Below are 115343 nucleotides of genomic sequence, written 5' to 3'. Positions count from 1 at the left end.
CTGCTTTCGCGTCCATCGAGGACCGGTACATCAGCACCCGGGCACCGAGCGCCCGCACCAAGTCGTCCCGCCTCGCAGGTGTCACAGGAGTTACCGTACTCACCGGGTCGGCATCGATCGAGGGGGCGGCGGGATGGCTGGCGACGAATCCATACGGCTCGCGCGACTGTGCGAGCAGCTCACCGCGATCCGCGGCGTCGCGGAACACCGGGGACGGACGGCCGAACTCGACGCCGCGATCACGGCGTTCCGGGAGAACGCCGACGCCGGTGCGCTCGTCTCGGCGGTCGACGAGTCGCTGCGCTCCTGGGGCGTCGCCCGTGGGCTCGGGGAGCACCGCTCCCCCGGCGGCGCCGTACTCCCCCACCTCGGCGGCGGACATCCCGTCGAGGAGGCGCTGGTGTGCCCGGCCGGCCGGTGCGACCGGGTGGTACTCGAAGGCGACGGGAGCTGCGAACTGTTCGCCGCGCCACTCCGCCTGGTGAGGCTGTGAGCCATGAGCGCGTTCCTCACCACGCTCGGCGGCAGACTCGCCGACGCCTGGCTCTCGTTGCTCGTCCTCCCCGGCCTGCTCTACCTCGCCGTGGCGACCGCGGGCTCCGTCCTCGGCCACCGGAACGCCACTGACCACGCCCTCCTCGTCGAGCGCATCGACCGCTTCGCCGCGGGCCCGACGGCCCACTCCCCCGGCTCGGTGGTCCTGATCGCGGTGCTCGTCCTGGTCTCCTCCGCCGGCGTCAGCCGCCTGGCCGCCGCGCTCGGCGGCGGCGTCGAGCGCCTCTGGCTCGGAGACTGGCCCGCCCCCCTACGCCCCGCCGACCGGGCCCTCACCCGGCGCCGCGCCCGCCGCTGGACCACCGCCGACGCCCGGTACCGCCGCGCCCTGACCGCGAGGGCGCTGCGCGTCGCGGCGGCCACGGCGGAGCCCCCGACGCCTGACGCACCGGACGCGCTCCTGTCGAACGCCCTCCGGGGCACCGACCACGATCACGAAGGCAGCGACGACGACACGGTCGTTCTGAACGCGCGACGCAATCTCATCGCGCTCACGCGCCCGGCCCGGCCCACGTGGATGGGCGACCGGCTGGTCTCCGTCGATGCCCGCGTCCACCACGCCTACCGGCTCGACCTCACCCCGGCCTGGCCCCGGCTGTGGCTGCTCCTCCCCGACACCACCCACAGTGAGATACGGACGGCACGGGCCGCCCTCACCGCCGCCGCCCGCCGCGCGGGCTGGGGCGCGCTGTACGTCCTGCCGGCCCTGTGGTGGTGGCCGGCCGCCCTCGTCGTCGCCGTCGTCTGGGCGTCGGCCTGGCGCCAAGGGCGCCTGGCCGTCCACGAGTTCGCCGAGCTCGTCGAATCCGCCGTCGACCTCCACGGCCGCGACCTCGCCACCGCCCTCGGCATCCCCTGCGAGGAGCGGCTCACCGCCGCCGAGGGCCTGGAGATCACCCGCGCCCTCCGCAAGGGGGTCTGACACCGCGGCGCCGCCCGATCCCGGGCCGAGAAGGCCGTTTCAAGCGCACGGCCAGGGGCAGCCGCCGTGGACAGGCATGTGATAGGGACGAGGGGGTCCGGCTCAATGTCCACAGGAACACTTCTGGCCATCATCATCCCCGCGGCGGTGGTGATCGCGCTCATCGCCCTGGCCGTCGCCCTGAACACGCGGCGCCGGCGCCGGCTGCGCGACCGCTTCGGCCCCGAGTACGACCGTACGGTCGACGAGGCCGGCAGCAAGCGGGCCGCCGAGCACGACCTCGACGCCCGCGAGAAGCGTCACGCGTCCCTCGACATCCAACCCCTGTCCAGCGGGACACGGGACCGCTACGCCCAGGAGTGGAGCGGTGTCCAGGAGGAGTTCGTCGACCGTCCTCAGGACGCGGTCCACGACGCGGACCAGCTGGTCACCGCGCTGATGCGGGAACGCGGCTATCCCACGGACGGCTACGAGCAGCAGATGCGGGACCTCTCCGTCGAGCACGGGCGCACACTCGAGCACTACCGCGCCGCCCACGAGATCAACGCGCTCAGCGGCTCGTCACAGCGGGCCACCACCGAGCAGTTGCGGGGAGCGATGGTGCACTACCGCGCCCTCTTCGACGAGCTCCTCTCCAACGGCGACCAGCCAGGCCCCTCACGCGCCTGACCCGCGGCGGATACGGAGGACAGGACATGCAGCACCGCACACCGCGCCCGACCGGCGACGACGGCCTCTCGACAGCCGACATCGCCGGACCCCGTGACCACGGCGCCGAAGCCACGGACACGGCCTCCGAGCCACCCCCCATATACCCGGGCGAGAGCACCGGCCTACCCGATGCCTCGGACAGGACCGACGAAGGCACACGGGACGAGGAGACCGGGGCCGACCGCACCCGGGAGGCCGTGACGGAACCGGACCGGAGGCCCCGGGACGACACGGCGGAGACCCGGGACGATTCGGCGGAGACCCGCCTGACACGCGACGACGACACGGGGACCGACCGCGCCCGGGACGACGTGGACAGGACCCGGGGCGACACCGCGGGGACCGATCGAGGCTTGGGCGACACGGCGAGGGCCGAGCAGCCCCGGAGCGACGACGCGGGGACCGACCGGATGGACGCGGCGGACTCGGCGGACGCGTCAGACGCCGACGGCTCGTCGCGGCTGCTCTCCTCCGAGGACGAGCAGGACTTCCGCAGCCGCTGGCACGAGATCCAGAGCCTCTTCGTCGACGACCCCCGCGAGGCCGTGCACTCGGCCGACGGACTCGTCGCCGACGTCATGCGCACTCTGGCCGCCACCTTCGCGGACCACCGGCAGGACCTGGAAGGCCAGTGGAACAAGGGCGAGGACGTCGACACGGAGAGCCTGCGCATGGCACTGCGCCAGTACCGCACCTTCTTCAACCGCCTGCTGACCCGGTGACCGTCCGTCACCCAGTCGCCGGGTCACTGGGCGACTGGGTGACGGGTGACTGGGGTGACTCACTCGGTCCGGGTGACCGTGGGTGACTCAGTCGGGAGGTTCCAAGGGCGTCCGGCCGCCGGAACCCCCTTGCTCCGCCTTCCCGGTCGGGCGCTCGCCCGCCTCGGCCGACGCCCCTTCCTCGGTCTCGACGGCCGGCGGGCGGCCCGGGGACGCGTACCCCTGGTCCAGCATGTCGTCGAGCTCCTCGACGCCGATCGAGTCCATCAGGGCCCGCTCGCGGTCCTCGGCCGAACGCTCCGGCCCGGCCGCGTCGTCGGGCCCCCGCTCCCTACGTGACATGGCGCGCCTCCTCTCGTCGCGTTGCCGCGACTACCCGCTCCGCGCTCCGTGACACGCGTGGTGCCTTCCGGATGCGGGGCGTTGGGGCGCGGCGGACAATGAGAGGGCAAGGGGGATCGACGTCAGGAGCACCCGACATGGGCCGGGAGCGCGACGACCAGCGTAAGCGCGAGGGGCGGGCGCGGCACGACATCCGTCTCCCCGGATTCGTCCGAGAGGACGAGATCGGCCTCGGCGACCTGGTGAGCCGGGCCACGAGCGCCGCGGGCGTACGCCCGTGCGGCGGATGTGCCCGCCGGGCCCGGCGGATGAACGAATGGGTCGCCTTCTCCAAGCGGCACCGCTGACGCACGCGGCCCGCCGACGACGGGACACCGGGAGCCACTCATGAGCGACGACACCGTCATGCCCGAGGCGGCGACGGCAGCGCCACCGGCCGCCGAAACGCCCCACGAACACCGCCACCCCTTCGTCTTCGCCATCGGGCGGATCCATGCCCGGTTCCGCGACCCCGGGGTCGAGCAGGAGTTCAACCAGGTCGTGTCGGGGACGGACACCAACGGACTCACGACGGACGAGGTCCTGCGTGACGTGCTCGCCCGGCCCGAAAACCTTTATCTGGCCCGGCAGATGCAGTACGTCCTCACGATCCAGGGCGTGGACACCTACGACGTCGTACCGAGCTACTCGGGCGACTACGACAAGCTGGTCGGGACCCTCCGGTCCGTCCCCACCGCACTCGATCTCGATGTGGTGGTCGGGGTGCGCGGCCATGCGGAGGGATCATCGTGCGCCGGGCTCGCCCTGCCGGTCGTGGAGTTCCAGCAGCTCTACTCCTTCGACCGCCGGTCGCTGTTCAAGGCGATACAGAAGCCGGACGGCATGTCGACCAAACGCTTCCGGGCGATCGCCGACGAGGTGCTGACCAAGATCCTCCAGATCACGGAGAACTCGGGCGGCACTCCCGCGGACCGCGCCGCGAACTTCGTGGCCTGCCGGTACGCGGCCGTGTACCTGAGGACCTTCGAGGCGTTCGCCACCGACTACGCGCTGACGGCGATCACCGTCCAGCCGGCGGCGGTCGGCGGTGACGAGGGCGTCATGTCCTTCACCGTGACCTACACCAGTCGCACCACCGACCTCAGGGAGAGCTACTCCGTGCAGGTCTCCACCCAGTACATGAACCCCTATCTGCTGACCCGGCTCACGCCGAGCCTGTGAGGTGAGGTGAGCGCGGTGACGATTCCCGGATTCACCGCCGAATCGAGTGTGCGCGGCGCCTACGGGGTCTTCCCCGCCCAGGTCGACTACGCCACCTGCTCGTTCGAGTGCGGGCACGAGTGCACCAGAGCGTGCAAGCACTCCTCGAACCCCCAGTGCTGGCAGAAGTGCAAGAACCGCTGCATGAGGATCTGCCAGTGCACTCCGTCGTGCACCACGAAGACATACTGCAACGACTACGGGATGACCGTGCAGGTCGAGACCTGCACGGACTGCGAGGGGAACAAGACGACATCGGATCCGGTGACGATCAAGCCCACATGCCCTTGACCGGCGCTCCGGTGGATCCGGCCCGTCTGTCCGCCCTCACGGCACGCACGACCGGACGTCCCGACGTCGTGGTCGGTGTGGTCGACGGTTTCGTCGACCCCGGCCACCCGGATCTGGCACTCCAGCCCTTGCGGTTCGTCGGCGCCCGGGTTCCCGGCGGGGACCCGGGCGCCTTCGCGGGTCACGGGACCCTCGTCGTGTCCGCGCTCGGCGCCCGGCCCACCGCGACCACGCCCGGCCTCTGCCCGGGCTGTTCCTTCGTCGTACGTCCCGTCCCGGGGCTGGACGTCCCTCCCGCCACGCCGGCCGCCCTGGCCGGCGCGCTGGTGGACGTCGTCGCCGCCGGTGCCCGGGTGGTCAATCTGAGTGTGGCGCTCGAACGCCTCCCGTCCGCGGGCACCGCGGACGACCCCGGTGTCCGCGTGCTGCTCGACGCCGTCGAACTGGCCTGTCGCCGTGGGGTTCTGGTGGTGGCCGCGGCGGGCAACGACGGCGAGATCGGCGGCTCCCCGCTGGCCCGCCACCCCTGGGTGATCCCGGTGGTCGCGTGCGACGACGGGGGGCAGTTTCTGCCGACATCGACGCTGGGCCGGGCGATCGGCCGCCGCGGTCTGACGGCACCGGTGCTCCCCCGCCCCCTCACCGCCGCCGGTGGCGCCGTCCGCGCGCTCACCGGCACCAGTGCCGCCGCGCCCGTCGTCACCGGAGCCGTGGCGCTTCTGTGGTCCCTCTTCCCAGGTGCCTCCGCGGAAGCGGTACGGGACGCGATCACCAGGCCCCGGCCGCCGGCCCGCCGTACGTCGGTGGTCCCTCCGCTGCTCGACGCGGCGTACGCGTACGACGTGCTGCGCGAAACAAGCGTCGAACGCGAAGCAAGCGTCGGATGAAGGGAAACGAGAGCGTCGGATGACGGCGAAAGCCGGCTGACGCCGATGTCGGATCCGACGACGAGCCGGCTGACGCCGATGTTCAGATGGGAATCGTGTCGAGGTACGAGATGCGGCGCGTCGTCTTGCCCGGTTCCGGGCTGTCGGGGAGCACGTCGTACTCCCGTACCACCACGCGCATCGGCCGGACCCCGACGGCCGTCGGAAGCTTGACCTTCTGTGTCCATACGGCGGCCGACCCGCTCCCCGGCTCGCGGTTCATCCGCACGGGCGGTGAGGTGTCGAGTTCCATCCAGCCGGCGTCGTCGGGCAGCAGCGGGGTGCGGAACTGCACGCTCACCGTGAACTCGGATGTCAGGCCCTCCAGTCCGGGCGGCGGAACCGTTGCCACGACCGACACGTTCACCGGCGAACCCTCCGCGGTCCCGCCGACCTCGATCCTGGCCCGCCGGTAGGCGGGGAGCTGGACCCAGCCCGCGTCGACGACGGGGGACGCCCGCAGGTCCTCGGGAGCCGTCAGCGAGTCGGGCTGGAGCCGGACCACCATCAGATGGACGAAGGGCTGGTAGAGGGTCTCCGCCTTGAACCGGACGTCCGCGTACCACAAGCGCCGCTGTCGGTCGTACTCGACGGGGAAGCCGAGGGCGTGGCCCTGTGCGAGGCGTACGTCGACCGCGCGTTCGTCGAGGTGTACCGGGGTGGGGTACGCCATGGCCGGCGCGCCCGCGCTGTCCCTGATCGGGTCGCGGCCCCAGGCGGTGGCCCAGTCCCGTGCGCCCGACGCGTCGATGTCGGTCGTGGGGTCGACGACCCGGATCCCGAGGAGTTCACCCTCCCCGGTGAGGTACCAGGGCCGCTTGAGGTGGATCCGGACCGTGCCCTCCTTGCGGACGCTGGTCGTGATGTTGCCCGTGGTGGTCCGCTGCCAGGTGAAGGCGGGCATCACCGAGTGCACCACGGGCGCCGGAGCCCGTACGGTCGACGGCACGTGGAGGGTGACCGGCGGACCGGCGCGGGTGACGGGGGGCACGACGTACGAGACCTCGACCTTCCCTCCGTTGGCGATCATGCCGCCTTGGGCGATCCTGGCGACCTCTCCCGTGCCGTCGTACACGGTCACGTCCCTGCCGACGCGGTACGTGGTCCCGGTCCCCTTCGGGGTCCCGTCCCCATTGAGCTCCTGGGCGACGGCGGCCCGGACGACGACGGTGCCCGGGACGAAGGCCTGGGCGATCTTCTCGCGGTTCTCGGCGCTGAGGGAGACCGTACGACGCTGCGTGAAGTACGGCACGAAGCGGGACGCGCCGACGGGCGTGTACGTGACGACCCGGTGGCGGGTGTCCCCGGGGTCGTGTCGGCTCCGGAACGGCATCTTCGTCAGCACGGGACCGCCTGGGGCTCCGAGGGGGTCGGTCTCCGGGCGGAGCACGGCCGACGCCTGCGACGTCACCGGCCCCTCACCGGTCAGGTCGGAGTACTCGGTCCACGACGCCACGGTGTGCACGGTGAGGGTGGAGGCGCCGTGGACCGCCATCGCCGCCTCGTCGAAGGCGTACACGGTCTGTGCGGGCTGCCGGAGGACCCGCGGCCCCGCGAAGGTCGGCGGGGTGACGGGGCATCTGACGGCGTGGACCATGGTCAGCCCGGTCGCCGGAGTGAGCTGCCCGATCCGTCCCGCGAGGACGGCGCTGAGGGCGGCCCGGTAGTCGGTGGGCGACAGGACGGAGATCGTGTCGTCCCGCTCGCTGCTCCCGGCGATCCCGAACCGGTCGGTCGCGGTGCTCGCCGCGTCCGCGAACAGTTCGTGGACATCGGATTCGAGGCCTTCGTCGAGGGCACGTCCGACCGCACCGGTCCCGGTGTCGTCGGCGGTCTCGTATCCCACGCCGTCTCCGCTGTCCGGGCGATCGTCCGCGTCGGCTTCCGGGTCGCCTTCCGGCGCTTCGGCCGCCCTCGCCCGCTCGGCGTACCACCGCCACTGGCCCAGCAGGTCCTCGTCGCCCGGTGCCAGCACCGAGCTCAGTGAGGCGGGGAAGGACGCGGCCGGGTGCAGCTTCACGCGGATCGTCCGGGCGACGGTGTCGACGACGGCCGTGGACTGGGTGCTCCCGATCGGTCCGGCCTCGACGATCAGCCGCATCGGCAGCCGCTGGTACCAGCCGGCGCCTCCGGAGGGCCAGGTGGCGACCAGCTCGGGGGTGCCGGGTACGCCTCGCAGGGCCGGGCCCCGGCACAACGGGTCCGGCAGCCAGGGCCGTTCGAACGTGTCGGTGTCCTTGTACGGGCTGCCGCCCGCGCCCGGGTCCGGGGTGCCGGTGACCTTCCCGCCGTCGTACTTCGTCAACAGCGCGTGGACGGCCGGGTCGGGACGGTGTCCGGTCGCGAGGTCGAGCACCCCGTGCCGTTCCGCCAGTTCCACGGAGGCCTTCGGCGGGAGCAGATGCCGCTCGCAGGTGGGTCCGGTGACGACGGCCGCCGGATTGCCGTTGTCGGTCCGGACGACGAGGTCGACCGGGGATTCGCCCGCGGTGACGGGACGGCGGAGCACCAGGACGGGCGCGGGCACGGGGTCGTAGCGGGAGAACCTCAGGGGAACGGTGGCCGGTTCGCCGGCCACGGGGGTGACGGTGAAGGGGGTGCTGCGGCCCGCGAGGTCGACCAGGCGGGCGCGGAAGCGGTAGGTACGGCCGAAGCGGAGGGGCGGCAGGCTGCCGGCGGGGCTGTCGACGTCGGCGACGAAGGGCAGGGTGGGGTGGGTCTGGGGGCCGGGGTCGGTCAGCTTGCCGTCGACGCCGATGGTCTTTCCGGGGGGTTCGGTGACCAGGCTCCAGTTGTTCCAGCGGAAGATGGCCTGGGTGAGGGATCCCGTGTCGTTGCCGCTCGGGTCGGCGCCCAGGGCGACGGCGTCGGTGACGGAGCCCTCGTCACCGATGGGAACGGATCCGTAGCCGACGACGCTGTACTTCCCCTCGCGGCTGCACAGGGGGAACCAGCGTTTCGAGCCCGCGTCGTAGACGTCCACCCGGATGCCCTGCTGGACGGTGGACGCGTTCAAGGTCTTCTTGTCGCCCTGGCCGCCCTCCATGAGGTCCTTGTCCATGTCCGCGACGGTGGCGCAGATGTTCTGGAAGGTGACCTGGCGGTTCGCCTCGGCGACGAAGATGCCCGCGGAGCGGAGCGCGGGGGGCTTGATCTCCGGCGCCGGTTCGTCTCGGGGCAAGGATTCCAGGGCCTGGGCGTAGTTCTGCAGGGCGAGTCCGCCCGCGTCGAGATCCACGTCGATCGGCGTGTAGACGCTGGTGTCGTTCAGCGGCAGGAAGGGGGAGGCCGCGGTCTTGTCGGGTCGGGCGAGGGTGAGCTTCCCGTTGCGGGCGACGCACTGGGTCAGTGGACGGTAGTGCTGGATGAAGTCGATGGTGTGCGGTGACGCCTGGATGGTGACGGGCGCGTTCAGGTTCGTGGGCAGCGTGATGGTGTAGCGGCGGACGAGCCCGAGGGGGATCATCAGCGTCGGATGGTCGGCGAGCGCGGCGAGCAGGGCGTGGAATTCGTACGGGCTCGGCGTGCCGGGTCCCATGCGGGCGAGGTCGCGGGTGGTCGGCGCCATGGGGCGGTGGAACTCGGCGAGCCGGGCCCAGCCTTCCGGGTCGTGGGGGTCGGCGTCCTCGACGGCGCCGGTACGCAGCAGTTCGCGGCGGAGTGCCTCCATGTCGGGGTCCGGGCCGTCGGGGGCGCCGACCCGCTGGACGAGCCGTTCGACGGTGTCCCACTCGGAGTGGCCGGGCCCGTCCGCGGGGCCGTACGGATTCTCGTCACGGTGCCGGGCGGCGTCGACGGAACCGGCGAGCCAGCGAGCGTACACGTCGGAGAGGGCCGCTCCCACTCTCGCGGCGGGGTAGGACCTGACGGGGTCCGTCATCGCACGCTCGGCGAACACGAAGGGTTCGACGAGGAGCGACCCGGGGAACAGCGCCTTCCAGAGCGTGGCGTTCGGGGCGCCGTCGAGGGGGGTGGCTTCGGGGCTGCTGGAGGTGTGGTCCTCCTTCTTGACGATCACCCTCAACGGGTGGAAGGAGAGGGTGGGGAAGGCGGCGATCTCGGCGTAGCGGGAGAGCGGGAGGACGGCGCTGCCGGGCGGATTGCCCTCGTCGTTCGAGAGCCGGATGCTGAGGACGAGGGACAGCTGGGTCGTCCCTGGTGTGGTCTGGGGAGCGGCTGGGTCGGGCAGCAGGGTCCACACCAGCGTCTGCTTGGTCATGATGCGTCCTCAAGGGCGGCGAAGGCGGCGCACCTCTCGCTCCACGCGCTCTGGGTGGGGAAGGCATCGCTGTAGAGGGGGTCTCCACCGCCGCCGAACCGGCGCTCCAGCGACATGCTGACGGACTGGGAGAAGAAGGCGACGCGTACGCGGACGGTGACTTTCGCGGTGCCGACGATGTCCGTGCGTGTCGCGCCGTTCTGGATCGCCGGGTTCTTGGGGACCTCGATCGTCTTCAGGGAGAGGTAGAACTCGACGGAGACGGTGATGATGCCGAGGACGTCGAGGGCGCCGACGGCCCGCAGGAAGCCCTCCAGCAGGCTCGCGCCGTCCTTGAGTTTGAGATACACCCCGGCGGTGATGGCGACCGAGCCGCTGGCGACGCCCAGGTCGAGGGCGGCGGCGGCGCCGAACTCCAGCTGGGCTTCCAGGACGGTGACCCGGCCTGATTCGACGGTGAGGGAGAAGTATCCGCCGCCGCCGAGGAGGGAGACGGTGATGAGGAAGGGGTGGTCGCGGGAGGAGACGGTGAACGTGGTGCGGACGGGTGCTCCGTCGAACGGGAGCCGTACGGTGATGGACAGGGCCAGGTTCTGGAGCAGGAACACGCCGGCGCTCACGGTCGGTACGGCGAGTCCGTAGCCGACCTCGACTCCTTTGGGGTCCACGGTGACGCGGGGCCCGTTGGCGGGTGACGGCAGGTATTCGCGGAGCTTGTTCAGGAAGTGGAGGTCTCCTTCGAAGCCCACGGTGCCGATCTTGACGTCCAGGTCGGGCGGGGTGCCCGGTTTACCGGTGAAGGCGATCCGCCGGAACTCGACGGAGAGGATCTTCGCGAAGCTCAGCTTGAAGTCCCGCAGCTCGCCGCGGACTTCGGCCGTCGCCGGGGAGCCGTCGTAGCGGGCGACGCTGATGGACCTGATGTCGAGGGTGTCGGACCCCGTCGTCGTCAGCTGCTTGAGGGTCGTCACCTTGATCCTGGGGCGCCAGATCATCTCGGTCCGGACGGCGGTCGGCGACCCGCCCTGCGCGTGATCGACGACAGTGATGATCTTCGGGGCGCTGGTGCCGTCACCGTTGCCGACGGCCCCGGACTCGACCAGCTGCGTCAGGTCGATCACCCCGAGCAGTCGGGTGGGCAGATCGCCGGGGCCCGTGGACGGTTTGAAGTACGCGCCGGGGGCGAACTGTCCGGCGGCGACGGTGTCCAGGTTCCCGCCGACGAGACCGGAGGCGGCGGAGAGCCCGCTCACCTGCAGCGCCAGGGCGGCGACGGCTCCGGAGGTGGCCGGAGGTGGTGCGAAGTCGGCGCGCTTCGGCAGGCTGGCGTACACCTGGTGGGAGGCGGCGAGGCCACCGGTCACGTACGCGTCGTACAGCTTGAGCTGGTGGACGGTGCCGGTGACGGCGCCCGGCGCGGCGGCGCTGACGCCGGCGGCCGGCGGGGGCGCGAGGGCGTCGAGGGCCGGGATCCGGGCGCCGACGGACACCAGCCGGGGGTGTGCGGCCGGTCGGCCGGCCGCCTTGAGCTGGGCGGGGGTTGCCTGCGACCGCTGGGCGCCGACCCGCAGTTCGGCGATGTCGAGCGTGGACTTCTCCTCGGTCGTGCCGCTGCCGGGGGCGAGTTCGAGGCGGCCCGTGGCGTTCAGGGTCAGGGTGTTGGCCTTGCTGTCGCACGCGGCGACTGCGGCGGTCAGATCGCCGTAGGCGGAATCGCCCCGGATGAAGAGAAGGGGGGCGGTGAAGTGGACGCGGTGGCCGAGCCGGTCGTCGGCGCTCAGGGCGAAGAGCAGCTCCGAGGCGGGGGCGTCGGCGCGGTTCACCCAGTAGCCGAGCGTTTGCACGTCGGCCCCTTTGGCGGTCTCCGTGTCGGTCGGCCGGTCGATCCGGACCCGGACGAAGGGGAACGCCCGGCCGCCGTTGGGGAGGGCGGCGACGCCTTCGTAGCTGATCTCGGGCTTCAGGACGGTCAGCCGGACGGCCTGGACGAGTCCGAGGTCGAGCCGTCGTTCGGTGCGGGTGGTGACCTGGACGGGGAACCCGAACGGCAGCAGGAACCCGCGTTCGACGACGTTGACGAAGATGTCACGGCCGCCCGCCGAGCGGTGGCGGTACATGGTGATGCCCGGCCCGTCCCAGTCCCCGGCGAGGTCGACATGGGCGCCGAGCGCGGAGAGGACGAGCCCGTTGGCGGTCACGGAGCGGAGCTTGCTGGCTTTGTGGATCTGGTCCCGGTGGGCGTCGGAGAGCGAGCCGGCGAAGGGTTGCCCGACCCTGGGAGACGCCACCCCCACCAGGTCCACGGGGCCGCCCTCGTACGGCCGCGTGGACGCGGGGGCGATCCGGGTGTGCCAGATGCCGGTGGCCCCGGAACTGCCCGTGACGGGGGCGGTCACGTGCCGCCACGCCAGGTCGGCGGTGGCCGGTCCGAGGAAGAGCCCCCACACGCATTCCAGGACGGTGCCCGCCTGAGCGGCCTGGAGCGCGGCCCAGGACAGCAGCCCCTCCGCGGTGAACGGCACGGTCGTGCCCGGGAGCACGCGCAGGGCGACGGTGCTCTCGCCGGAGTACCGCACCCGTTTGGTGCTTTCCGTCGCCGCCGCCAGGAGCGTGGCCTGCTCCAGAACGGACTGCGGCGGGAAGTGGGCGGTGATCGTTCCCGCGGTGCCGGGCGTGGTGGGTCCGAGGACGACGGCGCCCGCCGTGCCCGAGCGGGAGATGTTGGAGAAGGTGAAGTCCAGGACGACCATGTCCTCACGGCGGAGGAGGGTGACGGTGCTTCCGTCCATGGGCGTCCCCGAAGCCGCGGCGCACATCGGCACCAGCTCCCGTGATCTCTGATCTGCGATCTGTGGAACCCCGCCGGGCGATGCATCCCCTCTTTTCAGTATTTCATCGTCAGCAAGGGCCTGCCAGCGGGCAGATGACCGATCGGTAGGTGCCCCGTCAACCATCGGGCTCCGGTCTACGGAGGGTAGTCACGACCCTCGTACCGAGCCTTGCCCCCCTGACGAGCGACGTCTGATGGAACCGGGCCGGCTCGGCGGTGCCCCTCCCTGGGCCGGCCCGGGTCTCGGAGGTGAGACCCGGGCCGGTCACTCAGAGGATGGCTGTCGGGAGTGGGTCAGCGGGTGGGCTCCTGCATGGTCACGCAGTGGGCTCCGCCACCGCCGTTGCCGTAGAGGTTGTCGAGGTTGAGCTGGACGACGGGCCGGCCGTAGGCGGCGGCGATGGCCGACTTGGCCGCGGCGTCCTTGGCGGTGTCGCCGAACTGCGTGGTGATGATGGCCGAGTTGGTCACCGTCCAGTTCATGTAGGAGCTGAGGAAGTCCGCCTGCTTGCCCGCGGAGATGCGGGGCAGGGTGTCCGGGCCCTCGATGGTGAGGACCTGAAGGCGGCGGCCCTTGGCGTCGGTCGCGTCGATCAGGGTGTTGTACATGGCCTGGGCGTTGGCGGTCCACACGTCGGGGCGTACGGCGCCGGCCAGCTGCACCATCACCACACCCGGCTTGATGTATCGGGCGGTTCCGTCGATGTGGCCGTCGGTGACGTCCTGCCCCTTGACGCCGGGCAGCCAGATCATCTTCTGGGCGCCGAACCGGGCCAGCAGTTCGGCCTCGATCTGGCTGCGCGTCTTGCCGGGATTGCGGTTGCTGTTCAGCCAGCAGCTCTCGGTCGCCATGAGGGTGCCGTCGCCGTCGTACTCGACGCCGCCGCCCTCGCCGACCACGGACGCCTTGGCGAACGGGACTCCCGCGTAGGCGGCGACCCGTCCGGCCACGACGCGGTCCTTGTCGTAGGCGGAGTGGGGAAGGCCGTAGAACGTGGTGGCGTTCTCGCCCCAGGCGTTGAAGTTCAGGCCGATGGAGTCGAGGCCGCCGGCCCCGTCGACGCGGAACAGCGGGCCGGTGTCGCGCATCCAGCAGTCCGACACCGGGATGGAGCTGATGACGGTGACGGTGGACCCGCACGCCGTCCGGGCCTGTGAGGCGGCCGAGGAGCCGTCCGCACACATGATCACCGGCTCGTACCTGGCGATCTCCTTGGCGAGCTTGGCGATGTCGGCCTGGATCTTGGACAGCAGGTTGCCCCAGATCGTGTGGCTGGACGGCCAGGCCATCCAGGTCCGCTTGTGCGGGGCGTCCTCGCCCGGGACGCGCCAGGAGGCGGCCATGGCCGGCTGGATGCCGCCGATGACGGGGCCGACCGCCAGGGCGGCGGCTGCCGCCCCGGTACGGGCCAGGAGGGATCTGCGGCTGATGCCGGGACGTTCGCCGTTGTGCTCCGTGTTCACGTGGTGCTCCTTCTCGCAAAGGTTCTGTACGTGCAGGCGCGGGTGCTCAGTGCAGGCGGTCCAGCAGCCCCTCCTCCCGGACCATCCGTCGTTCGGTGGCCGTGTCGAGGCTTCGGGCGAAGACCCAGTAGAGGGCGCCCGCCACCGGCAGGCCGACGAAGATCGAGCAGTCGACGCCGCCGAGGATCTTGGCTACGGGTCCGACGAAGAGGCCGGTGATGACCATGAAGGGGGCCATGCAGGCCAGGCCGATCACATAGGCGAGGTTGCCTCGCCAGCCCCATCGGCCGTAGATGCCGTTCGGGTTGAAGATCTCCTTGACGACGTACTGGCCGCGTCGCACGAAGAAGAAGTCGACCAGGTTGATGGCCGTCCACGGGATGAACAGGTAGGTCAGGACCACGACCACGTTCGCGAAGAACCAGTTGAACTGGTCGATGCCGACGAGGGTGGAGACCGTCCCGACGGCCACCAGCATGATGCCGATGGTCGCGACGCGGATCGAACGCGTCGGCTTGACCGGGCGGAACGAGTCGACGATCGAGATCATGGTGAGGCTGCCGCCGTACTGGTTGATCGCCATGACGGAGAGCAGCCCCACCAGGAGGACGATCACCGCGATCGTGCCGAAGCCGTCGAACAGGCGGTCGGCGGCCAGCTTCAGGGCGGTCACCGGGTCGGTGCCCTCGGGGGCTCCCGCGGAGACCACGGCGCCGAGGACGAACACCCAGATGCCGGAGATCGCGCTCGGCAGGTAGGTCCACCAGAAGGTGCTGCGGACGGGGACGTCGGGTCTCAGGTAGCGCGAGTAGTCCGAGACGTACGGCGCCCAGCCGAGCTGGAAGCCGGCGACGAAGACGAACACCAGCATGAAGGGGGCGAGTTCGAACGGGCCGGCCGTCCAGACCCCGTCCGGCAGGCCGCCGCCGAACAGGGCGGCCGCGGTGATCGCCGCGGTGACGACGACGAACGGCCAGGTGAGCCACTTGTTGAGCCGGTGGATCCACTCGTACCCGAAGAGGGCGATCACCGTCGCCACCGCGGCGGCCAGCAGATAGCCGACGCTGTTGGGTATGCCGGTGAGCAGGTTCATGGCCTGGCCCGACAGCAGGGCGTCGGAGGTGTTGAAGGCCACGTAGTTGACGAGGGCGAAGACCCACACGGTGAGCGCGGCGCCCAGGTACCCGAACTGCGGCCGGGACTGGACCAGTTGGGGCAGGCCCAGCTGGGGGCCCTGGGCCGAGTGGAACGCCATGAAGAACGTTCCGAAGAGCGAGCCGAGGACGGTGGCGATCACCGTCCAGACGAGCGAGGCCCCCATGGAGAGCGTCACGACGCCGGTCGCCAGGCCCGTGAGGTTGAGGCTGCCGACGAACCAGATGGCCCCGACGCCGGACGGCTTGCCGTGCCGTTCAGAGAGGGGCACCCAGTCGATCGAGTGCTGTTCGATGCCCGCGTGCGAAGCGGAATCCTGCGTCTGCGAGACAACTGGCCCCATGTGGGCTCCTGTTCAGGGATGCGTCCATGAATCGGCACAGCGCCCGCGGTGACCGCAGGCGCTGTACGGTGCGCTCACATTAGGGACTGACTCAAATTTCAGTCAATGACCGGGACGTAACCCCCTGACGAAAATTTCAGTCATGTTCCCTCAGGCGACGGGCTGTTGCTGGGTGACGCAGTGGATGCCCCCGCCGCCCGTTCCCAGACGGTCGATGTCGATCTGCTCGATGTACCGGTCGGGGTACAGGCGGGACAGGGTCGCCCGCGCGGCCTCGTCGGCCCTCTTGTCGCCGAACCGGGCCGAGATGACCGCGTCGTTGCAGAGGTAGAAGTTCGCGTACGAGGCGAGGAAGTCCCGGTTGGTGGAGCGGATCTTGTTGTAGTCCGGGCCCTGGAGGCGCATCACGTCCATCGCGCGGCCGGACGAGGTCGTCGAGACCGAGAGCTTGTCGTACTGCTTCCGGGCGTCGCGGGCGTAGGCGTCGTTGTCGCCGGCCACGGGCATCTGGACGAGGGCCTCACCCGGAGAGAGGAAGCGGGAGGTCGCGTCGACGTGGTCGTCGGTGATGTCCTGGCCGTAGACGCCGTCGAACCAGATGACCTTGGACGCGCCGTACGCCTCGCACATCGCCCGCTCCAGCTCGCGCTCCGACATCCCGGGGTTCCGGTTGCGGTTCACGAGGCTGCTGCGGGTGGCCATCAGGGTGCCGGCGCCGTCCTGCTCGATGGCACCGCCCTCGCCGACCAGGTCGGCGTAGGTGAACGGCACGCCCACGTGCGCGGCGATCCGCTCGGCCACCAGGGCGTCCCTGGAGTGGGCCTGCTTGTTGCCCCAGCCGTTGAAGTTGAGGCCGACGGTGTCGAGGCCTCCGTAGCCGTCCCGGCGGAAGACCGGGCCCGTGTCGCGCATCCAGCAGTCGTCGACCGGGATCGAGTTGATGACGGTGACCGTGGGGCCGCACATCGTGCGCGCCTTGGCGGCGCTGCCCGGGTTGGCACACAGGACGACCGGCTCGTACTGCGCGATCGTGCGGGCGATCAGGGCGATGTCGGCCTGCACGCCGCTCAGCTTGTTGCCCCAGATCGAGGTGCTGTCCGGGAACGCCATCCACGTGCGGGTGTGCCGGACGTCCTCGACCGGGACCCGGAAGGACCGGGCGGACGGTGCGGCCCCGGCGCGGCTCTGGACGGCCGTCGTGATGGCGGCGCCGGCGGCGGCGGTCAGGCCCGCCGCCGCCAGGAACCGGCGCCTGTTCAGGCCGGGACCCGCATGGCGGGCGACAGCATGATGGTTCATGGTTGACCTCCTGTGTCAACGTACGTGCGCGGTGGGGGTGCCGGCGACGGGGGCGGGATGGGCGCACGGGATGCGGCCCGGTCCCCCGCCGCCGGGTTCGGTGCGGTGGCGGTGTGCCGCGGGCGCTCCGCGTGGGGGCGCGGAGCACCCGAGGCCCTTGCGTCGCGAGGGCGGCGTGGGGGCGCCGTGCCTCGCGGGAGGGGGCGCGTCGCGAGCCGGACGTGCGGCCGTGCGGTGCCTCGCGAAGGGGATGCGCCGTGGTCAGAGCGCCCGGCGGGCGGCGGCGATCGCCTCTGGGTCCCAACCCGGGCGGGGTACGGACTCCAGGAGGAGCCGGGTGTACGGGTGCCGGGGCGCGGCGAGCACCTCGGCGGTGGGGCCGGCCTCGACGACCCGGCCCTTGCGCATGACGATGACGTCGTCGGTGACGCAGCGGACCACGCCGAGGTCGTGGGTGATGAAGAGGTAGCCGATCCGGGTCTCCTCGCGGATGTCGGCGAGGAGGTTGAGGATCTGTGCCTGCACGGAGACGTCGAGGGCGGCGACGGCCTCGTCCAGGACGAGGACGGCCGGTTCCACGGCGAGGGCGCGGGCGATGGCGACGCGCTGTCGCTGGCCGCCGGAGAGCTGCCGGGGGCGGGCGTCGGCGGCACGGGTGCCGAGGCCGACCTGGTCGAGGAGTTCGCGGACGCGCCGGTCGTGGTCGGTGTCGGGGAAGTGGAGGCGCAGGGCCTCGCGCAGGACCTGTTCGACGCTGGTCCTGGGGTCGAGGGAGAGGTACGGGTCCTGGAAGACCATCTGGACCTCGCGCGCGCGTGCCAGCCGCCGGGTGCGGCCCCGGCCGCGGGCGTCGCGGGCCCGTCCTCGTACCAGCACGTCTCCGGAGTCGGCCTGTTCCAGGCCGACGACGATCCGGGCGGTGGTGGTCTTGCCGGACCCGGATTCGCCGACGATGCCCAGGGATCCGCCCTCGGGGAGGGTGAAGGACACGTCGTCGACGGCGCGGACGCTCCCGTAGGCGCGGTGGAGGCCGACGGCCTCCAGGACGTTGTCAGGCATCGACGGGGCTCCCTTCGAGGCGGTCGCTGTGGTGACAGGCGGCCTGGTGGTGCGGCCGGCCGGGTGCGGTCCGCGGTTCGGGGGCCTGCTGGTCGCAGATCTCGGTGGCCAGGTGGCAGCGGGCCGCGAACGCGCAGCCGACGAGCTCCTGCCGGAGGTCGGGCGGCTGGCCGTCGATGGCGGCGAGCCTGCCCTGAGGGCCTTCCAGGCGGGGGGTGGAGGCGAGCAGGGCCGAGGTGTACGGGTGCCGGGGACGCGCGAAGAGGGCTTCCGCGGGGCCGCTCTCCACGATCCTGCCGGCGTACATGACGTAGACGCGGTCGCTGATCGCCGCGGCGAGGTCGAGGTCGTGGGTGACGAACAGGAGACCGGTGCCGAAGCGTTCGCGGAGTTCGGCCAGGAGGGCGATGACCTCGGCCTGGGTGGTGACGTCGAGCGCGGTGGTGGGTTCGTCGGCGAGGACGAGGGCGGGGTCGCCCATCAGGGCGGCGGCGATCATGACGCGTTGCAGCATGCCGCCGGAGACCTGGCCGGGGTACTTGCGCAGGGCGGACTCGTCGAGACCGACCGCCCGGAGCAGTTCGACGGCGCGGGCGGTGGCGTCCGCCCGGCTCATGCTGCCGGTGAGGGTGACGCTCTCGGTGAGGAAGTCGCCGATGCGGCGCAGCGGGTTGAGGGCGGCCCGGGGGTCCTGGAAGATCATGGACACCGTGCCGGTGCGCAGTCCGCGCAGCTGCTCGGCGTTCATGGCGAGGACGTCCTCGCCGCGGACGCGGACGGCGCCTTCGACGACGGCGCCGGGCGGCAGCAGCTTCAGGGCGCTGCGCGAGGTGAGGGTCTTGCCGGACCCTGACTCGCCGACGAGGGCGACGGTCTCGCCGGCGCCGACGTGGAGGTCGACGCCGTCGAGGACGGGTCGGGCGGTGCCGGGCAGGGTGATGCGCAGCCCTCGGACGTCGAGCGTGTGCGGGGAACTCATGGAGGTCATCGGTCTCTCCTGGCGACGCGGTCGGCCCAGCGCTCTCCGACCACGTTGAAGGCGACGACGGTGAGCACGATGAAGACGCAGGGCAGGATCGCGGACAGCGGGTAGCCGTGCTGGATGGCTGTCTGGCCGTCGAAGACCATGCGGCCCCAGTCGGGGGTGAGCGCGGGTACGCCGAGGCCGAGGAAGGACAGGCCGGCGAGGTCCATCAGTGCGTAGCCGAAGTTGATGGTGGACTGGGCGAGGACGACGGGGGCGATGTTGGGCAGGACGTGGCGCAGGCAGATCTGGAGGGCCGAGTGTCCCTGGACCTGGTAGGCGCTGACGTAGGGGCGTTTGCGTTCGGCCAGCACGAGGGAGCGGGTGAGGCGGCTGACGTACGGCAGGTACGCGACGGAGAGGGCGATGACGGGGGCCGGCAGCCCTTCGCCGTAGATCGAGATGATCAGGATGGCGAGGAGCATGCCGGGGAACGCGAAGACCAGTTCGGTGCTGCGGGACAGGACCGAGTCGAGCCAGCCGCCCCGCCAGCCGGCGGCCATGCCGATCGCCACGCCGGCGACGGTGGAGAAGACGACGACCCCGAGGGGTCCCAGGAGCGAGGTGCGGGCTCCGAGGAGCAGCCGGGAGAGGGTGTCGCGCCCGGCGGCGTCGACGCCGAGGAGGTGCTCCGGGGAGGGAGCGGCCAGTGCGTTGCCGAGGTCGACCGCGTTGGGGTCGTACGGCACCAGCCACGGCGCGAGGAGCGCGGCGACGGTGACGAGGCCGACGAGGCCGAGGCAGACCAGGTACAGCGGGGACCGGGCGGTGCGGATCTTCGCGAGTCCGGGCCGGCGGGTCAGGACGGCGGTCATACGGAGGAACTCCTCGATCCGAGGGTGATCCGCGGGTCGACCACGGGGAGCAGCAGGTCGACGATCAGGTTCACGGCCATGAAGAGGGCGACGATGATCAAGGAGATCGCCTGGACGGTCGGGAAGTCCTTGGTCGTGGTGGACAGCTCCAGGAGCTGGCCGACGCCGCCGATGCTGAACGCGGTCTCCACGAGGATCGTGCAGACCAGGAGGGTGGAGACGATCAGTCCGCCGGTGGTGAGGACGGTGCCCAGCGAGTTGCGGAACACGTGGCGGCTGATGACCTGGCGCTCGGGGACGCCGCGGCTGCGGGCGACGGTGACGTGCTCGCTGTCGAGGGCTTCGAGCATGGTGGACCGGGTGACGCGGGCGAGCATGCCGATCAGGTAGAGGGCGAGGGCGATCGCCGGCAGGGTGAGGTGCCGGACCTTGTCGAGGAAGCCGTCGCCGGAGCCGCTGCTGGGGAACCAGCCGAGGTTGACGGCGAAGAGTCCCTGGAGCAGGACGGCCGCGACGAACGACGGGGTGCCGACGGCGAAGGTCGTGCCGACCAGGATGGCGGAGTCGGTGCCGCCGCCGCGGACCGCGGCGACCCAGCCGAGGACCAGGCCGATCGCCACGACCACGACCAGCGCCATCACGACGAGGAGCAGCGTGGTGGGGAGGCGGTCGGCCAGGAGCCGGGAGACGTCGGTGCGGTAGGTGATGGAGCGCCCGAAGTCTCCTTGCAGGATGTCGCCGAGCCAGTTGAGGTACCGGACGAAGAAGGGATCGCCCAGGTGGTACTGGGCGTTGATGGCGGCGAGTGCCTCCGGCGAGGCGGAGCGGCCGGAGAGCAGGAAGCCGGCCGGGTTGCCCGGCGCCAGGTACATGGCTCCGAAGACCACGAACGAGGCGGCGAGCAGGGTGGCGGCCATCTCCGCCACCCTGCGTGCGGCGAATCTCAGGAAGTTCACTGCGTGGCACCGGCCTCTGCCGCGCCGACGTCGGCGGCCCACGGGTAGTACATGTACGCGATGGTGGTGGGCGCGCCGGTGATCTTCTTGTTGAGGAAGACGGCGGTGGGCCACTCGGCGACCGGGATCCACAGCAGCTGTTCGGCTGCCCGCTTCTGCAGCTCGGCCTCGATCTTCAGCCGTTCGTCGTGCGCGTATACGGAGGTGGCGCGGTCGACGAGGGAGTCGTACTCCTTGTCGCTGTGGCCGGCGAAGTTCATGTAGGCGCCGGTCTTGAAGTTCTGCAGCAGGTCCAGCGGGTCGGTGATCGAGTCGTAGTAGGTGAGCGGGAACATGTCGATGTCCTCGCGCGCCTCGGGGTCGGTGAAGAGCGCCGTGAACGCGTTGGGCGCGATCGTCTTGAGGTTGATCTTCAGCCCGATCCGGCTTCCCGCGGACTGGACGGCGGTCGCGAGGAGGGAGACGTCCTGGCCGATGGAGCTGGTGGCGATCGTCAGCGTCTTGCCGGTGGCGCCCGCCTCCTTGATCAGGCTCTTGGCCTTCTCGACGTCCTGGGTGGTCGGCGGCAGCGTGTCGAACGCGGCCTTCAGGGTCGGCTCGGATGCTCCGGCCCAGGCGGCCCGGGTGGTGAGCGAGGAGGTGACGGTGCCGGCGCCGCCGAGTCCGGCCTTGACGAAGCCGGACCGGTCGAGGGCGAGGGAGAGCGCCTTGCGGACCCGGAGGTCGCCGAGCGGGCCCTCCATGTTCGTGACGTTGACGTTGACCGTGCTGAGGCCCTCGCCGAAGAACAGCGTGCCGACGCCGCTGTCGCGCAGGCGGCCGTAGCTCTCGGTGGGGATCAGATAGCCGCCGTCGACGTCTCCGCTGAGCATGGCGTTGGTGCGGGCCGAGGGGTCGGTCAGGACCCGGAAGACGGCCTTCTTCGCCTTGGCCTTGGTGCCCCAGTAGCCGTCGAACCGCTCCAGCTCGATCGCCTGGCCCTTGCTCCACGTGCCGAGCTTGAAGGGGCCGGTGCAGGCGAGGTCGCCGGTGGTGCCGTAGTTCTTGCCCGCCGCCTCGACGCCCGCCTTGGAGGCGACGACGCCGGCGGCGGTCGCCATGTACTGCGGGAACTGCGAGTCGGGCTTCTTGAGCTTGACGGTGACCTGGAGGGGGCCGGTCTTCCGTATGGAGGCGACGCTCTGGAAGTTCTGCGCCCAGGCGGCGGCGTTGTCCGGGTCCGTCTGCCGGCCGAAGCTGTAGACCACGTCGTCGGCGGACATCGTCCTGCCGTCGTGGAAGCGGACGCCGGCGCGGAGGTCGTAGATCCAGGTGGTGGGGTCCGGGTTCGACGCCTTCTGCGCCAGGCCGGGCTCCAGGGTGAGGCCCGGGGTCCAGCGCATCAGGCTCTCGCACACGTTGGACAGGATCGTGTTCTGCGGGTAGTCGAACGCGAGCGTGTAGTCCAGGGTGGGCGGCTCCGCGTAGACGGCCCAGGTGAAGGAGTCGATCTCGCCGCGGGCCGGGGGCGTCGAAGCGGAGAGCTCGACGTCGGCGGCGGTGACGCCGGAGCCCTTCGGGGGGCCGGAGCAGGCCGCCAGGGCGAGGAGGGAGGTGAGGGCGGCCGTCGTCACGGCGATCCGTCCGCGCCTGCCGCGGGGGCGTCTGCCGAGGGGCATGGATGGGGTCATCGTCGCGCTCTCTTTCCGTGTGTTCCGTGCGGGGTGCGGGGGGGGCGGAGGGCCGCCGGGGTGCGGCCCTCCGGGAGCGTTCCGTTATCGGTCAGGCAGCGGTGGGGACCGCGGGGATCTGCTGCGTGATGCAGTGGACCCCGCCGCCGCCGTAGGCGATCCCGGGCGCCCGCACCCCGACGACCTTCCGGCCGGGGTACGCCGCCTCTATGACCGCGAGGGCCTCGTCGTCCCGCGGCAGGCCGGCCACCGGCACGACGACGCCGCCGTTGGCCACGTAGTAGTTGAGGTACGACACCTCGACCTCGCCGCCGGCCATCTCGACGAACGCGGTCTGCGGGACGTCGATGATCTCGAACGGCCGGCCCTGCGCGTCGGTGGTGGCCTCGAGCACCGCGCGGTTGGCACGCATCCGGACGTAGTCGGGGTGCGCGGGGTCGTCGGGCAGCGAGACCACGACCTTGCCGGGAGCGGCGAAGGCGCAGACGCCGTCGACGTGCCCGTCGGTCTCGGTGTCCAGCAGACCTCCGTACGGAAGCCACACGACCTTGTAGACGCCGAGCCGGGATTTCAGTTCCGTCTCGATTTCGTCCCGGTTCATCCCGGGGTTCCGGTTGGGGTGGAGCAGACACTGCTCGGTGGTGATCAGCGTGCCTTCGCCGTCGACCGTGATCGCCCCGCCCTCCAGGACCATGTCGGAGGCGATGCGCTCGACGCCGAGGTGCTCCAGGATCAGGGCGCTGATCCGGTCGTCGGAGTCGTACGGGCTGTGCTTGCGGCCCCAGGCGTTGAAGCGGAAGTCCACTCCGGCGCGGTTGCCGTCGGCGTCGAACACGAAGAGCGGGGCGGAGTCGCGGAACCAGGAGTCGTCCTGCGCCATCTCCACCACGGTGATCCCGTCACCGCAGCGCGTGCGGGCCTCGTCGCCGTGGCCGGGCGGGGCGATCATGGTCACCGGCTCGAACGCGTTGATCGCGCGGGCGACGTTCGCGTACTCCTCCTTGACGTCGTCCAGCACGCCGCCCCACAGGTCCTCCCGTACGGGCCAGGCCATCAGACACCCCTCGTGTGCGGACCATTCGGCGGGCATACGGAATGCAGTCATCACGGGTCTCTCTTCGTTTCGCCAGAAGTACCCGTCGGCGGTGGCCGGCTCTGCCTGGCGGAGGCGCGGGACGAGTACGCGGTGTGAACAGCATCCTCCTCCCGACTGAAAATTCAGTCAAGACTATGGACGCAGGTTTGGGGTTTCGGCGATCGGCAGGTGTCAGAGGAAGTACAGACGGCTCAGCGACACCTGCTGCGCGGGCTCGGAGCGCATCGGGTCGCCGTCGAGGGTCACGAGACCGCTGCGCGGGTCGACGTCCACCTGGCCCAGCCTCGCGTTGTGCAGCATGTCGGCCGGCCCGATGCCCCGGGTGCCCCGCACGGCGACCCGCCCGCGCCGGGTGGCCAGGGTGTCGTGCGGTGAGCCGAACGTGACGTGCTCCTGCGGGTCGATGTGCCGGCTCTCGCCCGGCGCGCAGTGGTCGCCGTGCCTGGTGGGCTTGCTCATCGCTCCGAGCCCTTCGCTCCCAGGTAGTCGCAGGCGGCGGCGCGCCGCAGGGCCTCTTCCTTCGCGCCGGGCGCGTCCAGCGGCCCGTGGACCAGGCCCGCGAAGCCGATCGCGATCCGCTCTCCGCCCATCGGGACGAGGCCGACCTCGACGACGGCGCCGGGGTCGAACCGGGTGGACGATCCGGCCGGGACCGCGAGCCGCATGCCGTACGCGGCGGCCCGGTCGAAGTCCAGCCGGGGGTTCGCCTCGAAGAGGTGGAAGTGCGAGGTCACACTGACGGGCACCGCGGCCGCGTTGCGGACCCACAGGGTGACGTCGGGCGCGGGCTCCGGCAGGACGTCGGTGTGGGGCAGCACGGGCCCCGGGAGCGCCGTCGTCGTGTTCCACGTCGCCGAAGGGGGTGCTGATGACGGCCGGCCGGGTGCCGTCCTCGAACACCGCCTCGACCTGGATCTCCGTCACGATGTCCGTCACGCCGGGGAGAACGTCGTCGGGGCCGAGGACGGAGCGGCCCCGGTCGAGGGCCTCTGCCAGGTGGAGGCCGTCCCGCGCGGCCTCGCACACCGTGTCGGCGATCAGCGCGGTCGCCTCCGGAGCGTTGAGCCGCAGCCCGCGCTCCAGGCGGATCCGCGCGAGCTGGGCCGCCGTGAAGAGCAGCAGCCGGTCCCGCTCGGTGGGAGTCAGAGGCATGCCGCCCCCTGGCCCAGGGGTCTGTGCACACGCATGTCCCGTTCCTTTCCTGGAGGTCGGAGGTGGGATATGCGCCACTGTGGCACTGACTGAAATATCAGTCAAGGTCATGGACCGAAGAAAACCGCTGCTCACCGGGGAAGCGAGCAGCGGTGGGAGGAGCGCCGGAAGCCCGGCCGGCCGTACGAGGCGTCAGCCGCCCAGCCGGGCGATCTCGGCGTCGATGGCCTCGCTCATCAGGGCCCTGGCGTGGGTGATCTGGAGCGTGCCGCTGAGCCAGCGCATGCTGAGGCCCTCCAGGAGGGCGGTCAGCCGCTCGGCGGACGCCGTGAGCGCGACGGCCGGGGCCATGGGCTGGACCTGACCGAGGAGGGTCGCCACCTCCTGGACCCAGACGAGCGTGGCCCGCGCCAGGTCCTCGCGGAGGAGGTCGTCGAAGACGGCGCTCGCCCGCAACTCGCCCCAGGCCGTGCTGTTCTCCCTGACCTCGGTCGAGTCCTGGAGTTCGAGCAGCAGCGTCTGGTCCAGCTCCTCGCGCGGACCGAGCGGTTCGGCGTCCGGGTCGCGGTCGGTCGTATAGCGCTCGGCGCGGTCGTTGATGAACTCCAGCGTCTTGCTCAGGATCCCGGCGCGGTCCTTGAAGTGGTAGTAGATGAGCGCGGTGGAGACGCCCGCCTCTGCGGCGAGCTCCTCCACGCGCAGGCCGCGGACGCCGCGCCGGGCGATCACCCGGGCGGCTGCTTCGAGGATCTGAGTGCTGCGAGACGCCATGGCCCGAACCTTACCGGGCGCGTTCCGTCGGCGTGGTCAGGGCCCTGACGGACGACCAGACCGGAGCCGCCGCGAACGGTTCACTTTGGTTGCCCTGCCGCGGCCGATCGGCACCACCGCGGGCCGGATGCCCTGTCCAAGGCTGTCCCCATGCATGACCTGCAGAAGTACGAAGAGAGCGTGGAGAGCGGGCGGACCGCCGGCGCCCACCGCGGTGGGCGCATGAAGATCCCGGTGTTCGTGAAGGTGCTCGCGGCGGTGGCCTGCCTGGGCTTCCTGCTGATGGCCGTGCTCGGCTCCCCCGACCGGCCGCTGAGCCGGTCGGAGGAGGTCGTCGGCGAGCGGGAGATGGTGCGCATCACCGGGCCGTCGGGCGCCTCGTCCGAGGTCCTCGCCCTGATCGACACCGGAGCGTCGGCGTCCTCCGTGGACACGGCACTGGCGAAGGAGCCCGGCTTCGACCTCGACGCGGCGCCCCGGATCACCGTGGCGTCGGCGCTCGGTCGCGAGAAGCGCCCGGTGGTCGACGCCCCCGTGCGACTCGCCGGGCGCTCGTTCGTCGCGAAGCTGAGCGTCAACAACCGCTCGAAGCGCGAGACTCCCGTCCTGCTCGGCCGGCAGGAGGTCCAGGGACTTCAGGTGGCGGTGGGCAAGCGGCTGCTCACACAGCCCGACTCCGCCGACGCGCCGTCCGCCCCGCGGATCCTGTTCGCCAAGGCACCGGCCGTCGACCCCGTGTCGATGATGGCGCTGCTGCCGCTGGCGGCCCTGCTGATCGTGGTGCTCAGGGTCGTCGTCGGCCTGAACACCCTCGGCACGTTCAGCCCGGTACTGCTCGCCCTCGCCTACGCGCAGGCCGGACTGCCCCTGGGCGTACCCCTGACGCTCGTGATGTTCGCGCTCGGGTTCGCCATGCAGCCGCTGCTGCGGCGCCTGCACCTGCCACGGGGCGCCCGGCTCGGTGTGCTGATCGCCGTGGTCACCTCGGGCCTGATCGCCTCCCAGCTCACCCTGGGCGGTTTCGGGCTCTCCGACTCGTGGGGCATGTCGCTGCCGGTCGTCGTCACCGCGATCGTCACCGAGCGCCCGTGGGAGGCCTGGGACCTCGACGGCGTCAAGGCCGCCGCCGTGGGCGCCACCCTGGCCATGGGCACGGCGGTCCTCGTGGCACTGCTCCTCCTGACGCCGTACGTGCGCGAGATCGCCGAGGCCGTGCCGCTCCAGCTCGCGCTCGTCTGCGCAGTGTGGACGGCGATCGCCGGCACGTACCGGGGACTGCGGCTCAGCGAGCTGTTCCGGTTCGCCCCCCGCGGCGAAGGCGCAGGAGGCCTCGGCGTGATACGACTCCGCGGCTGGGACCCGGTCATGGGCATGAACCTGCGCAACGCCCGCATCGCCCGGCACAACTCGTCGGCCGCCATCCGGCTCGTCAACGACAAGCACGCCACCAAGGAGGCGCTCGCCGCGGCCGGCGCCCCCACCTCCCCCTCTCTGGCCCTGCTGCGCTCGCGCCGCGAGATCGCCGCCCTGGACCGGGACGGCCTGCCCGACACCTGGGCGCTCAAACCGAACCAGAGCCTGGGCGGCAACGGCATCCTGCTGGCCTTCGGCCGGCGCCGCCTGAACTGGACGTCCTCGTCCGGCAAGCGGATCACCCGCGAACTGGTCGCCGACCAGCTGCGCCGCATCCTGGACGGGGACTTCTCCCCGCGCCCCACCGACTGGGCCCTGTTCGAACCCCTGATCAGGGCCCACCCCGACCTCGCCCGGCTCTCCCACCAGGGGCTGCCGGACATCCGGGTCATCTGCGACCGCGACCGGCCCCGGCTGGCGGTGCTGCGCCTGCCGACCAGGTTCAGCGGAGGACGTGCCAACCTGCACCAGAAGGCCATCGGCGCCGCGGTCGACCTGTCCACCGGCCGGATCACCCACGCGCTCGTCGGGAAGGAGCCCACGGAGACCCACCCGGACACCAGTGCCCGGCTGATCGGTGCGACCGTCCCCCACTGGCCCGAGGTGCTCGACGCGGCGCGCCGCTGCGCCGCCGCGACCGGCCTCCACTCCCCGGGCGCGGACATCGTCGTCGACGCCGACCGGGGACCCCTGATCCTCGAGGTCAACGCACGCCCCGGCCTCCGGGTCCAGAACGTCACCGGCCACGGCCTGATGGCCCCCACCACCCCGCCCCGGAGGCCCCGATGAGCTGGACCGCCCTCGTGTCGAAGACCGTGGTCGCCGTGGCGGCCGGCGCCTTCCTCGGCGTCAGCGTCGCGCAGGCACCGCCCGCCCGTCAGGCGTCCGACGCGGATCCCGGCAGGGAGGTACCGGCGGAGGACCTTCCGACCGCGCCGGAGTCCGCGCCGCCGTCCTCCGGACCGTCCGGCACCTGACCGCTCCCGGCTGGCGGCGGGTCGCCCCGGGCGTCCCGCCGACCGGGCCGGCTCACGACGCCCGGCCGCCCGCCTACGCGTGCGCGCGGCAGAAGGCGCGTACCGCGGCCGTGAAGGCCTCGGGTGCCTCCAGGTTGCTCACGTGGCCGACGGCGGGGATCACCACGAGCTCGGCGTGCGGGATGGCGTCCTGGAAGGCGTGGGCGACCTCCAGGGGCGAGCGGGCGTCGCGCTCGCCCCACAGGAGCAGGGTCGGCACCGTGATGCGGGGCAGCAGGTCCGTCTCGTCGGCCTCGGCCATCAGGGAGAGCTGGGCGCCCATGGTCTCGGGCCGCACGTCACGGTTCATGGCATCCAGGAGCGCGGCGAAGCGCTCCGGCGGGCCGTCGGCGTAGAGCCCCGGCAGCGTCGGGTCGAACTCCTCCCGGGGCGCGGCGAGCATCCGTCGTGCCCCTTCGACCCGCGCCGCGACCTCCTCGGGCGGCAGAGAACCCTTCCAGCCGGCGTACGTGTCCACCATCAGCAGCGACCTCACCAGGTCCGGCCGCCACCGGTACAGCTCCAGGACCACCGTCCCGCCCCAGGACAGCCCCGCGACCTGGGCGGGCGCCGGCCCCACGTCCTCGATCACTGCGGCGAGGGCGTGCGCGAAGTCCGCGAGCCCGAAGCCGGCGGGGAGCGCCCCTGACCGGCCGGACCCCGGCTCGTCCCAGGCCACCACCGTGAACTCGTCGGCCAGCGCTTCGGCTTGCGGCTGCCACATCCGTCCGTCGGCCCCGGCACCGTGGGCGAGGACCAGGACCGGTCCCCGCCCCGTACGCGTATAGGCGACGTCGACGCCGCCGACCCTCACCACTGCCATGTATCCAGGCTAGGCCGTCTCTTCCGGATCTTGCCCGACCCGCGCCGCCCGGCACCGCACCTCGCCGCGTTGTCGGGACACCCGAGTACATCCAGTACACGGGCGCCCCTCCGCCTTGCGATGCGTCCCCTCGGCCCTGGCGGGCCTGGGGAGACTCCGGGCACCGGACGCCCATGCCGCCCGATCCCAGCCGGGCCTGGAGGCGGTAGCCGCCGATCTCGCGAGGGTCGTCGGCCGACAGCGCCGCGTGGGCGGGCTGTGCCCCAGGAAGCTGAGCGGACATGCGGTGGCTCTTTCGAGGGAGGGAACGGTTGACGCGGGTCGACGGGCAGGACTCGCGCATCGCGCCTCTAACTAAAGATTCAGTCAATATGCGACACTGTTGGTGCAGACCACTCACGAGGGGGATCAAGTGGCGACGGACCGCCGTAAGGCCATCCTGGAAGCTGCCGCCCGGGTCATAGCCCGGCGTGGGGTACGCGGACTCCGCATGGAGGAGCTGGCGACCGAGGCCGGGGTGTCCACCGCACTGCTCTACTACCACTTCAAGGACCGGGCCGGCATCCTGCGGAACACCTTGGAGTTCATCAGCGACCGGGCCGACCGGTACACCTCCGAGGAGGAGTGCGCCGACGGCCCGCTCGACGCACGGCAGGAACTGGAGCAGACCCTGCTCCTCGAGTTCCAGGACCTCCCCGAGGTCCGCGAGAACAGCACGGCCTGGGGCGAACTGCGCGCCAGCGCGATCTTCGAGCCCGAACTGCGCGGCGACCTGGCCGGCGCCACCCTGGCCTGGATCCACGACGTCGCCGACCTCCTGGGCCGCATCCGGCCGACGGCCCCCGCCCCCACCCTCACCGCGTCCGCGGAACGGCTCACCGCACTCCTGGAAGGACTGAGCACGCGCTGGCTGAGCGGCGCCCTGCCGCTGGCCCACGCCCGCGAGCTGACGAGGGAGGCGGTCACGGTGGAGCTGGAGCGGCTGAACCGTTGACGGCGCCGGGACACGGGGCGTCCCGACGGGACCGGCGGGCCGCCGCCCATGGACGGTCGGGACGCCGGGCCCCAGGGGCGACGGGACGGTGGGACCGGTGGGCCGCACGAGCGGCGGGACGGCGGGGGCCACGGGCGACGGGACGCGGGTCCCGCGGGCGACGGGAGGGCGGGGCCCGTGGCCGACGGGGGCACGCCGACCACGGCATTCCCGTCTCCGCCCCCACCTCCGCCCCACATCCACTCCCACCCCCACCTCCACCTTCCGGAATTTGACTGAAAATTCAGTCAGTGCCAGAGTGGGCGACACGAAGGCCGTATCCCCTCTCGCGGTACCGGCGATTCACGGGGCGGTGCGTGCACCCTGTTCACGGACAGTGCACGAGCGCGGGCCACGAGCCACGCCCAGCCGAGCCCCTCTCCTCCGCCGGACGCCCGGTACCGCAAGTCCACGATCGGAGACCCCACATGTCCGACCTCCCTTCCCGCCGCTCGGCCCTGCGCGTGCTCGCCGGACTCGGAGCGCTCGCGCTGGGCGCCACGGCGTGCGGCCCCGGCGAAGGCGACCCGGGCTCGTCGGCGGGTACCGCCACCACCGGGCAGGCCGCGCCGACGGACGACGGGCGCCGGATGCCGGCCGAGTGGGAGAGCCACGCCCGCACCTTCATGTCGTGGCCCGCGCTCACGTCCGTCTGGGAGGACGACCTCCCCTACGTACGCGAGGACATCGCCCGCATCGCCCGCGCCATCTCGGAGTACGAGTACGTCGTGATGATGGCCCGACCGGATCAGCTGGCCGGTGCGCAGAAGGCGTGCGGCTCCGGCGTCGAGGTCATCCCCCTGCCCGTCGACGACCTGTGGGCCCGCGACACGGTCCCCGTCTTCGTCGAGCAGGACGGCAAGGTCGAGGGCGTCGACTTCAACTTCAACGGCTGGGGCAACAAGCAGACGCACGACAACGACGCCCAGGTCGGCCGGCTCCTGCTGCGCAAGTACGGGATCCCGCGCATCCAGGCGCCCCTCGTCGCCGAGGGCGGCTCCTTCGAGACGGACGGCGAGGGGACCCTCCTGATCACGGAGAGCTCGATCGTCAACGACAACCGCAACCCCGGCAAGTCCCGTGCCCAGATCGAGGACGAGCTCAAGGACCTCCTCGGCATGGACAAGGTGATCTGGCTGAAGGGCGTGCGCGGCGAGGACATCACCGACGCCCACGTCGACAGCCTCGTACGGTTCACGGCGCCCGGTGTGATCCTCCTGGACCGGGCCTTCCCGGGGATGCCCGCCGACTCCTGGTCGCGCTCCTCGGACCAGGCCATGGCCGTGCTCAGCGAGGCGACCGACGCCCAGGGCCGGGAGTTCGAGATCATCGACCTGCCGCAGCCCGACCCCGACCTGGTCACCGGCTACACCGACGACTTCCTGTCGACCTACGCCAACTTCTACGTCGGCAACGACGCTGTCCACATGCCGAAGTTCGGCGACAAGAAGGCCGACGACCGGGCCCGGGGCATCCTGCAGGAGCAGTTCCCCAAGCGGGAGATCGTGCAGCTGAGCATCGACACCATCGCCACCGGAGGCGGCGGGATCCACTGCGCCACCCACGACGAGCCCGGCAAGCCGGTCGAGTAACCACGATTCACGGGAGCCTCCATGTCCTCCACCCGACGGCAGAAGCCGAACCGGGGGCGGATCTTCCCGGCCGTCCTGGCCGGTTGCCTCGTCGTGGCCGCCATCGCGCTCGGCACGTGGCTCCAGTTCGGCGAGCGCCAGGCACTGGACAAGGTGTACAGCGCGGGCGGTTCGGAACCCGACCGCGTGGACGTCGAGGCCTCCGTGCAGCGCGTCGACGCCGCCGGCCGGGAGCTGATCCTGCGCGTCCTCGTCACCCCGCGCGGGAGCTCGCCGAGGCCGGCGGCGTCTCCCCCACCGAGGACCTGACGCTCCAGACGTCGACCTCGACGCGGGGCGGCCTGTCCTCCAAGGCGCACAGCCGGATCGCGACCAAGGACCTGCCCGTCACGCTGACGGGCGGTTCGATCACCGACTACCCCTTCGACGCGTACGCCGCCGCCATCGAGTTCAGCGCCACCCAGGGGGCGAGAAGGTCCCCGTCCATATGACGCTCACCAACGCCGACGCCCTCTTCTCGGCCGGGGTGGACGCCGCGGAGGAGAGCGGGACCGCGGTCTTCGACGTCGACCTGGCGCGTTCCAACAGCGTGCTCGTCCTCGTCGTCTTCATGATGGCCGCCATGTGGGCCCTCGCCCTCGCGGTCTTCACCGGAAGCTGGTTCCTCGTCACCCGGCGCATGGGCCTGACCTGGCCCGCCCTGGGCTGGATGGCGGCCACGCTCTTCGCCCTGGCGGCCTTCCGCAACACCGCCCCGGGCTCCCCGCCCATCGGCTCCCTGCTGGACTACGTCGCCTTCCTCTGGGCCGAGACCGTCATCGCCTTCTGCCTCGTCACGGTGGTGGCCACGGGCTTCACGAACGAACGCCGGGCGTTCACGGCGCGCGCCCGGCGTTTCCACCGGCTCTGACACGATGACCCGATGGGCGACACAGAGACCGGCGGCGGCGACGCCGCGGAGGCTGGGGCGGGGGCGCGGCGGCGGCGGCGCGATCCGGAGTGGACGTACGCGGCGCTGGTGGACGCGCTCCTCGAGCTGATCTCCGAGAGCGGGCGGGAGCCCACGCGGAAGGCGATCGCCGAGCGTGCGGGGGTGTCCGAGCGCACCGTTTTCGTGCACTTCGCCGACCGCGAGGCGCTGTACGTGGCCGCCGCCAGGCGGCAGGCCGAGCGGTGGCGGGCTCACGCGGAGCCGGTGCCTCCCGCCTGGGAGACGGCACGGAAGGTGCGGGCGCTGCTGACCCAGCGCGGCCGCATGTACGAGGTGATGACGCCGATCCGCAGGATCGGGCTCGGCCTGGAGGCGGACTCGCCGGGGCTGCGCGGGGTGATGGCCGAGGGGGACGCCTGGCTGCGGGCCGGTCTCGCGGAGCTGTTCGCCCCGGAGCTTGCCGGGGAGCCGGGCGCCCGACGCGCCGGTGGGCTCCTCGACGCGCTGGAGGCCGCCTCGTCGTGGGCGGCCTGGGACCACCTCAGGGCCCGGCGCGGGCTCGACGAGGCGGCGGCCCGCGCGGCGATCGGCCGCACGCTGCGGGCGCTCCTTGGTGTCGCCGCGGGTCGTGCCGCGGACCTTCCGGAGGCGCCGACCCCTTGACTCCTATTGCAGTCTGACTGCAATAGTGGGCGCCCGACCGAGAAGGGTGCGCACCGTCATGACTCCGATGAACCGGCGTGGCTTCGCCGCGGCCGCGATGGGCGCCGCGGCGGCCGCCGTCTCGCTGAACCCGCAGACCGCCGAGGCGCTCGCCGGGCACCTCCCCCACGGCGTACCGGCGACGCCGACGGAGACCGAGGGGCTGCCGTACGACGACGACGCCGACTTCGCCGACGCCGACCGCGGGTTCGTCGCGGCGTTCACCGGCGGACCGATCACCGGCGCCGCCGGGAAGACCGTCTGGGATCCCGCCGCCTACCGGTTCCTCGCCGGGGCGGCGGACGACGCGGACGCGCCCGGCACCGTCGACCCGAGCCTGTGGCGGCAGGCCCGCCTCCTGTCCCGCCAGGGGCTCTACCGGGTCACCGACCGGATCTACCAGGTCAGGGGACTTGACCTGTCCAACATGACGATCGTCGAGGGCGACACCGGCGTCATCGTCATCGATCCGCTGATCTCCGCCGAGACGGCCGCGGCGGCCCTGCGGCTCTACCGCGACCACCGCGGGGACCGACCGGTCCGGGCCATGATCTACACCCACCCGCACGTCGACCACTTCGGCGGCTGCCGCGGCGTGCTGCCGAACGGCGCCGGGGACGTACCCGTGCTCGCCCCGAAGGGCTTCATGGAGCACGCGGTCAGCGAGAACGTGTACGTCGGCACCGCGATGGCCCGCCGCGCCGCCTACATGTACGGCTCCACGCTGCCCAAGAACGCGGGCGCGCAGGTCGGCTGCGGGCTCGGCCTCACGGTCTCGCTCGGCACGGTCGGACTCATCGCCCCACGCAGCTCATCGGCACCACGGGAGAGGAGGTCACCCTGGACGGGGTGCGCATCCGGTTCCAGATGACCCCGGGCACCGAGTGCCAGGAGGAGATGAACTTCCTCTTCCCGACCTGCGCGCGGTGTGCATGGCGGAGAACGCGACGCACACCATGCACAACATCCTCACCCTGCGCGGCGCCCAGGTACGGGACGCCCACGCCTGGGCCGGCTACCTCACGGAGTCGATCGGCCTCTACGAAGGCGCCGCCGACGTCGCCTTCGCCTCCCACCACTGGCCCACCTGGGGCAACGACGCCATCGTCGCCCTCCTCACGCGCCAGCGGGACCTGTACGGCTACCTGCACGACCAGACCGTCCGACTGATCAACCGGGGCATGACCGGCACCGAGATAGCGGAGACCTTCCGGCTTCCGCCCCGGCTCGAAGGCGTCTGGGCCAACCGCGGCTAGCCAACGGCCTGCTCACCTGAACCAGGGACACCCGGCCCGCCCCCGACGCCGGCCTGACCATGACGATGACCAAGCCCCAGCTCGTCTCCCTCCTCGCCGGGAAGGGCACCGCCGGCATCACCATGACCGGCGACCCCGGCCTGCTCACGCGGCTGCTCTCCGTCCTCGACTCCCCCGACACGGACTTCCCGATCGTCACGCCCTGACGCTTCGCCTCCGTCGACACCCTCACGGAGGGTGACGACCCCGACACCGCGGGGGCGGCCGGGGCGAGGTACGTGGTTCCACGGGGGCGTGTCCCTCACTGGGCGTACGGGAGCGGTCCTCCCGTGTGATCGTGCGGGTATATGCAGGTCCGTCTTCCGCATGGCTGGTGCATACCGGCGGCTTCCGGTGCATGCTGTGCAGCGAGAGCGTTCGAGTTCCTGTGTGGAGGCCGAAAGAGTGAACGGCGGCAACCGGAGGCGGCGCGTGATCAGCCGGACCTCGGGTGGGCGGGGCTCGGCGGTGCGCCGGTCGGGAGGTGCCCGCGGGCGGTCCACACGGAGCGGCGGGGGCGTACCGCTCGACCGGCTGTCCACGCGGGGGCGGCTCGCGTGGCTGAACTCCGCCGGGTCGCGGATCGGGACGACGCTGGACCTGGAGCGCACCGCCCGGGAGCTGGCCGAGTTCACCGTGCCGGGCTTCGCCGACGGGGCGGCCGTCGACATCCTGGAGAGCGTCCTGCGCGGCGAGGAGGGCTCGCGGTGGACGGGCACCGGGGTCCCCCTGATGCGCGCGGCCGCACTGTGCGCGGTCGAGGAACTGTCCTCGCTGGAGCCGACCCCGGTGGGCGAGACGTTCGTGCGCGCCGAGGAGCAGCACGAGACGCTGCTGCACCAGTACTGTCTGCGCCAGGGCAAGCCGGTGCTGCTGAGCCGCATGCGGAACGACGACTTCATCAAGGTGGCGCCGACGGAGAGCGCCGCGGCGAAGATGCGCGCCGCCGGCGTGCACACCTATCTCGCGGTGCCCCTGATCGCCCGCGGGCTGCTGCTCGGGAGCGCCGACTTCGTGCGGGGCTCGGGGTCGCCGCCGTTCTCGGCCACGGACCTCGCGCTCGCCGAGCAGCTGGCCTCCCAGGCCGCCGTCTTCATCGACAACGCCCGGCTGTACGGGCGTGAGCGCGAGCACGTCGTGTCGTTGCAGCGCAGTCTGCTGCCCCGCGCGACGCCGGTCACGCCCGGGCTGCGGGTGCAGGCCGAGTACGCGCCGTCCACGGGTCACCACGAGGTGGGCGGCGACTGGTACGACGTCATGGCGCTGCCCAGCGGCCGTACGGCTCTGATGGTGGGCGACGTCATGGGGCACGGCCTGCCCGCCGCCGCGACCATGGGACGGCTGCGTGCGGTCGCGCGCACCCTCATGACCCTGGACATGGCGCCGGAGCGCGTCCTGGCCCGGCTCGACCTCGCCACCCGTGACCTGGAGGACGAGCAGGTCGCCACCTGTCTCTGCGCGGTCTACGATCCGGCCGATTCCACGTACACGCTGGCCAGCGCCGGGCATCTGCCTCCGCTCCTGCTCGACGGGCAGGGCGCCGCCGACTTCGTGGACCTGCCGGTCGGCGCGCCGCTGGGCGCGGGGGTGATCCCGTACGACCCGGTCCGGCTGACGGTCCCCGAGGGCGGCGACCTGGTCATGTACACGGACGGCCTCATCAAGTCCCGGCACGCCGACCTGGACCGCCAGCTGGAGCTGCTGCGGTCGGCGGCGCGCGACCTGGGACCCGGGGGGCTCGCCGGTGGCGCCCTGGTGGAACGCGCGCCGGCCGGCGACTCCCGTTTCGACGAGGCGGTGCTCCTCACGGCGACGACCACCGCGGCGACGACCGCGACCGCCGCGCCCGCCACGCCAGGGACGCCGGGGGCGTCGGAAGTCCCCGGCGGCGCCGCGGTCGACCTCCGTGTGTGGCGGCTGCCGCAGGAGGGGCGCGCCGCGTCGGTGGCCAGGGGGCTGGTCACCGAGCAGCTCGCCGCGTGGGAGCTGACGGAGCTCGCCGACGTCTGCGAACTCGTCGTCTCCGAACTCGTCGGCAACGCCCTGCGCTACGGCAACGGTCCCGGCGAACTCCGTCTCCTCCGCGGCGAACGCCTCGTCGTCGAGGTCTCCGACACGGGCCCCGACCTGCCCCAGATCCAGCACGCCGACCTCAGCGACGAGGGCGGTCGGGGCCTCCAGCTCATCAACATGCTGTGCCGGCGGTGGGGTTCCTGCCGCACCGTCACCGGCAAGGTCGTCTGGGCGGAGCAGAACCTCCACTCCTGACCGGCTTCGCAGCCGGCCTGATCGACAGGACACCCCTGCGTGGGGTCAGGCCCCCCGCTCGTGGGGGATCTTCTCGCCCGCCTCGACGGCGACGGGGAGCCGGTTCTCGGCCGGGGGCAGGGGGCAGGTGGCGAAGTCGGTGTAGGCGCAGGGGAGGTTGGTGGCGCGGTTGAAGTCCAGGACGACCGTGCCGTCGGGGCCGGGGGCGTCGACGCGGAGGTCGCGGTTGGCCGCGTACGTGGTGACCCCCGAGGTCGCGTCGGTGAAGAGCACCGTGAGGCTGCCGGGGGTGTGGCCGTTGAAGGCGGTCAGGCTCAGCTCGCGGCCGTCGAGGCGGAAGGCGATGCGGCCCGGGGCGTCGTAGACGTGCTTCAGGCCCTCGACGGAGGCGCCGACGGTGGTGGGGCGCGGTTCGGGGAACGGGAGGTAGCGGCCGGTGACCACCCAGCGGGGATCGGGCGCGTAGGCGGGGGTGCCTTCGAACGCGACACGCAGCGGATGGCCGGGGTCCCTCGGCCGCACCACGTCGTGGCCGCCGCGCTTGGCGACCTCGATCACGATGTCGCCCCACACGGCGTCGACCCCGCCGCGCTCGGGGATCACGCCGAAGGTGTGCCGTCCCCGGACCGCGGTGCCGCCGACGACGAGTTCCGTCCCCTCGTCGAGGGTGACGGTGACGCCGTCGGGTCCGGTCGACCAGGCTCCGGGCACGCCGGGGAAACTCCGTGGCTCGGCGGCGAGCCAGTGCAGGCCGGTGATGGCGAGGAAGCCGTGTTCGGCGGCGAGCCGGGCGTCCTTGCCGCGGTGCCATTCCTCCCACTCCTCGGCGAAGCCGGCGGTGGCGGGCGTGGTCGGGGTGCTCATGGGTCCTCCTGCGAGGTGGTGACGGCATGGGGCGCGGCCCACGCCACGGAAGACCGGGGCAGGGGAAAGGACGGCATGGTGGGCCGCGCGGGGGCGCTCAGGGGCGCGAGGGGGTGCGCGGAGGCCCTGCGGTGGCGGTGGGACGCCGGTGGGGAGGGCCTCGGTGTCAGCCCGGACAGGACGTGGTCGTGACGCGCGCGTAGTCCACGTGGCGGCGCGTCACGAGCAGGGTCATGGGGTCAGCAAAGCACAACCCCGCCGCGGGGCACCAGAGGTACTCGCACGGACGCGGAACGCCCCCGCCGTGGCGGGGGCGTCGCAGGGGGACCGGGGTGGGGCGGCGGGCCGGTGGCGCGGCTAACGCCTCTGGAGGGCCTTGACGTTGTCGCCGAAGGTCCAGTTCTTGGATCCGTCCCAGTTCGCGGACCAGGTCATGAGGCCTTTGAGGGCGCCGCCGTAGTGGTTCCAGGCCTGGGCGACGGCGGTCGGGCTCATGTAGCCGCCGCCGGCGCCGGGTTGCGCGGGGAGGCCGGGGACCTGCTTGTCGTAGGGGACGCGGATGGTGGTGCCCTGGATGACGAGTCCGCGGTCGAGGCAGTCGGTCTGGGCGACGAATCCGGCGACGGTGCCGGCGGAGTAGGAGTCGCCGGAACACCCGTACATGCTGCCGTTGTAGTACTGCATGTTGAGCCACCACAGACGGCCGTTGTCCGCGTACTTCTTGACGATGGGGAGGTACGCGCCCCAGATGGAACCGTAGGCGACGCTGCCGCCGGTGACGTACGCGGTCTCGGGTGCCATCGTCAGTCCGAATCCGGCGGGCATGCGGGCGAGGACCCCGTCGATGATGCGCACGAGGTTGCCCTGCGACGTGGAGAGGGTGCCGATGGAACCGCTGCCGACGAGGCCGGTCTCGATGTCGATGTCGATGCCGTCGAAGTTGTAGGTCTTGAGGATCGGTACGACGGTGTCGACGAACCGGTCGGCGACGGCGCTCGAACCGAGGTCGATTCCGGCGGTGGCGCCGCCGATCGAGAGCAGGAGGGTGGCTCCGGCGGCCTTCGCGCGGCACATCTCGGCCGGGGTGGGGACGCGGACGGTGTTGTCCATGCCGTCCTGCCACAGCACCGTGCCGTCCGATCGGATCACGGGGAAGGCCGCGTTGACGACGTTGTATCCGTGGGCGGCGAAGCGCGGGTCGTCGATGGGGGCCCAGCCGAAGGGGGGATGGACGCCGTTGGCGGCGCCGTCCCAGTTCTCCCAGTACCCCTGGAGCACCTTTCCGGCGGGCTTGGGCTTGAGGGCGCAGGTGTCCGCCGCCGGGGCCGCGGCGGCGGGGGCCGGGGCGAGTGCGGTGGCGACGAGGGCGGTGGCGGCGAGCAGGGTGGTGAGCCCCGCTCCGAGTGCGCGGGTGATCCGATGGCCTGGCATGCGTGCTCCTGAGGACGTGGGGGTCTTCCTGGGCGTCGCGCGCGTTCCAGCAGACCGTAGGTTGGTCCAGACCTTTCGTCAACAGCCGTTGCACACAGGGGACTTGAACGCAGAAGCGGCGGACACCGGGGACTCCCCCGGCATCCGCCGCCCGATGACCCGCCGCATCGCCCTCAGAGCTCGGGAGTCCTCGACCTGACGAGAAGGCCGCCGAGCAGGCCCGCCAGCAGCATCAGACCGGCCGCGCACCACAGGGTGACGGAGTAGCCGGCGAGGACCGCCGCCTGGCCCTCGGCGACGACGTCGCCCACCGTTTCGGGGAGGTCGCGCCGGTCGAGCAGGATGCCGCCCTCGAGGGCCTCCCGCATGCCCTCCGGGATGCCCGTCACGTCACGCGCCCGGCCCGAGATCACCGCGGCGAGGACGGCGCCGACCAGCGGCGTCGCGAGCATCCCGCCGAGGTTCTGAGCGGTGAGGACGACCGCGGCGGTTCCGCCGGGGTTGCGGGCGAACGCCGTGCCGGCCGCGGTGGCGATGAGCGGCGAGAGCGCGAGACCGAGGCCGGTCCCGACGAGGAGGAGGGTGGGCAGGACCAGGCCGCTGTACGAGCTGTCCGCCTCCAGACGGGTCAGCAGGGCCGTGCCGACCGCCGCGAGCACGAGGCCCGGCGCGATCAGAAGGCCGGGCGCGACCCGGTGCTGGAGGCGGGCGGAGGCCTGGGTCGAGACGATCAGGAGGGCGGCCGCCATGGGCAGCAGCACCAGGCCGATCCGGGCCGGCGGGGCGTCGTGGGCGCCGCTCAGGTAGCGCCACAGGATCAGGACCAGGCCGGACGTTCCCGTGCTCGCGAGGAGCAGGGCGAGGAGGGCGCCGAGGCGCCCGCGGTCCTGGAACACGTGCGGCGGTGCCAGCGGATCGCCCGTCCGGGTCTGCCGCCACACGAAGACCACGAGCAGGGCGACGCCCGCCGCGAGCAGGACCAGGGTCAGCGGCTGCGCCCAGCCGCCCTGCCGCGAACCGCCCGAGCCGAACGACGTATCGGCCGTCACGAGGCCGAAGCCGAGGGCAGCGAGAGCTCCGGTACCGAGCAGGACGCCGAGCCCGTCGAAGCGGACGGAGGCGCGGGCCCGCCGGTCGTCGACGACGCCGCTCGCCACGGCGGCGGCCACGGCGGCGAGCGGAACGGTGGCATAGAGGCACACCCGCCAGCCGAAGCCGTCGACCAGCCAGCCGCCCGTGAAGTCGCCGATCGCCACACCGCCGCCGGCGAACGCGGCGTAGAGCCCGAAGGCCGTGCCGCGTTCCTTCGGGTCGGTGAAGCCGCCGGCCACCAGGGCGAGGGCGGCGGCGGAGGCCAGCGCGGCGCCCACGCCCTGCAGGACCTGCGCCGCGACGATCAGCGCGGTGGCGGGCGCCGAGCCGCCGGCCACGGAGGCCACGGCACATGTCGCGAGGCCGACGAGGAGCGTCCTCTTGCGGCCGAGGAGATCGGTGACGTGCCCCCCGAGCAGCAGCAGCGCGCCGAAGGCCAGCCCCTGGGCGACGAGCATCATCCGCAGGGCGTCCACATCGATGCCCAGGTCGGACATCGCGGCCGGCAGTCCCATGTACGAGGCAGAGACGCCGATCGCCACCACGAGCTGCGTCAGCACGGCGGCCACCAGTCCCCACCACCGCCTGGGTGAGGTGCCGGGGACGTCGGGCGGGAGCGCGGGAGGGCCCCAGGCGCCCGGCACCGGGCCGCCGGCCGGTCCGAATCCCGGCGGCGGCCGGTGGTCGACCGGGGTCGTCGGGGTGTACGCGGGCGGTTGCGGGGGCGACTGCGGCTGGGCGGGGATCCGCGGGTCCGGCGGGTTCACGACCCGCGTCTCGGGCGCGAAGTCGAGCAACCCGGCTGCATGCCGGCCGAGTTGGGCGAGTACGGAACCGGGCAGCCATTCCTCGGCCCCGTCGGTCACCGTGCGGGCGGCCACGTCGGCGGGGGTGGGCCGCATTGTCGGGTCCTTGTGCAGGCACTCGCGCACCAGGTCGACGAGCGAGTCCGGTACGCCGGTCAGGTCGGGCTCCTCCTCCGCGATCCGGAAGAGGTGCGCGTGGAGGCCGGTGTCGGTGGCGCCGAAGAGGAGCCGCCCGGTGGCCGCGTACACGAGGACGGCGCCCAGGCAGAACACGTCGCTCGCCGGGGTGAGTTCGAGCCCGCGCACCTGCTCGGGCGACATGAACCCGGGCGAGCCGATCAGCATCCCGGTACGGGTGCGCAGGCTGTCGCCGGCCAGTCCGTCCATCGCGCGGGCGATCCCGAAGTCGATGACGCGCGGCCCGTCCACCGTCACCAGCACGTTGGACGGCTTCAGGTCCCGGTGGATGAGGCCCGCGCCGTGGACGGACTGAAGGGCCACGGCGAGACGGTGGGCGAGGGTGCGCACCGAGTGCTCGGGCAACGGGCCGAAGTCCTTGGCCACCACGGTCGTCAGGTCGGGCCCCGGGATGTACTGGGTCGCCACCCAGGGCACCGGCGCCTCGGTGTCGGCGTCGAGGACGGCCGCCGTCCAGTCGCCGCCCACCCGCCGGGCGGCGGCGACCTCGCGTGCGAACCTCTGGCGGAATTCGGGGTGCTGGGCGTGTTCGGCCTGCACCACCTTCACCGCGACCGTCCGACCGGCTTCCGACCGCCCGAGGTAGACCAGTCCCATCCCTCCTTCGCCCAGCCGGGCGATGAGGCGGTACGGGCCGATGCGCGTCGGATCTTCGGTGATCAACTGTTCCACGCCGGTAACATAGTTGAGGCCCCCGCTCCACCGCGCCGGATCACCGCGATCCATGGCCGAAGTCACCGGTTCCGCATCGTCACGGCCGGACGGCCCGGCACCGATAGGGTGCCCTCCGGGCAACAGTGCTGCACGTGGGGAGACTTGGGTTCATGAGCGGTCGGCAGTCGGGTACAGGCGGCGGCGCAGTGGTGTTCCACCCGCTCGCGGCGGACGATCCCACCACGGTCGCGGGCTACCGGCTCGCCGCCAGGCTCGGGGCCGGCGGCATGGGGAAGGTGTACCTGTCGTACACGCCCGGCGGCCGCCCCGTCGCCGTCAAGCTGATCCGCCCCGAGTTCGGCGAGGACGCTGAGTTCCGCCGCCGGTTCGCGCAGGAGGTGCGCTCCGCCCAGCGCGTGCAGGGCCTGTTCACGGCGCCCGTGATCGACGCCGACCCGGACGGCGCGCAGCCCTGGCTGGCCACCGCGTACGTCCCCGGCCCCTCGCTCGCCGACGCGGTCGTCGCGCACGGGGCGCTGCCCGTCGAGACCGTGCTGCTGCTCGTCGCGGGGATGGCCGAGGCCCTGCACGTGATCCACGGCGCCGGGATCGTGCACCGTGACCTCAAGCCGTCCAACGTGCTGCTCGCCGCCGACGGGCCCCGCGTCATCGACTTCGGCATCGCGCACGCGGCCGACGCGACCTCGCTCACCGGCAGCGGAGTCACCATCGGCACCCCGTCGTTCATGGCCCCCGAACAGGCCGCCGGCAGCAAGGTCACGCCCGCCACGGACATCTTCGCGCTCGGCCAGGTCGCGGCGTACGCGGCGACCGGGGTGCCCGCGTTCGGCGAGGGCACCTCGCACGGGGTGCTGTACCGGATCGTGCACGAGCAGCCGGACCTGAGCGCCGTGCCTGAGCGGCTGCGCGAGCTGATCGAGCGCTGCCTGGGGAAGGATCCGGAGTCCCGGCCGTCGATCCCCGAGGTCATCCGGCTCTGCCAGGCCGCGAACGCGTCGACGGTGCTGCGCCGGCCCGAGGACTGGCTGCCCGGTGCGGTGTCCGCCGACATCACGGCCCGGACGGCGGCTCCGGCCCCGCTCCAGGCCCCGCCCCCGCCGACCGTCGCCCCCGTGGCCGGCTACGCGCCGACCGCGCCGGCCGGCCCCTCCGTGGCGTACCCGCCGACGGCCCCCGCCGGGCCCGCCGCGGCCTACTCCCCCACGGCTCCGGCGACGCCCGCGCCGCCGGTCGCCCCACCCGCCGCGTTCGGACCCCCGGCAGGGCAGCAGCCGCCGGGCGCGTACCCGACGCCCGCGCACCACACGGCGCCGCCCTCCGCCGCGTACGCGCCCACGCAGGGCCCCGCCCACCCGGGGGCGTATCCGCGGGCCCCGTATCCGCAGCCCGGCGCGCCCGGCGTCCGGCCGGGTCCCGCCAAGCGGGGCCTGCTCGTGGCCGTCGCGGCCGCGGTGGCCTTCGCCGTCGCGGGCAGCGTCACGGCGTACGTGGTGCTGAAGGACGACGACAAGGGGCGGACGACGGCGGACGGCGGCAAGCCGAGCGGTCAGGGCGGCGCCGGCGGGGGCGGGTCGGCGGGCGCGACCACGGGTGCGAAGCCGTCGTCGACGCCCGAACCGAAGGCGTACGACTTCAAGGCGATCAACCTCACCGCCGGCTACCACCTGACCCTCGGGGACGACACGGTGCGCCCCCAGGCCGGGGAGGACGGCGGGTACGAGCTCTCGTACGACACCGGCGGGTACCTGGACGCGGAGAGCAGCGGCGGGAGTCTGGTGCTGCTCGACCCCGGGCAGGAGGGTTCCCTCGCCACGTGCCGGGCGGAGACGCGGTTCACCGAGAACATCTACGTGAACAAGCTGTCCACTGGCCGTCAGGTCTGTGTCACGACGGGTTCGGGCCATCTGGGGCTCGTCACCGTCAAGGGGCTCTCTCCCGAGGACTCGCCCAGTACGTACATGACGATCGACGTGACGGTCTGGCGGAACGCGGCCGCCTCCTCGTAGGGCGTCGTCAGCGGGGCGACGGGGCCTTCGTGCCGATCTCCGCCCAGACGGTCTTGCCGGCGTCCGTGTAGCGCACGCCCCAGTCGTCGGCGATGGAGGCGCAGATGAGGAGCCCGCGGCCGCCCTCGTCGACCGCTTTGGCGTGGCGCAGGTGCGGGGCGGCCTGCCCGGCGTCGCTCACCTCGCAGACGAGTCCGGGGCCCTCCTTCATCAGCCGGAGGGTGATCGGCGCGGCGCCGTAGCGGATGGCGTTGGTGACGAGTTCGCTGGCGACGAGCGTCACGGCGAAGGGGTCGAGGGCGAGGCCCCACTGGGCGATGCGGTCCTCGACGAGGGTGCGGGCGGTGCCGACCTCCGCGAAGTCGAAGGGGATCTCCCACGCGGCGAGTTCGTCCGCGGAGAGTCGGCGGGTGCGGGCGAGCAGGAGGACGCGGTCCGGGGCGAGGAGCCGTTCGAGGTCGTCGGCCATCGCCTCCGGGTCGCGGTCGGGTCGGGAGAGCGCGGCCATCACCCCGTCCGGCCGGGCGCCCTCGTCGCCGGGTGCGGGTGCGGAGGCCAGGCAGATGGTGCTGCCCTCGGGGAGCTCGTGGGTCGCGCAGGCGAACGGCGGTCCCTCGGCGCCGAGCAGGGGCCCGTCCTCGACGGGTCGGTCGTCGACCGAGCCGTCGGGCCGCACGACGGCGAAGAGGGAGGTGCCCGCGCGGGCGACGTCGAGGCGGCCGACGGCGGGGTCGTACACGGCGATCGTGCAGCTCGCGGTCGGCTCGTCGGCCGCGGATCCGAACGCGGATGCGTCCGACTGCTCGCCGGAGAGGCGGCGCGTGGTGGTGTGCAGCCGGGCCAGGAGTTCGTGCGGGTCGAGGTCGAGCGTGCTGAGGCTGTGGACGGCGGTCCGCAGCCGGCTCATGGTGGCGACGGCGCTCAGCCCCGGGTTCTCGACCTGTCCGGCGACCAGGGCCACCCGTGCTCCGGGCAGCGGGATGACGTCGTACCAGGAACCGGCGCCGGTGCCGCCCGGGCGGTGGCGCTGGGCGACGTCGACGGCCCGCTGGGTGGCCTCGTGCTGGCGCAGCGGCCAGCTCTGCAGCGCGTACATCACGATGTGCTCGCGCGTGAAGCGCAGCGCGTTCTCCAGGCAGATCGCCGTGCGGGTGGTGAGGGCGGCGGCGAGCGCGAGGTCGTCGCGCCCGTACGGTTCGGCACCCTGGCCGCGGTGGAAGGCGACGGCCCCCAGCACCTGCCCGTGCACGCTCAGCGGGGCCACGAGAACGGGCCCCGCCGGGTGGCCGCCCGCCGTCGGCCCGGCGGGCAGCAGGGCCGCCTCCGTGGGCAGCGCGTCGCCGAAGACGCCCGGCAGCAGGACCGGGCCGACGTCCGGCACGGGCGGGCCCGCCACCGTCCGGCCGGCGGCGGCGCAACGCAGCAGCGGGGCCGTGTCGGCGGACTCGAGGGCGGGGTCCTTGCCCCTCAGCACGGCGTCGGTCAGGGCGACGACCACCGAGTCCGCGAACCCGGGCAGCGTCACGTCCACGAGTTCGCGGGCGGTGCGCTCCACGTCCAGGCCGGTGCCGATCCGCTCGTGCGCGTCGTGCAGGAGGTCGAGCCGGGCGCGGGCGCGCTCGCGGTCGGTGACGTCGGTGCTCGTGACGACCAGGCCGAGCACTTTTCCGTCCGTGTCCTCCAGCCGGTGGACGGAGACGGAGAAGACGGGCAGACGGTGCGTGCCGGGTCGGGGCAGGCCGGTGACCAGACGGCCGGTGGCGGGGCGGCCGGTGGCGAGGACGTCGAGCAGGACGCCCTCGTCGTACGACACCCCGAAGGTGGCGTACGCCTCCGCTGCCGGACGGCCGACGATCCGTTCGGCGGGGATGCCGCGGACACCCGCCGCGACCTTGTTCACCTTGATCACGCGCAGGTCCCGGTCCAGCACGTGCAGGCCCACCTGGGCCTGGGTGAAGACGGCTCCCAGGACCGCTTCGCCCCAGGTCTTCTCGTCCACCGTGACCAGCGGCTGTTCCGCGTCCACTCGCCCCTCCCACAGGGATGTCCGGCCGGCGGTACCCGGGCCCGCGCCGCGCCGCGCCGCCCGGGCACGGCGGACGAGGGCGTGGCCGAGGTGCTCCCGCCGCTCCCCCGAGCCTCCCTCACCGCGGCGCATCCCGCGAACGGACGACCGGACGGCGGTCCGGGCGACGGCCCGTCGGGCGCGTGGGCCCGGCGAGCCGGGTCGTGCGGGCAACGGGCATTCAGGAATCGGTTACCGAACGGTACTTCCTGAGGGGCAGGCAAGTACGGACCTTCTTGGGCGCAGTGGCGGAAAAGTATGCGCGCAAGTGAATGCCGATCCGATCACGAGTGTTCCGAACTGATCAACAGCGCATCTATAGTGCCGTCGTTGCGCCCCCCTTCCCCCGCGTGCCCGCCCCCGAGAGTCTGGTCGATGCCGGCGTCACCCACCCCCTTCCGCCCTGCCCTGATCGCCTCGCTGCTGACCGCCGCGGCGGGTGGCGCGCTCGCCGCCGCGGCCGTCGCCGCGGCACCGGGCGGGGTCCGCACCCCGCTGGGCTGGCTCGGCACCTGCGGAGTCCTGCTGCTCTCGGCCGCGGCCTTCGCCGTGACCTGGTACGCGCGGACCTCACGAGCCCTGAGCCGGCGCGCCGATACCCTCGCCGCCGAGATCGCCTCCAAGGACGCCTACGCCGCCCGGTTCGCCTCCGCCGCCGAGCGCGAGACGGCCGCCCTCGAGGAGCGGCACGCGGCGGAGACCGCCGCCGCCGAAGCGGCCCACACGGCGCGGGCCGAGGACCTCGTACGGTCCCACGCCGCCGAGGTCGCCGAACTCGCCCGGCAGACGGCCGCCGCCACCGAACTCCTCGAAGCCCGGCTGCGCCGTGCCGAGTCCGGCCGGTCCGCCGCCATGGCCGCGGCGGCCAACGCCGCCGGCCGCATGCAGGCCCTCGCCACGAGCATGCTCGCCGACCTGCGCGAGATGGAGAACCGGCACGCGGACGAGGACGTCCTGACCGACCTCCTCCACCTCGACCACCGCACCGCGCAGGCCGGCCGCCTCGCCGACTCCGTCGCCGTGCTCAGCGGAGCCCGGTCCGGCCGCCGCTGGGCCCGCCCGATCGTCATGGAATCGATCCTGCGCGGCGCGATGGGCCGGATCAGCGGCTACCAGCGGGTGCGGCTGCACTCCAGCAGCGACGCGGCCGTCGCCGGCCACGCCGCCGAGGGCGTCATGCACGCCCTGGCCGAACTCATGGACAACGCGGCGAACTTCTCGCCGCCCACCGCCGAGGTCCACGTCTACGTGGAGGAGGTCCCGGCCGGCGTCATCATCGCCGTCGAGGACAGCGGCCTGGTGATGAGCGACGTCCAGCAGCGCCGCGCGGAGGCCGCCGTCGGCTCCGCCCCGCAGGACCTGGCCGGCCTGTCCGGAACCCGGCTCGGCCTCGCGGTCGTCGGCCGCCTCGCGCGCAAGCACGGCCTCACCGTGTCCTTCCGCCCGTCGGCCCGCGGCGGCACCGGCGCGCTCCTGATGCTGCCTCAGGAACTAATCAGCCACTCGCCCGTGGAACCGGCGGTCGCCCCGGCCGACCCGCTGCCGCCCGTGTCGGGCCGCGGCCTGTCCACGCCCGCGCCGACGGCCGCCGTCCCGGCGCCCACGCCTGTCCCCGAGCCCGAGGCCGTGCACGACACCGCCGCCGAGAGCACCGGCGGGCACCCGCCGTTCGGTGAGAGCGGCCTGCCCCAGCGCCGACGCGGCCGGGCGATGGCCGCCGCCCACCCCGACGGCCCCGAGGCCGCCGCGGGCGCACCCGCCGCCGGCCCGCGCACCGGCGCCGCGGCCGGCGCGGCGAACCGGTTCGGCACGTTCCGCCGGGCGGTCCGCGGCACCGCCGTCCGCCCGGACGACGAGCCGCACGACGCCTCCCACCCGGAGCCCGACACCACGACGGACACCCCGTCCGCCACGGCCGCCGCCGTCCTCGAAGGCCGGTCCGGCACCCCGTCCGACCCCGACGGGGCACCCTCCCCGTCCGCCACGGCCGACCCGGCTGCCCCCGCCGTCTCCGTACGCGAAGACCGCGCATCCTCCGTCCCGTCCGAACCGGCCGGCCGGGCGTCCGCCCCTCGGGCGCCGTCGCCGTCCTCGAACCCCCCGTACCCGGAAGGCACCCCGCAATGACCGGCTCCACCACCGACGAGAAGCTCAGCTGGCTCCTGGAGGGCCTGCTGGAACGCACCCCGGGCACCCGGCACGCCCTGGTGCTCTCCCGCGACGGGCTCAAGCTCTGCCGCACCCCCGAGCTCTCCGTCGACCAGGCCGACCAGCTCGCCGCGATCGCCGCCGGCATCCAGAGCCTGTCGCACGGTGCCTCCGTGGAGTTCGGCGACGGCACGGGCGGGGTCCGCTCCGCGATCGCCGAGTTCTACGGCGGCATCCTGTTCATCGTCGAGGCCGGCGAGGGGGCCCATCTCGCGGTCGTCGCCGACGAGGACGCCGACGCGGGTCTCGTCGGCCACAACATGTCCGAGCTGGTGGAGCAGTTGGGCGAGCACCTGGTCGCGAGGCCCCGGGGATGAGCCGCGGCAGGCCGGGCCGGGACGACTCCCCCGACCGCCTCTACACCCTGACCGGCGGCCGCAGCCGCGCCGGTTCCGACGCCTTCGACCTGGTGACCCTGGTGGTCTCCGAGAGCGACCCGGTGCCCGGCATGCAGTCCGAGCACGCGGCGATCCTGCGCATGTGCCGCCTGCCCACGGCGGTGGTGGAGGTCGCGGCCGGGCTCGGCCTGCCGGTGTCGATCACGCGGATCCTCCTGGCCGACCTGCACGACACCGGCCGGATCAGCGCCCGTCACCCCCGCGCGTCGTACCGCCTTCCCGATCACGACATCCTGGAGCAGGTGCTCGTTGGACTCCGTAACCTCTGAACAGCGCCGGACCCTGCACAGCACCGCCGACAACGGACTGAAGATCGTCGTCGTCGGTGGGTTCGGAGTCGGCAAGACCACCCTGGTCCGCTCGGTCAGCGAGATCCGTCCGCTGAACACCGAGGAGACGATGACCCAAGCCGGCGAGGGCGTCGACGACACCGCCGGCGTGGCCGCCAAGTCGGCCACCACGGTGGCCTTCGACTTCGGCCGCATCTCGTTCGACGCCCACAACGTCCTGTACCTGTTCGGGGCGCCCGGCCAGGAGCGGTTCTGGTTCCTCTGGGACCGGCTGTTCTCCGGGACCCTCGGCGCGGTCGTGCTCGTCGACACCCGGCGGCTCGCCGACTCCTGGTACGCCATCGACCGTCTGGAACACCACGGGACGCCGTTCGTCGTCGCCTGCAACGACTTCGGCGGCCCCGCCCACACCCCCGCCCGGATCCGCGGGGCGCTCGACCTCGCCGACGAGGTCCCGCTGGTCATGTGCGACGCCAGGTCGCGCGAGTCGAGCAAGCAGGTCCTCATCACCCTCGTCGAGCACCTGCGGACCGTCGTCGCCCCGGCCGTGCGGCCGGTCCCGCAGCCGATCCCGGAGCCCGCCCCGTGACCCTCCCCGAACATCCGCCCGTCCCCCTGAACGGGCCGCGGTTCCAGACCGACCCCAACGAGCTGTACCGGCAGATGCGGCGCGAGCACGGGGCGGTCGCCCCCGTCGTCCTCGACGGCGACGTACCCGCCTGGCTGGTGCTCGGCTACCGCGAGCTCCACCAGGTCACCAGCGACCCGGTGCTCTTCTCCCGGGACTCCGAGCTGTGGAACCAGTGGGACGCCATCCCGGCGGACTGGCCCCTGCTGCCCATGATCGGCCGCAAGCAGCCGTCGATCCTGTACACCGTCGGCGAGCGCCACCGCGAGCGCGCGGCCGTCATATCCGGTGCCCTGGAGGCGATCGACCCGTTCGCCCTGAAGGAACGGGCCGAGCGGTTCGCCGACGAGCTCATCGACGGGCTCTGCGGGAAGGGCGCCTGCGACATCATCGCCGAGTACGCGATGCTGCTGCCGGTACGGGTCCTCGCCAGCGTCTACGGCTTCGCCGACGAGCAGGGCCCGGGGCTCGTCACCGCCATGAACGACATGATCAACGGTCAGGAAGGAGCGCTGGAGGGCCAGCGCCACCTGGCGGAGTCCATGTTCGCCCTCCTCGCCGCGAAGGCGGAGGCGCCGGGCGACGACGTCGCCTCCCGGATGCTCGGCAACACCGCCGGCTTCACGGTCGAGGAGGTCGCCCAGGACCTCATGGTGATGATGGCCGCCGGCCACCAGCCGACCGCCGACTGGATCGGCAACTCGCTGCGGCTGATGCTCACCGACGACCGGTTCGCGGCCTCGCTGTCCGGCGGCCGGCACAGCGTCGGCGAGGCGATGAACGAGGTGCTGTGGGAGGACACGCCCACCCAGAATGTCGCCGGACGGTGGGCCTCGCGCGACACGCACCTCGGCGGTCGCCGGATCGGCCGCGGCGACCTGCTGCTCCTGGGCCTGGGAGCCGCCAACGCGGACCCGCACGTGCGGGCCGACTCGGGCAGGCTCACCGGCGGCAACAACGCCTACCTCTCCTTCGGCCACGGCGAACACCGCTGCCCCTTCCCGGCCCAGGAGGTCGCCGAGACCATCGCCCGGACGGGGATCGAGGTGCTGCTCGACCGGCTGCCGGACGTGGACCTCGCGGTCGCCGAGGGCGCCCTCGCCCGCCGTCCCTCCCCGTGGCTGCGCGGCCTCACCGCGCTTCCCGTGACGTACACACCGACCCCCGCACTTGGAGCACTCGGATGACCTGCCCGCACGCCCACGCCGCCGCGTCCGGCACCGACGCCATCACCCTGGACCCGTTCGTCGCCGACCTCGACGGCGAGAGCGCCCGGCTGCGCGCCGCGGGCCCGCTGGCCCGTGTCGTGCTGCCCGGCGGGGTGGCCTGCTGGGCCGTCACCCACCACGCCGAGGCGCGGCGGCTGCTCACCGACGCCCGCCTGGTCAAGGACATCGACGTGTGGGGTGCCTGGCAGCGCGGCGAGATACCCATGGACTGGCCGCTGATCGGCCTCGCGAACCCCGGCAAGTCGATGCTGACCGTCGACGGCGACGAGCACCGGCGGCTGCGCACGCTGGTCGCGCAGGCGCTGACCACTCGCCGGGTGGAGCGGCTGCGCGAGGGCATCGAGGCCCTGACCGAGGGCATGCTGGACCGGCTGGCGGAGCGTCCGGCGGGTGAGACCGTCGACCTGAAGGCGGAGTTCGCCTACCCGCTGCCGATGAACGTGGTCAGCGACCTGATGGGCGTCGACCCGGCCGACCACCCGCGGATGAAGGCCCTGTTCGAGAAGTTCTTCTCGACGCAGACGCCGCCCGAGGAGGTGCCGCAGATGATGGCGGACCTGGGCACGCTGTTCGCGGGGATCGTGGCGGGCAAGGCCGAGAAGCCCGGTGACGACCTGACGAGCGCGCTGATCGAGGCCTCGGAGGGCGGCGACCGGCTCACCACGGAGGAGATCACCAACACCCTCCAGCTGATGGTGGCGGCCGGGCACGAGACGACGATCAGCCTCATCGTGAACGCCGTCGTGGCCCTGGAGACCCACCCCGAGCAGCGTGCGCTGGTCCTCTCCGGGGAGGTGCCGTGGGCGAACGTGATCGAGGAGACCCTGCGCTGGTCGACACCGACCTCGCACGTCCTGATCCGCTTCGCCACCGAGGACATCGAGGTGGGCGACCGGGTCCTGCCCGAGGGCGAGGCCCTGATCGTCTCGTTCGGCGCCATCGGACGGGACGAGGAGCAGCACGGCCCGACGGCGGGCTCGTTCGACGTGACGCGCACGCCGAACCGTCACATCTCGTTCGGTCACGGCCCGCACGTCTGCCCGGGCGCGGCCCTGTCCCGTCTGGAGGCGTCGGTGGCGCTGCCCGCGCTGTACGCGCGCTTCCCCGGGCTGCGTCTCGCCGTGCCGCGCGAGGAGTTGCGGAACAAGCCGGTGGTGACGCAGAACGACCTGTTCGACCTGCCGGTCGTCCTGGCCTGACGGCCACAGGCGCCCGGCAGCCTAGCAGCGGGGGTCCCCTCCCGGGCGGAGAACGCCCTACTCTCCGCTCCCACGCGTGTTCATGCGGTAGTCATGAGCCCGGGAGGGAACACCTTGATCTTCAGCTTGAGCCGCCGCCGGAAGTCCGCCCCCACGAGCACCGCATGTCCGTACGCGTCGGGCCCCGGCGGCGCGCCCGCGGGGGCCGGCGCGCCGCCGGGGCCGCCCGGGGTTCCGCCGGTCGACCGTCTGGAGGCCGAGGCCTTCGTCCGCCAGTTCCACCGGGAGCAGCCGGGCGCCGGCGACGCGGAGCGCAGGGTCCGGGAGGTTTGGTCCGAGATCGACCGGACCGGCGGCTACGAGCACACCGCCGAGGAGCTGGCGTTCGGGGCCCGGGTCGCGTGGCGGAACGCGGCGCGCTGCATCGGCAGGCTCTACTGGCGGAGCCTCGTGGTGCGGGACCTGCGGCACGTGACGGCGGCCGACGACATCGCCGCCCACTGCTTCGCGCATCTGCGGCAGGCCGGGAACGGCGGCCGGATACGTCCGGTGATCTCCGTCTTCGCCCCGGACCGGCCGGGCCGTCCGGGGCCTCGGATCGTCAACGACCAGCTGGTCCGGTACGCCGGCCACCGCGCGCCCGACGGCCGCTGGACGGGCGATCCGCGCAGCGCGCCGCTCTCCGAGCGGGCCGCCGACCTGGGCTGGAAGCGGAACGACGACCGGTTCCAGGTGCTGCCGCTGATGGTCGAGGAGCGCCCCGGCGTGCGGCCCGAATGGTACGAACTCCCGGACGACGCCGTGCTGGAGGTCGCACTGCGCCACCCCGACCACGCGTGGTTCGCGGAGCTGGGGCTGCGCTGGTACGCGGTGCCGGCGATCAGCGACATGGTCCTGGAGATCGGTGGCGTGCGCTATCCGGCGGCGCCGTTCAACGGCTGGTACATGGGCACGGAGATAGGCGCCCGCAACCTCGCCGACGCCGAGCGCTACAACCTGCTCCCGGTGGTCGCCGACCGGCTGGGCCTGGACCGGTCGAGCGAGCGCACCCTGTGGCGGGACCGGGCGCTGGTCGAGCTCAACGTGGCGGTGCTGCACTCCTTCCAGGAGGCCGGGGTGACGATGGCCGACCACCACACCGAGTCCGGGCGCTTCCTCCGGCACATCGAACGCGAGAGCCGCCTCGGCCGGGCGACTCCGGCCGACTGGAGCTGGATCGTCCCACCGCTCTCAGGCTCCGCGACGCCGGTCTTCCACCGCTACTACGACCCGGTGGACCCTTCCCTGCGACCGGCGTTCGTCCCCCGTGCGCACGCCGTCTAGGAGGCGGCGGAACTCTCCAGGATGCCCTTGAGGGTGCGTTCGTCCTTCGGCATCTCCTTGCGGACGTGGGGGCGGACGACGAGCGGGACGAGGGCCTTTCCGATCCCGTGGCCCTCGAAGTCGAGCGAGAGGGTCACGCGTGACCGCTCGCCGCCGTCGAGGGGTTCGATGCTGCCCTGGACGTCGCCGCGTACGGGGCCGTCGATGCCGTGCACGTGCCAGTGCCTCGGCGGGTCGAGTTCGACGACCTGCATGGTCTGGGTGATCTCGCGTCGACCGAGGCGCCGGGTGACGGCGACCTTCGACCCGACGCCGAAGGGGGCTTCCCCGAGCCTGCGGACGGAGACCGCGCTCTCCTGCCAGTCGGGCAGGTGCGTGGGGTCGGTCACGTAGCCGAAGACGTCGGCGGGCGTGCGGGAGATGTCGATGGATTCCGTGATGGCGGCCATGATGCCTTCTTCGTCCGACGGGAGGCCTCGTCGGCATCCGCTCGCCGGCGCGGACTCATTGTCGCTTCGTACGGATTGTCCCACTCGGGGCGATGTCGGGCCAGCGTCGATCTGAGTAGCGGTACTCATGTCGGCGCGGGGCGACGGCGGGACCATGACGCGAGGACGGTGCAGGGGGGCGGAGGGGGAGGCATGCGCAAGGTCGTGGGTGGTCTGGTGGCGGCGGGGCTGGCGGTCGGCGCGCTGGTGCTGGCGTACGCGGTGGGGGCGCCGCCCGGCACGGTGCTCGCCGTCGGCGCGGGGGTCCTGGGGTCGCTCTGGCTGCTGCTGCTCCTGACGACGCCGTGGAACATCTACTTCCGGGCCCACGCGGTGCTCGCCGAGATCGCGGTCAGCCGGGAGAAGGGGATCGCCGTCCCCGAGGAGCGGGACGCCGAGGCGGGGCGCATCGCGCGGGTGATGCTGCGGGTCGCCGTCGCCGGCCATCTGGCGACCGCGGCCGCGGCGGTGGCGGTGGCCGCCGCGACGGGCCGCGAAGCGGGCTACTGGTGCGCCGGGTTCTTCCTGGCGAGCACGTTCTTCCGGCCGGCCGGCGCGTACTTCGGGCAGCTGCGGCGCAGGCTCGGCACCCTGCTCAGGGAGGTCACGTACCCGCGTGACGACGTGGTGGCGCTGCGCGACCGGGTGGCCGCCCTGGAGAGCGGCGCCTCGGTCCTCGACGGCAAGGCGGAGGAGCAGTACCGGGCGCTCGCCGAGCTGCGCCGCACCGCGGACGCCATCGCCCTCTCTGCGCACGAGCGCGCCGACGCCACCGACCGCAGGATCGCCGCCCTGGCGCGGGAGTTCGAGTCGACGGTGAACCGGCTGACCGACAACGAGGAGATCATCACCGGCCTCAAGGCGTTCCTGAGGCTGCTGCGGGCCACCGACGCGGTCGACGGCTCCACGCCGTCGTGACCGGCGGCGGCAGGGTGGGCCGCCGTCGTGACCGGCGGCGGCAGGGTGGGCCGCCGTCGTGACGGGCTGCGGCCGGTGGGATCGCCGCCGTAACCGGCCGCGTCTCACCCGCTTGCCGGTCGCCAGGTTGCGGCTAATGTCGATATATAGGCCATAAGTTCCGCCGGCTGCCGTGTCGGCTCGGCGAGGGGAAGGGGGGCGGACGAAAGGAGCCTCCCATGACCCGTACGTTGCGGGCTGCGATAGCACTGGCCGGAGCCGCCGCATTCTCCCTGGGCGCGGTGGCGACCAGCGGCGCGGCCCAGCCGGGCACGGGATCGGCGGCGCAGGAGGACATACGGATCGGCCTGCTGCTGCCGGAGAGCAAGACCACGCGGTACGAGAAGTTCGACCGGCCCTACATCGAGGCCAAGATCAAGGAACTGGCACCCGGGGCCCAGATCGACTACTACAACGCCGCGGAGAGCGCCACGACCCAGCAGCAGCAGGTCAACACCGCGCTCGCCAAGGGCGACCAGGTCCTCATCCTGGACGCCGTGGACGCCAAGTCGATCCAGTCCTCCGTGCAGAAGGCCCATGACGCGGGCGTCAAGGTCGTCGCCTACGACCGCCTCGCGCAGGGACCGGTCGACGCCTACGTCTCGTACGACAACCGCAAGGTCGGCGAGCTCCAGGGCAAGGCGCTCCTGGAGGCGCTGGGCGACAAGGCCGGAAGCGGCCAGATCGTGATGCACAACGGATCGCCGACCGACCCGAACGCCGCGGAGTTCAAGGCGGGCGCGCACTCGGTCCTCGACGGCAAGGTGAAGATCGGCAAGGAGTACGACACGCCGAACTGGGACCCGAACAACGCCAACCAGCAGATGTCCGGCGCGATCAGCGCGCTCGGCAAGGACAACATCGTCGGCGTCTACTCGGCCAACGACGGACTCGCCGCGGGCATCGCGACCGCTCTGAAGTCGGCGGGCATCAACGTCCCGCTGACCGGTCAGGACGCCCAGCTCGACGCGATCCAGCGGATCCTGCTCGGCACCCAGACCATCACCGTCGAGAAGCCGTACAAGCCGGAGGCCGACATCGCCGCGACGATGGCCGTCGACCTGGCCGAGGGCAAGCCGCTCCCGCCCGACCTGGTGCCCACCACCGTCACCAGCGGCAGCGGCCAGAAGGTCCCGGCGAACCTGCTGACCCCGGTCGTGGTCGACAAGAGCAACATCAAGGACACCGTCGTCAAGGACGGCCTGTACACGGTCGAGGAGATCTGCACCCCGACCTACGCCGCGGCCTGCAAGGAGGCCGGTCTCCAGTAGCGGCAGATCCCAGGTACGCAGGGCTGGTTGAGGAGGCGGTTCCCTTGCCGGAGCCTGTGCTCACACTGCGGGGTATCTCCAAACGGTTCGGCGCGGTCCAGGCGCTGAAGGGTTTCGACCTGGAGGTGCACCCCGGCGAGGTGGTGGCGCTGGTCGGCGACAACGGCGCCGGCAAGTCCACCGCCGTGAAGGCGATCGCCGGGGTGAACCCGCCCGACGAGGGCGTCATCGAGTGGCAGGGCCGGCCGGTCTCCATCAGCCGGCCCCACGACGCCCAGAACCTCGGCATCGCGACCGTCTACCAGGACCTGGCGCTGTGCGACAACCTCGACGTGGTCGCCAACCTGTTCCTCGGGCGCGAGCTGCGCCGCTTCGGCGTGCTCGACGAGGTGCGGATGGACCAGCGGGCGCGTGAGCTGCTCGACACGCTGTCCATCCGGATCCCGAGCGTCCGAATCCCCGTGGCCTCCCTCTCCGGCGGCCAGCGGCAGACGGTGGCCATCGCCCGCTCGCTGATCGGCGCGCCGAAGGTGGTCATCCTCGACGAGCCGACCGCGGCCCTGGGCGTGGAGCAGACCGCCGAGGTGCTCGACCTGGTGGAGCGGCTCCGCGACCAGGGCCTCGGGACGATCCTGATCAGCCACAACATGGTGGACGTGATGGCGGTCGCGGACCGGATCGCCGTCATGCGCCTCGGCCGGAACAACGGCTTCTTCGACAAGCGCTCCACGACCACCGAGGAGATCATCTCCGCCATCACCGGGGCCACCGACAGCGCCGTCACCCGCCGCCAGGCCCGCAAGCGGGAGGAGGAGCGATGAGCCGCGACCGTCGTGTCCAGGGCCCCGACGACGCCACCCAGGAACCGGCGCCCGGTGCCCTTCCGGCCGTCGACAGCCGCCTCCTCGTCCGCGAGGAGGGCCTGAAGGGGTACGTCGGGGAGTTCCGGCGCAAGCTGCGCAGCGGCGAGCTGGGATCGCTTCCCGTGGTGCTGGCCGTGATCATCATCTGGACGGTGTTCGGCAGCCTGGACAGCACGTTCCTGTCGGCCCAGAACCTGTCCGACCTCAGCCAGCAGATCGTCGGCACGGGCATGATCGCCGTCGGCATCGTCTTCGTCCTGCTGCTCGGCGAGATCGACCTGTCGGTCGGTTCGGTCAGCGGTCTGTGCGCCGCGATCTTCGCCGTGCTCAACGTGCTGAACGGCATGAACGAGTGGCTGGCGCTGCTGATCGCCGTGACGAGCGGTGCGGTGGTCGGGCTCATCCAAGGGTTCTTCTTCGCGAAGGTCGGCGTGCCGGCCTTCGTCGTCACCCTGGCGGGCAACCTCGCCTGGAACGGTCTGATGCTCCAGGTGCTCGGCACGAGCGGCACGGTCAACATCCCCGCCGAGAGCATCGTCGCCAAGCTCTACTCGACGGTCTTCCACAGTCCTGCCGCCGCCTACGTGACGGCGGCCGTCGGCGTCGGCCTCTTCCTGGCCGCCTCGCTGCTCGACGCGAGACGGCGCCGGTCGGCCCGCGTGCCGTCGCGGCCGGTCGCCGAGATCGCGCTGCGCACGGCGGTGCTCGCCGCCATCGCGTTCGTCACCGCGTACATCCTCAACCAGTACCAGGGGCTGCCGCTCGCCCTGCTGATCTTCCTGATCCTGCTCGTCCTCCTGGACTTGGTGCTGCGCCGCACCACGTACGGCCGGCGGATCTTCGCGGTGGGCGGCAACATCGAGGGCGCCCGCAGGGCCGGCATCAGCGTCCCGTTCGTGCGGATGTCCGTCTTCTCGATCTCCGGGACGATGGCGGCGGTCGGCGGCATCTTCCTCGCCGGACAGATCCAGTCGGCGAGCCAGACCTCCGGCGGCGGCAACCTGCTGATGAACGTGATCGCGGCGGCCGTCATCGGCGGCACCAGCCTGTTCGGCGGGCGCGGTTCCGTGTGGTCGGCGCTGCTCGGAGCGCTGGTGATCGGGTCGATCCAGTCCGGCATGAACATCATGGGCGTCAGCAATGCCGTTCAGTTCATGATCACCGGTTCGGTGCTCCTCGCCGCCGTGGTCGTCGACTCGCTGTCCCGGCGCAGCCAGAAGGCCGCGGGCCGGGCCTGAATCCGCGGACGCGCGGAAGGAGAAGTCCATGGAGGAGGGGTCGAGGGCGGAGACGGGCAGGGCGCGCGGCCGGAACGAGACCGAGGAGGAGCGGGCCGACCGGCGCTGGCAGGAGCTCATACAGGAGATCCGGGTGGCGCAGACCGGCGTCCAGATCATCCTCGGCTTCCTGCTCACGGTGGCCTTCACCCCGCATTTCCAGGGACTGGGACAGACCGACAAGACCATCTACGTCATCACCGTCGTCCTCGGGTCCCTGGCGACGGGCGCCCTCATCGGCCCCGTCGCCCTCCACCGGATCGTCTCGGGCCGGAAGGTCAAGCCCCAGGCGGTCGTCTGGGCCTCGCGGCTGACCTTCACCGGCCTGGTGCTCCTCCTGGCGACCCTCACCACCGCCCTCCTCCTCGTGCTGCGGGTCGTCACGCAGGACTCCTACGTGCCCTGGCTGGTCTGCGGCGTCCTCGCCTGGTACCTGCTCTGCTGGTTCGCGCTCCCGCTCTGGGTGCGTCTGCGCTACACGGTCGGGGAGTGACGCCGTCAGGGGCCGTCCCCGTCGGGCGTTCCCGGGCCGATGGTGAGCTCGAAGTCGCCGTCGTACTTCTGGTGACCGGCGATCACGGCGACCTCGACGACCTCCCGGCCGACCTCGCCGCGGACGATCAGCGGGTCCTCGCGGAGATCGCGCATGAGCGCCACGCACATGCCGATCATCACCAGCACGAACGGCGCCGCCACCAGGATGGTGAGGTTCTGCAGGCCCGCCAGGGCATCGCCCTGGCCGTCGCCGACGAGGAGCATGACGGCGGCGACGGCTCCGGTGACGACGCCCCAGAAGACGACCACGAGCCGGGTGGGTTCGAAGGCGCCGCGCTGGGAGAGCGTGCCCATCACGATCGACGCCGCGTCCGCACCCGACACGAAGAAGATCCCGACGAGGACCATGACGAGCAGGCTCATCGTGCCGGTGATCGGGAACTCCTGGAGCAATCCGAAGAGTTGCCCCTCCGGAGTCGCCTCGCCCGCCAGGTCGCCCTGTTCGCTGAGCTTCATCGCCGCACCGCCGAAGATGGCGAACCACACCAGGCTGACGGTGCTGGGCACCAGGATGACGCCGCCGACGAACTGGCGGATGGTGCGGCCCCGGCTGATCCGGGCGATGAACATGCCGACGAAGGGCGTCCAGGAGATCCACCAGGCCCAGTAGAAGACCGTCCAGCTGCCCAGCCAGTCGTGGATGTTCGCGCCGCTGGTCGCCTCCGTGCGGCCGGCGAGCTGCGGCAGGTCGTCGATGTAGGCGGCGATCGAAGTGGGCAGCAGATCGAGCACGATGATGGTGGGGCCCGCGATGAACACGAAGAGGGCGAGTACCCCGGCGAGCACCATGTTGATGTTGGAGAGCCACTGGATGCCCTTCTCCACACCGGACACGGCGGAGAAGACGAAGGCCACGGTCAGTACGGCGATGATGGCGACGAGCAGCCCGGTGCCGGTCTTCTCCATCCAGCCCAGCTCCTCGAAGCCGCTGCCGATCTGGAGCGCGCCGAGGCCGAGCGAGGCGGCGGAGCCGAACAGCGTGGCGAAGATGGCCAGGATGTCGATGACCCGCCCGGGCCCGCCGTACGCCGCCTTCTCACCGATCAGCGGGACGAACACGGCGCTGATGGTCTGCCGGCGCCGGCGCCGGAACGTGGAGTACGCGATGGCGAGGCCGACGACCGCGTAGATCGCCCACGGGTGGAGCGTCCAGTGGAAGAGCGTGGTGGCCATGGAGGTCTGCATGCGCTCGGCCGAGTCCGCGGGGTGGGTACCGGGCGGCGGGGTGCCGTAGTGGGCGAGCGGCTCGCTCACCCCGTAGAACATCAGGCCGATCCCCATACCGGCACTGAACATCATGGCGATCCATGACACCGTCCGGAACTCCGGGCCCTCGCTCTCCTGGCCGAGCGTGATCCGGCCGTAGCGGCTGACGGCCAGCCAGAGCGCGAAGACGACGAAGCCGGACGCGGCCAGCATGAACGCCCAGCCGCCGTTGCGGATGAGCCCGTCGAGGAGGTCGCTCGACGCGTTCTCCAGGCTGTCCGTCGCGGTGGCGCCCCAGACGACGAAGGCGACGGTGAGGACGGCGGTGACGCCGAACACGATCCGGTCGGTACGGGCACGGCCGTGGTCGTGACGGCCCGGCAGGTCCGCCGTCACGGGCCGCGCGGCTCCGCCCGCCCGTTCGGCGCCGGCTCGGCGCCCGTCGGGTTTCCGTTCTTCCTGCGACACGAAGGGCACCTTTCACGGCATCAGGAACAAATGTGACGATGTCTCCGTAAGGCAGTACCACAGGCGGGGCAGGGCCAGTCGGGGGACACACGCGGGAAGGGCCGACGTATCCTCGGCCCGGCATGCCCGACGACGGACGGAAGAGGACAAGAACGGTGTCGGACAGACGCGGGACCGGCGCGGCGGCCGCCGACGGCGGCGCGGCCGCACCCCTCAAGGACGCACCCCTCGCGGACCCGCCGACAGCGGCGCCGCTCGGCGCGCGGGCACGGGAGGCGGTGCTCCAGCGCATCGTCGACCGGCGGTACACGCAGGGGGCCCGACTGGTCGAGCGGGAGGTCGCGGAGGAGCTCGGCATGTCCCGCGTGCCGGTGCGCGAGGCACTGCGCGCCCTGGTCACGGAGGGCCTCCTCGAGTTGCTGCCGCACAGCGGGGTGCGCGTGCGGCGGCTCGAGCGGGCCGATGTGGAGCACCTGTACGAGGTGTGGGAGCCGCTCTCGGTCCAGGCGTCGCGGCTCGCGGCGCGGGCCGTGGCGGCGGGCGCCACGGAGGGGCTCGACGCGCTCCGCGCCACGCTCCGGCAGGCCGAGTCCGCGGCCGCCGCGGACGAGGGGACCCGGGAGGTGGCCGCCCACACCGCGTTCCACGAGGGCGTCGTCGCCCTGTCGGGCAACCCACTGCTCGGGCGCACCATGGAGCAGCTGAGCTGGCAGCTGCGACTGGTGTTCGGCCTGCGCGAGGAACCCGCCCACATGCGCGCCCAGCACGCCGAGATGTACCGGCACATCGCCGCCGGCGACCCGGAGGCAGCCGCGGCGAGCACGCTGCTGCACGTGCGCGACAGCAGGGCCGTCGCCCTGCGGTCCCTGTTCGGCGACGCCTGACGCTATTTGTATACCAAGCATCGGAGGATGGCGCTCCCCTCTCGGGAAAATCCCATGTGACACGTCGAGTTCCGACTCCCGCGATCACCCCCTTGTTCGCCTTCTTTCGCTTGGTATACAAAACGGGGAGTCATCGGCCTACTCCCCTGGAGCTCCCATGCGCGTCGAAGCCACCCCTCCGTCCTCGTCGTCCTCCACCGGCGCACTCTCCCGCCGCACCATGCTGGCCGGGGCCGCCGCCCTGGCGGGCACCACCGCGACGATGGCCGCCACGGCCGGCGCCGCCCACGCGGCCGGCACCGGCACCGGCCACGCCGAAGCGGCCGCGTCCGGTGGCGCGGGGCGCCGCGCGAGGACCGCGGTCTTCCGGAACGTGCGCGTGCTCGGTGCGGCGAGGGCCACCGACCTGGTGGTGGTCGACGGCCGGATCTTCGACGGTCCGGCGCCGCGGGGCGCGAAGGTCGTCGACGGCGGCGGACGGATCGCGCTGCCGTCCCTGGTGGACGCCCACATCCACCCCGACAAGACGACGTGGGGCGGGTCATGGGTGTCGCGGCGGCCGGCGAGCGGCATCGCCGACTACGTCGCCCAGGACGTGGAGCTCTTCCGCAGCCAGCGCCGCCCCGTCGTGGAACGCGCGTACGGGCTGATGTCCCACGCGGTCGCCCGCGGCACCCGGGCGATGCGCGCGCACGCCGACGTGGCACCGGCCTACGGTCTCGCCGGTGCCGAGGGGGTGGCCGAGGCGCGCGAGCGGCTGCGGCACGCCCTGGACGTGCAGATCGTCGCCTTCCCGCAGCACGGCGTCATCCGTACGCCCGGCACCGCGGCCCTCCTGGAGAAGGCGGCGCGCACGGGCCTCATCGACATGATCGGCGGCATCGACCCCCTCGGCTTCGACCAGGCCCTCGACGAGCAGCTCGACACCGTGTTCGACATCGCGGACCGGCACGGCGTCGGCGTCGACATCCACCTGCACGACCGCGGCGAGAAGGGCCTCAAGGCCATGCGCGGCATCATCGACCGCACGCGCGCCCTGTCGCTCGCGGGCAAGGTCACCGTCAGCCACGTCTTCTGCCTGCCCGGCCTGACGGACCGTGAACTGGGTTCCGTCGCCGCCGACCTGGGCGAGCAGGACATCGCGCTCACCACGGTCGCGCCGTCCGACTCCCTGGTCCTGCCGATCGCCCGGCTGCGCGAGCACGGCGTGCGGGTCGGCCTCGGGTCCGACGGGGTGCGCGACTCCTGGAGCCCGTTCGGGAACGCCGACATGATGCACCGCGCGCACATACTCGGCTGGGTGACGGACGTCCGCCTCGACGACGAACTGGCGGAGTGCTACCGGGTGGCGACCCACGGCGGCGCGGACGTCATGGGTCTCGCGCACGCCGACTTCGAGCCCGGCGCACCGGCCGACTTCGTCCTCGTCCGCGGCGAGTGCCTGCCCCAGGTCGTCGTCGACATGCCCCGCCGCGACATGGTCGTGCACGGCGGCGTCGTCGTGGCCCGCGACGGGGAGTTCCTCGACTGACGCGACGGGGAGAGCCCTGGTGGAGGCGGTGAGGGGCGGGCGTTGCGTAGGCTCGAAGCGAGCGTTCCGCGTACTCGCACCACGCCGTCCCTACGACGAGGAGGACCCCATGACCACCGCCGAAGAAGGACGGCAGCAGCTGGACGCGGTCAGCGTGCTCAATGCGAAGAGGACGCTCCTCCAGCTGCTCGCCAGGGCGGGTGTCTGGTCCGGCGACGCGGAGGAGCTCATCGGGTTCGTCGAGGCCGGTGCCGTCGCACTCGCCTACGAGGAGGTCGGCAGGGGTCCGTGGCCCGCTCCGGAGGGGAAGGGCGAGCCGTACGCGTCCGGTTGGCTCGACGGCACCCGGGCCGTGACCGACGCGCTCGGCGAGGTCGCCGAGCGCGCCCTGCGGCGCGCCGTCGCCGCCGACCCGACGGCGGACTCCCCCGACGAACGCCCGCCCGTGGGACGGACGGAGGTCACGCGGACCAAGGTCGCGATGACCCCGCTCTACCTGTCGTTCACGGACGAGTCGGACCTGGATCCCGAGGTCACCGACCAGGTGCTCAGGGCCGTGCTCGGCACGATGAGCTCCCGGCAGCGCTCCCGGTACGCGGGGCGCCTGACCGAGTTCGCGTCCACGCACCGCGCGCGCCTCGAACGGTTGTACGCGGAATACGGCCCCGGCAGCGCGATCGCGATCCACGGCCGCTACTCCCTCGTCCACTCCCCCACCAGCGTCGCCGTGCTGGAGCGACTGGCCACGGCCCCCGCCGCCCTGCACGAGGAGTGGGACGCGGCCGAGCTGCCGCCCGCGTGGCTGGACGGACTGACCACGGCCTGGGGCGAGCCGCCGGCCTGACGGGCGGTCCGGCGCCGCGGCCGAGCGGGGAGCGGGGCGGCCGTCCGGGGGCGGGAGACCCCTGGTGATCCACCTCCCGAGGAGATAGGTTAGGCTCACCTAACAACGCCTCGCGATGGTCGCTGCCTGGTTCTCCCCTGCCCGGGGAGGCCTCCGGTGGCGCCTCAGCACCCCCTGCCCGGAGACAAGGATCCACCATGCCTGCTGTGTTCACGCCCCTTCGCCGTCGCGTCCTGGCGGCCGGCGCCGCCGCGGTCTCGCTCGGCCTCATGGTGACCGGCTGCGGTTCGGACGAGAAGAAGGACGACGCTGCGGGCGGCGCGACCAAGGCTCCGGCGACGGCCGCCTTCCCCGTCACCATCAAGAGCGCCCTCGGTGACGCGGTCATCAAGGAGAAGCCCAAGCGCGTGGTGACTCTCGGCCAGGGCTCGGCCGAGACCGCCATCGCCCTCGGCAACGTCCCCGTGGGCATCGAGGAGTACCCCTGGGGCAGCGACAAGTCCGGCTACCTCCCGTGGATCCACGAGGCCGTGACCAAGTCCGGCGGCACGCTGCCCAAGCAGTTCAAGGGCGGCGAGGAGCTCGACATCGAGGCCATCACCGAGCTCGAGCCCGACGTCATCCTGGCCCCCTGGTCCGGCCTGACGCAGAAGCAGTACGACATCCTCAAGGACATCGCGCCCACCGTCGCCTACCCCGAGAAGGCGTGGAGCACGAACTGGGACCAGCAGATCGAGATCATCACCAAGGCGCTCGGTCAGCCGGAGAAGGCCAAGGAGCTCGAGTCGAAGATCGACAAGCAGCTCGCCGACGCGGCGGCCTCCCGTCCCAACTACAAGAACGTCACGTTCTCGTACATCTACAACACCGGCCCCGGCAGCCTCGGCATCTTCAAGCCCGAGGAGCAGCGCGTCGCCATGGTCTCCAAGCTGGGCCTCAAGGTCGACCCGATCGTGAACACCTTCCCGGAGACCGAGGGCACTGACTCGGCCCTGATCGGCCTGGAGAACGCCAACAAGCTGGCGAAGAGCGACATCGCCTTCACCTTCTACATGGACGAGAAGTCCCGCAAGGCCGTCGAGGCCCAGCCGCTGTACGCGGCCATCCCCGCCGTGAAGAAGGACGCGCTGGTCTACAGCCACGACACCCCCTTCGTCACCGCCTCCTCGATGATCAACCCGCTCACGGTGCCGTACAGCATCGAGCGCTACCTGCCGATGATCGACAAGGCCGTCGCCAAGGCCGGGAAGTAACAGCGGTTCACAGCGTGACCACTCTCTCCCGGATCGGCCAGGGCCCCGCCGTCTCACGGCGGGGCCCTGCCCGGCATGTCATGGCCGCCGTGCTGTGCCTGACCCTGTTCGCCCTGGCGCTGCTGGCCAGCGTGATGTTCGGCAGCAAGGCGACGTCCGCAGGCGACGTCCTGCGGGTCCTCACCGGCGGCGGCGACGAGTACACCCGTACCGTCATCGAGAGCCGCTATCCGCGCACCGCCCTCGGGGTGCTCGCGGGGCTCTGCCTCGCCGTCGCGGGCACCCTGATGCAGGGCATCACGCGCAACCCGCTGGCCGAGCCCGGCCTGCTCGGCATCAACGCGGGCGCGTCCGCCAGCATCGTCGCCGCCACGGCGTTCCTCGGTGCCTCCGGGCAGCGGGAGACCATCTGGTGGGCCCTGGTCGGCGCACTCGCGACCGGTGTCGTCGTGCACCTCATCGGCACGGCCGGCGGCGGCAGCAGCCCGGTCCGCCTGGTGCTCGCCGGCGCGGTGCTGTCCGCCGTCCTGGCCGCGTTCATCCAGGCCGTCGCCCTCTCCAAGCCCCAGGTCTTCGACACGTACCGCTACTGGGTGGTCGGCGCGCTCGGCGGCCGCGGGTTCGACGCCGTCTGGGCGGTCCTGCCGTTCGCCGGGGCGGGGTTCGTCCTCGCGGCGCTGCTCGCGCCGGGGCTCAACGCCATGGCGATGGGCGACGACAAGGCCGCCTCCCTCGGCATCAGCCCCGCGCGCGTGAAGGGTGCCGGACTGCTGGCCGCGACCCTGCTCGCCGGCGCCGCCACGGCGGCGGTGGGTCCCATCGCCTTCGTCGGACTCGCCGTCCCGCACCTCGTCCGGGCCCTGGTGGGCGCCGACTTCCGCCTGCAGATCCTCTTCGCATCCCTCGCGGGGCCCACCCTGCTGCTGTTCGCGGACGTCATCGGACGGGTCCTCCTGCGGCCGCAGGAGCTCATGGTCGGCGTCGTCACCGCCTTCGTGGGAGCCCCCGCCCTGCTCTTCGCCGTCCGCCGCATGAGGGGAGCGGCATGAAGACCGCCGACCCGACCGACACCCCGACCGGCGCCGACGCCGGTACCGACACCCGGGCCGGGACCACGGCGCGCCGCCAAGCGCGACCCGTGCGCCGCATCATGGTCCGCATCGGCCCCTGGGTGGCCGTACCCGTGCGCCGCTCCTCCCTGATCGCCGCCGCGATCAGCCTGCTGCTGCTCCTCGGCGGTGCCGTGGCGACGCTGTCGATGGGCAGGCTCGGCATCGACCTCGCAGACCTCCCGTCGGCGCTCATGGGCGAGGCGAGGGGCAAGAACGCCTTCGTCCTGAACCGGCTGCGCGGCCCGCGGCTCGTGGTGGCCATCGGCACCGGCGCGGCCTTCGGGCTCTCCGGGGCGCTGTTCCAGTCCGTCACCCGCAATCCGCTGGGCAGCCCCGACGTGATCGGGCTCGGCGCCGGCGCCGGGGCGGGCGCGGCGGCCGCCGCGCTCTTCCTGCCGGACGTCATGCCGATCGCCGTCGGCTCGCTGCTCGGCGGACTGATCGCCATGGCCGTCGTCTACTTCTCCACCGGGACGGGCTTCCGCAGCCCGGGACGTCTGGTGGTGGCCGGCATCGGCGTCGCCGCGATGGCGACGGCCCTCACGCAGTACGTGGTGTACGCCGTCGAGCGGGACAAGGCCAGCGCCCTCACCGCGTACATCAACGGCAGCCTCTCCGCGCGTTCCTGGGAGGACGCGACGACGATCTGGATCGTCCTCCTCGTGTGCGTGCCGTTCGCCGCTCTGCTCGCCCGGCCGCTGAGCATCGGCGAGATGGGCGACGACACCTCCACCGGCCTCGGCGCCCGTCCGGCCCGTACGGCAACCGCGGCGATCGCCCTGTCGATCATGCTCTCCGCCGGCGCCGTCAGCGTCGCCGGCCCGATCGCCTTCATCTCCCTGACGGCGCCGCAGATCGCCAAGCGCGTCACCCGCAGCGGCGGACCCCACCTCGTGATGTCCACCCTCCTCGGCGCGCTGCTCCTGGTCCTCGCCGACCTCACCGCGCAGCAGCTGCCACTCTTCGACGACCTGCCCGTCGGCCTCTACACGATGGCCGTCGGCGGCGGTTACCTCGGCTACCTGCTGATCCGGGAGTGGCACCGGCCCGTGTGACCCACGACGACCGCACGTCGGCGAGGCGCGGCCCCTACAGGGGGGCGAGCGCCTCGCCGACTCGTAGGTTCCACCGGCCGGCGCGGCCGGTGAGGTGAACGGCCGTCAGGGGCCGGACGTCGAGGCGCCAGGAGGTGCCGTCGGATGCCCCGAGGGCGTGCAGGACGGCGGCACGGACGACGTCCGGTTCGGCGACGGCGACGACGGGACCCGAGACGGCCGGGAGCGCGTCGAGCCAGGAGCCGACCCTGTGTCCGAGGTCCCGCAGGGACTCGCCGCCGTGGGGTGCCGCCGACGGGTCGGAGAGCCAGGCGGCGACCGCCTGTTCCTCGCCCGCGGCGACGTCGGCGAGCGTCCGTCCCCGCCAACGCCCCATGTCGCAGGCGGCGAGTTCGCTCACCGGTTCGGCGTGGAGACCGAGCGCCAGCGCGGTGCCGCGACAGCGTGCGGACGGCGAGGTGTAGGCGCGGGGGGCGGGGGAGACCGAGGAGGCGACGGACTCGGCGCGGGCGACCCCAGCCGGGTCGAGGGGGCCGTCGTCGTCGAAGCGCACCTCGCGCATCGACTCGCTCGTCGCCGGGGAGATCAGCGTCAGCCGGACTGTCATCGAGTTCCTTGTTCTCGTCGGGGAGCGTACGGAGAGTGATCCAGGCCTCACACTCTTGGCGGCGGCCTCCGCACGCGGTACGGTCAGGCGACATTTGAACAGCGTGACGACGGCGAGACGGAAGTCCGGTGAGAACCCGGCACGGTCGCGCCACTGTAAGCCGCGGCGGCCCGGAAGGTGACGTCGCGTGAAGTCAGACCCGTGGACCGTCGTCTTGCACCACCGTTTGGGACGCGAGTTCCCGCAGGAGGTTTCATCATGGCCGAGGCTGTCGTCTCCGCTGCCGTTTCCGCCCCTTCCGTGGCCGTACCGGCTCCGCTGCCCGTCCGGGCCGTCCTTCCCTGGGCCTTCTTCGTCGGCCTTCTCGCCCTGATCGCGCTGTACTTCGTCGGCGCCGAGCAAGGTGCCACCTCGCTGTTCGCGGGCTCCGACGTGCACGAGTGGGTGCACGACGGTCGCCACCTGCTCGGCTTCCCCTGCCACTGAGGGGCGTTCCGTACATGCACGCCTCAACTGTGAGATCCCTGCTGGTCCGTGGCATGCTCGCGGGCCTGGTCGCCGGGCTGTTCGCCTTCGCCGTCGCCTACGTGGTGGGTGAGCCTCCCGTGAACGGCTCCATCGCCGTCGAGGAGGCCCAGGCCGCCCACGAGGCCGGGGCGCACGCCGGTCACGGCGCCGCGGCCGCCGAGGAGCCCGCCGAGGAGGAAGCGGTCAGCCGCGACGTCCAGTCGACGTTCGGCCTGGCCACCGGCGTCCTGGTGTACGGAGTGGCGCTGGGCGGCATCGCCGCCCTCGCGTTCTCCTTCACGCTGGGCCGCGTCGGCCGGTTCAGCCCGCGGGCGACCGCGGCGCTGGTCTCGGCGGCCGCGTTCACCACCGTCTACCTGGTGCCGTTCCTGAAGTACCCGGCGACCCCGCCGGCCGTCGGCAATCCGGACACGATCGGGAAGCGCACGACGCTGTTCTTCCTGATGATCCTGCTCAGCGTGCTCCTCGGCGTCGCCGCGGTGATCGCGGGGCGGCGGCTCGCGCCGCGTCTGGGCAACTGGAACGCGACCCTGGCCGCCGGTGCCGGCTTCGTCGTCGTGACGGCCGTCGCCTTCGCGGTGCTGCCGGACAACGACGACGCGGTCAAGGCCGGCTTCCCGGCCGCGCTGCTCTGGGAGTTCAGGGTGGCCTCGCTGGCCGTCCAGCTGGTCATGTGGGCGGTGTTCGCGGTGGTCTTCGGCGTCCTCGCGCAGAAGGCCCTCGCCCCCCGGGTGGCCGCCGAAGCTCCGGCTCAGGTCGGGGCGCCGGTCGCCGGCTGACCGGAGACCGACCCGACGGCTCCGCCCCGCGCGCCGCTCGCGTGCGGGGCGGAGCCATGTCCGGACCTTCCCCGAACCTCCGGGCGGGTACCGGCGATACGGGGAACGTCGACACCCCCGCACGTTCCGCTCCGTATACTGAGCGCGCACATGTCATCACGTTCCGCATTCGGAGGGTCTCCTCTTGAGTGGTCGTCCTCAGCTGGTCGACGGAGTCCGGCAGTTCGAAGGTGCCGCGGAATCCGGCGGGCAGCCGGCCTGGCACGAACGGGCCAAGCGGGCGATCGGAACGGGGCGGACGGACACCACCCTGGTGGCCGAGGCGGAACGGCTGGCCCGCTCCGGACAGCTCACGCCCCGGGACCTGCGCCTGCTCCTCCTCGCGACCGACGACCACCCGGCGTGGCTGACGGCCCGCCGCCTCGCGGTCGACGCCCTCGAGGCCACCCCGGAAGTACCCCAGCAGGTGCTGACCGCCCACACGCAGATCGAGGTCTGGCCGCCGCCCTCGTACGAGGAGTCCTCCGAGCACCTGCCGAGCGGGCACGTCCAGCACACCGTGGCCGTACGGCTCGGGCCGGCCGACGGGCCGGTGACCGGACCGGCCCGCAGCGCCCGGTCGTTGCAGCGCGCCCGGCAGGCCGCCGCCCACGCCCTGCTGCGACGGCTGGCGGGCGTCGACGGACCGGACGCGGACGAAGCCGGAGCGACACCGCCCCGGCTGACGCTGCCGGGGATGGGCACGGAGGTCTTCGAGTGCCTGCTGAACGCCCGGGTGACGACGGACGAACCCGGCCCCGACCTCGCGGCCGAGGTGGCCCGCCGGGCCGGAACGGCGCGACTGCGCCACCGGGACCTGCAAGTCCTGCTCTTCGGTGCCCAGGGGCCCGCCTGGCGGGATCTGCGCCTCCTCGCACTCGACCACGCGGCCCACATGCAGTCGGCGGCGGCCACGCTCCTGCGCTGGCACGCGGACGCGCGGGGCGCGGCACTCCAGCACACGGTCACCCCGTCCGCCGGAGGATCCGCCTGCCGCTGGAGCTGGCAGGACCCCGGCGCACCCGTCGTCGAGGGCCCCGCACGCACCGCCCGGGACCGCCGCCGGGCCGTCCACCAGGGCGCCATCGCCCTCCTGGCCGAACTGGCCGGTCTTCCCGAACCCGAGCGGGAGCCGGAACCGCCCGCCGCCGGCGAGGCGGACGGGGCACGGCGGACAGCACGGATCCAGCCGGTGCCGGCGGGCCAGGATCCGGTGAAGTACCTGAACAAGTACACCCAGTTGGACGTCATCACCAAGCCGGTCCCGACGTTCACGGCCGCCCCGAAGAGCGTCGCCTGCACCTACACCTGCACCCTCGTCCACACCGGCGAGCAGGTCCTCGGCACCGGGCGCGCCAAGCAGCGCACGGACGCCCGACGCGCGGCGGCGTCGGCGCTGATGGCCGAACTGGTGGTCCGGGACGCCGAGTCGGTGTCCGCCGGGGCCGGCGGGCGCGGATCCGCCTCCGGAACCGCCGGAGCCGTAGGGCCCGGGGCCGCCGGGGTCGTCGGGCCCGGGGCCGCTCCCGGACCCTACGGGGCCGCCGCTCGCGGTGCGGGCGAACCGCCCCGCGCCGGGAGCGAGCCCCCCGGCGCACCCGCCGAAGCCGCCGCCCACAGGACCGTCGCCCCCGCCGCGCGTCCGGCCGTGCGCCCGCCCCTGCCGGGCCCTCGATCCGCGCCGACCGCCCCCTCCCCGGCGCGGGGAGGGTCGGGACTCTCGGCCGCCGACGCGATCGCGGAGGCGCTCGCCGCCGGGTGTGCCGTCTCGTTCCTGCCGGGCGACGGTGGGCCCGGCGCGCTGCTGCTCCACCGGGCCGACGGGGCTCCGATGCCGGACCCCGGGCTGCCGGAACCCCTGTCCCCGGCGCGCTGTCCGGTCCTGCTGCCGTCGGCTGCCTCGCCCGTCCCGGTGGTGGGGTGGCGGGTTCCGGCGGCCGCCGCCGTACCCGTACTCCTGCGGCGTGACCGGAGCTCCGGGTGGCATCCGACGGCGGTGGACTGGGAGCGGGTGGCCCGTCTCGCGCTTCAGGCGGTCGCGGCGGGGCTCGTCCGTCCGGCGCTCACCGCGGACGGGGCCGACCAGTGGCGGCTGGGTCCGTTGCCGATCGCGACGGCGCGGGCGGTGGAGGCGTCGGCCGACCGCATGTCCCCGCACGCGCACGCGGTGGCCGTCGGCGGTCGGCTCCTGGCGGCGCGGGATGCCGTGCCGGCGTTCCTCGACTCGGTGGCCGACGGCCTGTTGCGCACCCCGGCGGCCGTCCTCTTCGGTACGGGGCCGTACCTGGGCCCGGTCGGCAGCCGTCTGCCGGACGCGGCGGAACGGCCCACCACGCCGGTGCCGGGAACGGAGTCTGAGCCGGGCTCAGGGCCGGACGACGTGCGGCGGTGGCTCGACGCGGTCGAGGACCGGTGGGACGACGGTCCGCCGCCCCGGCTGGTGCTCGACATCGCCGAGCCCTCCGAGGAGGAGGCCACTGCGGGGCGGCTGACCGGCCGTCTGCTGCTGGCGGTCGGCGACGGTCCGGCGGTGCCGGCCTCTCGGCGGGCCGTGCCTGCCGGAGCGCGAGGGCCTCAGCGACCGGCCGGACGGAGCGGACCCGGCGGACCGGACGGGTTGTCGGGGCCCGGCGGACCCGGCGGATTGTCGGGGCCCGGCGGACCCGGCACGCCCGGTGGCGAGATCCCCGTCCCCCGTCTCTGGTCCGGCCAAGTGGCCCTCGCCGGTGTCGAGCCGTACCACCTGCGCGACCGCGTCCGCCGCCGCGTCGAGCGGCTGGCCCGGCGGTGTTCGGTGCTGGCCGGGCTGCTGCCGTCGCCCGGGGACCTGGCGGTCGACGCGGCCGGAATCGTACGGCTCCTGGCGGCCGAGGAGGCCCTCGCCGAGGACGGCCTGGTGGTGCGGTGGCCGGCCGGGCTGCGGGACCGGTTGTCGGCGCACGCCGTCGTGGGAGGCCCCGTGCGGGGCGCGGACGGAGCGGCGCTCGACGAGGGGCCGGGCGCGGGCCGGACGGAGGGGGGCCGTCACGCCGGGGCGTCGCGTGCGACGGGGGGTGTGCCCCGGTTCAGCCTCCAGGCGTTGCTCGACTTCCGCTGGCAGGTGGCGCTGGGCGGGGACGTGTTGAGCGAGGCGGAGATGGACGAGCTCGCGGAGGCGGCCCGGCCGCTCGTCCGGGTGCGGGGCCAGTGGGTGCTGCTCGACGCCGCGATGACGGGGCGGCTGCGGCGGCGCGAGATCGGCAGCCTGGCCGGCGTCGAGGCCCTCGCCGCGGCCCTCACGGGCACGGTGAGCGTCGACGGGGTGACGGTGCCGTGCCGGGCGGGTGGGGACCTGGCCGGGGTCGTCGAGGTCCTGCGGCAGGGCGAGCACGCGGCGCCGGTGGCTGCGCCCGCGCGGCTGGAGGCCGTGTTGCGCGCGTACCAGCAGCGGGCGCTGGCCTGGCTGGGGCACACCAGCGGGCTCGGGTTCGGGGCGGTGCTCGCCGACGACATGGGCCTGGGCAAGACTCTCACGGCGATCGCGTACGCCCTGCACCGGCAGGAGAAGGGGCACCGAGGTCCGGTCCTCGTGGTGTGTCCGTCGTCGCTGGTGACGAACTGGGAGCGGGAGATCGGACGGTTCGCGCCGCATCTGGACGTGACCGTCTATCACGGGACGCGGCGGAGCCTGGAATCCGTCGCCGACGGCGCCGTCGTCCTCACCACGTACGGGGTGCTGCGCCGCGACCCGGCGCTCGCGGCCCGCACCTGGGACCTGGTGATCGCCGACGAGGCCCAGCACGCCAAGAACGCGGCCTCGTCGACGGCACGACGGCTGGGCGGGCTGGTCTCCACCACTCGGCTGGCCCTCACCGGCACGCCGGTCGAGAACAACCTCTCCGAGTTGTGGACGCTGCTCGACTGGGTCAATCCGGGCCTCTTCGGGACGCTGAAGGCCTTCCGTTCCCGCTACGCGGCGGCCGCCGAGCGCGAGCCGGACGGCCCGGCCGCGCAGGCCCTCGCGCGGCTGATCGCACCGTTCCTGCTGCGCCGCCGCAAGACCGACCCGCACGTGGCGCCCGAGCTGCCCGCGAAGGTCGAGTCCCGGCGGATCGTGGAGCTCACGGCCGAACAGGTCGCCCTCTACGAGGCCGTGGTCCGCGAGACGATGGAGCAGCTCTCGGCCGCCCCCTCCCAGGCCCGGTCCGGTCTGGTGTTCAAGCTGATCACCGCGCTGAAGCAGATCACCAACCACCCGGCCCACTACTGGGACGAGGAGCATCCCGGTGCGGATCGCGTACGGGAGTTCACCGCCCGCTCGGCCAAGCTGGAGGCGCTCGACGAACTGGTCGAGACGATCACCGGGCGGGGTGAGGCGGCCCTCGTGTTCACCGGTTACGTCACCATGGGCCGGCTCCTCGAACAGCACCTGACGCACCTGGGACACCGCCCGCTGTTCCTGCACGGCGGCCTGAACACACGGCGGCGTCAGGAGCTCGTGGACGCCTTCCAGGCGGGGCGGTCACCGCTGTTCCTGCTCTCCGTGAAGGCGGGCGGCACCGGACTCAACCTGACCAGAGCGGGCCACGTCGTCCACTTCGACCGCAGCTGGAACGCCGCCGTCGAGGACCAGGCGTCCGACCGCGCGCACCGGATCGGGCAGCGGCGGACCGTCACCGTCCACCACCTCGTCACGCGGGGCACCATCGAGGACCGGATCGACCAGCTCCTCACCCACAAGCGGACCCTCCAGGACACGGTCCTCGCCTCGGGGGACTCGGGTCTGGCCCGCCTCTCCGACCGCGAACTCGCCGACCTCGTCAGCCTGGGAGGCCTCGTATGAGCACCTCGCCCGCCGCCGTCCCGCCGCCCGTCACCGACGCGACCGGGTGCGTCGCGGCGGGCGGCGGCGTCCTCCCCGTCCTGGACGCCGTCGACGGACCGCCCCCCGCCCCCCTCCCCTCCGTGGACGTGCTGCGGGTGCTCGTCGCCGACGCCGCGGGCCGTGCGGCCGCGCTTCTCGACGACCCGTGGGACGGGACCGCGGCGGTGGCGGCCGACGCCGTCACGGTCGACGTGGCCCGCTTCGCCGCCCTCCACGGAGACGCGTACCTGGAGGCCGCCGCCGCGCATCTCGGGCTCACCGTGCCGCGGACACGGCAGCTGGCCGTCGCGTACCGGTACGGCGGCCCGGCCGCCGTCGCGACCCACCTCGCCCCGCAGCCGGCCGATCCCGAGGTCCTCGCCGCCGCGGAGCACGCCGTGCAGCCGTTCCGGCCCGCGCCGACGGCCCCGGTGGAGCGCCACCACAACCACCTCACCGACGCGCCGGCCCGCGTCCAGCTCCGTCACGGCCCTGATGGCCTCTGGCACCCGTACGTCGAGCGCTACGGCGACTGGCAGCCGGCCGCCGTACCGCACGCCGATCCCGCCGAGGCCTACCGGGCCGCCCGTGCGGCACTCCGCGGGCCGGGCGGGCCCGGGAAGGGCGCGCGGGGCTGAGTGCGGGCCGCGGCTGAGTACGGGGATCCCGCCCGGGCGTCGTCCGGGCGGGATCCCCGCTCGGACGGGAGTCCGGGAACGGGGTCCGGGAACAGAGGCCGGAAACAGGGTCCGGGACCAGAGTCCGGGATCAGACCCTGGGAGCGCTCTCAGTCGATTCGGGCTGCGGATATCCTGGTACGCGCGGGACCACGGCCCCAGGGCGTCGTCCGGGACCGCCGCCCGCCCACCAGCCGACGCAGCCGAGGAGCGCCCGCCGTGACCGAACAGACCGCGGGGTCCCGCCCCACGCTGGAAGCCGTCGCCGCGCACGCGGGCGTGTCCCGCGCCACGGCCTCGCGGGTCGTCAACGGGGGCGCGGGCGTGCGCACTCCGCTGGTCGAGAAGGTGCGCCGGGCGGTCGAGGAGCTCGGTTACGTCCCCAACCACGCGGCGCGGACGCTGGTGACCCGGCGCAACGGCGCGGTGGCGGTGATCATCGCGGAGCCGGAGTTCCGGGTGTTCTCGGATCCGTTCTTCGAGCAGCAGGTGCGCGGCATCAGCCGGGAACTGACTGCGCACGACGCCCAGTTGGTGCTGCTGTGGGTCGAGGGCCCGGGCGATCACGACCGCATCGCCCGCTATCTCGGCGGCGGGCACGTCGACGGGGCGCTGGCGTTCTCGCTGCACAGCGACGACGCGCTGCCGGCCGTGATCGACCGGGCCAGGATCCCCGTGGTCTTCGGCGGGCGGCCCACCCCCGGCACCGCGCCGACCATCCCGTTCGTCGACTGCGACAACCGCGGCGGCGCCCGTGAGGCGGTGCGGCACCTGGTGGGTCTCGGCCGCCGGACCATCGCCCACATCTCGGGGCCGCCCGACCAGACGTCCGCCGTCGACCGGATCCACGGCTATCGGGACGTCCTCATCGACGCCGATCCCGCCCTGGTGTGCCAGGGCGACTTCACCGAGGAGAGCGGGGCCCGCGCGATGGCGGAGCTGCTCGACCGGCGGCCGGACGTCGACGGCGTGTTCGTCGCGAACGACCTGATGGCGTCGGGCGCGCTGCTCACCCTGCGGGAGCGGGGCGTCCGGGTGCCGGAGGACGTGGCCGTCGTCGGCTTCGACGACATGGACTCGGTGGTCCGCAGGACCCGTCCGGCCCTGACCACGGTGCACCAGGACATCGAGGGCATGGGCCGGCTGATGGTGAAGCTGCTGATGAGGCTGCTCGACGGGACCGGCCCCGAGGTCCCCGAGTCCGTGATCACCCCGACGTCGCTGGTCCGCCGCGCCTCCGCCTGAGGCGGGAGGGAAGCCCGCACGAGAGGCGGCGGGCACGGGAAGCGGCGGGCACGGGGATTCCCCGGACCCGCCGCCGTCTCACGAGACGCCCCGGTCAGTCGTACGGGATGACGAGCACGGAGCGGTCCGTGCCGGTCTGGAGCCGGGAGTCGCCGTTGCCGATGGCGCTCCAGACCTCCAGGCGGACCGTGCCGCCGCGCAGGTCGCCGAGCGTGCCGGTGGCGGACTTCAGGCCGCGGGCCTGGGCGTACTCCTCCCAGCCGGTGACCGGGTCGGTCGCGAAGTAGTGGTACGTCTCCGTCCGGTCGAAGGTGCCGTCGCCGGTGAGGTCGTAGCTGATCCTGGCCTGCTGGCCGAGGCCGACGGCCGTGCCCGCGTCCACCTGGAGGCGGAAGGCGGTGGCGCCGCCGGTCCTGAGGGTGCCGTTGACGCCCCTGACCTCGTAGACGAGCGGCCGGTTCGGGGTGCCGTCGTGGTTGGCGCCGCCGGCGGAGGCGATGGTGTCGCTGCCCGCGGTGGCGCCGGTGGCCGTGGTGAGGGTGCCGCCGGTGCGGAGCTGGAAGGTGTTGCCGGTGGACGGCTCCGGGTCGGGGTCGGTGCCGCCCGTTCCGCTGCCGGTGGCGGTCGACCGGGCGGGAACGGTCAGGGACTTGCCGTCGGAGAAGGTCACCGTGCGGGCGGTCGTGCCGTGGTTGTGGGCGACGTAGGTGCGGGTGGTGCCCTTGAGGAAGACGGCGGAGGTGGGCAGGGAGCCGGTGACGGTGGCGTCGGGGGCTCCGAGGGTGTCGAGGGCGGTGAGCCAGTGGTAGGTGTGGGCCTTGGACTCGCCCGCCTCCGGGGCGTACCCGGCGTTCCCCGCGTCCCACTTGGCCTTGGCGGCGGCGGGGTCGGCGAAGGACTGGAACTCCCAGAGGATGTCGCGCCATTCGACGGCGGGGCCGCCGTTCTCCCGTTCCATTTCGGCGATGTTGCGCCGGACGGCGTCCTTGCGTGCGCCGAGGTGCAGTGAACCGCCGGTCACCGGGAGGACGTTGATGCCGTGGATCTCCTCGGGGTTGGCGGTCCACCAGGTGGAGTAGGCGGCGCCGCTGCCCCAGACCATGCCGACGGTGTCGTGCTGGAAGGCGGCGGGGAAGACCTGCTGGTCGGCGTCGAACCAGTACTGGGCGATGGCCTCGCCCTCGGTGGTGAGCAGGTACGTGCCGAGGTCGCGCAGTGCGGTGTCGCCGGTGGCCGAGCCCCACAGGACGAGGGCGGCGCTGAGGTTGGTCGACTCGGAGGAGGACTCCTGGTTGTTGCCGGCGGCGAAGCCCTGGTGGCCGCTGGCCCAGCTGTGCCCGGCGTAGACGTCGAAGCCGCGCAGGAAGGGGAAGGCGCCGTCGGTGCGGCTGGGGTTGGCGGTGTCGCGGACCAGGGTCTTCACCATGGCGCCCCAGGCGGAGTCGGCGGCCCAGGCGGGGTCGTACTGGGCGACGATCGCGGCGGCGTACACGTAGTAGCCGTAGTGGAAGTGGTGGTCGTTGAGTTCGGTGTCGCTGCCGTAGGAGGCGGGGTAGCCGGTGAGCGTCTTCCACACCTGGTCGTACGAGAACTCGTTGGCGCCGCCGGCCGTGAACCAGTCCTGGAGGCGGCCCTTCATCAGGCCGAGGAGCTTGTCGCGGATCGCGCCCTCGCCGATCTGGTCGGCGAGCGGGACGAGCTGGGCGAGCTTTCCGAGCGCCTTGCCGGTCCAGTAGGTGTCGACGGCTCCGGAGAACGGGTCGGAGGAGTTCGCCACCTCGTTCAGGTAGCCGCGCAGCCGGGCGGTGTCCGCGCCCGTGCCGCCGGGGAGGGCGGGCAGGGTGGCGGCGGCGCGCTGGGAGGTGGTGAAGGAGGCGGACTCGCGGACCTTCATGGTCCCGCGGGGCGAGACGTAGGTGTACGGGGTGAGCGGGTCGGTGGTGTGCAGCCACTGGTGGCGGTAGAGGGCCTGGAGGGTGCCTCGCTCGGTGCCCTCCTTGGCCTCGGTGGTGAGGCCGTAGGTGGCGCGGACGGTGCCCGCGTCGTAGCTCCAGTTCACGGTGGATCCGGTGACGAAGCTGTAGGCGTACTTCCGGTAGGTCGCGAGGGCGTCGGTGGAGGGCAGGACGGCGACGGAGAAGTAGTCCTTGCCGCCGAGCCCGGCGGTGACGGTCGTGCCGGAGACGTTCCAGTCGGTGCCGCTGGGAGCGAAGAGGGCGTAGTGGTGGCCCGCCACGGTGATGCCGAGGACGTTGCCCTGGTCGGCGAAGACGGCGGGCGTCTCGGCGGTGGTGACGCGGGCGTCGCCGCCGCTGCCCTTGGCGTACACGAAGGGCAGGCCGTGGCCGATGGTGGTGCGCAGGGTGCGGGAGCCGTCGGACCAGTAGGGGGTGACGGTCCAGTCGGACCAGGCGTCGGCCTTGGTGTCCGGCGAGTTGAGGCCGGTGAGGCCCAGCGTGAGGTCGCGTTTGTGCGCGTACTCGTACTGGCGCCCGTCGCCGACGACGGCGGGGCTGGTCGGGTAGCCGATCTCCAGGCCCCCTGCGACGGCCTGGTAGGTGAGCGGGTGGCCGTACATCGGGGTGGAGTACGGGTTGTCGCCGTAGCGCTGGAAGGCGAGGGAGGACCACCAGTCGTTGGTGGGGACCGGCTTGCCCTGGGCGGCGGGGGTGACCTTGGGGGTGACCGGTGCGCCGGTGTTGGTGGTGGGGCCGGAGGTTCCGGCGGGGCGGGTGTCGGAGTAGCTTCCGGCGCCCGTGGGAACGGTGGCCGCGGCCGCCGGGGCGGCGGCTGGGCCCAGGCCCAGGGCGGCGAGGGCGGAGACCAGGACCAGCGCTGCGGCCGGCCGTGTGCGGGGGGCTGGCATGAACGGCACCTCATGTCGTCGCGGAGTCGCGGAGTCGCGTGGAGCGAGGGGATGGACGAGGGGCGGAACGTGTGGCTGAGCGAGTGGCTGAGCGAGTGGCCGAGCCATGACTGAGAGCGCTCTCAGATCGCCGGAAACGTAAAACCCTCGAAACAGCTGTGTCAAGAGATTGAACACAGCGCGGAGTTGAGGCCGTGTCTCGTCCGTTACGCCTTCGAGCCTTGACGGATGAGCCGCTCCGCGGGCACGCTCCCTCCGCAAGCTTGAGAGCGCTCTCAACCGCTCTCGCTCGTCCGGAACCAAGGGAGGCTTCCCATGCCCATCGCCCGAGCCGTCAAGAGAGCCGCCGTCCGCCTGGGCGCGGTCGCGCTCACCGGCGCACTCCTCGCCGCCTGCGGAGGTTCGACGGACGACACGTCCTCGGACGGCGCGGGCGGCAAGGTCACGATCACCGTGGACCTGTTCGGCTCGTTCGGATACAAGGAGGCCGGCCTCTACGCCGAGTACGAGAAGCTCCACCCCGGCGTCACGATCAAGCAGACGGACACCGAGGACGAGGCCGACTACTGGAAGTCCCTCCAGACCCGGCTCGCCGGCGGCGGCGGCCTCGCCGACGTCCAGGGCATCGAGGTGGGCCGGATCGCCTCCGTCACCCAGCAGCAGGCCGACCGCTTCACCGACCTCCGGAAGTACGGCGCGGACGCCCTGAAGGACCAGTTCGCCCCCGCCAAGTGGGCCGCCGCCACCGGCAAGGGCGGCGAGGTCCTCGGCCTCGGCACGGACGTCGGCCCCGAGGCGATGTGCTACCGCACGGACCTGTTCAAGCAGGCGGGACTGCCCACCGACCGTGACGAACTGGCGAAGAAGTGGGCCACCTGGGACGGCTACCTGGAGCTCGGCAAGCAGTACAAGGCGAAGGCGACCGGCAAGAGCGCGTGGCTCGACAGCGTCGGCAGCCTCTACTCGATCATGATCGGGCAGGAGAAGGAGCGCTACTACGACGCCTCCGGAAAGCTGATCTGGGAAGAAAACCCCGCCCTCCGCACCGCCTGGGAGCACTCCGTCGAGGCCGCCAAGGACGGACTGAGCGCCAAGCTCGACCAGTGGTCCCCGGCGTGGAACCAGGCCTTCGCCGCCGGTTCCTTCGCCACCATCCCCTGCCCCGCCTGGATGCTCGGCTACATCAAGGGCCAGGCCGGTGAGTCCGGCAAGGGCAAGTGGGACGTCGCCCCGCTCCCCGGCGGCGCCGGCAACTGGGGCGGTTCCTACCTGGCCGTGCCGAAGGCCGCCGCGCACAAGAAGGAGGCGTACGAGCTGATCAAGTGGCTCACCGCCCCCGAGCAGCAGACCCGGCTCTTCGAGAAGCAGGGCAACTTCCCCTCCGCCACCGGCGCCATCGAGAAGGTCGCCGGCGCGAAGGACCCCTTCTTCTCCGACGCCCCGATCGGGAAGATCTTCGGCGACGCGGCGAAGGCGGCCCCGGTCCAGGTCCTCGGCGTGCACGACCAGAACATCGCCCAGCAGATCACCAACGCCCTCAGCGAGGTCGAGCGCAAGGGCACCTCGCCCGAGAAGGCCTGGTCGAACGCGAAGAAGGGCGTCGCCAACACCATCGGCTGACCCGTCCGGTCGGCCGACCCGCACCCTCGGCCGACCCGCACCGCCGACCGCCTCACCGGGGGTGCCCGGCACCCCCGCCCCGCCCCGCACCGCACCGCACCGACCACTCACCGAAGGGCCGCACCGTGACCCTCACCGCATCCCAGGCGCCGGCACCGCCCGGCCGGACCGCCCCGCCCCGGCGGCGGGGTTCCGCCCCCCGGCGGGCCTGGCGGACGTTCTCGCCGTACGCCTATCTGGCCCCGTTCTTCACCCTGTTCGCCGCGTTCGGCCTGTTCCCGCTGGTCTACACGGCGTACGTGTCGCTGTACCGGGTGGAGCTCCAGACGCCCGGCGACATGCAGTGGCGGGGCTTCGGCAACTACACCGCCCTCCTCGGCGACGAGTACTTCTGGCTCGCGCTGCGCAACACCTTCACCATCGGCGTGCTCTCGACCGTGCCGCAGCTGGTGATGGCGCTCGGGCTTGCGCACCTGCTCAACTACCGGCTGCGCGGCCGCACTTTCCTGCGCACCGCGATCCTGCTGCCGTACGCGACCTCGGTCGCCGCCGCCACCCTCGTCTTCGCCCAGCTCTTCGGGAGCGACTTCGGGCTCGTCAACTACGTCCTGGGCGTGGTCGGCATCGACCCCGTGGACTGGCAGAACGACACGGTCGCCTCGCAGATCGCGGTGTCGAGCATCGTCATCTGGCGGTGGACGGGCTACAACGCCCTGATCTACCTGGCGGGCATGCAGTCCATCCCGAACGAGCTGTACGAGGCCGCCGCCATGGACGGGGCCTCGCGGTGGCGGCAGTTCTTCCACGTCACCCTGCCCGGTCTGCGGCCCACGATCGTGTTCACCGTGGTCGTCTCCACGATCGGCGCGACCCAGCTGTTCGGTGAGCCGCTGCTGCTCGAAGGCCAGATATCGGGCGGCATCTCGCACCAGTACCAGACGCTCGGGCTCTACATGTACGAGCAGGGCTGGGGCTTCTTCCACCTGGGCCGGGCCGCGGCCATCGCCTGGGTGATGTTCCTGCTCATCGTGGTGCTCGTCGGGGTCAACGCCCTGATCGCGCGCCGCCGTTCCCGCAAGGAGGCCGGCCGATGACCGCGCCGATCGCCCCCGCGGCGGCCTCGGCGCCGGCCGCCCCCGCCACCCCGCCGGCCGGTGACCCGGCCGCCCGTCGCACCGGCCGGCCGCGCCGGGGGGCCTCGCGGGCGGGGCGGACCCTGCACGCCGGCCCGGTCGCGTACACGATCCTGATCCTCGCCGTGCTGGTGTCCGCGTTCCCCTTCTACTGGACGATCGTGGCCGCCAGCCGCTCCAACGCCGACCTGGCCCAGGTGCCGCCGGCCCTGCTGCCGGGCCCTAACCTGATGCGGAACTTCGAGGCGGTCCTCGAAGAGGCGGACATCGGCAAGGCGCTGCTGAACTCGCTCATCGTGTCGGGCTCGATCACCCTCGGCACCGTGCTGTGCTGCACGCTGGCCGGATTCGCCTTCGCCAAGCTGCGCTTCCGCGGGCGGGGCGCGCTGCTCGCGGTCACGGTGGGCACGATGATGATCCCGCCGCAGCTGGGCGTCATCCCGCTGTTCATGCTGATCGCCGAACTGGGGTGGGTGAACCAGCTCCAGGCGGTGATCCTGCCGGGTCTGGTGTCCGCGTTCGGAGTGTTCTTCATGCGGCAGTACCTGGTGCAGTCGCTGCCGGACGAGCTGATCGAGGCGGCCCGGGTCGACGGCGCGTCCACGGCCAGGATCTTCTGGTCGATCGTGGTGCCGGTGGCCCGGCCCGGCATGGCGGTGCTCGGCCTGCTGACCTTCATGGCGGCGTGGAACGACTTCTTCTGGCCGGTCGTCGCGCTGACCTCCTCCGAGCCCACCGTCCAGGTCGCGCTCCGCCAGCTCGGCGGCGGCTACGTCCACGACCAGTCCGTGATCATGGCGGGCACGCTGCTCGGCACCCTGCCGGTGCTGCTGGTCTTCGGTCTGCTCGGCCGCCAGATCGTCGGCGGCATCATGCAGGGCGCGGTCAAGGGCTGACCCGCCGCCGGCCCCGCCTTCCCCCTGCCGGCCGCCTCTCGGCTCCTCGCCGCCCCTCTCGCCGGCCCCCCTGTCCCACCCCCTTCCCTCCCCTCCCCCAAGACGTCTCGACCCAAGGGAGTTCCCGTCCCATGACCGCGCTCGACACCCGCACCGACACCCCGGCCGTCCTCCGATTCCCCGAGGGCTTCCGCTGGGGCACCGCCACCGCCGCCTATCAGATCGAGGGCGCGGCCGCCGAGGACGGCCGCACGCCGTCCATCTGGGACACCTTCAGCCGCACTCCCGGCAAGGTCCGCAACGGCGACACCGGCGACATCGCCGCCGACCACTACCACCGCGTCGACGAGGACATCGCCCTCATGCGGCGGCTCGGGGTGACCGACTACCGCTTCTCGATCGCCTGGCCCCGGGTCCAGCCGACCGGGCGCGGCCCCGCCGTGCGCAAGGGCCTCGACTTCTACCGTCGCCTCGCCGACTCGCTCCTCGATGCGGGCATCCGCCCGGTGGCGACGCTCTACCACTGGGACCTGCCGCAGGAGTTGGAGGACGCCGGCGGCTGGCCGCACCGGGAGACCGCGTACCGCTTCGCCGAGTACGCGGACATCATGGCGGACGCCCTCGGCGACCGGGTGGCGACCTGGACGACGCTGAACGAGCCCTGGTGCGCCGCGTTCCTCGGCTACGGCAACGGGGTGCACGCGCCGGGCCGCACCAGCGACCTCGCCGCGCTGCGCGCCGCCCACCACCTCAACCTGGCCCACGGGCTCGCGGCGCGTGTGCTGCGGGGCGCGCTGCCCGGCTCCGCCGAGGTGTCGTTGACCCTCAACCTGCATGCGGTGCGGGCCCGTTCGCAGGCCCCGGAGGACGTCGACGCGGCCCGGCGGATCGACGCGGTGGGCAACCGGATCTTCCTCGACCCCGTCTTCCACGGACGGCTCCCGGAGGACCTGGTCCGTGACACGGCGGCGGTGACGGACTGGTCCTTCGTCCAGGACGGCGACCTCGCGGCGGCCGCCGCGCCGCTCGACTCCCTCGGCATCAACTACTACTCCCCCGCCGTCGTCGCCGCCGGCTCCTCCGAGTCTCCGTCGCCGTGGGCGGGCGCGGAGCGGCACGTCCGGTTCGAGCCGGCGCCGGGGCCGCGCACCGCCATGGACTGGCCGGTGGACGCCGACGGACTGCACGAGCTCCTCGTCCGGCTGCGGGACGAGCTGCCCGGCGTACCGCTGGTGATCACGGAGAACGGCGCGGCGTACGACGACTACGCCGATCCCTCGGGTCAGGTGAAGGACCCCGAGCGGGTGGCGTACCTCCACGCGCACCTGGCCGCGGTGCACCGCGCCCTCGCGGACGGCGCGGACGTGCGGGGGTACTTCCTGTGGTCGCTGCTGGACAACTTCGAGTGGGCGTACGGCTACAGCAAGCGGTTCGGCATCGTCCACGTCGACTTCGCCACGCAGCGCCGGACGCTCAAGGACAGCGCCCGCTGGTACGCGGAGGTCATCGCCCGGGGCGGCCTGGCGGAGTCCTGAGACCCGTCGGTGTGCACGGCGCGCCTCCGTACGGCGGAGGGGCGCCGCGGTTCCCCCCTCGGGTCCGCGGCGCCCCGGTCACGGCCGGGCCGGTGTCACAGGCGCCGCCACAGGGCGGGGACGTTCGGCGGCTCCCAGCCGGTCTGGGCCTGGTGGCCCTGGAGGCAGCGGTAGCTCGCGCCGCCGTACGTGACGGTGTCACCGGCCGCGTACACCTTGCCCGCGGCCCAGGTGCCACCCGGCTGGGGTTCGCCGGGGCCGGGGCCCGGGTCGCCGCCCGTGGTCTTCAGGGTCAGGCCGTAGTTCTGGAGCAGCGGGTTCAGCGGCTGGAAGAAGGTGGTGCCGCCGGTGGTGCAGGTGCCGGAGCCGCCCGAGGTGACGCCCTGGGCCTGGCTGCCGGAGATGTACGAGCCGCCGGAGTCGCCGGGCTCGGCGCAGACGGTCGTCCGGGTCACCCCGGTGATGGTGCCCTCGGGGTAGGTGACGCTGGTGTTGTGCTGCTGCACGGTTCCGCAGTGCCAGCCGGTGGTGGAGCCGGAGCGGCACACGGAGGCGCCGACGGGCTGCAGCACCGAGCCGGTGACCTGGACGTTCGTGCCGCCGGAGCCCTTGACGTACGGCGTGGAGGTCCAGCTGGAGTTGGCCGCGACCCAGGCCATGTCGTTGCCGGGGAAGACCGAGCCCTGGAAGGTGCCCTGCGCGACCTGGTTGAAGCCGCTGGTGGTGGTGCCCGCGCGGCCGCAGTGGCCCGCGGTGGCGAAGCCCTGGGTGGTGCCGCGGGTGACCGCGAAGCCCACCGAGCAACGGCCGCCGCCGCCCATGTAGTACGCGTCGCCGCCCCGGATGTCGTACAGCGGGCGCGGCGCGGCGGTGGCGCGGACGACGCGGACCAGCTCGCGGGGGACGCCGGTGGCCCGGACGAGTCGCACCCCGGCGCCGGCCTTCGTCTCCTCGACGACCAGGACGTTGGCGCGCACGTCGACGTAGCGGACGGGGGCCTCGGCGGTGGCGGCCCGGTCGAGGGTCTCCTTGACGCGCTCCAGGGCGGTCAGGCCGTGCGGCACGAGCAGGGCACGCGCCCCGGTGGCCCGTATCGCGGCCGCGTCGGACGGCCGGGTCGTGGCGACGGTCAGGGTGCCGGCCTCGGCGCCGTCCAGCCACGCCCCGGCGAACGCCCCGCCGAGGTCCTGGCGGAGCCGGGCGGCGGTGGCGCCGGCCTCGGCCTCGTTGGCGAGGCGGTCGAGGGCCTGCGCCCGGGTGAGGCCCAGGTCGCGTCCCATGGCCAGCAGGAGCTCGGGCTGGGCGGAGGCCGCGCCGAGCGTCTGCGCGGCGGTGCCGACGGCGGGGGCCGGGGCGGTGTCGGGTGCCTGCGGGGCCGCGGTGGCGGAGCCGGCCTGGAGGCCGGCCAGCACCATTCCGGCGGCGGCCAGCGCGGTACACGCCGCGCGGGCGTGTCGTCGGAGCATGGGTGTCTCCTCGGTTCTCGGTGGGGGATCTGCTGAGAACGTAGGAGTCCCGACGAGCGGGCGGCAGTGGCCAGTTCGCCCCTGCCTCCGCGTTATGCCCCGGCCCGTGGCAGATGCGGCGCCGCGGTCCCTCCGGCGCTGCGGGCGAGCGCGTCGGCGTGAGCGGCTCGGGTGTGGCGCAGGACGGCGGCGGCCCGGTCGGCCGCCCGCCCTTCGGGGTGCCAGCCGAGGAGGTGCCGCCAGACCAGGGGGGCGCCGGTCAGCGGGCGCGTGACGAGGCCGGGTGTCGCGGGGAAGGTGGCCCGGCAGAGGCCGACGGCCCGGCCGACCTGGACGAGGTGCACGCAGGACGCGGTGTCCGTCTCGTACACGCAGGCGGGGGTGAAGCCCGCCCGGACGCAGGCGGCGGCGAAGCAGTCGCCGAAGCAGCCGTCGCCCGGCACGTCGGTCCAGGCCTCCGCCGCGAGTTCGGCGAGGTCGATCTCGCTCCGGGGTGCGAGCGGGTGGTCGTCGGCCAGCATGACGTACACCGGGTCGCGGGCGACCTCCGTCCACGCCAGGCGGCCCGCCTCGGGGGCGCCGCTCTCCCCGCAGACGCCGACCAGCGCGAAGTCGAGGCGTCCGGCGACCACCCCGCAGGCGATCTCGCGCTCCGACCACGAGGTGTACGTGGTCACCAGCGTGCCCGGGTCGGTGCGCGCGATCCGGTCGACGAGCCCTCCGAGCAGCGGTCCGTGCGTGCCGCCGAGCCGGTATCCGTCCGCGCCTTCCCGGGCGAACCGCACCGCCTCCTCCTGCAGCTCGCACACGGCGGGCAGCACCACCCGCGCCCGCTCCACGACCAGGTCGCCGAGGGCCGTGGCCCGTACCCCGTCCCGCCCGCGGACGAACAGCGTCCCGCCCAGGGCCCGTTCGATCCGCTTCAGCTGGGCGCTCAGCGCCGGCTGCGCCAGCCCCAGCACACTGGCGGCACGCGTGAGGCTCCCCGCGTCCGCGATGGCCCGGATCGTCTTGAGGTGCCTCAACTCCAAGTCCATGAGCAGAGCTTGACGCCACCCACCCGATAGGTCCAGACCAAACACCCATGGGGCCGTCCGCTCCGGGGAACCGAGACGGTCTACCGCCCGTCCTTCCGGTCACAGGACGGTCGGGGCCACCCGCACCGCCGACGGCGCACGAGGGCAAGGAGCACGCGGTGACGGTCACGCTCGCGGAGGAGATCATGCTGCTGTCGCTGGACGACGAGTCCGGCGCGGCGAAGGAACGGCAGTCCGCGGCCTGGGCGGTCGCGGGCGGCATCCTCCTCGACCTCGTCCTCGCCGGACGGGTGGGCGTCGAAGGGGGACGGCTGTGGGTCGCGGACCGGACCCCCACCGACGTCCCCCTCCTGGACGAGCGGCTGCGCGCGATCGAGGCGTGGACGGCGGGCCGGAAGCAGCCGCGGAAGGTCACCCAGTGGCTGACGAAGGACCACCCCAAGGCCGTCAAGGCGACCGTCGAGAGCCTGCGGGGACGGGGACTCGTCCGCGCGGAGCAGCGCAAGGTGCTGGGGCTCTTCCCCGTCACCCGCTACCCCGAGGCCGACGGCTCCGTCGAGCGCGAACTCAGGGCCCGGCTGCGGGCCGTGGTCCTCGACGGCGCCGAGCCCGACGAGCGTACCGCCGGACTCCTCGCCCTCGTGCACGGCGCGAAGCTGCACCGCCTCGCCTTCCCCGGGGTGCCCCGCAAGCAGATCGCGCCCCGCCTGGACGGCATCACGGACGGCCAGGGGGTCGCCGAAGGCGTGCGGAAGGCGATCCGCGACATGCAGTCCGCCATGGCCTCGATCACCGTCGTGACCGTGGTGGCGGCCGGGAGCTGACCCGCCCGTCACCCGCCCGGGGCTCGGTCAGAAGAATCCGTGCACGGACTTCGGGTGCCTGCACCGCACGGTCGGGGGTCCGTCACCGTCGTCGGGCCCCCTGGCGTCGCCGTAGGTGTTCCGGCACGGCTCGTTGTTGTTGCCGAGGTAGTAGGGGCAGAGGCAGAAGTGCGGGGTCGGCGGCGGAGGATGACTCCCCAGGCAACGGCCCCCCGAGAACCATTCACGCTCTTCGGGCTCCAGCTCCGCGCCGGCCTGGCGCAGGATCTCCGCCGCCTCGCGCTGCGCGTCGATGACCAGCTGCATGGCGCGCGCCAGCGCCTTCGCCTGCTCATCGGACCGCTGATACTGCTCCGGATCTTCGGACACCTGTGTCCTCCTCCGAGTGGTCGGGCCCCACGTCGTACCAGGGGTCGGGCGTCCGGTCGGGCAGGCGCGCGCGTGCTGCTCCGGTCGGCCCCGCCGCGGTCCGCCGATCGGGGCAACCCGCAAGCGGGGCATCGGCGTTGGCGGCGGCGGCCGATCGGGTGGACGCGGCGAGGGGGCCGGCCTCGGGGGTGTACGTACGCGGGCGGACCGTCCAGGATGGGGCCCGGCGGAGTGCTCGTCTCCGTCCTCGTGGGTCCACGTGAAGGTGGGATGGATGGCCGACCGGCGCAGGGCGATCACCCGACTGCTGACGATGTCCCTGACGCTGTCCCTGGTGACGGGACCGGCGACCGCCCTGGGCACCCCCGCCCAGCCCGCGCGGCTCGTCGCCGAGCAGACCACCATCTCGCACGACGACCTGCGCACCGGCTGGGACCGGGACGAGCCGGGACTCGCCCCCGACCAGGTGTCCAGCTCGGACTTCGGGCTGCAGTTCTCCACCGCCGTCGACGGCCAGGTGTACGCGCAGCCGCTGGTCGTGGGGCGGACGCTGGTCGCGGCCACGGAGAACAACAAGGCGTACGGGATCGACGCGGCCACCGGGGCGATCGGCTGGACGAAGGACCTCGGCGCGCCCTGGCCCGCCTCGGCCATCACCTGCGGCGACCTGGTGCCGAACATCGGGGTCACGTCGACGCCCGTGTACGACCCGGTGAGCAACGCCGTCTACATGACCTCGAAGGTGAACGACGGACCCGACGTCCAGCACCCCAACTGGTACGTCCACGCCCTCGACCCCGCGACGGGCGCCGAGCGGGCGGGCTGGCCGGTGAAGGTGGCGGGCGCGCCGGTGAACGATCCGGGGCGGGCGTTCAACCCGTACACCGCGGGCCAGCGTCCCGGGCTGCTCCTGATGGGCGGTTCGGTGTACGCGGCCTTCGCCTCGCACTGCGACCGGGGCCCGTACGTGGGCTATGTCATGGGCGTCAGCACGACGACCCGGAAGACCACGCTGTGGGCGACGGAGGACTCGTCGGCGAACGGCATGGCCGGTGTCTGGATGAGCGGTGGTGGCCTGGTCTCCGACGGTCCGGGCCGCATCCTGTTCTCGACGGGCAACGGCGTCTCCCCGGCGCCCGGTCCCGGCAACCGGCCGCCGGGCCAGCTCGCCGAGTCGGTGGTGCGGCTCGGGGTGAACAGCGACGGCACGATGTCGGCGCAGGACTTCTTCAGCCCGGCCAACGCCTCCCAACTGGACCTCAACGACACCGACCTGGGCTCGGGCGGCCCGGTCGCCCTGCCGGACGCGTACTTCGGCACCAGCCGGTACCCACGGCTGCTCGTGGAGATCGGCAAGGACGGACGGCTGTTCCTGCTCGACCGCGACGACCTCGGCGGACGCAGCCAGGGTCCGGGCGGGACGGACAAGGTGCTCGGCGCGTTCGGGCCGTACGAGGGGGTGTGGGGGCATCCCGCCGTGTACGGCGGTCAGGGCGGGTACGTCTACACGATCGGCAGCGGCGGGCCGCTGCGGGCCTTCGCGTACGGGCTGAGCGGCTCGGGCATGCCGGTGCTCAGCAACACGGGCAGCAGCACCCAGCGGTTCGGCTACACCTCGGGGTCGCCGGTGGTGACGTCGACGGGCACGAACCCGGGGTCGGCGCTGGTGTGGGCCGTCGCCTCCGACGGGGCGAACGGCGCCAACGGGCAGCTGCGCGCGTACGACGCGGTGCCCGTGAACGGCGAGCTGAGGCTGCGCTGGTCGGCGCCGATCGGGGTGGCGTCGAAGTTCGCCGTCCCGGCCACGGACAACGGGCGGATCTACGTGGGCACCCGGGACGGCCACGTCATGGCCTTCGGCCGGCCCGCGAACTCGGCGCTGCACGGCGAGCCGGTGGACGTCGGCGACGCCGCGGTCGGCGGGTCGCGTACGGCCACGGCGACCGTCACGGCGACCCGTGACGTGACGCTCACCGGGGTGAGCACCCCGGCCGGCAGCAGGTTCTCGGCGACGTCGGCCGGTCTGCCGCGCACCCTGCGGGCCGGTGAGACGCACACCGCGCAGGTGACCTTCTCCCCCACGTCTCCGGGGGCGGACACGTCGGGGCTGACCTTCACCACGAACTTCGGCGACAGCGCGCTCGGCCTGACCGGCTACGGGACCCGGCCGGGGCTCCTCGCGTCCCCCGGAGCGCTCGACTTCGACATCGTCCCGACCACCTCCCGCAAGACGCTGGGCGTGACGTTCACGAACACGGGGACGGCCGACGAGACGATCTCCGCGGTGTCGCTGCCCGGCAGTCCGTACGCCGTCGGCGACCCGCCGGCCGTGGGCACGGTCGTGCAACCGCGACAGTCCGTCACCGTGCAGGTGGCGTACGCGCCGACCGTCGCCGGGGAGCACACCGGGACGCTCGCCGTCACCGGGGGGAACGGGACCGCGTCCGTCGCCCTGACCGGCACGGCGGTGACCGGCCGGGCGGAGCTGACCATCACTCCCACGTCGACGGACTTCGGTCAGGTGCGGGTCGGCGAGTCGGTGACCAAGACCTTCGACATCAGCAACACCGGCAACATCCCGCTCACCATCACCAAGGCCAAGCCTCCCGCGGCGCCGTTCCACGTCACCAACCCGATCAGCGAGGGCCAGGTCCTCGGTCCCGAGGACGTCGTCCACCAGGCCGTCACGTTCTCGCCGACGGCCATCGGAGCCGTGTCGGCCGCGTACGAGCTGACCTCCGACGACGGACGCGGGCCCCTCGCCGAGGCGCTGACCGGGACCGGGGCCGCCGGCACCGTCGTCAACGTCCCCTCGCCCGGCGCGGGCGGCTGGAAGCTGAACGGCTCCGCGCGGATCTCCGGGAACGACCTCCAGGTGACCCAGGCGAGCGCCTCCCAGCGCGGGACGGCGGTCTGGCCGGTCCCGGTGCTCACCGACGGCCTCAAGGCGTCGTTCACCACGGTGATCGGCGGCGGGACCGGCGCCGACGGACAGACCTTCGCCCTCCTCGACCCGGCCAGGACCACCCCGGCCGCCCTCGGCGGCCTCGGCGGCGGTCTCGGCTTCGCGGGCCTGCCCGGCGTCGCCGTCGCCTTCGACACCTACCGCAACCCGGGTGATCCGTACGCGAACTTCGTCGGCGTCGCGACCGGCGGCAGCGGCTCGGCCCTCACCTACGCGGCGACCACGTCGAGCGTGCCGAACCTGCGGTCGGGCACCCACGCGGTCACGATCGCGGTCTCCGGCAAGACGGTCACGGTGACCGTCGACGGCACCCAGCGGCTGCGGACCACCGTGGCCTCGCTGCCCCCGACCGCGCTGCTCGCGTTCACCGGCGGGACCGGCGGCGTGACCGACATCCACGCCTTCCGGGGTGCGTCGATCACCGCCGCCTCGTACGCCCTGCCGCCGCCCGGCCCCAACGGCTGGACCTACAACGGGACCGCCGCCCTGTCCGGAACCTCGCTCGTCCTCACGCCGGTCCAGACATACGCCAAGGGGTCGGCGATCCAGGCCACCTCCGTCCCGTCGGCACGGCTGCGGGCCCGCTTCACCGCCACCCTCTCCGGCGGCACCGGGGCCGACGGGCTCGCCCTGCTGCTGCTCGACGCGACGCAGGCGACGCGCACGTCCCTGGGCAACGGGGGCGGCGGACTCGGCTTCAGCGGGCTGCCGGGAGTCGCGGTCACCCTGGACACGTACCGCAACGGCACCGACCCGTCGTCGAACTTCGTCGGCGTCGCCACCGGGGGCACCGGCACCACCCTCCGCTACGCGGCGACCTCGACGGCCGTCCCGGCCCTGCGCACGGGCAGCCACGTCGTCGACGTCAACGTCACCGCCGCCGGACGCCTCATCGTCCTCGTCGACGGCACCCAGGTCATCGACGTGGCGATCACGCTGCCCCGCAACGTCCTGGTCGGCTTCGGCGCGGCCAGCGGCGGCCTCACCGACCGCCACACGGTCACGGGGGTGCGGATCGGCTACTGAGGCGCCCCGCGCACGCGGCCGGGCGGCGGGTCACCCGTGAGCGGGAAGCGGTGGCCCGGTGGTGCGGGTCAGCTGTCGAAGCCGAGGCCGAAGCGGTCGAGGGCGCGCAGCCAGAGGTTGCGGCGTCCCTGGTTCAGGTCGGCGCGTGCCATGGACCAGCGGGTGATGTGGATGCCGATCGAGCGGAAGGGTTCGGGCGGGAACGGCAGCGGCTTGCGGCGTACGAGTTCCAGGCCGGTCCGCTCGGTGTCCTCGCCCGCCAGGAGGTCGAGCATGACCTCGGCGCCGAAGCGGGTGGCGCCGACGCCGAGGCCGGTGAAACCGGCGGCGTAGGCGACCTTGCCCCGGTGACTCGTGTCGAAGAAGACGCAGAAGCGGGTGCTGGTGTCGATGGCCCCGCCCCAGGCGTGACTGAACCGGACCCCTTCCAGCTGCGGGAACGTGGTGAAGAAGTGCTCGGCGAGCGTCGCGTACGTCTCGGGCCGGCGGTCGTGCTCGGCGCGCACCGGGCCACCGTGGTGGACCGCGTCGTAGCCGCCCCAGAGGATGCGGTCGTCGGCGGAGAGCCGGACGTAGTGGAACTGGTTGGCGCAGTCCGCGAAGCCCTGGCGGCGCGTCCAGCCGACGGAGGCGAGCTGCTCCTCGGTGAGCGGCTCGGTCATCAGCGCGTAGTCGTACACGGGGACGGTGTAAGGACGGTGACGCCGGATCAGGGACGGGTAGGCGTTGGTGGCGAGCGCGACCTTGCGGGCGGTGACCCGACCGTAGGGCGTGCCCACCGCCACGACGGCGCCGTGCGCGTCGAGCGAGGTCGCGGGGGTGTGCTCGTGGATGCGGACGCCCAGGTCGAGGCAGGCCCGCTTGAGGCCCCAGGCGAGCCGGGCCGGGTTGACCATAGCGACGTCGTCCCGGTTCCACAGGCCGCCGAGGAAGGTCGGGGAGTCGATCTCGGCGCGGACGGCCTCGGCGTCGAGGAGGAGCGGCTTGCCGCCGTAGCGGGCGGCGGCCTCGGCCTCCTCGGCGAGGCCGTCGAGCTGGTACTGCTCGGTGGCGACGACGAGGGAGCCGGTGCGCTCCCAGTCGCAGTCGATGCCGTAGCGCTCGACGGCGTCCTCGATGGCCTGGAGGTTCTCGCGGCCCAGGCGCTCCAGGAGGCCGATCTCCCCGGGCCAGCGCTGGAGGCCGTTCGCCAGGCCGTGGGTGAGGCTGGCCTCGCAGAATCCGCCGTTGCGGCCGGAGGCGGCGCCGCCGGCCTCGTCCGCCTCGACGAGGACGACGTCGAGCGAGGGGTCGCGCTCCTTGGCGACGAGGGCGGTCCACAGGCCGGTGTAGCCGCCGCCGACCACGAGCAGGTCGCAGGTGGTGCCGCCGACCAGTGCGGGGGCGGGCCGGGGCCGCCGGGGGTCGTCGAGCCAGAACGGGGTGTGCTCGACGTCCCGGAGCGAGGCGAGGTGATCCATGGACCTTCCTTACGGGTCGCGGAGGCGCCCGGGCGAGGGGCGCCTCCGAAGTGCCGCCATGAGACTCCGCCGCACGGAACAAGGTCAATGGTGTTGACGTAAGGCGCGCCGCCGGTGGCGCGCCCTCGGGTCCGGCGCATCACCTCGTGGCCTGGGGCTTCCTCGGGTCCGGCGCATCACCTCGTGGCCTGGGGCTCCCTCGGGCCCCGCGCATCACCTCGTGACGTGCCGCGCCCTCGGGCCCCGCGCATCGCACGTGATCCGCCGGACGGGTCTACGCGGCCGGGTCCCAGCGGTCGAGGATCTCCTCCGCGATCCTGCGGGCCCCGGGTTCGAAGCGCGCGGAGAGTTCGCGGAACAGCGCCTCGGCGTGCTCGGCGGGCCATTCCCCGGGGAGGTGCTCGGCGGGCAGGTGGGGGTCACGGCGGACCAGGTCGAGCCAGTCGGTGTGGAGCAGGAGCAGCAGCCCGAGGTCGTCGCGGGCCTCCGCGGGCAGCCGGCCGTCGCCCCAGCGGGCGAGGAAGGCGCGATAGCCCTCGGCGATGGCGTCGACGTCGAAGGCGGTGCGGAGCAGGGGGCCGGCCTCGGTGGGCGCGGCGGCCTCGCCGTGGAAGGCTTTGATACGGTCCCCCAGCCCGAGCTCCGCCGCGACGGGGGCGACGTCGACGCGGCCGGGCGCGACCCAGAGTCCGCTCTGCAGGGGGCCGAAGCCCGCCCAGACGAGCCGGGAGCGCAGGTCGTGGCGCTCACGGCGCCAGGACTCGGGGAGCGAGAAGCCGACCAGGGTCCAGGTGCCGTCCCAGGCGCGGTTGACCGCTCCGGTGCGGCGGATCCGCTCCTCGCCGTCGGCGAGGACCTCGGCGGCCCGGTCCGTGAGCGAGAAGTACATCCTGCGGCCGCGCCGGTGGCGTTCGAGCAGCCCCCTGCCGACCATCCGCGTGAGGGTCGAGCGGACGGCGTCCTCCCCCACCTCGACGCGGGCGAAGGCGTCGATGACGCTCGCCGACGACAGGGCGGTGCCGGTGCCGAGGACGTGGATGCCGAAGAAGCTCAGCATCAGGGACTGGGTGCGGGGCGGGGCTCCGCGGCCGGCCGCTTCGGGGTCGGCTTCGGAGGACTGCGGTGGGTCGGATGCGATCACGGGGGACAGCGTAGGCCCGGCAGTCGCAGCTCACCATGAATGTTCGGCAGTTTATTGACCGCAGACGAGAATGTGCCTAGCTTTTGCCTCGCCGGTGCGTGCTCCTGGCCGCGTCACCTCGCGCCCCGCACCCGGCTCACGGGAAGGACCCCGCTCATGACTCATGTGGATCTCACCGGCAAGGTCGCCGTCGTCACCGGCAGCGGCCGCGGACTCGGCCTCGCCTACGCCCGCTCGCTCGCCGCCGCCGGCGCCGCCGTCGTGATCAACGACGTGGGCGCCGACGCCGCGGCCGAGGCCGTGCGCCTGATCACCGCCGACGGCGGACGTGCCGTCGCCGAAGTGGTCCCGGTCGGCTCCGCCGAGGCCGCCCGGGCCCTCGTCGCCCGAGCCGTCGACAGCTACGGCCGGCTCGACGTGATGGTCACCAACGCCGGCGTCCTGCGCGACCGGGTGCTGTGGAAGATGACGGACGAGGACTTCGACACCGTCGTCGAGGTGCACCTGCGCGGCACCTTCACCTGCGTCCGCGCCGCCGTCGAGCAGATGCGCGCCCAGGGCGAGGGCGGCCGCGTCGTCGTCGCCGGCTCCCCCGCCGGGCAGCGCGGCAACTTCGGCCAGACCAACTACGCCGCCGCCAAGGCCGGCATCGCCGCCATGGTGCGCACCTGGGCCATGGAGCTGGCGAAGGCCGGCATCACCGCGAACGCCGTCATCCCGGTGGCCGCGACCGCGATGACGAAGACGATCCCCGTCTTCGCCCCGCACGTCGAGGCCCTGGAGAAGGACGGCATCGCGCTCCCCGACAGCCTGCGCAAGGGCGAGGGCTTCGGCACGGCCGAGGACGTCGCCGGACTCGTGACGTTCCTCGCCTCGGACGCCTCCGCCGGCGTGACCGGCCAGTGCGTCGGCATCGGCGGCGACAAGCTCGCGCTCTGGTCGCACCCTCAGGAGGTGTCGGTGGCCTACGCGGACGGCGGCTGGAGCGCCGAAGCGATCGCGGCCGCCTGGCCGGTGACCGTCGGCCGTAGCCCGGAGACCTTCGGCATCCCGGCGCCGCAGCTGTGAGCGGCCACGGCGCGATGGACGTGGACGCGCTCGTCGCCATCGACATGCACACCCACGCCGAGGTGTCCGAGAAGGGCTGCGCGTCGCTCTCCGACGAGCTCGACGCCGCCGCCGGCGCGTACTTCAAGGCGGAGCACCGCCACCCGACACTGCCGGAGATCGCCACGTACTACCGCGAGCGGCAGATGGCGTGCGTGGTCTTCACGGTGGACGCGGAGTCCGCGACCGGCACCGCTCCGGTACCGAACGAGGAGATCGCCGAGGCCGCGCTGCGGAACCCCGACGTGATCATCCCGTTCGCCGGGGTCGACCCGTACAAGGGAAAGGCGGCGGTCCGTCAGATCCGGCGGCTCGTCGAGGAGTTCGGCGTCAAGGGCTTCAAGTTCCACCCGAACATCCAGGCCTTCCACCCCAACGACCGCATGGCGTACCCGCTGTACGAGGCGATCGAGGAGGCCGGTGCGATCGCGGTCTTCCACACCGGGCAGACGGGCATCGGCGCGGGCGCTCCGGGCGGCGGCGGCATCCGGCTGAAGTACTCGAACCCGATGGACGTGGACGACGTCGCCGCGGACTTCCCCGGGATGGGGATCGTCCTCGCCCACCCGTCCTTCCCGTGGCAGGACGAGGCGCTCGCGGTGGCCACCCACAAGCCCCAGGTGTACATCGACCTGTCGGGCTGGTCGCCGAAGTACTTCCCTCCGCAGCTGGTCCGGTACGCCAACAGCCTCCTGAAGGACAAGGTGCTGTTCGGCTCCGACTTCCCGCTGCTCGCCCCCGACCGCTGGCTGGCCGACTTCGCGGAGCTCCCGATCAAGGACGAGGTCCGTCCGAAGATCCTCAAGGAGAACGCGGCCAGGCTGCTCGGTCTCACCGGAAACTGAGGGGATCCCATGCGCAACCAGGGCATCGGCTCGTGGCCCGCACGCCGCGACCGCAGGTCACCCCGGCGCACCGCCCTCCTGCACGAGGGCCGCGCGGTCGACTACGCCGAACTCCACGACCGCTGCACCCGGTTGGCCCACACCCTGCGGGGTGCCGGGGTCGAGCGCGGTGACCGGGTGGCGTTCCTCGGCCCCAACCATCCGTCCTACCTGGAGACGCTCTTCGCGGCCGGCCTGCTGGGAGCGGTGTTCGTTCCGCTCAACACCCGCCTCGCCGTACCGGAGTTGCTCCATCAGCTCACCGACTCGGGCAGCACCGTCCTGGTGCACGCCGGGCAGTCGGCCGAGCGCGTGCGGGAGCTGGCGGAGGGCGCCGGCCTCGGCACCGTCCTCGCCGTGGACGGCGGACCGGGCGCCCGGTACGAGGAGCTGCTCGCGGCCGCGTCCACGGAACCGGTCGACGAGGAGGTGGGCCACGAGGACGTCTGCCTCATCATGTACACCTCGGGCACCACCGGCCGCTCCAAGGGCGCCGTCCTCACCCACGGCAACATCATCTGGAACAGCCTCAACGTCCTCGTGGACACGGACCTCGCCGGAGACGAGGTGGCCCTGGTCGCCGCACCGCTCTTTCACACCGGCGCCCTCAACATGAGCTGTCTGCCGATCCTCCTGAAGGGCGGCACGGTCCTCCTGGAGTCCTCCTTCGACGCGGAGCGCACCCTGCGCCTCGTCGAACGGCACCGCGTCACCTTCATGTTCGGCGTGCCGACGATGTTCGACGCGATGGCGGCGACCCCGCGGTGGGCCGACGCGGACCTGACCAGTCTGCGCACCCTGCTCTGCGGCGGCGCCCCGGTGCCGACCCGCACCGCCCACGCCTATCTGGACCGCGGCCTCGCCTTCGTCCAGGGCTACGGCATGACGGAGACCGCGCCGGGCGCGCTGATCCTGGACCGGGCCGACTCGCTCAGCCACGCCGGTTCGGCCGGCGTCCCGCACTTCTTCACCGACGTGCGGGTGCTGCTGCCCTCGGGCGAGGAAGCCGCGCCCGGCGAGAAGGGCGAGGTCGTCGTCGCCGGGCCGAACGTGACCCCGGGCTACTGGAACCTCCCGGAGGCGACCGCCGCGGCCTTCCGCGACGGGGGGCGCTTCCGGTCGGGCGACGTGGCCGTCGTCGACGAGGAGGGCTACGTACGCCTCGTCGACCGCATCAAGGACATGATCATCTCAGGCGGCGAGAACATCTACCCCGCCGAGATCGAGGACGCCCTCCTCGGACACCCCGACGTCGCCGAGGCGGCCGTCATCGGCGTGCCCGACGCCCGGTGGGGCGAGGTGGGACGCGCGGTCGTCGTCACCCGCGCCGGAGCGACCCTCACCGCCGGGGAGCTGCTCGCGTACCTGGAGGCCCGGCTCGCCCGCTACAAGATCCCCAAGAGCGTCGTCCTCGCACCGGACCTCCCCCGCAACGCCACCGGGAAGCTGCTCAAGGCCCCCATCCGGGCGCGCTACGGCGACGACGGCTGACGCTCCTGCCGGTGTCCCGCCGGTGCAGCCGTCCGTCGTGCCCGTTCGACGTGCCCTTTCGACGGCCCTCCCGCGTTCCCTCGCATCCCCCTGTACCTCCAGAGGAGTACCACCATGGCTCTCACCGTCCACGGCATCGACGAGATCAAGGCCCAGGCCGGAGCCGACCTCGGCCACAGCTCCTGGGTCGAGATCGCCCAGCCGCGCGTCGACACCTTCGCGGACGCCACCGACGACCACCAGTGGATCCACGTCGACGCCGAGCGCGCGGCCACCGGTCCCTTCGGCGGCACCATCGCCCACGGCTACCTCACCCTCTCCCTGCTCATCCCCATGTGGAGCGAGCTGCTCCAGGTCGAGGGCGTGGCGATGGCGGTCAACTACGGCCTGAACAAGGTGCGTTTCCCCTCCCCCGTGCGCGTCGGGTCGAAGATCCGCACGCACGGCCGCGTGGTGTCCGTCGAGGACGTCAAGGGCGGCGTCGAGGTCGTCGTGGACCTCACCGTGGAGATCGACGGCGTCGCCAAGCCGGCGTGCGTCGCCCAGGCGGTGTACCGCTTCTTCGCCTGATCCCGGGACACGGGGCAGGGGCAGCCGCTTCCCGCGGTCGCCCCTTCGGCGTGCCCGCGGGTCGGGTCCGTCCAGGCGTCCCGCACGCGCGCCGGGCGGTGACGGGTGCCGGTGGCCCGTACGCGCCGGGGGTCTCGCCGCGGGTGGCGGGTACGGTGGGCCCGCGCCGTCCAGGCGCCCCGCTCGCCCCCGCGCCCCGAGGAGTCCGGACGATGCCGCAGCCCACCGAGGCCGAGGGCGCACCCGCCGAGTCGGTCGGGCCGTTGGAGCGGGGACTCGCCGTGCTGCGCGTGATGGCCGCCGGGTCCGACGTGCGCCACCGTCCCGGCGACCTGGCCCGGTCGACCGGCCTGGCCCGGTCGACCGTCGACCGGGTCGCCACGACACTCGTCCGCCTCGGCCTCCTGCGGACCGAGGGCCGCGACCTGCTCCTCGCCCCACGGGCCGCCGAACTCGGCAACGCCTATCTCGCCTCCTCCGGGCTCCCCGAACTCCTCGGGCCGCACGCCGCCGCCCTCGCCGACGCGCTCGACGAGTCGGTGTCCCTGGCCGTTCCGGACCGCGACGGCGTCCGCTTCCTCACCCAGGCGACCCGCCACCGCGCCATGGCGATCTCCTTCCGGCCCGGCGGTCTGCTGCCGGCCGAACGGTGCGCGCCCGGCGCCCTGTTCGCCGCCCACTGGGACGCGGGCGGCCGCGAGCGGTGGCGGGCGCGACGCGCCGAGGACCCGCTGGACACCGCCTTCCCGTCCGTACCGCCCCGCCCGGCGGCCCCGCCGGACGAGGTGGAGGCCGAGTTCCTCGACCGGGTGCGGGAGGCCCGCGAGAGCGGCGTCGCCGTCGACGACCAGCTCATCGAGCCGGGCCTGCTCTCCGTCGCCCTGCCCGTACGGGCACCGGACGGCGCGGTGGTCTGCGCGGTCGCCGTCGTGAGCCACACCAGCCGGCACACCGCCCGGTCACTGACGGAGCGGGCCCTGCCGCCGCTGCGCAGCGCCGTCGCGGCGATGGAGGCGGCCCTCGCGGCGCGGGAAGCCGCGGCGGGCGCGCGCCCAGGGGTCGCGGCGCCGGGAGTCGCCCCGGGGCCCATGCCACCGGCCGCCTCAGGGCTCATGCCCCCGGCCACGCCGGGGACCGCCCCCGAGGTCACGGCAGCGGAAGCCCCGCCCGAGTCACCGCCGGAGGCCACCGCACCGGAAGCCCCGCCCGGGTCCCCGCCCGCAGTCGCGCCCGCGCCGGGAAGGGCGGACCTCAAGGAGGAACTCGGCTCGGGCTTCCTGCAGTCTCTCGCCCGCGGTCTCGACGTCCTGCGCGCCTTCGGCGGCGTCAGGGGTCCCGTGCGGCTCGCCGAGCTCGCCCGGCTGACCGGGCTTCCCCGGGCGACGGCGCGCCGGTCGCTGATCACCCTGCGCCATCTGGGGTACGTCCGGGAGGAGCCGGGCGGGTTCGTGGTCCTGCCCCGGGTTCTCGAACTGGGTTACGCCCGCCTGTCGGGCCTGAGCCTGCCGGAGATCGCGACCCCGCATCTGGTCGCCCTGGTGCTGCGGGTGCACGAGTCGGCGTCGGTGGCCGTGCTCGACGGTGACGACATCCGGTACGTGGCGCGGGTCGCCGGCACGCGCATCATGCACATCGACATCACGGTGGGCACCCGGCTCCCGGCGTACGCGACCTCGATGGGCCGCGTACTCCTGGGGGACCTGACCGAGGACGAGCGTGCCGAGCGCCTCGGGCGCATCACGCCGGAGGCGCTGACCCCGCGCACGGTGACGACGCACGAGGGGCTGGACGAGGTGGTGGCGGCGACGGCCGCGCGCGGCTACGGATGGGTCGAGCAGGAGCTGGAGGAGGGCCTGCGCTCGCTCGCGGTGGCCGTCACGGACGGACGGGGCCGGGCGGTCGCGGCGGTCAACGTGGCCCTGCACGCGAGCCGGGCCACGCCGCAGGAGAGCCTGGCCGCCCTGCTGCCGCCGCTGCGGGAGACGGCCGGCCTGATCAGCGCCGACCTCGCCGCCGTGGGGCGCTTCTCGCGGGTGGCGACCGGCTGAGGTCGTGCGCGGTGCGGGTGCGGGCGGGAGGCCGGGCCCGAGGGACGGCCTCCCGCCCGCGGAGGGGACGCCTCCCTCTTCGTTCAGCCGCCGGCGCCGGCCGGCCGCAGGGCCTCCACCGCGGCGAGCATCAGTTCCAGGGCGAAGGGGTAGCCGCTGCCGCTCATGTCGGCGGCGAGCAGGGGGAAGGTCGCGGCGATGTTGGGGTGGGTGTCGGGCGACAGCCTGCCGTACACCTCGTGCCAGACCTCCTCGTCCTTCTCTCGGGCGGCGGACGGCAGCGCGGCCGCGGCGGCGTCCTGGGCGGCGAAGGCGAGAGCCTGGTCGACGAAGGCGTGGTAGATCCGGACGGCGAGGTCGTCGGGGAAGCCGGCGGTCCTGAGGATGCCGAGGATCCGTTCGACGGCCCGGGTCTCGTGGGTGCGGCCGGTGGTGCGGTGGGCCGCGAGGACGGCGGCCTGCGGGTTGTTCCGGTAGCAGGAGTTGATCCGCACGCCCATCGCGCGGAGGTCGGTCCGCCAGTCGCCGGTCGCCGTCCAGCCCTCCTGCGCGCGGCCGATCATCTCGTCGGCGACGGCGAGGAGCAGGGCGTCGGTGTTGCGGAAGTAGCGGTAGAGGGCGGTCGGGTCGGCGCCGAGCGCGGCGCCCAGCCTCCGTACGGAGAGGGCTTCCGCGCCGTGCTGCGCGATCAGGCGCAGAGCGGTGTCGACGATGAGCCGTTCCGAGAGGACGGCGCCCTGTTTGGTGGGGCGGCGGCGCTGCCTGCTTCCTTCGGGCACGACGCGTTCGGACATGGCCGGAACATTACGTCAACGTTGTTGACGTGTAAACGGCTGCGGCCGACCGCCTTTCGGGAACCGCCCGTTCGACCCGCCGGGGGCTTATGTCAACGCCATTGACGTGTGGCCGAACCTGCCGCTTCCATGGCCCCCACCACACGTCATCCCATGTTCTGGAGCGCACATGAGCACGGCCGATCTGGTCTTCACCCGCGGCCCCGTCTTCACGGCGGACCCGGCCCGCACCCGGGCGACCTCGCTCGCCGTCGTCGGCGACCGGATCGCGGCCGTCGGGCACGACGAGGTCCGGGACCTCATGGGCCCCGGCACCGAGGTCGTCGACCTGACGGGCAAGCTGCTGCTGCCGGGCTTCCAGGACGCCCACATCCACGCCGTCGGCGGCGGCAAGGAGCTGGCCGAGTGCGATCTGACCGGCACGGTCGGCGTCGCCGAGTACCTGGAGCGGATCCGCGAGTACGCGGACGCCCACCCGGAGAGGACCTGGATCACCGGCGGCGGCTGGTCGATGGAGAGCTTCGACGGCGGACTGCCCACCCGGCAGCTGCTCGACTCCGTCGTCCCGGACCGGCCGGTCCTGCTGTCCAACCGCGACCACCACGGCGCCTGGGCCAACTCCCGGGCACTGGAGCTCGCCGGGCTCACCGCCGACACCCCGGACCCGGCCGACGGCCGCATCGAGCGGGAGGCGGACGGCCACCCCGGCGGCACGCTCCAGGAGGGCGCGATCGGCCTGGTGGCCCGGTTCGTGCCGCCGGCCACGCACGAGGACCGGCTCGCCGGTCTGCTGCGGGCCCAGAAGCTGCTGCACTCGCTCGGCATCACCGCCTGGCAGGACGCGCTGCTCGGCTCGTTCAGCGGCATGACCGACCCCTCGGACGCGTACATGACCGCCGCCCAGGACGGTTCGCTGACCGCCCGCGTGACCGGCGCGCTCTGGTGGGACCGCGAGCGCGGCGCCGAGCAGATCCCCGAACTGGTCGCCCGGCGCGAGAAGTTGAGCGCGGGCCGGTTCCGGGCCGGCTCGGTCAAGATCATGCAGGACGGCATCGCGGAGAACTTCACCGCCGCCATGATCTCCCCGTACCTGGACGGCTGCGGCTGCGCCACCGGCAACAGCGGCCTGAGCTTCGTCGACCCCGAGGCGCTGTGCGGGTACGTGACCGAGCTCGACGCCCTCGACTTCCAGGTCCACTTCCACGCGCTCGGCGACCGGGGCGTCCGCGAGGCCCTGAACGCCGTGGAGGCCGCGATCGCCGCCAACGGACACCGCGGCAACCGCCACCACCTCGCCCACCTCCAGGTCGTCCACCCGGAGGACCTGACCCGCTTCGCCCGGCTGGGCGCCATCGCGAACATCCAGCCGCTCTGGGCCGCCCACGAGCCGCAGATGGACGAGCTGACCATCCCGTTCCTGGGTCCCGAGCGCGCCGCCTGGCAGTACCCGTTCGGCGACCTGGTGCGCGCCGGGGCCACCCTCGCCGCCGGCAGCGACTGGCCGGTGAGCAGCCCGAACCCGATCGAGGGCATCCACGTCGCCGTCAACCGGCGGGACCCGGAGGCCGCCGACGACCGGGTCTTCTACGCGGAGCAGCGCCTCGACCTCACCACCGCGCTCGCCGCCTACACCGCCGGCACCGCGCACGTGAACCGCCTCGACGACACGGGCAGCCTGCGCGCCGGGCACCTCGCCGACCTCGTGGTCCTGGACCGGGACATCCTCACCGCCCCCGCCGAGGAGATCGCCGAGGCCCGGGTGGAGCGGACGTACGTCGGCGGCGAGCTCGTGTACGCCCGCTGAGATGCCGCTACTCGACCCGCCCGGACCGGACGGAGGAGGCCCGGACGTCGAGACGCGTCGGCACGAGCGTCCCGGCGGGCTCCCTGCGGCCGTGCTCCAGGACCGCGACGAGGTGCTCGACACCGGCCTCCGCGACCGCCTCGGGCCGCAGGCTCAGGGTGGTCACCGGTGGATCGGTGTAGAGCGCCGTGGCGTCCTCGCTGACCAGGACGACCAGCAGGTCGTCCGGGACCTCGTAGCCGTACCGGCGCGCCGCCTCCAGGACGAGGGGCGGACTCGCCTCCGCGACCACGAGCAGGGCGTCGGGCCGCTCGGCCCCGTCCGGGGTGTCGAGGACGGTCTCGACGGCCCGGACCACCGGCCCGTTCCCGGACTCCGCGACGCGCACGGCCAGCTCCGGCAGGCCGTGGGCGGCGCACCAGGCCCGGTGCGCCGCCTCGACCTCGACGTGGAAGCGGGTGGCGATGTCCGGCACCACGAGCACGGGCCGCCGGGCCCCCTGCTCCCGCAGGTGGTCCAGGGCCTCGGCGACGGCGCCTTCGGCGTCGACGTCCACCCAGGAGGCCCCGAACCGCCCCTCCACGGAGCGGTCGCTGAAGACGGGGATCCCGGCGGCCAGGAGGTCCTCGATGACGGTGTCCCCGGCGACCGGGTCGGCGACGATGACCCCGTCGAGCGACAGGTCGGACCACTCGCCCTGCAGGGTGCCGGCCGGCAGCAGCACCACGGCGTAGCCACGGAGCAGCGAGGTCGCCGCGGTGGCGCCGGTGAGCCGGGCGAAGTACGGCGACTCCAGATAGGTCCAGAGCGCGTCGGGGGCCCCTCCCACGACGTATCCGATCAGCCGGGCCCGTCCCGCGCGTAGATGGCGCGCGGTGGCGTTGGGCCGGTAGCCCATCCTGCGGGCGGTCTCGCGGGCCCTCTCCCGTACTGCGGGGGAGAGTCTCCCGGTGCCGTTCAGCGCCGCCGAGACGGTCGTCTTGGACAGGCCCGCCTCGCGGGCCACGTCGACGAGTCGGACGCGCGGGGTGGGCGGCGAGGGCTGCCCCTCATGCCCTGAAGCTTCGGTCATGGGGTGATGGTGCCACCCTCGTGACCTCTGCAAAACCGTTCCCGCAAAGTCACCTCCAGGTCTTGTGCGGGAACGTTCCCGCACCAATACTCGCTCCATCCCCCCGAGCCCGTCACTACACCCGTAAAGGGGTGGGTCACCATGCGCATGCCCAGAGCCATCGCGCTTCTCGCCTGCACCGCCGCGCTCGCGGCCACCACGGCCGCCTGCTCCGGCGCCACCAAGCCGCCGGCCGCCGGCGGCGGCGCGTCCTTCAAGGTGACCCCGCTGTCGCCGCCCGCGCAGGGTCCGCTGGACTCCTTCACCTGGTCGCTGTACGCCGAGCCGTACACGCTCGACTACGCCCTCGCGTACGACTACCCGCCGAACACGGTGCTGGCCAACGTCTGCGAGCAGCTGCTGCGCGTCACGCCCGATCTGAAGACCGAGCCCGGCCTCGCCGTGAAGTGGACGCAGCCCGACCCGCGCACCCTGGTCTACACGCTGCGCCCCGGGGTGAAGTTCCACGACGGCACCACCATGACCGCCGACGACGTGGTCGCCTCCCTCAAGCGCCAGATGGACCCGAAGACCGGCTCCCCGTGGGGTTCCTCCTTCAAGAACGTCGACGCGATCGAGAAGACCGGGCCGCTGGAGGTGACGATCCGCCTCGGCAAGGCCGACGTCCTCTTCCACGAGCTGATGGCCGCCTCCCCCGGCACCGTCGTGAGCGCCGCCTCGCTCGCCGAGGGCGGCAAGGACTACGGCACGCCCAAGGGCAAGCTGAACTGCACCGGTCCGTACGCCCTCGACACCTGGGCCCAGGGCGACAGCATCACCCTCAAGAAGCACCCCGCCTACTGGGACACGAAGCTCACCCCGAAGTCCGAGCAGGTGAAGTTCACCTTCATCGAGGACGTGGCCGCCCGCTCCAACGCCTTCCTCTCCGGCACGGCCGACGGCGGCTACATGGTCCCGTCGTCCTCCTTCGCCCAGCTGCGCTCCAGCGGCAAGGGCACGCTCTTCTTCGGCCCCAACACGGGCGCCGCGAACCTGGCGGTCCTCGACTACCACGGCGCGCTCGGCGACCTGAAGGTCCGCAAGGCCCTGTCGACGGCCCTCGACCGGAAGAACATCATCAAGGCCGCGGCCGGCGGCGTCGGCGTCCCGGCCAAGGCCCCCGCCGCGCGCGGCGCCTGGGCCCTGGCTCCCGAGAAGACCGCCACGCTCTACGACACGCTGCCCGAGCCCGTGTACGACATCGCGGCCGCGAAGAAGCTCGTCCAGGAGGCCGGGGCGACCGGCCGGAAGATCACCATCGCCACCAGCACCCTCGCGCCCGAGATCAGCGTCGTCGCCAACGCCGTCCAGGCCGCCGGCCGCCAGATCGGCCTCGAAGTCGAACTGAAGCCGGTCTCCCCCGACGCGTACAGCTCCCTCTTCGTCGACCCGAACGCCCGCACCGGGCTCGACCTGGTCATCACCATCGGCTACGACAACACGCCGGATCCGCTGGAGTTCTACCAGTACCTGCGCACCGGCGACTTCGGGAACTACGGCAACTGGTCGAACGCCGAGTACGACGTCGCCTTCGACCGGGCCAACTCCGAGCCCGACGCGGGCAAGCGCGCCGAGCTCACCGCGAAGCTCCAGAAGATCGCCCTCGACGAGCTGCCCATCATCCCCGTGTACGAGGCCCCTCACTCGGTCTTCCTCGGCAAGCGGGTCACCGGCGCCCCGGCCGGCATCGCCCAGCTCTACTACCCGTGGGCCGCGACGATCGGGGCCGCGAAGCGATGACGCGCTACCTCGTCGGACGGTTCCTCGGCCTGGCGGCGGTGCTGTTCGTGACCTCGCTCGTGGTCTTCGGCTCCGTCCACCTGGCCCCCGGCGACCCGGTGTCGTTCCTGCTGCACGGCCGCCCCGCGACCCCCGAGGCCGTGGCGGCCCTGCGTGCGGAGCACCACCTCGACGACCCGCTGGCCACGCAGTACCTGAAGTGGCTCGGCGGCGTGCTGAGCGGCGACTTCGGCCGCTCGGCGCAGTACCACCAGGACGTGTCCGCGCTCATCGGCTCCCGGCTCACCGGCACCGCCCTGCTCGTCGGATACGCCGCCGTCCTGGTCGCCGTGCTCGGGGTGACGGCCGGCGTCCTCGCCGCGCTGCGCCCCGGGCTCCTGGACCGCATGGTGCTCGTCGGCACCGGCGTCGCCACCGCCACGCCCTCGTTCGTCACGGCCATCGCGCTCGTGTCGCTGTTCTCCGTCCAGCTCGGCTGGTTCCCCGGACCCGGCGGCGGCACGGCGGAGGACCTGTCGGGCCGGCTCCACCAGCTGACCCTGCCGGCCGTCGCCCTGGCGCTGTCCTTCGCGGGACTCCTCGCCCGGGTGACCCGCTCCGCGATGCTCGACGAACTCGGCCGCGACCACGTCGAGGTGGCGCGGGCCCGGGGCGTCGCGGGCCCGGCCGTGGTCCGCCGGCACGTGCTGCGCAACGCGCTCGGCCCCGTCGTCACCGTCGGCGGCACCATGCTCGCCGGGCTCCTGATCAGCACCTCGATCGTCGAGACCGCGTTCGACGTCCCCGGGCTCGGCTCGCTGCTCGTGCAGTCGGTCACGGCGAAGGACTTCGCCGTCGTCCAGGCGATCACGCTCCTGAGCGTGGCGGCCTTCGTCCTCGTCAACCTCGTGGTCGACCTGCTCGCCCCGCTCATCGACCCCCGTCTCTCCCTCGGGGAAGGCTCCTCATGACCACCACCACCTCCGCGGTGCCGTACCGCAGGCCGGGGCTCCGGGCCCTGCGCCTGTTCGGCCAGGGACCGCTCTTCACGGTCTCGGTCGCCGTGCTCGCCGCGCTCGTCCTGGTCGCCCTGCTCGCGCCCGTCCTCGCCCCGTACGACCCGGAGGCGCTGGACCTGTCCGCGAGCCTGGCCGGCACCACGGGCGACCACCTGCTGGGCACCGACCAGTCGGGGCGCGACATCCTGTCCCGGCTGATCCACGGCGCCCGCACCGGGCTGCTCGGGCCGCTGCTCGTCGTCGCCGTCTCCACCCTGCTCGGCACCCTCCTCGGAGTGGTGGCGGCCTGGCGGGGCGGCTGGGCGGACACGGTCCTGTCCCGGTCCATGGACCTCGTCTTCGCGATCCCCGGCCTGCTGCTCGCGATCCTGCTCGTGTCGGTCGTCGGCTCGGGCCTGACCGCCCCGGTGATCGCCATGTCCGTCGCCTACACCCCGTACGTGGGCCGCCTCGTGCGCGGCATCGCACGGCAGGAGAAGGCCCGGCCGTACATCGAGGCGTACCGGGTGCAGGGCTGGTCCGGCTGGACCGTCTGCGTACGCCACCTGCTGCCCAACATCGCGCCGACGGTCTTCGCCCAGTCGGCGATGAACTTCGGGTACGCGCTGATGGACCTGGCGGCGCTGTCCTTCCTCGGCTTCGGCGTGCAGCCGCCGGCCGCCGACTGGGGCGCCATGATCAACGAGGGGCAGGCGGCCGTCCTCCAGGGCGCGATGCTGCCGGCCCTCGCGCCCTCCGCGTGCATCGTGCTCGCCGTGGTGGCGTTCGGCATCGTCGGCGAGGGGCTCGCCGACCGGATCGCGAAGCGGGAACGGTGAACGGCATGCGCGCACAGACGGATGGGGCGCCGGTCCTGGAGATCGACGGGCTCGACGTCCGCCTCGCCGGCGACCGGGCGGCCCGGCCGATCCTCGACGGAGTGAGCCTGACGGTGCGGCCGGGGGAGACCGTCGGACTCGTCGGCGAGTCCGGCTCGGGCAAGTCCGTGGCCTGCCGCAGCGTCCTCGGACTGCTGCCCGGAGGCGCCCGCACCACCGGCCGGGTCCTGGTCTCCGGACGGGACGTCCTCACCATGAACCGCGCCGAACTCACCACGCTGCGGGCCCGTCAGGTCTCGATGGTCTTCCAGGACCCGCGCGCCTCGGTCAACCCGCTGCGCCGCGTCGGCGACTTCCTCACCGAGGGACTGCGGGCGGCCGGAACCCCGGCCTCCAAGGCCACCGCCCGCGCCGAGGAGCTCCTCGACGCGGTCGGCATCCGCGATCCGCGCGGCGCCCTGCGCCGCCACCCGCACCAGTTCTCCGGCGGCATGCTCCAGCGGGTCGTCATCGCCGCGGCCCTCGCGAGCGAACCGGACCTGCTCGTCGCCGACGAGCCGACCACGGCCCTCGACGTCACCACCCAGGCCGAGATCATCTCGATCCTCGCCCGGCTGCGGGCCGAACGCGGCACCGGCATGCTCTTCGTCACCCACGACCTCGAACTGGCCGCGTCGGTCTGCGACCGCGTGTACGTGATGTACGCCGGCCGGATCGTGGAGACCCGGTCCACCGACGAGCTGTTCGACCGCCCGCGCCACCCGTACACGGCAGGCCTGCTCGCCTGCACTCCGAGCATCGCGCCCGGCGCCCCGGCCCCCCGGCCCATCCCGGGCCGCCCCGTCTCCCTCGCCGAGGCGCCGCCCGGCTGCGCCTTCGCCGCGCGCTGCGGCCACGCGGTGCCGCGCTGCCACGAGGAGACACCCCGACTGGCCGCGGACGCCGTCGGGTTCGCCGCCTGCCACCGCGCCGACGAAGGGATCACGCTGTGACCGTCTCGACCAAGGAGGGGCTGGTCGTCGAAGGGCTGCGCAAGCGGTACGGCGACCACACGGCCGTGGACGACGTCTCGTTCGCGCTCGCACCCGGCTCCTCGCTCGCCATCGTCGGGGAGTCCGGCAGCGGCAAGACGACGACGGTCCGCATGCTGGTGGGTCTGGAACGCCCCGACGGCGGCACCGTCCGGCTCGACGGCCGGGACCGTTCGGCACGGCCCCGCGGCCGGGCCGAACGCCTCGCCCGCGCCCGGGAGATCCAGATGGTCTTCCAGGATCCGTACCTCTCCCTCGATCCCCGGATCACGGTCTCGGGCTGCCTGGACGAGGTGCTGCGGCTGCACACCCCGCTCGACGCGTCCGCCCGCCGGACCCGGGTCGACGAGCTGCTCGACCAGGTCGGCCTGGGCGCGCGGGAGGCCGCGGCGCTGCCGCGCGGGCTCTCCGGCGGCCAGCGCCAGCGGGTGGCGATCGCGCGCGCCCTTGCGGTGGAGCCGAGGGTCCTGGTCCTGGACGAGGCGGTCGCCGCCCTCGACGTGTCGATCCAGGCGCAGATCATCGAACTCCTGCGCACGATCAGGGAGGAGTCCGGGGTCGGATACCTCTTCGTCACGCACGACCTCGCGGTGGTCCGGCACATCGCGGACGAGGTGCTGGTGCTCAAGTCGGGTGCGGTCGTGGAGTCGGGTCCGGCCTACCGGGTCCTCGACGCCCCCGAACACCCGTACACACGACTCCTCCTGGAGTCCGTGCCCCGCCGAGGGCGGCGCCCTGCGCAGAGGGTGACGGAGGGTCAGGTGTAGATCCGGAAGTCCCCCTGCCGTAAGGAAAGTTCTTCACGACACGCCTGTCATGTGTCTGTCGGATGTATTTCCTGTGAAGGTACGATCGCGCTCGCCATCGCACTGACAGGGGGACATGTGGGGGTATCAGGAGCGCGCGCGGGGACCGGGGCGTCCGCCCTTCCCGCGCTGGACGTCGCGGCACTGCCACTGGTCCTCGCCGGACCGATCGTCCGGCGGGTCGACCGGAACACCGTCACCGTGTGGCTGGCGCTGAAGGCGCCGCGCAAGGTGACGCTGGACGTCCACGAGGGGGCCCTGGGCGCGCTCCCCGCGACGCCCCACCTCACCGGCACCCGGGTCACGGCGCGGATCGGACAGCATCTTCACCTCGTCGCGGTGACCGCGGCGGTCCCCTCCGGGGGGACGCTCAGGCCCGGCATGATCCACCGGTACACGGTGCGGTTCGGCGAGGACCTCTCCTCGCCGACGACGCCGGTGGACGCCGGTGCGCCGGACCTCTTCTCCCCCGGCGTGATCGCCGCGGACGAGGCAGCGGCCCGCAAGGCCCTCCTGTACCAAGGGACTTCGGGCGCGCCCACCCACCCCAGCTTCATCACCCCGCCGTACCACCCCGGTGAGCTCCGGCTCTTCCACGCCTCGTGCCGCAAGCCGCACGCCGGGGGCACGGACGCCCTCTCGATCCTCGACGAGGTGCTCCAGGCCGACGCGGGTTCGACCCGGCGCCGGCCCCAGCAGCTGATCCTGACCGGTGATCAGATCTACGCGGACGACGTCGCCGACGGGCTGCTCCACATCTGCACCGTGTACGGCCGGACGCTGCTCGGCCGGGACGAGACCTTCCCGACGGTCCATCCCGCCCACCAGAAGTGGTCCTTCCGGCCCGGCTGGCGCCAGAGCATGGTCCTCGACGACTTCAAGATGACCAGCACCCACGCGCGCAGTCATCTGCTGCGGTTCTCGGAGTTCCTCGCCATGTACCTCATGGTGTGGTCTCCGACGCTGTGGCCGGCCGTGCCACCGATACGGTTCTTCGCCGAACTCTTCCCCAGGGAGACCGCCGAGCTGGGCAACCCGGACCACACGGAGTACTTCGGCCTGTTGGACAAGCCGGAGTACAAGAAGGCGCACGAGCGGCTGATGGAGTACGTGGCCGAGAGCGACCACCTGGACGGCTTCCGGGGCACCCTGGGCATGGTCCGCAGGGCGCTCGCCAACACGGCCACGTACATGATGTTCGACGACCACGAGGTCACCGACGACTGGTACATCTCGAGGAAGTGGGTGCACGAGGTCTGCGACCTCCCGCACGGCCGGCAGTTCCTCGGCAACGCGATGGCCTCGTACGCGGTCTGCCAGGGCTGGGGGAACACGCCGGAGCAGTTCGCCGACGGGCCGCGCGGCGAAGCGGGCCGCGACCTGCTGACGGCGCTCGCCGCACCGGACCACACGGCCGCGGGACCCGCCGCGGTCATCGCCCGCCGGACCGGAACGCCCACCGGGGCGGACTCGGCCGGGCGGATCGTCCGCCGGGACGGCTCGCTCGTCTGGCACTACGCGATCACCTGGCCGGCCCACCAGCTGGTGGCCGTGGACACCCGCACCCAGCGGGTCTTCCGCGGCGGCTTCACCGACCCGCCGTCCCTGTTCTACTCCGACGCCACCTTCGCCTCGATGGTGGAGGCCCCCGAGGACCAGGGACTGGAGAAGGTGACCGTGCTCCTGTCGCCCTGCCCGGTCCTCGGCGACCCGCTCATCGAGGAGTTCGCGCAGCCGGCCGTGCGACGGCTCCAGGGATACCCGGGCCAGCTCGACCAGGACTACGAGGCCTGGGGCCACGACCCGCGCGCCTTCGAGAAGTTCATCGCCCGGCTGCTCGGCCACGCGGCGCCCGGCGCCGACGGCGTACGGCGGCGGCGCGTCGTCTCCCTCGGCGGCGACGTCCACTACGGCTTCGCCGCCCGGATGGCCTACCGGGCGTCGGCCCCGTTCAGCTCGACTCCCGGCCACGTCCGCGCGGTGCTCGCCCAGTTGACGTCCAGCTCGCTCAAGAACGAGGCGACGGGAACGATGCTGCTGCACCACGCGGGGTTCAACCTCAAGCGCGTCGACCTGCCGCACACCCACCGGGCCGGCTGGGCCAACCCGTCGGGCGGCTTCATGGAAGTGCGCACCCGCGGCGGCCTCGGCCTGCCCCTGGCCCCGGTCCACGTCCAGGAGAGCCCGGCGCTGCTCGAACTCCACGACGGCGCCACCGTGCACAGCCCGGCCCCCGAGTGGGAGTACGAGCTCAGCTATTACCGCCACGACGACCCGGACGGCACCGCGCCGCGCCCCGGCGGGCCCGCGCCGGTCTCCTTCCCGGCGACCGGAAACCGCCGCGCCGCCCTCGCCCAGTACGTACAGGCCGCCGACAACCACCTGGACTACATGGCCGTCACCGGCAGCGGCCGGGAGATCGTCGGCCGCAACAACATCGGCGAGGTCCAGTTCGTCTGGAACGGCCAGGACGCCAAGTCCGTGACGCAGACGCTCTGGTGGCACCTCCCCGGCAACGTGGGAGGCGCCCCGCTGACCCGGCTCGTGGTCCCGCTGGACGTCGGCCAGACCACCGGCCCCGCCGCCACCGCCCGTGACGCCGCGATCGACAGCGAAGGACTGCCCTCATGACCGAGACACCCCCCGACGGCGAACCCGAGGGCCCCGACGCGCCCCAGGGCCCCGTCGACGGTCAGAGCGCCCTCGTCACCGAGATCCTGCGGATCGTCCAGCCCGTCACCGAGGCCGTCGCCAACCCGCTGCACCTCGCGCGGCTGCTCGCCCGGATCGGCTGGAACCCGGCCGCCGCCGGCGAGGAGGGCGCGGCCGATGTCGCCGAGTGGCTGACGACCACCGCGGGCGCCGTCGGCGGCCTCCAGGAACTGGTCGAGCACCCGCCGGAGGACCTCGAAGGGCTCGGCCGGCTGCTCGACGTCGTCGGTGACGCCGTGGAGCTCGTCCGGGACGTGCCGCCGTCCCTCGCGGAGTTCGACGCGGCCGCCTTCGCCGAGGACGTCGTCCACTTCCTGGTCACCGACTGGCTGCTGCGCCACCACGCCGTGCTCTACCACGTCCTGGTCCTGCTCGGGGTGCTGGTGCTCCCCGAGGAGGCCGGGGAGCAGACCCCGGTCGTCAACGAGAAGGGCGAGGCGGTACGGACCTCGGTCGCGCGCGCCCGGCTGCGCCCGGAGCGGCTCCTCGAGCTGGTCACCGACCCGGTCGCCGCGCTGCGCGCCGACTACCTGCCGGGCGGCCTGGTCGACGAGGCGACGGCCGACGCGCTGGCCGTGAAGCTGCTGCCGCGGCTCGGCGGACTCCTGCACGAACTCGGCGTCAGGGTCCTCGTGGGTCTGGGCGAGACCGACGGCACCGGCCTCGACGAGGCGTCCCTCGCGCTCGGCCGCCGCATGCTCACCCTGGCCCTGCCGATCGCCGTCGCGCCCGGGGTCGGCGGCGAGATCGGCGCCACCGTGGCGATCTCCTCCCCCGTCTCCGGCGACCTCGGCGTGGTCGTCGTCCCGCGCGGCCGGGCCGCCGTGCGCCGGCTCCTCGGCGACGGCTGGTCGATCGCCGCCGACCTGTCCGGCGCGGGTCCCGCCGTCGCCATCGGCCCCAGCGGGGTGTCCTTCGCCACCGACACCGCGGGCCGGATCGAACTCGGCCTGGAGATGGGCAAGTCGGGCGCCGGTGACGCGCCCGCGGTGCTCCTCGGCAGCGCCACCGGCACCCGCCTCGAACTGGGCGGCTTCCGGGCCTGGCTGAAGGCCGTCCTGGAGGAGGTGCCGGAGGGCACCCAGAGCCGCGACGACCTGGAGATCGGCATCGCCGCCGACAAGGCCGCGGTCGTCGTCGCGGGCGGCGACGGGGACGGCTTCCTCGCACGGGTGCTGCCTCCCGAAGGGCTGCGCACCGAGTTCGCGCTCGGCCTCCAGTGGTCGCGCCGCAAGGGCCTGGGCTTCACCGGCTCCGCCGGGCTCGACGCCACCCTGCCGGTCAACGCCCGCCTCGGACCGATCGAACTCCAGGCGATCCACCTCGGGTTGGACGCCGACGCCGCCGAGGGCGAGCTGCGCGCGTCCGTCTCCGCCACCGCCCGGCTCGACCTGGGACCCGTACGGGCCACGGTGGAGCGCATCGGCCTGGAGGCCGGTCTCACCACCTCCGACGGCAACCTCGGGCCGGTGGGTCTCGGCGCCGCCTTCGCACCGCCCAAGGGCGCCGCCCTGGAGGTCTCCGCCGGACCGGTCACCGGCGGCGGCTACCTCTTCTTCGACCGCGACAAGGGCGAGTACGCGGGGGTGCTCGCGCTCCAGCTGGAGAGCATCGCCCTCAAGGCCGTCGGTCTGCTCACCACGAGGATGCCGGACGGCGGCGAGGGCTTCTCGCTGCTCATCCTGGTGTCGGCGGAGTTCACGCCGATCCAGCTCGGCTTCGGCTTCACCCTGTCCGGCGTCGGCGGCCTGATCGGCGTCAACCGCTCCGTGTCGGTGGACACCCTCCGTGCCGGCATCCGCAGCAAGGCGCTGGACTCGGTGCTGTTCCCGCGCGACCCGCTGGGCCGAGCCCCCGAGATCGTCGCCACGCTCGGCGCCGTCTTCCCGCCCACTCCCGGCCGGCACGTGGTCGGCCCGATGGCCAGGATCGGCTGGGGCACGCCCACCCTGCTCACCCTCGACCTGGCGCTGCTCCTCGAACTGCCCACACCCGTACGGCTCGTGCTGCTCGGGCGGCTGCGGATGGCACTGCCGACCGAGGAGACCGCCCTCGTCGTCGTCAACATGGACGTGCTCGGCGTCATCGACTTCGAGCGCGGCGAGGCGTCCGTGGACGCCACCCTGCACGACTCGCGGATCGCCGCGTTCGCGCTGACCGGCGACATGGCGATGCGGGCCCGGTGGAAGGGCCGGCCGTCCTTCGCCCTGTCCGCGGGCGGCTTCCATCCCCGCTTCCAGCGGCCCGAGGGCTTCCCCGAACTGCGGCGGCTCAACCTGTCGCTGCTCCAGGGCGACAACCCCCGCGTCCGCCTGGAGGCGTACTTCGCGCTCACCTCCAACACGGTGCAGTTCGGCGCCCGCCTGGAGCTGTACGCGGCGGCCCTCGGCTTCAGCGTCGAGGGGCTGCTCGCCTTCGACGCCCTCGTGCGCTTCGAACCGTTCGGCTTCGAGGTGGACATCGCCGGGCACGTGTCGCTCAAGCGCGGCAGCCGGACGGTCACGGGCGTCGGGGTCGAGATCGCGCTCTCCGGCCCGGCACCCTGGCACGTGCGCGGCCGCGCCCGCTTCGAGGTGCTCTTCTTCAGCGGCGAGATCAGCTTCGACCGGACCTTCGGCGGGCACGCCGCGCCCGCCGCCCTGCCCGCCGCCGTGGACGTCGCGGCCAAGGTGGAGGAGGCCCTCGCCGACCCGCGCAACTGGACGGCCCAGCTCACGGGGGCCGGCCGGACCGTCGTCACTCTGCGGGAACTCCCCGACGCAGAGGGCCGGTTGGTCGTGCATCCGCTGGGCGGTCTGTCGTTCACGCAGCGGGTCGCCCCGCTGGGCGTCACGCTGACCCGCTACGGCATCTCGCCCGTGGACGGCGCGCGCAGGCTCGACCTCGAGCCCGAGCTGACGGTGGACGACGCCGACCCGGCGACGGCGCCGGTGACGGTGCGGCTGACGCCGACCCGGGAGTACTTCGCGCCCGCGCAGTTCCTCGACCTGACGGACGAGGAGAAGCTCGCCGCCCCCTCCTTCGACCTGCTCACGGCGGGCGCGTCCGCCGAGGGCGCGGCCGCCCGCGAGCGGGAGCGGACCGGTGTGTTCGCCTCCTCGGTCGACTACGAGGAGGTCGTCCAGGACGGCGCCCACCGCGAGGCCGCCCCGGCCCCGGCCGCCTCCGGGCCCGCCGGCCTCCGCACCGCCGCCGCGCCCGCCGCCCGCGCGGCCGGCCGCCGCAAGGGGCGGGGGCGCTTCGCCGCCGCCCCGCGCGACCTGGGCGTACGGGACACCCGCTGGTCCGTCTCCCAGGGGCCGGGCGAGGCCGGTGCGCTGCGCTCGGCCGCCCCTCGCGGCACCACCTGGACGGAGGCCGCCGAACTCCGTCGCGCCCGCGCAGGCACGGGCCTGCGCCTCACTCCCGAGACGGCCCCGGGAGGAGCGCGTTGACCCGGACCGCCCCCGCGCTCCCCGCGCCGGGCGGCTCCCGCCTGCCCGCGCCCGGGACCGCCACCGCGGCGTGCCGTGCGGCCGCCCGCCCCACCCCCCGTACTCCGT

General features: G+C 73.0%; 88 protein-coding genes and 4 pseudogenes (1 of these 92 cut by a window edge). 60 read left to right on the top strand and 32 right to left on the bottom strand.

All coding sequences use genetic code 11. From position 1 onward, the window contains the following. A protein-coding gene (locus OO54_RS44830; RefSeq protein WP_157856423.1) for a tetratricopeptide repeat protein crosses the window boundary here: on the bottom strand, positions 1–85 show its 5' portion. The gene continues 2519 nt to the left of window position 1, outside the view; only the first 85 of its 2604 coding nucleotides appear in the window; the start codon lies at positions 83–85; its stop codon lies beyond the left edge, outside the window. 48 nt (positions 86–133) lie between these two features. Between OO54_RS44830 and OO54_RS01150 the strand changes: the two genes are divergently transcribed. The 4 genes from OO54_RS01150 to OO54_RS46675 all read left to right on the top strand — a co-directional run bounded on the left by OO54_RS01150 (position 134) and on the right by OO54_RS46675 (position 2910). Next, on the top strand, positions 134–493 hold the full coding sequence (locus tag OO54_RS01150; RefSeq protein ID WP_033200959.1) for a hypothetical protein: 360 nt from the start codon (positions 134–136) through the stop codon (positions 491–493). 3 nt (positions 494–496) lie between these two features. Then, positions 497–1477 carry a hypothetical protein gene (locus OO54_RS01145; RefSeq protein ID WP_033200958.1) on the top strand — a complete coding sequence of 327 codons (981 nt, stop codon included), beginning with the start codon at positions 497–499 and terminating at the stop codon, positions 1475–1477. A gap of 105 nt (positions 1478–1582) precedes the next feature. Beyond that, positions 1583–2146, top strand: coding sequence for a hypothetical protein (locus tag OO54_RS01140; RefSeq protein WP_033200957.1), 564 nt, complete (start codon positions 1583–1585; stop codon positions 2144–2146). Between the two features lie 26 nt (positions 2147–2172). Further along, positions 2173–2910 carry a hypothetical protein gene (locus OO54_RS46675; protein WP_051786629.1) on the top strand — a complete coding sequence of 246 codons (738 nt, stop codon included), beginning with the start codon at positions 2173–2175 and terminating at the stop codon, positions 2908–2910. A gap of 87 nt (positions 2911–2997) precedes the next feature. Here OO54_RS46675 and OO54_RS01130 read toward each other — a convergent pair whose 3' ends face one another. Continuing rightward, complete coding sequence (locus tag OO54_RS01130; protein WP_033200956.1) at positions 2998–3252, bottom strand: hypothetical protein; 255 nt, start codon at positions 3250–3252, stop codon at positions 2998–3000. 137 nt (positions 3253–3389) lie between these two features. Between OO54_RS01130 and OO54_RS01125 the strand changes: the two genes are divergently transcribed. The 4 genes from OO54_RS01125 to OO54_RS01115 are packed head-to-tail and all read left to right on the top strand — an operon-like array spanning position 3390 to position 5690. Then, entirely contained in the window at positions 3390–3599 is a 210-nt protein-coding gene (locus OO54_RS01125; RefSeq protein WP_033200955.1) for a hypothetical protein, read from the top strand. Between the two features lie 40 nt (positions 3600–3639). After that, on the top strand, positions 3640–4473 hold the full coding sequence (locus OO54_RS01120) for a cyanobactin maturation protease PatG family protein (protein ID WP_033200954.1): 834 nt from the start codon (positions 3640–3642) through the stop codon (positions 4471–4473). A gap of 15 nt (positions 4474–4488) precedes the next feature. Beyond that, entirely contained in the window at positions 4489–4803 is a 315-nt protein-coding gene (locus tag OO54_RS45715; protein ID WP_157856422.1) for a hypothetical protein, read from the top strand. Continuing rightward, entirely contained in the window at positions 4794–5690 is an 897-nt protein-coding gene (locus OO54_RS01115; RefSeq protein ID WP_051786628.1) for a S8 family serine peptidase, read from the top strand. Before OO54_RS45715 ends, OO54_RS01115 begins: the two co-directional genes overlap by 10 nt. Before the next feature lie 82 nt (positions 5691–5772). Here the strand turns inward: OO54_RS01115 and OO54_RS01110 are convergent, their stop codons facing one another. The 14 genes and pseudogenes from OO54_RS01110 to OO54_RS01045 form a co-directional block, all read right to left on the bottom strand. Continuing rightward, the gene (locus OO54_RS01110; protein ID WP_033200953.1) at positions 5773–9948 is read right to left on the bottom strand and encodes a hypothetical protein; all 4176 of its coding nucleotides are present in this window, start codon (positions 9946–9948) and stop codon (positions 5773–5775) included. Continuing rightward, positions 9945–12737: a hypothetical protein gene (locus OO54_RS01105; RefSeq protein ID WP_234439192.1), complete on the bottom strand. Its 2793-nt coding sequence runs from the start codon at positions 12735–12737 to the stop codon at positions 9945–9947. The genes OO54_RS01110 and OO54_RS01105 overlap by 4 nt, the downstream gene beginning before the upstream one ends. A gap of 335 nt (positions 12738–13072) precedes the next feature. Next, positions 13073–14242 (bottom strand): agmatine deiminase family protein, encoded by a 1170-nt coding sequence (locus OO54_RS01100; RefSeq protein WP_033200952.1) that lies wholly within the window; start codon positions 14240–14242, stop codon positions 13073–13075. 46 nt (positions 14243–14288) lie between these two features. Continuing rightward, the gene (locus OO54_RS01095; RefSeq protein WP_051786627.1) at positions 14289–15740 is read right to left on the bottom strand and encodes a purine-cytosine permease family protein; all 1452 of its coding nucleotides are present in this window, start codon (positions 15738–15740) and stop codon (positions 14289–14291) included. Positions 15741–15890: 150 nt separating this feature from the next. After that, complete coding sequence (locus OO54_RS01090; protein ID WP_033200951.1) at positions 15891–17039, bottom strand: agmatine deiminase family protein; 1149 nt, start codon at positions 17037–17039, stop codon at positions 15891–15893. Between the two features lie 261 nt (positions 17040–17300). Next, a complete protein-coding gene (locus tag OO54_RS01085; protein ID WP_033200950.1) occupies positions 17301–18098 on the bottom strand; it encodes an ABC transporter ATP-binding protein in 798 nt (265 codons plus the stop codon). Further along, positions 18091–19086 carry an ABC transporter ATP-binding protein gene (locus OO54_RS01080; RefSeq protein WP_033200949.1) on the bottom strand — a complete coding sequence of 332 codons (996 nt, stop codon included), beginning with the start codon at positions 19084–19086 and terminating at the stop codon, positions 18091–18093. The genes OO54_RS01085 and OO54_RS01080 overlap by 8 nt, the downstream gene beginning before the upstream one ends. Continuing rightward, positions 19083–19937, bottom strand: a complete 855-nt coding sequence (locus tag OO54_RS01075; RefSeq protein WP_033200948.1) for an ABC transporter permease — start codon at positions 19935–19937, stop codon at positions 19083–19085. The genes OO54_RS01080 and OO54_RS01075 overlap by 4 nt, the downstream gene beginning before the upstream one ends. After that, a complete protein-coding gene (locus tag OO54_RS01070; protein WP_078904991.1) occupies positions 19934–20893 on the bottom strand; it encodes an ABC transporter permease in 960 nt (319 codons plus the stop codon). Before OO54_RS01070 ends, OO54_RS01075 begins: the two co-directional genes overlap by 4 nt. After that, a complete protein-coding gene (locus OO54_RS01065; RefSeq protein ID WP_051786626.1) occupies positions 20890–22551 on the bottom strand; it encodes an ABC transporter substrate-binding protein in 1662 nt (553 codons plus the stop codon). Before OO54_RS01065 ends, OO54_RS01070 begins: the two co-directional genes overlap by 4 nt. A gap of 103 nt (positions 22552–22654) precedes the next feature. Next, positions 22655–23668 carry an agmatine deiminase family protein gene (locus OO54_RS01060; RefSeq protein ID WP_033200946.1) on the bottom strand — a complete coding sequence of 338 codons (1014 nt, stop codon included), beginning with the start codon at positions 23666–23668 and terminating at the stop codon, positions 22655–22657. Positions 23669–23830: 162 nt separating this feature from the next. Continuing rightward, complete coding sequence (locus OO54_RS01055) at positions 23831–24118, bottom strand: hypothetical protein (protein WP_033200945.1); 288 nt, start codon at positions 24116–24118, stop codon at positions 23831–23833. Continuing rightward, positions 24115–24811: pseudogene (gene ureA / locus OO54_RS41340) on the bottom strand (urease subunit gamma). Before ureA ends, OO54_RS01055 begins: the two are co-directional and overlap by 4 nt. A gap of 192 nt (positions 24812–25003) precedes the next feature. Next, a complete protein-coding gene (locus OO54_RS01045) occupies positions 25004–25582 on the bottom strand; it encodes a TetR/AcrR family transcriptional regulator (RefSeq protein ID WP_017236493.1) in 579 nt (192 codons plus the stop codon). Positions 25583–25732: 150 nt separating this feature from the next. Between OO54_RS01045 and OO54_RS43145 the strand changes: the two genes are divergently transcribed. Next, a complete protein-coding gene (locus tag OO54_RS43145; RefSeq protein ID WP_051786625.1) occupies positions 25733–27784 on the top strand; it encodes a sugar-transfer associated ATP-grasp domain-containing protein in 2052 nt (683 codons plus the stop codon). Further along, a complete protein-coding gene (locus tag OO54_RS01035) occupies positions 27781–27972 on the top strand; it encodes a hypothetical protein (RefSeq protein WP_033200944.1) in 192 nt (63 codons plus the stop codon). Before OO54_RS43145 ends, OO54_RS01035 begins: the two co-directional genes overlap by 4 nt. Before the next feature lie 73 nt (positions 27973–28045). Here OO54_RS01035 and OO54_RS01030 read toward each other — a convergent pair whose 3' ends face one another. Next, positions 28046–28834, bottom strand: coding sequence for an alpha/beta fold hydrolase (locus OO54_RS01030; protein WP_033200943.1), 789 nt, complete (start codon positions 28832–28834; stop codon positions 28046–28048). A gap of 412 nt (positions 28835–29246) precedes the next feature. On the opposite strand from OO54_RS01030, the gene OO54_RS01025 reads away from it, so the two are divergent. From OO54_RS01025 to OO54_RS01000, 7 genes and pseudogenes are all read left to right on the top strand, one after another. Then, entirely contained in the window at positions 29247–29828 is a 582-nt protein-coding gene (locus tag OO54_RS01025) for a TetR/AcrR family transcriptional regulator (RefSeq protein ID WP_033200942.1), read from the top strand. 467 nt (positions 29829–30295) lie between these two features. Further along, a complete protein-coding gene (locus OO54_RS01020; RefSeq protein ID WP_033200941.1) occupies positions 30296–31459 on the top strand; it encodes an agmatine deiminase family protein in 1164 nt (387 codons plus the stop codon). 21 nt (positions 31460–31480) lie between these two features. Beyond that, positions 31481–32369, top strand: a pseudogene (locus tag OO54_RS48690) (DUF4436 family protein). Positions 32370–32381: 12 nt separating this feature from the next. Beyond that, positions 32382–33053 carry a TetR/AcrR family transcriptional regulator gene (locus tag OO54_RS01010; protein WP_033200940.1) on the top strand — a complete coding sequence of 224 codons (672 nt, stop codon included), beginning with the start codon at positions 32382–32384 and terminating at the stop codon, positions 33051–33053. A 58-nt stretch (positions 33054–33111) separates the two neighbouring features. Next, positions 33112–34345: pseudogene (locus tag OO54_RS41330) on the top strand (alkyl/aryl-sulfatase); the annotation flags it as partial. 41 nt (positions 34346–34386) lie between these two features. Further along, a pseudogene (locus OO54_RS48685) lies at positions 34387–34554 on the top strand (alkyl sulfatase C-terminal domain-containing protein); the annotation flags it as partial. 238 nt (positions 34555–34792) lie between these two features. Beyond that, positions 34793–36655, top strand: coding sequence for an ATP-binding SpoIIE family protein phosphatase (locus tag OO54_RS01000; protein WP_033200939.1), 1863 nt, complete (start codon positions 34793–34795; stop codon positions 36653–36655). 45 nt (positions 36656–36700) lie between these two features. On the opposite strand, the gene OO54_RS00995 is transcribed toward OO54_RS01000, so the two are convergent. The 3 genes from OO54_RS00995 to OO54_RS48680 form a co-directional block, all read right to left on the bottom strand. Continuing rightward, positions 36701–37519, bottom strand: coding sequence for a DUF1684 domain-containing protein (locus OO54_RS00995; protein ID WP_033200938.1), 819 nt, complete (start codon positions 37517–37519; stop codon positions 36701–36703). A 357-nt stretch (positions 37520–37876) separates the two neighbouring features. Continuing rightward, positions 37877–38950 carry a chitinase gene (locus tag OO54_RS00990; RefSeq protein ID WP_033200937.1) on the bottom strand — a complete coding sequence of 358 codons (1074 nt, stop codon included), beginning with the start codon at positions 38948–38950 and terminating at the stop codon, positions 37877–37879. Positions 38951–39123: 173 nt separating this feature from the next. Then, positions 39124–41718: a bifunctional serine/threonine protein kinase/MFS transporter gene (locus OO54_RS48680; protein ID WP_051786624.1), complete on the bottom strand. Its 2595-nt coding sequence runs from the start codon at positions 41716–41718 to the stop codon at positions 39124–39126. Positions 41719–41870: 152 nt separating this feature from the next. Here OO54_RS48680 and OO54_RS00980 point away from each other — a divergent pair, with 152 nt between their 5' ends. Next, positions 41871–43727 carry a serine/threonine-protein kinase gene (locus tag OO54_RS00980; RefSeq protein WP_033200936.1) on the top strand — a complete coding sequence of 619 codons (1857 nt, stop codon included), beginning with the start codon at positions 41871–41873 and terminating at the stop codon, positions 43725–43727. A gap of 7 nt (positions 43728–43734) precedes the next feature. On the opposite strand, the gene OO54_RS00975 is transcribed toward OO54_RS00980, so the two are convergent. Beyond that, complete coding sequence (locus OO54_RS00975) at positions 43735–45753, bottom strand: SpoIIE family protein phosphatase (protein WP_051786623.1); 2019 nt, start codon at positions 45751–45753, stop codon at positions 43735–43737. Between the two features lie 414 nt (positions 45754–46167). On the opposite strand from OO54_RS00975, the gene OO54_RS00970 reads away from it, so the two are divergent. The 7 genes from OO54_RS00970 to OO54_RS00940 all read left to right on the top strand — a co-directional run bounded on the left by OO54_RS00970 (position 46168) and on the right by OO54_RS00940 (position 53067). Continuing rightward, on the top strand, positions 46168–47919 hold the full coding sequence (locus tag OO54_RS00970; protein ID WP_063738236.1) for an ATP-binding protein: 1752 nt from the start codon (positions 46168–46170) through the stop codon (positions 47917–47919). After that, entirely contained in the window at positions 47916–48317 is a 402-nt protein-coding gene (locus OO54_RS00965; protein ID WP_017236514.1) for a roadblock/LC7 domain-containing protein, read from the top strand. Before OO54_RS00970 ends, OO54_RS00965 begins: the two co-directional genes overlap by 4 nt. After that, entirely contained in the window at positions 48314–48667 is a 354-nt protein-coding gene (locus OO54_RS00960) for a DUF742 domain-containing protein (protein WP_026057728.1), read from the top strand. The genes OO54_RS00965 and OO54_RS00960 overlap by 4 nt, the downstream gene beginning before the upstream one ends. Then, positions 48648–49277, top strand: coding sequence for a GTP-binding protein (locus OO54_RS00955; RefSeq protein WP_033200935.1), 630 nt, complete (start codon positions 48648–48650; stop codon positions 49275–49277). The genes OO54_RS00960 and OO54_RS00955 overlap by 20 nt, the downstream gene beginning before the upstream one ends. Continuing rightward, a complete protein-coding gene (locus tag OO54_RS00950; protein ID WP_033200934.1) occupies positions 49274–50503 on the top strand; it encodes a cytochrome P450 in 1230 nt (409 codons plus the stop codon). The genes OO54_RS00955 and OO54_RS00950 overlap by 4 nt, the downstream gene beginning before the upstream one ends. Continuing rightward, positions 50500–51744 carry a cytochrome P450 family protein gene (locus tag OO54_RS00945; RefSeq protein ID WP_051786622.1) on the top strand — a complete coding sequence of 415 codons (1245 nt, stop codon included), beginning with the start codon at positions 50500–50502 and terminating at the stop codon, positions 51742–51744. Before OO54_RS00950 ends, OO54_RS00945 begins: the two co-directional genes overlap by 4 nt. Before the next feature lie 93 nt (positions 51745–51837). Next, entirely contained in the window at positions 51838–53067 is a 1230-nt protein-coding gene (locus tag OO54_RS00940; protein WP_078904988.1) for a nitric oxide synthase oxygenase, read from the top strand. Here the strand turns inward: OO54_RS00940 and OO54_RS00935 are convergent. Then, positions 53064–53516 (bottom strand): SRPBCC family protein, encoded by a 453-nt coding sequence (locus OO54_RS00935; protein ID WP_033200933.1) that lies wholly within the window; start codon positions 53514–53516, stop codon positions 53064–53066. The two genes, OO54_RS00940 and OO54_RS00935, sit on opposite strands and share 4 nt — an antisense overlap. Positions 53517–53708: 192 nt before the next feature. Between OO54_RS00935 and OO54_RS00930 the strand changes: the two genes are divergently transcribed. From OO54_RS00930 to OO54_RS00910, 5 genes are all read left to right on the top strand, one after another. Next, on the top strand, positions 53709–54473 hold the full coding sequence (locus tag OO54_RS00930) for a hypothetical protein (protein WP_033200932.1): 765 nt from the start codon (positions 53709–53711) through the stop codon (positions 54471–54473). Between the two features lie 218 nt (positions 54474–54691). Then, the gene (locus OO54_RS00925) at positions 54692–55783 is read left to right on the top strand and encodes a sugar ABC transporter substrate-binding protein (protein WP_033200931.1); all 1092 of its coding nucleotides are present in this window, start codon (positions 54692–54694) and stop codon (positions 55781–55783) included. A 44-nt stretch (positions 55784–55827) separates the two neighbouring features. After that, complete coding sequence (locus OO54_RS00920) at positions 55828–56604, top strand: ATP-binding cassette domain-containing protein (protein ID WP_078904987.1); 777 nt, start codon at positions 55828–55830, stop codon at positions 56602–56604. Continuing rightward, on the top strand, positions 56601–57884 hold the full coding sequence (locus tag OO54_RS00915) for a sugar ABC transporter permease (protein ID WP_033200929.1): 1284 nt from the start codon (positions 56601–56603) through the stop codon (positions 57882–57884). Before OO54_RS00920 ends, OO54_RS00915 begins: the two co-directional genes overlap by 4 nt. 28 nt (positions 57885–57912) lie before the next feature. After that, complete coding sequence (locus OO54_RS00910) at positions 57913–58416, top strand: DUF6328 family protein (RefSeq protein ID WP_033200928.1); 504 nt, start codon at positions 57913–57915, stop codon at positions 58414–58416. Between the two features lie 5 nt (positions 58417–58421). Here OO54_RS00910 and OO54_RS00905 read toward each other — a convergent pair whose 3' ends face one another. Beyond that, positions 58422–60152 (bottom strand): BCCT family transporter, encoded by a 1731-nt coding sequence (locus OO54_RS00905; protein WP_078904996.1) that lies wholly within the window; start codon positions 60150–60152, stop codon positions 58422–58424. A gap of 122 nt (positions 60153–60274) precedes the next feature. On the opposite strand from OO54_RS00905, the gene OO54_RS00900 reads away from it, so the two are divergent. From OO54_RS00900 to OO54_RS00875, 6 genes are all read left to right on the top strand, one after another. Further along, positions 60275–61036, top strand: a complete 762-nt coding sequence (locus OO54_RS00900) for a GntR family transcriptional regulator (RefSeq protein ID WP_418953234.1) — start codon at positions 60275–60277, stop codon at positions 61034–61036. A 157-nt stretch (positions 61037–61193) separates the two neighbouring features. After that, complete coding sequence (locus OO54_RS00895) at positions 61194–62567, top strand: amidohydrolase (protein ID WP_033200926.1); 1374 nt, start codon at positions 61194–61196, stop codon at positions 62565–62567. A gap of 109 nt (positions 62568–62676) precedes the next feature. Continuing rightward, on the top strand, positions 62677–63411 hold the full coding sequence (locus OO54_RS00890) for a hypothetical protein (protein WP_033200925.1): 735 nt from the start codon (positions 62677–62679) through the stop codon (positions 63409–63411). A gap of 197 nt (positions 63412–63608) precedes the next feature. Continuing rightward, a complete protein-coding gene (locus OO54_RS00885) occupies positions 63609–64664 on the top strand; it encodes an iron-siderophore ABC transporter substrate-binding protein (protein ID WP_033200924.1) in 1056 nt (351 codons plus the stop codon). A 14-nt stretch (positions 64665–64678) separates the two neighbouring features. Then, entirely contained in the window at positions 64679–65713 is a 1035-nt protein-coding gene (locus OO54_RS00880) for a FecCD family ABC transporter permease (RefSeq protein WP_033200923.1), read from the top strand. Positions 65714–65814: 101 nt separating this feature from the next. Further along, on the top strand, positions 65815–66831 hold the full coding sequence (locus OO54_RS00875; protein ID WP_051786641.1) for a FecCD family ABC transporter permease: 1017 nt from the start codon (positions 65815–65817) through the stop codon (positions 66829–66831). A gap of 34 nt (positions 66832–66865) precedes the next feature. Here the strand turns inward: OO54_RS00875 and OO54_RS00870 are convergent, their stop codons facing one another. Beyond that, on the bottom strand, positions 66866–67438 hold the full coding sequence (locus OO54_RS00870) for a histidine phosphatase family protein (protein ID WP_033200922.1): 573 nt from the start codon (positions 67436–67438) through the stop codon (positions 66866–66868). A gap of 258 nt (positions 67439–67696) precedes the next feature. On the opposite strand from OO54_RS00870, the gene OO54_RS00865 reads away from it, so the two are divergent. The 5 genes from OO54_RS00865 to OO54_RS00845 all read left to right on the top strand — a co-directional run bounded on the left by OO54_RS00865 (position 67697) and on the right by OO54_RS00845 (position 75549). Then, entirely contained in the window at positions 67697–67924 is a 228-nt protein-coding gene (locus OO54_RS00865; RefSeq protein ID WP_017236531.1) for a CbtB domain-containing protein, read from the top strand. A 14-nt stretch (positions 67925–67938) separates the two neighbouring features. Next, a complete protein-coding gene (locus OO54_RS00860) occupies positions 67939–68745 on the top strand; it encodes a CbtA family protein (protein ID WP_033200921.1) in 807 nt (268 codons plus the stop codon). A 184-nt stretch (positions 68746–68929) separates the two neighbouring features. Then, on the top strand, positions 68930–73606 hold the full coding sequence (locus OO54_RS48250; RefSeq protein ID WP_051786621.1) for a DEAD/DEAH box helicase: 4677 nt from the start codon (positions 68930–68932) through the stop codon (positions 73604–73606). After that, positions 73603–74265 carry a hypothetical protein gene (locus OO54_RS00850; RefSeq protein WP_033200920.1) on the top strand — a complete coding sequence of 221 codons (663 nt, stop codon included), beginning with the start codon at positions 73603–73605 and terminating at the stop codon, positions 74263–74265. Before OO54_RS48250 ends, OO54_RS00850 begins: the two co-directional genes overlap by 4 nt. A gap of 258 nt (positions 74266–74523) precedes the next feature. Next, a complete protein-coding gene (locus OO54_RS00845; protein WP_033200919.1) occupies positions 74524–75549 on the top strand; it encodes a LacI family DNA-binding transcriptional regulator in 1026 nt (341 codons plus the stop codon). Between the two features lie 94 nt (positions 75550–75643). Here OO54_RS00845 and OO54_RS00840 read toward each other — a convergent pair whose 3' ends face one another. Continuing rightward, the gene (locus tag OO54_RS00840; RefSeq protein WP_033200918.1) at positions 75644–78415 is read right to left on the bottom strand and encodes a glycosyl hydrolase; all 2772 of its coding nucleotides are present in this window, start codon (positions 78413–78415) and stop codon (positions 75644–75646) included. Between the two features lie 315 nt (positions 78416–78730). On the opposite strand from OO54_RS00840, the gene OO54_RS00835 reads away from it, so the two are divergent. From OO54_RS00835 to OO54_RS00820, 4 genes are all read left to right on the top strand, one after another. Further along, entirely contained in the window at positions 78731–80035 is a 1305-nt protein-coding gene (locus OO54_RS00835; protein ID WP_033200917.1) for an ABC transporter substrate-binding protein, read from the top strand. Positions 80036–80160: 125 nt separating this feature from the next. Continuing rightward, on the top strand, positions 80161–81129 hold the full coding sequence (locus tag OO54_RS00830; RefSeq protein WP_033200916.1) for a carbohydrate ABC transporter permease: 969 nt from the start codon (positions 80161–80163) through the stop codon (positions 81127–81129). Continuing rightward, a complete protein-coding gene (locus tag OO54_RS00825; RefSeq protein ID WP_033200915.1) occupies positions 81126–82064 on the top strand; it encodes a carbohydrate ABC transporter permease in 939 nt (312 codons plus the stop codon). The genes OO54_RS00830 and OO54_RS00825 overlap by 4 nt, the downstream gene beginning before the upstream one ends. A gap of 131 nt (positions 82065–82195) precedes the next feature. Next, a complete protein-coding gene (locus tag OO54_RS00820; RefSeq protein ID WP_033200914.1) occupies positions 82196–83599 on the top strand; it encodes a GH1 family beta-glucosidase in 1404 nt (467 codons plus the stop codon). A gap of 95 nt (positions 83600–83694) precedes the next feature. Here OO54_RS00820 and OO54_RS00815 read toward each other — a convergent pair whose 3' ends face one another. Together OO54_RS00815 and OO54_RS00810 are read right to left on the bottom strand one after the other, a co-directional pair. After that, on the bottom strand, positions 83695–85065 hold the full coding sequence (locus OO54_RS00815) for a carbohydrate-binding protein (protein WP_033200913.1): 1371 nt from the start codon (positions 85063–85065) through the stop codon (positions 83695–83697). A 92-nt stretch (positions 85066–85157) separates the two neighbouring features. Further along, positions 85158–86102: a LysR family transcriptional regulator gene (locus OO54_RS00810; protein ID WP_033200912.1), complete on the bottom strand. Its 945-nt coding sequence runs from the start codon at positions 86100–86102 to the stop codon at positions 85158–85160. A gap of 158 nt (positions 86103–86260) precedes the next feature. Between OO54_RS00810 and OO54_RS00805 the strand changes: the two genes are divergently transcribed. Next, positions 86261–86926, top strand: a complete 666-nt coding sequence (locus tag OO54_RS00805; RefSeq protein WP_033200911.1) for a GOLPH3/VPS74 family protein — start codon at positions 86261–86263, stop codon at positions 86924–86926. A 27-nt stretch (positions 86927–86953) separates the two neighbouring features. Here OO54_RS00805 and OO54_RS00800 read toward each other — a convergent pair whose 3' ends face one another. Continuing rightward, positions 86954–87295 carry a hypothetical protein gene (locus tag OO54_RS00800; protein WP_033200910.1) on the bottom strand — a complete coding sequence of 114 codons (342 nt, stop codon included), beginning with the start codon at positions 87293–87295 and terminating at the stop codon, positions 86954–86956. A 274-nt stretch (positions 87296–87569) separates the two neighbouring features. Here OO54_RS00800 and OO54_RS00795 point away from each other — a divergent pair, with 274 nt between their 5' ends. Further along, positions 87570–91286 carry a choice-of-anchor D domain-containing protein gene (locus OO54_RS00795; protein WP_051786620.1) on the top strand — a complete coding sequence of 1239 codons (3717 nt, stop codon included), beginning with the start codon at positions 87570–87572 and terminating at the stop codon, positions 91284–91286. Positions 91287–91354: 68 nt separating this feature from the next. Here OO54_RS00795 and OO54_RS00790 read toward each other — a convergent pair whose 3' ends face one another. Together OO54_RS00790 and OO54_RS00785 are read right to left on the bottom strand one after the other, a co-directional pair. Next, positions 91355–92746: an NAD(P)/FAD-dependent oxidoreductase gene (locus OO54_RS00790; RefSeq protein WP_033200909.1), complete on the bottom strand. Its 1392-nt coding sequence runs from the start codon at positions 92744–92746 to the stop codon at positions 91355–91357. A 274-nt stretch (positions 92747–93020) separates the two neighbouring features. After that, entirely contained in the window at positions 93021–93887 is an 867-nt protein-coding gene (locus tag OO54_RS00785) for a PaaX family transcriptional regulator (protein ID WP_033200908.1), read from the bottom strand. A gap of 156 nt (positions 93888–94043) precedes the next feature. Between OO54_RS00785 and OO54_RS00780 the strand changes: the two genes are divergently transcribed. The 5 genes from OO54_RS00780 (at position 94044) to OO54_RS00760 (ending at position 99987) form a co-directional block, all read left to right on the top strand. Beyond that, a complete protein-coding gene (locus OO54_RS00780; RefSeq protein ID WP_033200907.1) occupies positions 94044–94955 on the top strand; it encodes an SDR family NAD(P)-dependent oxidoreductase in 912 nt (303 codons plus the stop codon). Between the two features lie 14 nt (positions 94956–94969). After that, complete coding sequence (locus OO54_RS00775; RefSeq protein WP_033201006.1) at positions 94970–95839, top strand: amidohydrolase family protein; 870 nt, start codon at positions 94970–94972, stop codon at positions 95837–95839. A gap of 9 nt (positions 95840–95848) precedes the next feature. After that, positions 95849–97369 (top strand): acyl-CoA synthetase, encoded by a 1521-nt coding sequence (locus tag OO54_RS00770; RefSeq protein WP_033200906.1) that lies wholly within the window; start codon positions 95849–95851, stop codon positions 97367–97369. A 114-nt stretch (positions 97370–97483) separates the two neighbouring features. Beyond that, positions 97484–97939, top strand: coding sequence for a MaoC family dehydratase (locus OO54_RS00765; RefSeq protein WP_033200905.1), 456 nt, complete (start codon positions 97484–97486; stop codon positions 97937–97939). A gap of 212 nt (positions 97940–98151) precedes the next feature. Next, the gene (locus OO54_RS00760; protein ID WP_033201005.1) at positions 98152–99987 is read left to right on the top strand and encodes an IclR family transcriptional regulator domain-containing protein; all 1836 of its coding nucleotides are present in this window, start codon (positions 98152–98154) and stop codon (positions 99985–99987) included. Positions 99988–100070: 83 nt separating this feature from the next. Here OO54_RS00760 and OO54_RS00755 read toward each other — a convergent pair whose 3' ends face one another. Continuing rightward, positions 100071–100781 carry a TetR/AcrR family transcriptional regulator gene (locus OO54_RS00755; RefSeq protein WP_033200904.1) on the bottom strand — a complete coding sequence of 237 codons (711 nt, stop codon included), beginning with the start codon at positions 100779–100781 and terminating at the stop codon, positions 100071–100073. A 169-nt stretch (positions 100782–100950) separates the two neighbouring features. Here OO54_RS00755 and OO54_RS00750 point away from each other — a divergent pair, with 169 nt between their 5' ends. Next, the gene (locus OO54_RS00750; RefSeq protein WP_033200903.1) at positions 100951–102585 is read left to right on the top strand and encodes an amidohydrolase; all 1635 of its coding nucleotides are present in this window, start codon (positions 100951–100953) and stop codon (positions 102583–102585) included. Between the two features lie 7 nt (positions 102586–102592). Here the strand turns inward: OO54_RS00750 and OO54_RS00745 are convergent, their stop codons facing one another. After that, positions 102593–103657, bottom strand: coding sequence for a LacI family DNA-binding transcriptional regulator (locus OO54_RS00745; protein WP_051786619.1), 1065 nt, complete (start codon positions 103655–103657; stop codon positions 102593–102595). Positions 103658–103798: 141 nt separating this feature from the next. Between OO54_RS00745 and OO54_RS00740 the strand changes: the two genes are divergently transcribed. The 7 genes from OO54_RS00740 to OO54_RS00710 all read left to right on the top strand — a co-directional run bounded on the left by OO54_RS00740 (position 103799) and on the right by OO54_RS00710 (position 115235). Further along, complete coding sequence (locus OO54_RS00740; RefSeq protein ID WP_033200901.1) at positions 103799–105436, top strand: ABC transporter substrate-binding protein; 1638 nt, start codon at positions 103799–103801, stop codon at positions 105434–105436. Next, the gene (locus tag OO54_RS00735; RefSeq protein WP_033200900.1) at positions 105433–106386 is read left to right on the top strand and encodes an ABC transporter permease; all 954 of its coding nucleotides are present in this window, start codon (positions 105433–105435) and stop codon (positions 106384–106386) included. Before OO54_RS00740 ends, OO54_RS00735 begins: the two co-directional genes overlap by 4 nt. Then, entirely contained in the window at positions 106383–107252 is an 870-nt protein-coding gene (locus OO54_RS00730; RefSeq protein ID WP_033200899.1) for an ABC transporter permease, read from the top strand. The genes OO54_RS00735 and OO54_RS00730 overlap by 4 nt, the downstream gene beginning before the upstream one ends. 5 nt (positions 107253–107257) lie before the next feature. Then, on the top strand, positions 107258–108244 hold the full coding sequence (locus tag OO54_RS00725; protein ID WP_033201004.1) for an ABC transporter ATP-binding protein: 987 nt from the start codon (positions 107258–107260) through the stop codon (positions 108242–108244). Next, entirely contained in the window at positions 108241–109050 is an 810-nt protein-coding gene (locus OO54_RS00720) for an ABC transporter ATP-binding protein (protein WP_033200898.1), read from the top strand. Before OO54_RS00725 ends, OO54_RS00720 begins: the two co-directional genes overlap by 4 nt. Before the next feature lie 117 nt (positions 109051–109167). Beyond that, positions 109168–111720, top strand: a complete 2553-nt coding sequence (locus OO54_RS00715; RefSeq protein WP_033200897.1) for a metallophosphoesterase family protein — start codon at positions 109168–109170, stop codon at positions 111718–111720. Beyond that, the gene (locus OO54_RS00710) at positions 111717–115235 is read left to right on the top strand and encodes a DUF6603 domain-containing protein (RefSeq protein ID WP_033200896.1); all 3519 of its coding nucleotides are present in this window, start codon (positions 111717–111719) and stop codon (positions 115233–115235) included. The genes OO54_RS00715 and OO54_RS00710 overlap by 4 nt, the downstream gene beginning before the upstream one ends. Positions 115236–115343 lie beyond the last annotated feature (108 nt).

The organism is Streptomyces wedmorensis, assembly GCF_000716445.1.
GTDB lineage: Bacteria > Actinomycetota > Actinomycetes > Streptomycetales > Streptomycetaceae > Streptomyces > Streptomyces wedmorensis.
Note: the sequence above shows the minus strand (reverse complement) of the source record. Positions and strands in the feature narration are given on the sequence as shown.

What these genes read in the sequence shown, in the direction of transcription:
- OO54_RS01035 (WP_033200944.1), top strand. Translation starts at nt 27,781, where the DNA reads ATGAGCTGGACCGCCCTCGTGTCGAAGACCGTGGTCGCCGTGGCGGCC.
- OO54_RS00730 (WP_033200899.1), top strand. Translation starts at nt 106,383, where the DNA reads ATGACCACCACCACCTCCGCGGTGCCGTACCGCAGGCCGGGGCTCCGG.
- OO54_RS00875 (WP_051786641.1), top strand. Translation starts at nt 65,815, where the DNA reads ATGGTCCGCATCGGCCCCTGGGTGGCCGTACCCGTGCGCCGCTCCTCC.
- OO54_RS01010 (WP_033200940.1), top strand. Translation starts at nt 32,382, where the DNA reads ATGGGCGACACAGAGACCGGCGGCGGCGACGCCGCGGAGGCTGGGGCG.
- OO54_RS00990 (WP_033200937.1), bottom strand. Translation starts at nt 38,950, where the DNA reads ATGCCAGGCCATCGGATCACCCGCGCACTCGGAGCGGGGCTCACCACC.
- OO54_RS00945 (WP_051786622.1), top strand. Translation starts at nt 50,500, where the DNA reads ATGACCTGCCCGCACGCCCACGCCGCCGCGTCCGGCACCGACGCCATC.
- OO54_RS00740 (WP_033200901.1), top strand. Translation starts at nt 103,799, where the DNA reads ATGCGCATGCCCAGAGCCATCGCGCTTCTCGCCTGCACCGCCGCGCTC.
- OO54_RS00870 (WP_033200922.1), bottom strand. Translation starts at nt 67,438, where the DNA reads ATGACAGTCCGGCTGACGCTGATCTCCCCGGCGACGAGCGAGTCGATG.
- OO54_RS00915 (WP_033200929.1), top strand. Translation starts at nt 56,601, where the DNA reads ATGAGCCGCGACCGTCGTGTCCAGGGCCCCGACGACGCCACCCAGGAA.
- OO54_RS01055 (WP_033200945.1), bottom strand. Translation starts at nt 24,118, where the DNA reads ATGAGCAAGCCCACCAGGCACGGCGACCACTGCGCGCCGGGCGAGAGC.
- OO54_RS00770 (WP_033200906.1), top strand. Translation starts at nt 95,849, where the DNA reads ATGCGCAACCAGGGCATCGGCTCGTGGCCCGCACGCCGCGACCGCAGG.
- OO54_RS00885 (WP_033200924.1), top strand. Translation starts at nt 63,609, where the DNA reads ATGCCTGCTGTGTTCACGCCCCTTCGCCGTCGCGTCCTGGCGGCCGGC.
- OO54_RS01060 (WP_033200946.1), bottom strand. Translation starts at nt 23,668, where the DNA reads ATGACTGCATTCCGTATGCCCGCCGAATGGTCCGCACACGAGGGGTGT.
- OO54_RS01130 (WP_033200956.1), bottom strand. Translation starts at nt 3,252, where the DNA reads ATGTCACGTAGGGAGCGGGGGCCCGACGACGCGGCCGGGCCGGAGCGT.
- OO54_RS00735 (WP_033200900.1), top strand. Translation starts at nt 105,433, where the DNA reads ATGACGCGCTACCTCGTCGGACGGTTCCTCGGCCTGGCGGCGGTGCTG.
- OO54_RS01125 (WP_033200955.1), top strand. Translation starts at nt 3,390, where the DNA reads ATGGGCCGGGAGCGCGACGACCAGCGTAAGCGCGAGGGGCGGGCGCGG.
- OO54_RS00965 (WP_017236514.1), top strand. Translation starts at nt 47,916, where the DNA reads ATGACCGGCTCCACCACCGACGAGAAGCTCAGCTGGCTCCTGGAGGGC.
- OO54_RS00710 (WP_033200896.1), top strand. Translation starts at nt 111,717, where the DNA reads ATGACCGAGACACCCCCCGACGGCGAACCCGAGGGCCCCGACGCGCCC.
- OO54_RS00890 (WP_033200925.1), top strand. Translation starts at nt 62,677, where the DNA reads ATGACCACCGCCGAAGAAGGACGGCAGCAGCTGGACGCGGTCAGCGTG.
- OO54_RS01075 (WP_033200948.1), bottom strand. Translation starts at nt 19,937, where the DNA reads ATGACCGCCGTCCTGACCCGCCGGCCCGGACTCGCGAAGATCCGCACC.
- OO54_RS00895 (WP_033200926.1), top strand. Translation starts at nt 61,194, where the DNA reads ATGCGCGTCGAAGCCACCCCTCCGTCCTCGTCGTCCTCCACCGGCGCA.
- OO54_RS00925 (WP_033200931.1), top strand. Translation starts at nt 54,692, where the DNA reads ATGACCCGTACGTTGCGGGCTGCGATAGCACTGGCCGGAGCCGCCGCA.
- OO54_RS00900 (WP_418953234.1), top strand. Translation starts at nt 60,275, where the DNA reads ATGCCCGACGACGGACGGAAGAGGACAAGAACGGTGTCGGACAGACGC.
- OO54_RS00790 (WP_033200909.1), bottom strand. Translation starts at nt 92,746, where the DNA reads ATGGATCACCTCGCCTCGCTCCGGGACGTCGAGCACACCCCGTTCTGG.
- OO54_RS00810 (WP_033200912.1), bottom strand. Translation starts at nt 86,102, where the DNA reads ATGGACTTGGAGTTGAGGCACCTCAAGACGATCCGGGCCATCGCGGAC.
- OO54_RS00750 (WP_033200903.1), top strand. Translation starts at nt 100,951, where the DNA reads ATGAGCACGGCCGATCTGGTCTTCACCCGCGGCCCCGTCTTCACGGCG.
- OO54_RS00725 (WP_033201004.1), top strand. Translation starts at nt 107,258, where the DNA reads ATGCGCGCACAGACGGATGGGGCGCCGGTCCTGGAGATCGACGGGCTC.
- OO54_RS00865 (WP_017236531.1), top strand. Translation starts at nt 67,697, where the DNA reads ATGGCCGAGGCTGTCGTCTCCGCTGCCGTTTCCGCCCCTTCCGTGGCC.
- OO54_RS01065 (WP_051786626.1), bottom strand. Translation starts at nt 22,551, where the DNA reads ATGCCCCTCGGCAGACGCCCCCGCGGCAGGCGCGGACGGATCGCCGTG.
- OO54_RS01105 (WP_234439192.1), bottom strand. Translation starts at nt 12,737, where the DNA reads ATGGACGGAAGCACCGTCACCCTCCTCCGCCGTGAGGACATGGTCGTC.
- OO54_RS00835 (WP_033200917.1), top strand. Translation starts at nt 78,731, where the DNA reads ATGCCCATCGCCCGAGCCGTCAAGAGAGCCGCCGTCCGCCTGGGCGCG.
- OO54_RS01115 (WP_051786628.1), top strand. Translation starts at nt 4,794, where the DNA reads ATGCCCTTGACCGGCGCTCCGGTGGATCCGGCCCGTCTGTCCGCCCTC.
- OO54_RS00815 (WP_033200913.1), bottom strand. Translation starts at nt 85,065, where the DNA reads ATGCTCCGACGACACGCCCGCGCGGCGTGTACCGCGCTGGCCGCCGCC.
- OO54_RS01150 (WP_033200959.1), top strand. Translation starts at nt 134, where the DNA reads ATGGCTGGCGACGAATCCATACGGCTCGCGCGACTGTGCGAGCAGCTC.
- OO54_RS01140 (WP_033200957.1), top strand. Translation starts at nt 1,583, where the DNA reads ATGTCCACAGGAACACTTCTGGCCATCATCATCCCCGCGGCGGTGGTG.
- OO54_RS00780 (WP_033200907.1), top strand. Translation starts at nt 94,044, where the DNA reads ATGACTCATGTGGATCTCACCGGCAAGGTCGCCGTCGTCACCGGCAGC.
- OO54_RS00825 (WP_033200915.1), top strand. Translation starts at nt 81,126, where the DNA reads ATGACCGCGCCGATCGCCCCCGCGGCGGCCTCGGCGCCGGCCGCCCCC.
- OO54_RS00755 (WP_033200904.1), bottom strand. Translation starts at nt 100,781, where the DNA reads ATGTCCGAACGCGTCGTGCCCGAAGGAAGCAGGCAGCGCCGCCGCCCC.
- OO54_RS00760 (WP_033201005.1), top strand. Translation starts at nt 98,152, where the DNA reads ATGCCGCAGCCCACCGAGGCCGAGGGCGCACCCGCCGAGTCGGTCGGG.
- OO54_RS00775 (WP_033201006.1), top strand. Translation starts at nt 94,970, where the DNA reads ATGGACGTGGACGCGCTCGTCGCCATCGACATGCACACCCACGCCGAG.
- OO54_RS01095 (WP_051786627.1), bottom strand. Translation starts at nt 15,740, where the DNA reads ATGGGGCCAGTTGTCTCGCAGACGCAGGATTCCGCTTCGCACGCGGGC.
- OO54_RS01030 (WP_033200943.1), bottom strand. Translation starts at nt 28,834, where the DNA reads ATGGCAGTGGTGAGGGTCGGCGGCGTCGACGTCGCCTATACGCGTACG.
- OO54_RS01020 (WP_033200941.1), top strand. Translation starts at nt 30,296, where the DNA reads ATGTCCGACCTCCCTTCCCGCCGCTCGGCCCTGCGCGTGCTCGCCGGA.
- OO54_RS01090 (WP_033200951.1), bottom strand. Translation starts at nt 17,039, where the DNA reads ATGAACCATCATGCTGTCGCCCGCCATGCGGGTCCCGGCCTGAACAGG.
- OO54_RS01045 (WP_017236493.1), bottom strand. Translation starts at nt 25,582, where the DNA reads ATGGCGTCTCGCAGCACTCAGATCCTCGAAGCAGCCGCCCGGGTGATC.
- OO54_RS00930 (WP_033200932.1), top strand. Translation starts at nt 53,709, where the DNA reads ATGCGCAAGGTCGTGGGTGGTCTGGTGGCGGCGGGGCTGGCGGTCGGC.
- OO54_RS01120 (WP_033200954.1), top strand. Translation starts at nt 3,640, where the DNA reads ATGAGCGACGACACCGTCATGCCCGAGGCGGCGACGGCAGCGCCACCG.
- OO54_RS01110 (WP_033200953.1), bottom strand. Translation starts at nt 9,948, where the DNA reads ATGACCAAGCAGACGCTGGTGTGGACCCTGCTGCCCGACCCAGCCGCT.
- OO54_RS00840 (WP_033200918.1), bottom strand. Translation starts at nt 78,415, where the DNA reads ATGCCAGCCCCCCGCACACGGCCGGCCGCAGCGCTGGTCCTGGTCTCC.
- OO54_RS00765 (WP_033200905.1), top strand. Translation starts at nt 97,484, where the DNA reads ATGGCTCTCACCGTCCACGGCATCGACGAGATCAAGGCCCAGGCCGGA.
- OO54_RS00980 (WP_033200936.1), top strand. Translation starts at nt 41,871, where the DNA reads ATGAGCGGTCGGCAGTCGGGTACAGGCGGCGGCGCAGTGGTGTTCCAC.
- OO54_RS00820 (WP_033200914.1), top strand. Translation starts at nt 82,196, where the DNA reads ATGACCGCGCTCGACACCCGCACCGACACCCCGGCCGTCCTCCGATTC.
- OO54_RS00745 (WP_051786619.1), bottom strand. Translation starts at nt 103,657, where the DNA reads ATGACCGAAGCTTCAGGGCATGAGGGGCAGCCCTCGCCGCCCACCCCG.
- OO54_RS01145 (WP_033200958.1), top strand. Translation starts at nt 497, where the DNA reads ATGAGCGCGTTCCTCACCACGCTCGGCGGCAGACTCGCCGACGCCTGG.
- OO54_RS43145 (WP_051786625.1), top strand. Translation starts at nt 25,733, where the DNA reads ATGCATGACCTGCAGAAGTACGAAGAGAGCGTGGAGAGCGGGCGGACC.
- OO54_RS00970 (WP_063738236.1), top strand. Translation starts at nt 46,168, where the DNA reads ATGCCGGCGTCACCCACCCCCTTCCGCCCTGCCCTGATCGCCTCGCTG.
- OO54_RS00935 (WP_033200933.1), bottom strand. Translation starts at nt 53,516, where the DNA reads ATGGCCGCCATCACGGAATCCATCGACATCTCCCGCACGCCCGCCGAC.
- OO54_RS00910 (WP_033200928.1), top strand. Translation starts at nt 57,913, where the DNA reads ATGGAGGAGGGGTCGAGGGCGGAGACGGGCAGGGCGCGCGGCCGGAAC.
- OO54_RS01080 (WP_033200949.1), bottom strand. Translation starts at nt 19,086, where the DNA reads ATGACCTCCATGAGTTCCCCGCACACGCTCGACGTCCGAGGGCTGCGC.
- OO54_RS00995 (WP_033200938.1), bottom strand. Translation starts at nt 37,519, where the DNA reads ATGAGCACCCCGACCACGCCCGCCACCGCCGGCTTCGCCGAGGAGTGG.
- OO54_RS00860 (WP_033200921.1), top strand. Translation starts at nt 67,939, where the DNA reads ATGCACGCCTCAACTGTGAGATCCCTGCTGGTCCGTGGCATGCTCGCG.
- OO54_RS00940 (WP_078904988.1), top strand. Translation starts at nt 51,838, where the DNA reads ATGAGCCCGGGAGGGAACACCTTGATCTTCAGCTTGAGCCGCCGCCGG.
- OO54_RS46675 (WP_051786629.1), top strand. Translation starts at nt 2,173, where the DNA reads ATGCAGCACCGCACACCGCGCCCGACCGGCGACGACGGCCTCTCGACA.
- OO54_RS00795 (WP_051786620.1), top strand. Translation starts at nt 87,570, where the DNA reads ATGGCCGACCGGCGCAGGGCGATCACCCGACTGCTGACGATGTCCCTG.
- OO54_RS00850 (WP_033200920.1), top strand. Translation starts at nt 73,603, where the DNA reads ATGAGCACCTCGCCCGCCGCCGTCCCGCCGCCCGTCACCGACGCGACC.
- OO54_RS01085 (WP_033200950.1), bottom strand. Translation starts at nt 18,098, where the DNA reads ATGCCTGACAACGTCCTGGAGGCCGTCGGCCTCCACCGCGCCTACGGG.
- OO54_RS00960 (WP_026057728.1), top strand. Translation starts at nt 48,314, where the DNA reads ATGAGCCGCGGCAGGCCGGGCCGGGACGACTCCCCCGACCGCCTCTAC.